117 protein-coding genes and 4 pseudogenes (1 of these 121 only partly in view) are annotated in these 112,995 nt (G+C 68.5%); 94 read left to right on the forward strand and 27 right to left on the reverse strand.

What is annotated here, in order from left to right; genetic code table 11:
• Window positions 1-3: 3 nt before the first annotated feature.
• A complete protein-coding gene (locus BS329_RS21125; RefSeq protein ID WP_084750064.1) occupies window positions 4-864 on the reverse strand; it encodes a M15 family metallopeptidase in 861 nt (286 codons plus the stop codon).
• Between the two features lie 638 nt (window positions 865-1,502).
• Between BS329_RS21125 and BS329_RS21130 the strand changes: the two genes are divergently transcribed.
• From BS329_RS21130 to BS329_RS21155, 6 genes are all read left to right on the forward strand, one after another.
• Window positions 1,503-3,302: a hypothetical protein gene (locus BS329_RS21130; RefSeq protein WP_076162988.1), complete on the forward strand. Its 1,800-nt coding sequence runs from the start codon at window positions 1,503-1,505 to the stop codon at window positions 3,300-3,302.
• An 81-nt stretch (window positions 3,303-3,383) separates the two neighbouring features.
• Window positions 3,384-5,144, forward strand: coding sequence for a hypothetical protein (locus BS329_RS21135; protein WP_076162989.1), 1,761 nt, complete (start codon window positions 3,384-3,386; stop codon window positions 5,142-5,144).
• 46 nt (window positions 5,145-5,190) lie between these two features.
• On the forward strand, window positions 5,191-5,424 hold the full coding sequence (locus BS329_RS21140; protein WP_076162990.1) for a hypothetical protein: 234 nt from the start codon (window positions 5,191-5,193) through the stop codon (window positions 5,422-5,424).
• A gap of 27 nt (window positions 5,425-5,451) precedes the next feature.
• Window positions 5,452-5,685 carry a hypothetical protein gene (locus BS329_RS21145; protein WP_076162991.1) on the forward strand — a complete coding sequence of 78 codons (234 nt, stop codon included), beginning with the start codon at window positions 5,452-5,454 and terminating at the stop codon, window positions 5,683-5,685.
• A gap of 55 nt (window positions 5,686-5,740) precedes the next feature.
• Window positions 5,741-6,232, forward strand: a complete 492-nt coding sequence (locus BS329_RS21150) for a hypothetical protein (RefSeq protein WP_076162992.1) — start codon at window positions 5,741-5,743, stop codon at window positions 6,230-6,232.
• 118 nt (window positions 6,233-6,350) lie between these two features.
• On the forward strand, window positions 6,351-6,851 hold the full coding sequence (locus tag BS329_RS21155; RefSeq protein ID WP_076162993.1) for a GNAT family N-acetyltransferase: 501 nt from the start codon (window positions 6,351-6,353) through the stop codon (window positions 6,849-6,851).
• A gap of 4 nt (window positions 6,852-6,855) precedes the next feature.
• On the opposite strand, the gene BS329_RS21160 is transcribed toward BS329_RS21155, so the two are convergent.
• The 4 genes from BS329_RS21160 to BS329_RS21175 are packed head-to-tail and all read right to left on the reverse strand — an operon-like array spanning window position 6,856 to window position 10,419.
• Entirely contained in the window at window positions 6,856-8,310 is a 1,455-nt protein-coding gene (locus BS329_RS21160) for a hypothetical protein (protein WP_076162994.1), read from the reverse strand.
• A 9-nt stretch (window positions 8,311-8,319) separates the two neighbouring features.
• A complete protein-coding gene (locus tag BS329_RS21165) occupies window positions 8,320-9,483 on the reverse strand; it encodes a hypothetical protein (protein WP_076162995.1) in 1,164 nt (387 codons plus the stop codon).
• Between the two features lie 13 nt (window positions 9,484-9,496).
• On the reverse strand, window positions 9,497-9,835 hold the full coding sequence (locus BS329_RS21170; protein ID WP_076162996.1) for a hypothetical protein: 339 nt from the start codon (window positions 9,833-9,835) through the stop codon (window positions 9,497-9,499).
• The gene (locus BS329_RS21175; protein WP_076162997.1) at window positions 9,835-10,419 is read right to left on the reverse strand and encodes a YbaB/EbfC family nucleoid-associated protein; all 585 of its coding nucleotides are present in this window, start codon (window positions 10,417-10,419) and stop codon (window positions 9,835-9,837) included. Before BS329_RS21175 ends, BS329_RS21170 begins: the two co-directional genes overlap by 1 nt.
• A gap of 170 nt (window positions 10,420-10,589) precedes the next feature.
• Here BS329_RS21175 and BS329_RS42715 point away from each other — a divergent pair, with 170 nt between their 5' ends.
• The 40 genes from BS329_RS42715 to truA all read left to right on the forward strand — a co-directional run bounded on the left by BS329_RS42715 (window position 10,590) and on the right by truA (window position 35,832).
• Window positions 10,590-10,736, forward strand: a complete 147-nt coding sequence (locus tag BS329_RS42715; RefSeq protein ID WP_143253145.1) for a hypothetical protein — start codon at window positions 10,590-10,592, stop codon at window positions 10,734-10,736.
• 396 nt (window positions 10,737-11,132) lie between these two features.
• A complete protein-coding gene (gene rpsL, locus BS329_RS21180; protein WP_003102113.1) occupies window positions 11,133-11,507 on the forward strand; it encodes a 30S ribosomal protein S12 in 375 nt (124 codons plus the stop codon).
• Window positions 11,507-11,977, forward strand: a complete 471-nt coding sequence (gene rpsG, locus BS329_RS21185) for a 30S ribosomal protein S7 (RefSeq protein ID WP_005166770.1) — start codon at window positions 11,507-11,509, stop codon at window positions 11,975-11,977. Before rpsL ends, rpsG begins: the two co-directional genes overlap by 1 nt.
• 63 nt (window positions 11,978-12,040) lie before the next feature.
• The gene (fusA, locus tag BS329_RS21190) at window positions 12,041-14,140 is read left to right on the forward strand and encodes an elongation factor G (RefSeq protein WP_076162998.1); all 2,100 of its coding nucleotides are present in this window, start codon (window positions 12,041-12,043) and stop codon (window positions 14,138-14,140) included.
• 127 nt (window positions 14,141-14,267) lie between these two features.
• A complete protein-coding gene (gene tuf / locus BS329_RS21195) occupies window positions 14,268-15,461 on the forward strand; it encodes an elongation factor Tu (RefSeq protein WP_076162999.1) in 1,194 nt (397 codons plus the stop codon).
• A 392-nt stretch (window positions 15,462-15,853) separates the two neighbouring features.
• A complete protein-coding gene (gene rpsJ / locus BS329_RS21200; protein WP_003102098.1) occupies window positions 15,854-16,159 on the forward strand; it encodes a 30S ribosomal protein S10 in 306 nt (101 codons plus the stop codon).
• 31 nt (window positions 16,160-16,190) lie between these two features.
• The gene (rplC, locus tag BS329_RS21205; RefSeq protein ID WP_076163000.1) at window positions 16,191-16,841 is read left to right on the forward strand and encodes a 50S ribosomal protein L3; all 651 of its coding nucleotides are present in this window, start codon (window positions 16,191-16,193) and stop codon (window positions 16,839-16,841) included.
• Between the two features lie 2 nt (window positions 16,842-16,843).
• Window positions 16,844-17,530, forward strand: a complete 687-nt coding sequence (gene rplD, locus BS329_RS21210; protein ID WP_076163001.1) for a 50S ribosomal protein L4 — start codon at window positions 16,844-16,846, stop codon at window positions 17,528-17,530.
• Window positions 17,527-17,838 (forward strand): 50S ribosomal protein L23, encoded by a 312-nt coding sequence (gene rplW, locus BS329_RS21215; RefSeq protein ID WP_005166778.1) that lies wholly within the window; start codon window positions 17,527-17,529, stop codon window positions 17,836-17,838. Before rplD ends, rplW begins: the two co-directional genes overlap by 4 nt.
• Window positions 17,839-17,854: 16 nt before the next feature.
• Window positions 17,855-18,688, forward strand: coding sequence for a 50S ribosomal protein L2 (gene rplB, locus BS329_RS21220; RefSeq protein ID WP_076163002.1), 834 nt, complete (start codon window positions 17,855-17,857; stop codon window positions 18,686-18,688).
• An 18-nt stretch (window positions 18,689-18,706) separates the two neighbouring features.
• The gene (rpsS, locus tag BS329_RS21225; protein ID WP_026468892.1) at window positions 18,707-18,988 is read left to right on the forward strand and encodes a 30S ribosomal protein S19; all 282 of its coding nucleotides are present in this window, start codon (window positions 18,707-18,709) and stop codon (window positions 18,986-18,988) included.
• A gap of 29 nt (window positions 18,989-19,017) precedes the next feature.
• The gene (rplV, locus tag BS329_RS21230) at window positions 19,018-19,434 is read left to right on the forward strand and encodes a 50S ribosomal protein L22 (RefSeq protein ID WP_076163003.1); all 417 of its coding nucleotides are present in this window, start codon (window positions 19,018-19,020) and stop codon (window positions 19,432-19,434) included.
• Complete coding sequence (rpsC, locus tag BS329_RS21235; protein WP_076163004.1) at window positions 19,434-20,309, forward strand: 30S ribosomal protein S3; 876 nt, start codon at window positions 19,434-19,436, stop codon at window positions 20,307-20,309. The genes rplV and rpsC overlap by 1 nt, the downstream gene beginning before the upstream one ends.
• A 3-nt stretch (window positions 20,310-20,312) precedes the next feature.
• On the forward strand, window positions 20,313-20,732 hold the full coding sequence (gene rplP, locus BS329_RS21240) for a 50S ribosomal protein L16 (RefSeq protein ID WP_004558864.1): 420 nt from the start codon (window positions 20,313-20,315) through the stop codon (window positions 20,730-20,732).
• Entirely contained in the window at window positions 20,732-20,980 is a 249-nt protein-coding gene (gene rpmC, locus BS329_RS21245; protein ID WP_076163005.1) for a 50S ribosomal protein L29, read from the forward strand. The genes rplP and rpmC overlap by 1 nt, the downstream gene beginning before the upstream one ends.
• Window positions 20,977-21,255, forward strand: coding sequence for a 30S ribosomal protein S17 (rpsQ, locus tag BS329_RS21250; protein WP_076163006.1), 279 nt, complete (start codon window positions 20,977-20,979; stop codon window positions 21,253-21,255). Before rpmC ends, rpsQ begins: the two co-directional genes overlap by 4 nt.
• Before the next feature lie 94 nt (window positions 21,256-21,349).
• On the forward strand, window positions 21,350-21,718 hold the full coding sequence (gene rplN / locus BS329_RS21255; protein ID WP_005166785.1) for a 50S ribosomal protein L14: 369 nt from the start codon (window positions 21,350-21,352) through the stop codon (window positions 21,716-21,718).
• Window positions 21,719-21,721: 3 nt separating this feature from the next.
• Complete coding sequence (gene rplX, locus BS329_RS21260) at window positions 21,722-22,036, forward strand: 50S ribosomal protein L24 (RefSeq protein ID WP_076163007.1); 315 nt, start codon at window positions 21,722-21,724, stop codon at window positions 22,034-22,036.
• 2 nt (window positions 22,037-22,038) lie between these two features.
• Window positions 22,039-22,602, forward strand: coding sequence for a 50S ribosomal protein L5 (gene rplE / locus BS329_RS21265; protein WP_016331092.1), 564 nt, complete (start codon window positions 22,039-22,041; stop codon window positions 22,600-22,602).
• Between the two features lie 4 nt (window positions 22,603-22,606).
• Window positions 22,607-22,792, forward strand: a complete 186-nt coding sequence (locus tag BS329_RS21270; RefSeq protein WP_005166789.1) for a type Z 30S ribosomal protein S14 — start codon at window positions 22,607-22,609, stop codon at window positions 22,790-22,792.
• A 95-nt stretch (window positions 22,793-22,887) separates the two neighbouring features.
• Window positions 22,888-23,286: a 30S ribosomal protein S8 gene (gene rpsH / locus BS329_RS21275; protein WP_076163008.1), complete on the forward strand. Its 399-nt coding sequence runs from the start codon at window positions 22,888-22,890 to the stop codon at window positions 23,284-23,286.
• Window positions 23,287-23,302: 16 nt separating this feature from the next.
• Window positions 23,303-23,839: a 50S ribosomal protein L6 gene (gene rplF / locus BS329_RS21280; protein ID WP_076163009.1), complete on the forward strand. Its 537-nt coding sequence runs from the start codon at window positions 23,303-23,305 to the stop codon at window positions 23,837-23,839.
• A gap of 2 nt (window positions 23,840-23,841) precedes the next feature.
• Complete coding sequence (gene rplR / locus BS329_RS21285; protein WP_076163415.1) at window positions 23,842-24,240, forward strand: 50S ribosomal protein L18; 399 nt, start codon at window positions 23,842-23,844, stop codon at window positions 24,238-24,240.
• A 31-nt stretch (window positions 24,241-24,271) separates the two neighbouring features.
• Window positions 24,272-24,919 carry a 30S ribosomal protein S5 gene (gene rpsE / locus BS329_RS21290; RefSeq protein ID WP_076163010.1) on the forward strand — a complete coding sequence of 216 codons (648 nt, stop codon included), beginning with the start codon at window positions 24,272-24,274 and terminating at the stop codon, window positions 24,917-24,919.
• Between the two features lies 1 nt (window position 24,920).
• Window positions 24,921-25,106, forward strand: a complete 186-nt coding sequence (gene rpmD, locus BS329_RS21295; protein WP_076163011.1) for a 50S ribosomal protein L30 — start codon at window positions 24,921-24,923, stop codon at window positions 25,104-25,106.
• Window positions 25,103-25,549: a 50S ribosomal protein L15 gene (gene rplO, locus BS329_RS21300; RefSeq protein ID WP_076163012.1), complete on the forward strand. Its 447-nt coding sequence runs from the start codon at window positions 25,103-25,105 to the stop codon at window positions 25,547-25,549. The genes rpmD and rplO overlap by 4 nt, the downstream gene beginning before the upstream one ends.
• 446 nt (window positions 25,550-25,995) lie before the next feature.
• The gene (locus BS329_RS21305; RefSeq protein WP_244197243.1) at window positions 25,996-26,631 is read left to right on the forward strand and encodes a hypothetical protein; all 636 of its coding nucleotides are present in this window, start codon (window positions 25,996-25,998) and stop codon (window positions 26,629-26,631) included.
• A 50-nt stretch (window positions 26,632-26,681) separates the two neighbouring features.
• A complete protein-coding gene (locus BS329_RS21310) occupies window positions 26,682-27,314 on the forward strand; it encodes a LysE family translocator (protein WP_076163013.1) in 633 nt (210 codons plus the stop codon).
• 322 nt (window positions 27,315-27,636) lie between these two features.
• Window positions 27,637-28,944, forward strand: coding sequence for a preprotein translocase subunit SecY (gene secY / locus BS329_RS21315; RefSeq protein ID WP_076163417.1), 1,308 nt, complete (start codon window positions 27,637-27,639; stop codon window positions 28,942-28,944).
• Window positions 28,941-29,495, forward strand: a complete 555-nt coding sequence (locus BS329_RS21320; protein ID WP_076163014.1) for an adenylate kinase — start codon at window positions 28,941-28,943, stop codon at window positions 29,493-29,495. The genes secY and BS329_RS21320 overlap by 4 nt, the downstream gene beginning before the upstream one ends.
• A 44-nt stretch (window positions 29,496-29,539) precedes the next feature.
• A complete protein-coding gene (gene map / locus BS329_RS21325) occupies window positions 29,540-30,316 on the forward strand; it encodes a type I methionyl aminopeptidase (RefSeq protein ID WP_076163015.1) in 777 nt (258 codons plus the stop codon).
• A gap of 574 nt (window positions 30,317-30,890) precedes the next feature.
• Entirely contained in the window at window positions 30,891-31,112 is a 222-nt protein-coding gene (gene infA / locus BS329_RS21330) for a translation initiation factor IF-1 (RefSeq protein WP_005166804.1), read from the forward strand.
• A 36-nt stretch (window positions 31,113-31,148) separates the two neighbouring features.
• Window positions 31,149-31,262, forward strand: a complete 114-nt coding sequence (gene rpmJ, locus BS329_RS21335; RefSeq protein ID WP_004558882.1) for a 50S ribosomal protein L36 — start codon at window positions 31,149-31,151, stop codon at window positions 31,260-31,262.
• Window positions 31,263-31,467: 205 nt separating this feature from the next.
• Complete coding sequence (rpsM, locus tag BS329_RS21340; RefSeq protein WP_005166805.1) at window positions 31,468-31,848, forward strand: 30S ribosomal protein S13; 381 nt, start codon at window positions 31,468-31,470, stop codon at window positions 31,846-31,848.
• Window positions 31,845-32,030, forward strand: a complete 186-nt coding sequence (locus BS329_RS21345) for a hypothetical protein (RefSeq protein WP_004558884.1) — start codon at window positions 31,845-31,847, stop codon at window positions 32,028-32,030. Before rpsM ends, BS329_RS21345 begins: the two co-directional genes overlap by 4 nt.
• Window positions 32,031-32,048: 18 nt before the next feature.
• Entirely contained in the window at window positions 32,049-32,456 is a 408-nt protein-coding gene (gene rpsK / locus BS329_RS21350; protein WP_004558885.1) for a 30S ribosomal protein S11, read from the forward strand.
• 23 nt (window positions 32,457-32,479) lie between these two features.
• Entirely contained in the window at window positions 32,480-33,085 is a 606-nt protein-coding gene (rpsD, locus tag BS329_RS21355) for a 30S ribosomal protein S4 (protein ID WP_037314696.1), read from the forward strand.
• A gap of 127 nt (window positions 33,086-33,212) precedes the next feature.
• Window positions 33,213-34,286, forward strand: a complete 1,074-nt coding sequence (locus BS329_RS21360; protein ID WP_005166811.1) for a DNA-directed RNA polymerase subunit alpha — start codon at window positions 33,213-33,215, stop codon at window positions 34,284-34,286.
• A 75-nt stretch (window positions 34,287-34,361) separates the two neighbouring features.
• Window positions 34,362-34,925, forward strand: coding sequence for a 50S ribosomal protein L17 (gene rplQ / locus BS329_RS21365; protein ID WP_076163016.1), 564 nt, complete (start codon window positions 34,362-34,364; stop codon window positions 34,923-34,925).
• 73 nt (window positions 34,926-34,998) lie between these two features.
• Window positions 34,999-35,832, forward strand: a complete 834-nt coding sequence (gene truA, locus BS329_RS21370; protein WP_244197263.1) for a tRNA pseudouridine(38-40) synthase TruA — start codon at window positions 34,999-35,001, stop codon at window positions 35,830-35,832.
• Here the strand turns inward: truA and BS329_RS21375 are convergent.
• From BS329_RS21375 to eccE, 3 genes are all read right to left on the reverse strand, one after another.
• A complete protein-coding gene (locus tag BS329_RS21375) occupies window positions 35,802-36,761 on the reverse strand; it encodes an endonuclease domain-containing protein (RefSeq protein ID WP_076163017.1) in 960 nt (319 codons plus the stop codon). The two genes, truA and BS329_RS21375, sit on opposite strands and share 31 nt — an antisense overlap.
• Window positions 36,762-37,004: 243 nt before the next feature.
• Window positions 37,005-37,727 (reverse strand): hypothetical protein, encoded by a 723-nt coding sequence (locus BS329_RS21380; RefSeq protein WP_076163018.1) that lies wholly within the window; start codon window positions 37,725-37,727, stop codon window positions 37,005-37,007.
• Window positions 37,724-38,905 (reverse strand): type VII secretion protein EccE, encoded by a 1,182-nt coding sequence (gene eccE / locus BS329_RS21385; protein WP_076163019.1) that lies wholly within the window; start codon window positions 38,903-38,905, stop codon window positions 37,724-37,726. Before eccE ends, BS329_RS21380 begins: the two co-directional genes overlap by 4 nt.
• Before the next feature lie 540 nt (window positions 38,906-39,445).
• On the opposite strand from eccE, the gene eccB reads away from it, so the two are divergent.
• The 3 genes from eccB (at window position 39,446) to BS329_RS21405 (ending at window position 42,614) form a co-directional block, all read left to right on the forward strand.
• Window positions 39,446-41,071 (forward strand): type VII secretion protein EccB, encoded by a 1,626-nt coding sequence (eccB, locus tag BS329_RS21395; RefSeq protein ID WP_076163020.1) that lies wholly within the window; start codon window positions 39,446-39,448, stop codon window positions 41,069-41,071.
• A 68-nt stretch (window positions 41,072-41,139) separates the two neighbouring features.
• Window positions 41,140-41,454, forward strand: a complete 315-nt coding sequence (locus tag BS329_RS21400) for a hypothetical protein (RefSeq protein WP_076163021.1) — start codon at window positions 41,140-41,142, stop codon at window positions 41,452-41,454.
• A gap of 5 nt (window positions 41,455-41,459) precedes the next feature.
• Window positions 41,460-42,614, forward strand: coding sequence for a WXG100 family type VII secretion target (locus BS329_RS21405; protein ID WP_076163022.1), 1,155 nt, complete (start codon window positions 41,460-41,462; stop codon window positions 42,612-42,614).
• Window positions 42,615-42,716: 102 nt separating this feature from the next.
• Here BS329_RS21405 and mycP read toward each other — a convergent pair whose 3' ends face one another.
• Together mycP and eccD are read right to left on the reverse strand one after the other, a co-directional pair.
• Window positions 42,717-44,366 carry a type VII secretion-associated serine protease mycosin gene (gene mycP, locus BS329_RS21410; RefSeq protein WP_076163023.1) on the reverse strand — a complete coding sequence of 550 codons (1,650 nt, stop codon included), beginning with the start codon at window positions 44,364-44,366 and terminating at the stop codon, window positions 42,717-42,719.
• A 23-nt stretch (window positions 44,367-44,389) separates the two neighbouring features.
• On the reverse strand, window positions 44,390-45,754 hold the full coding sequence (eccD, locus tag BS329_RS21415; protein WP_084750067.1) for a type VII secretion integral membrane protein EccD: 1,365 nt from the start codon (window positions 45,752-45,754) through the stop codon (window positions 44,390-44,392).
• A gap of 490 nt (window positions 45,755-46,244) precedes the next feature.
• Between eccD and eccCa the strand changes: the two genes are divergently transcribed.
• The 5 genes from eccCa (at window position 46,245) to BS329_RS21440 (ending at window position 53,522) form a co-directional block, all read left to right on the forward strand.
• Window positions 46,245-50,252 carry a type VII secretion protein EccCa gene (gene eccCa, locus BS329_RS21420; protein WP_076163025.1) on the forward strand — a complete coding sequence of 1,336 codons (4,008 nt, stop codon included), beginning with the start codon at window positions 46,245-46,247 and terminating at the stop codon, window positions 50,250-50,252.
• 69 nt (window positions 50,253-50,321) lie between these two features.
• Window positions 50,322-52,256, forward strand: a complete 1,935-nt coding sequence (locus BS329_RS21425) for a type VII secretion-associated protein (protein ID WP_076163026.1) — start codon at window positions 50,322-50,324, stop codon at window positions 52,254-52,256.
• A 12-nt stretch (window positions 52,257-52,268) separates the two neighbouring features.
• Entirely contained in the window at window positions 52,269-52,631 is a 363-nt protein-coding gene (locus BS329_RS21430; RefSeq protein WP_076163027.1) for a hypothetical protein, read from the forward strand.
• A gap of 231 nt (window positions 52,632-52,862) precedes the next feature.
• Window positions 52,863-53,183 (forward strand): WXG100 family type VII secretion target, encoded by a 321-nt coding sequence (locus tag BS329_RS21435; protein WP_005166828.1) that lies wholly within the window; start codon window positions 52,863-52,865, stop codon window positions 53,181-53,183.
• 54 nt (window positions 53,184-53,237) lie between these two features.
• Window positions 53,238-53,522: a WXG100 family type VII secretion target gene (locus tag BS329_RS21440; RefSeq protein WP_076163028.1), complete on the forward strand. Its 285-nt coding sequence runs from the start codon at window positions 53,238-53,240 to the stop codon at window positions 53,520-53,522.
• 122 nt (window positions 53,523-53,644) lie between these two features.
• Here the strand turns inward: BS329_RS21440 and BS329_RS21445 are convergent, their stop codons facing one another.
• Together BS329_RS21445 and BS329_RS21450 are read right to left on the reverse strand one after the other, a co-directional pair.
• The gene (locus BS329_RS21445) at window positions 53,645-54,370 is read right to left on the reverse strand and encodes a DUF4333 domain-containing protein (RefSeq protein ID WP_076163029.1); all 726 of its coding nucleotides are present in this window, start codon (window positions 54,368-54,370) and stop codon (window positions 53,645-53,647) included.
• A 3-nt stretch (window positions 54,371-54,373) separates the two neighbouring features.
• Window positions 54,374-55,264 carry a hypothetical protein gene (locus BS329_RS21450; protein WP_076163030.1) on the reverse strand — a complete coding sequence of 297 codons (891 nt, stop codon included), beginning with the start codon at window positions 55,262-55,264 and terminating at the stop codon, window positions 54,374-54,376.
• A gap of 279 nt (window positions 55,265-55,543) precedes the next feature.
• Between BS329_RS21450 and rplM the strand changes: the two genes are divergently transcribed.
• The 6 genes from rplM (at window position 55,544) to BS329_RS42725 (ending at window position 61,389) form a co-directional block, all read left to right on the forward strand.
• Entirely contained in the window at window positions 55,544-55,996 is a 453-nt protein-coding gene (gene rplM / locus BS329_RS21455) for a 50S ribosomal protein L13 (protein WP_076163031.1), read from the forward strand.
• Window positions 55,997-56,010: 14 nt separating this feature from the next.
• Window positions 56,011-56,523 carry a 30S ribosomal protein S9 gene (gene rpsI, locus BS329_RS21460; RefSeq protein ID WP_076163032.1) on the forward strand — a complete coding sequence of 171 codons (513 nt, stop codon included), beginning with the start codon at window positions 56,011-56,013 and terminating at the stop codon, window positions 56,521-56,523.
• Between the two features lie 197 nt (window positions 56,524-56,720).
• Window positions 56,721-58,055 (forward strand): phosphoglucosamine mutase, encoded by a 1,335-nt coding sequence (gene glmM / locus BS329_RS21465; protein WP_076163033.1) that lies wholly within the window; start codon window positions 56,721-56,723, stop codon window positions 58,053-58,055.
• A 78-nt stretch (window positions 58,056-58,133) separates the two neighbouring features.
• On the forward strand, window positions 58,134-58,448 hold the full coding sequence (locus BS329_RS21470; RefSeq protein ID WP_244197245.1) for a type VII secretion target: 315 nt from the start codon (window positions 58,134-58,136) through the stop codon (window positions 58,446-58,448).
• Entirely contained in the window at window positions 58,448-60,871 is a 2,424-nt protein-coding gene (locus BS329_RS44160) for a hypothetical protein (protein ID WP_076163034.1), read from the forward strand. The genes BS329_RS21470 and BS329_RS44160 overlap by 1 nt, the downstream gene beginning before the upstream one ends.
• A 20-nt stretch (window positions 60,872-60,891) precedes the next feature.
• Entirely contained in the window at window positions 60,892-61,389 is a 498-nt protein-coding gene (locus BS329_RS42725) for a hypothetical protein (protein WP_076163035.1), read from the forward strand.
• A gap of 4 nt (window positions 61,390-61,393) precedes the next feature.
• Here the strand turns inward: BS329_RS42725 and BS329_RS21485 are convergent, their stop codons facing one another.
• Window positions 61,394-62,326 (reverse strand): cytochrome P450 family protein, encoded by a 933-nt coding sequence (locus BS329_RS21485; RefSeq protein ID WP_076163036.1) that lies wholly within the window; start codon window positions 62,324-62,326, stop codon window positions 61,394-61,396.
• Window positions 62,327-62,341: 15 nt separating this feature from the next.
• On the opposite strand from BS329_RS21485, the gene BS329_RS21490 reads away from it, so the two are divergent.
• From BS329_RS21490 to BS329_RS21510, 5 genes are all read left to right on the forward strand, one after another.
• A complete protein-coding gene (locus tag BS329_RS21490; RefSeq protein ID WP_076163420.1) occupies window positions 62,342-64,075 on the forward strand; it encodes a fatty acyl-AMP ligase in 1,734 nt (577 codons plus the stop codon).
• Entirely contained in the window at window positions 64,065-64,370 is a 306-nt protein-coding gene (locus tag BS329_RS21495; RefSeq protein WP_167480024.1) for an acyl carrier protein, read from the forward strand. The genes BS329_RS21490 and BS329_RS21495 overlap by 11 nt, the downstream gene beginning before the upstream one ends.
• Window positions 64,371-64,508: 138 nt before the next feature.
• A complete protein-coding gene (locus BS329_RS21500) occupies window positions 64,509-64,823 on the forward strand; it encodes a hypothetical protein (protein ID WP_076163038.1) in 315 nt (104 codons plus the stop codon).
• Window positions 64,823-67,243: a collagen-like domain-containing protein gene (locus BS329_RS21505; protein WP_076163039.1), complete on the forward strand. Its 2,421-nt coding sequence runs from the start codon at window positions 64,823-64,825 to the stop codon at window positions 67,241-67,243. The genes BS329_RS21500 and BS329_RS21505 overlap by 1 nt, the downstream gene beginning before the upstream one ends.
• Window positions 67,244-67,271: 28 nt before the next feature.
• On the forward strand, window positions 67,272-67,838 hold the full coding sequence (locus tag BS329_RS21510) for a hypothetical protein (protein WP_076163040.1): 567 nt from the start codon (window positions 67,272-67,274) through the stop codon (window positions 67,836-67,838).
• 233 nt (window positions 67,839-68,071) lie between these two features.
• Here BS329_RS21510 and BS329_RS21515 read toward each other — a convergent pair whose 3' ends face one another.
• Window positions 68,072-68,896: a dienelactone hydrolase family protein gene (locus BS329_RS21515; protein ID WP_076163421.1), complete on the reverse strand. Its 825-nt coding sequence runs from the start codon at window positions 68,894-68,896 to the stop codon at window positions 68,072-68,074.
• Window positions 68,897-69,048: 152 nt separating this feature from the next.
• On the opposite strand from BS329_RS21515, the gene glmS reads away from it, so the two are divergent.
• The 8 genes from glmS (at window position 69,049) to tsaE (ending at window position 78,662) form a co-directional block, all read left to right on the forward strand.
• On the forward strand, window positions 69,049-70,911 hold the full coding sequence (glmS, locus tag BS329_RS21520; protein ID WP_076163041.1) for a glutamine--fructose-6-phosphate transaminase (isomerizing): 1,863 nt from the start codon (window positions 69,049-69,051) through the stop codon (window positions 70,909-70,911).
• Window positions 70,912-70,925: 14 nt separating this feature from the next.
• On the forward strand, window positions 70,926-72,371 hold the full coding sequence (locus BS329_RS21525; RefSeq protein WP_076163042.1) for an NAD(P)H-hydrate dehydratase: 1,446 nt from the start codon (window positions 70,926-70,928) through the stop codon (window positions 72,369-72,371).
• A gap of 235 nt (window positions 72,372-72,606) precedes the next feature.
• Window positions 72,607-73,422: a DeoR/GlpR family DNA-binding transcription regulator gene (locus BS329_RS21530; protein ID WP_076163043.1), complete on the forward strand. Its 816-nt coding sequence runs from the start codon at window positions 72,607-72,609 to the stop codon at window positions 73,420-73,422.
• The gene (gene xylB, locus BS329_RS21535; protein WP_076163044.1) at window positions 73,412-74,839 is read left to right on the forward strand and encodes a xylulokinase; all 1,428 of its coding nucleotides are present in this window, start codon (window positions 73,412-73,414) and stop codon (window positions 74,837-74,839) included. Before BS329_RS21530 ends, xylB begins: the two co-directional genes overlap by 11 nt.
• Before the next feature lie 4 nt (window positions 74,840-74,843).
• Window positions 74,844-75,935 (forward strand): ABC transporter ATP-binding protein, encoded by a 1,092-nt coding sequence (locus tag BS329_RS21540; RefSeq protein ID WP_076163045.1) that lies wholly within the window; start codon window positions 74,844-74,846, stop codon window positions 75,933-75,935.
• A gap of 29 nt (window positions 75,936-75,964) precedes the next feature.
• The gene (gene alr, locus BS329_RS21545; RefSeq protein ID WP_076163046.1) at window positions 75,965-77,104 is read left to right on the forward strand and encodes an alanine racemase; all 1,140 of its coding nucleotides are present in this window, start codon (window positions 75,965-75,967) and stop codon (window positions 77,102-77,104) included.
• Window positions 77,101-78,198 carry an alpha/beta fold hydrolase gene (locus BS329_RS21550; protein WP_076163047.1) on the forward strand — a complete coding sequence of 366 codons (1,098 nt, stop codon included), beginning with the start codon at window positions 77,101-77,103 and terminating at the stop codon, window positions 78,196-78,198. Before alr ends, BS329_RS21550 begins: the two co-directional genes overlap by 4 nt.
• A complete protein-coding gene (tsaE, locus tag BS329_RS21555) occupies window positions 78,198-78,662 on the forward strand; it encodes a tRNA (adenosine(37)-N6)-threonylcarbamoyltransferase complex ATPase subunit type 1 TsaE (protein WP_076163422.1) in 465 nt (154 codons plus the stop codon). Before BS329_RS21550 ends, tsaE begins: the two co-directional genes overlap by 1 nt.
• 179 nt (window positions 78,663-78,841) lie before the next feature.
• On the opposite strand, the gene BS329_RS42730 is transcribed toward tsaE, so the two are convergent.
• The 3 genes from BS329_RS42730 to BS329_RS21570 form a co-directional block, all read right to left on the reverse strand.
• Window positions 78,842-79,312, reverse strand: a complete 471-nt coding sequence (locus BS329_RS42730; RefSeq protein WP_143253146.1) for a hypothetical protein — start codon at window positions 79,310-79,312, stop codon at window positions 78,842-78,844.
• A 445-nt stretch (window positions 79,313-79,757) separates the two neighbouring features.
• Window positions 79,758-81,089: a carboxyl transferase domain-containing protein gene (locus tag BS329_RS21565; protein ID WP_076163049.1), complete on the reverse strand. Its 1,332-nt coding sequence runs from the start codon at window positions 81,087-81,089 to the stop codon at window positions 79,758-79,760.
• On the reverse strand, window positions 81,086-82,507 hold the full coding sequence (locus BS329_RS21570) for an acyl-CoA synthetase (RefSeq protein ID WP_076163050.1): 1,422 nt from the start codon (window positions 82,505-82,507) through the stop codon (window positions 81,086-81,088). Before BS329_RS21570 ends, BS329_RS21565 begins: the two co-directional genes overlap by 4 nt.
• A 290-nt stretch (window positions 82,508-82,797) precedes the next feature.
• On the opposite strand from BS329_RS21570, the gene tsaB reads away from it, so the two are divergent.
• The 4 genes and pseudogenes from tsaB to BS329_RS21590 all read left to right on the forward strand — a co-directional run.
• Entirely contained in the window at window positions 82,798-83,463 is a 666-nt protein-coding gene (tsaB, locus tag BS329_RS21575; protein WP_076163051.1) for a tRNA (adenosine(37)-N6)-threonylcarbamoyltransferase complex dimerization subunit type 1 TsaB, read from the forward strand.
• A complete protein-coding gene (gene rimI / locus BS329_RS21580; protein ID WP_076163052.1) occupies window positions 83,460-83,939 on the forward strand; it encodes a ribosomal protein S18-alanine N-acetyltransferase in 480 nt (159 codons plus the stop codon). Before tsaB ends, rimI begins: the two co-directional genes overlap by 4 nt.
• The gene (tsaD, locus tag BS329_RS21585) at window positions 83,939-84,985 is read left to right on the forward strand and encodes a tRNA (adenosine(37)-N6)-threonylcarbamoyltransferase complex transferase subunit TsaD (RefSeq protein ID WP_076163053.1); all 1,047 of its coding nucleotides are present in this window, start codon (window positions 83,939-83,941) and stop codon (window positions 84,983-84,985) included. Before rimI ends, tsaD begins: the two co-directional genes overlap by 1 nt.
• Window positions 84,986-85,052: 67 nt before the next feature.
• Window positions 85,053-85,961, forward strand: a pseudogene (locus tag BS329_RS21590) (glycosyltransferase family 2 protein); the annotation flags it as partial.
• Between the two features lie 15 nt (window positions 85,962-85,976).
• On the opposite strand, the gene BS329_RS21595 reads toward BS329_RS21590, so the two are convergent.
• On the reverse strand, window positions 85,977-87,872 hold the full coding sequence (locus BS329_RS21595; protein ID WP_076163054.1) for an N-acetylmuramoyl-L-alanine amidase: 1,896 nt from the start codon (window positions 87,870-87,872) through the stop codon (window positions 85,977-85,979).
• Between the two features lie 143 nt (window positions 87,873-88,015).
• Here BS329_RS21595 and BS329_RS21600 point away from each other — a divergent pair, with 143 nt between their 5' ends.
• On the forward strand, window positions 88,016-88,678 hold the full coding sequence (locus tag BS329_RS21600; protein WP_076163055.1) for an HAD family hydrolase: 663 nt from the start codon (window positions 88,016-88,018) through the stop codon (window positions 88,676-88,678).
• Window positions 88,679-88,752: 74 nt separating this feature from the next.
• Here the strand turns inward: BS329_RS21600 and ubiA are convergent.
• Window positions 88,753-89,621: pseudogene (gene ubiA / locus BS329_RS21605) on the reverse strand (4-hydroxybenzoate octaprenyltransferase).
• Between the two features lie 317 nt (window positions 89,622-89,938).
• Between ubiA and groES the strand changes: the two are divergent.
• Window positions 89,939-90,232: a co-chaperone GroES gene (gene groES / locus BS329_RS21610; protein ID WP_007031106.1), complete on the forward strand. Its 294-nt coding sequence runs from the start codon at window positions 89,939-89,941 to the stop codon at window positions 90,230-90,232.
• Window positions 90,233-90,332: 100 nt separating this feature from the next.
• Entirely contained in the window at window positions 90,333-91,946 is a 1,614-nt protein-coding gene (gene groL / locus BS329_RS21615) for a chaperonin GroEL (protein ID WP_076163056.1), read from the forward strand.
• Window positions 91,947-92,281: 335 nt separating this feature from the next.
• Here the strand turns inward: groL and BS329_RS21620 are convergent, their stop codons facing one another.
• Entirely contained in the window at window positions 92,282-92,584 is a 303-nt protein-coding gene (locus BS329_RS21620) for a WhiB family transcriptional regulator (protein WP_037335869.1), read from the reverse strand.
• Between the two features lie 248 nt (window positions 92,585-92,832).
• On the opposite strand from BS329_RS21620, the gene BS329_RS21625 reads away from it, so the two are divergent.
• From BS329_RS21625 to BS329_RS21645, 5 genes are all read left to right on the forward strand, one after another.
• Window positions 92,833-93,747 carry a MerR family transcriptional regulator gene (locus BS329_RS21625; RefSeq protein ID WP_208619261.1) on the forward strand — a complete coding sequence of 305 codons (915 nt, stop codon included), beginning with the start codon at window positions 92,833-92,835 and terminating at the stop codon, window positions 93,745-93,747.
• Window positions 93,748-93,756: 9 nt separating this feature from the next.
• A complete protein-coding gene (locus BS329_RS21630) occupies window positions 93,757-94,596 on the forward strand; it encodes a hypothetical protein (protein WP_076163058.1) in 840 nt (279 codons plus the stop codon).
• 140 nt (window positions 94,597-94,736) lie between these two features.
• A complete protein-coding gene (locus tag BS329_RS21635) occupies window positions 94,737-95,333 on the forward strand; it encodes a response regulator transcription factor (RefSeq protein WP_003073605.1) in 597 nt (198 codons plus the stop codon).
• 384 nt (window positions 95,334-95,717) lie between these two features.
• Window positions 95,718-96,290 carry a sigma-70 family RNA polymerase sigma factor gene (locus BS329_RS21640; RefSeq protein WP_037314832.1) on the forward strand — a complete coding sequence of 191 codons (573 nt, stop codon included), beginning with the start codon at window positions 95,718-95,720 and terminating at the stop codon, window positions 96,288-96,290.
• The gene (locus BS329_RS21645) at window positions 96,291-97,238 is read left to right on the forward strand and encodes an anti-sigma-D factor RsdA (RefSeq protein WP_076163059.1); all 948 of its coding nucleotides are present in this window, start codon (window positions 96,291-96,293) and stop codon (window positions 97,236-97,238) included.
• A 72-nt stretch (window positions 97,239-97,310) separates the two neighbouring features.
• Here BS329_RS21645 and BS329_RS21650 read toward each other — a convergent pair whose 3' ends face one another.
• Complete coding sequence (locus BS329_RS21650; protein ID WP_076163060.1) at window positions 97,311-97,697, reverse strand: DUF5319 domain-containing protein; 387 nt, start codon at window positions 97,695-97,697, stop codon at window positions 97,311-97,313.
• A 123-nt stretch (window positions 97,698-97,820) separates the two neighbouring features.
• Here BS329_RS21650 and guaB point away from each other — a divergent pair, with 123 nt between their 5' ends.
• From guaB to BS329_RS21670, 4 genes are all read left to right on the forward strand, one after another.
• Window positions 97,821-99,332: an IMP dehydrogenase gene (gene guaB / locus BS329_RS21655; protein ID WP_076163061.1), complete on the forward strand. Its 1,512-nt coding sequence runs from the start codon at window positions 97,821-97,823 to the stop codon at window positions 99,330-99,332.
• An 81-nt stretch (window positions 99,333-99,413) separates the two neighbouring features.
• Window positions 99,414-99,896, forward strand: coding sequence for a DUF3574 domain-containing protein (locus BS329_RS21660; RefSeq protein ID WP_076163062.1), 483 nt, complete (start codon window positions 99,414-99,416; stop codon window positions 99,894-99,896).
• Window positions 99,897-100,058: 162 nt separating this feature from the next.
• Complete coding sequence (locus BS329_RS21665) at window positions 100,059-101,192, forward strand: GuaB3 family IMP dehydrogenase-related protein (RefSeq protein ID WP_076163063.1); 1,134 nt, start codon at window positions 100,059-100,061, stop codon at window positions 101,190-101,192.
• Window positions 101,193-101,367: 175 nt separating this feature from the next.
• Window positions 101,368-101,712 (forward strand): hypothetical protein, encoded by a 345-nt coding sequence (locus BS329_RS21670; RefSeq protein ID WP_143253147.1) that lies wholly within the window; start codon window positions 101,368-101,370, stop codon window positions 101,710-101,712.
• An 87-nt stretch (window positions 101,713-101,799) separates the two neighbouring features.
• Here BS329_RS21670 and BS329_RS21675 read toward each other — a convergent pair.
• Together BS329_RS21675 and BS329_RS21680 are read right to left on the reverse strand one after the other, a co-directional pair.
• A pseudogene (locus BS329_RS21675) lies at window positions 101,800-102,386 on the reverse strand (DinB family protein).
• A 25-nt stretch (window positions 102,387-102,411) separates the two neighbouring features.
• The gene (locus tag BS329_RS21680) at window positions 102,412-103,407 is read right to left on the reverse strand and encodes a helix-turn-helix transcriptional regulator (protein ID WP_076163065.1); all 996 of its coding nucleotides are present in this window, start codon (window positions 103,405-103,407) and stop codon (window positions 102,412-102,414) included.
• Between the two features lie 112 nt (window positions 103,408-103,519).
• On the opposite strand from BS329_RS21680, the gene BS329_RS21685 reads away from it, so the two are divergent.
• From BS329_RS21685 to BS329_RS21700, 4 genes are read left to right on the forward strand one after another with little or no spacing between them, the layout of a single operon-like run.
• Window positions 103,520-103,996: a VOC family protein gene (locus BS329_RS21685; RefSeq protein WP_076163423.1), complete on the forward strand. Its 477-nt coding sequence runs from the start codon at window positions 103,520-103,522 to the stop codon at window positions 103,994-103,996.
• Between the two features lie 55 nt (window positions 103,997-104,051).
• Window positions 104,052-105,758 (forward strand): GMC oxidoreductase, encoded by a 1,707-nt coding sequence (locus BS329_RS21690; RefSeq protein ID WP_076163066.1) that lies wholly within the window; start codon window positions 104,052-104,054, stop codon window positions 105,756-105,758.
• A gap of 9 nt (window positions 105,759-105,767) precedes the next feature.
• A complete protein-coding gene (locus tag BS329_RS21695; RefSeq protein ID WP_076163067.1) occupies window positions 105,768-106,490 on the forward strand; it encodes a maleylpyruvate isomerase N-terminal domain-containing protein in 723 nt (240 codons plus the stop codon).
• A 52-nt stretch (window positions 106,491-106,542) separates the two neighbouring features.
• Entirely contained in the window at window positions 106,543-107,997 is a 1,455-nt protein-coding gene (locus BS329_RS21700; protein WP_076163068.1) for an FAD-binding oxidoreductase, read from the forward strand.
• Here the strand turns inward: BS329_RS21700 and BS329_RS21705 are convergent.
• From BS329_RS21705 to BS329_RS21715, 3 genes and pseudogenes are all read right to left on the reverse strand, one after another.
• On the reverse strand, window positions 107,994-109,439 hold the full coding sequence (locus BS329_RS21705; protein ID WP_076163069.1) for an aldehyde dehydrogenase family protein: 1,446 nt from the start codon (window positions 109,437-109,439) through the stop codon (window positions 107,994-107,996). The two genes, BS329_RS21700 and BS329_RS21705, sit on opposite strands and share 4 nt — an antisense overlap.
• A gap of 55 nt (window positions 109,440-109,494) precedes the next feature.
• A complete protein-coding gene (locus BS329_RS21710; protein ID WP_076163070.1) occupies window positions 109,495-110,529 on the reverse strand; it encodes a zinc-dependent alcohol dehydrogenase family protein in 1,035 nt (344 codons plus the stop codon).
• A gap of 52 nt (window positions 110,530-110,581) precedes the next feature.
• Window positions 110,582-111,126, reverse strand: a pseudogene (locus tag BS329_RS21715) (DinB family protein).
• Window positions 111,127-111,253: 127 nt separating this feature from the next.
• Here BS329_RS21715 and guaA point away from each other — a divergent pair.
• Complete coding sequence (guaA, locus tag BS329_RS21720; protein ID WP_076163071.1) at window positions 111,254-112,810, forward strand: glutamine-hydrolyzing GMP synthase; 1,557 nt, start codon at window positions 111,254-111,256, stop codon at window positions 112,808-112,810.
• 159 nt (window positions 112,811-112,969) lie between these two features.
• Here guaA and BS329_RS21725 read toward each other — a convergent pair whose 3' ends face one another.
• Window positions 112,970-112,995, reverse strand: the 3' portion of a protein-coding gene (locus tag BS329_RS21725; protein WP_076163072.1) for a hypothetical protein. It continues 220 nt past the right edge of the window; 26 of the gene's 246 nt are visible here — the last part of the coding sequence; its start codon lies beyond the right edge, outside the window — the gene reads right to left on this strand; the stop codon is at window positions 112,970-112,972.

A 112,995-nucleotide genomic window follows, 5' to 3' on the forward strand; every position in this document is an offset into this window, starting at 1 on the left:
CGATTAGGGGGCTAAACGCGAGTCGGCGGGCGGGGAGGGGCGACTTGCGTTCAGCCCCCTAATCGCGATCCGGGGGAGCGGAGCGCAGGTCAGGGAGCGCCGGGAGACGGGGAAGTCGAAGTAGGTGCCGGGGAACGGCTCCTGGTTGAGGGTGTAGTGCCACCACTCCTGAGGCAGGTTCCGGAAACCGGCTGCCGCGAGCGTGCTCTTGAGCAGTTGCCGGTTCGCCCGTGCCTCGCCGGTGATCCGCGGGTCGTCGGTGTGCGAGAGCGTGTCGAAGCAGTCGTACCCGGTCCCCATGTCGACCATGTTGTCCGGGAACCGGCTCGCCGCGAAGCAGGGCGTCAGCGCTTCGCCCGGCCGATAGGGGCGCTGCGGCCGGGGTGGCAGTTTCACGATCGTCAGGTCCACCGTGCTCCCACGGCTGTGCCCTGACTTCTCCGCGATGTACCCGTCGGCGAACAGCCGGTCCTTCGCCACGTTCGGATAGAACTCGGCCTTCATCTCCTCGTCGGCGAGATCCTTGGCCCACCGGACAAAGTGGTCGACAGCCCGCTGCGGCCGATAGCAGTCGTACACCTTGAGCGTGTAGCCCTGCCGCAGCAGCCGTCGCTGGGCGGTGCGCAGCCCCTCCGCGGCTTGCCTCGTCAAGAGGCACAGCGGCTGCACGTATCCGTCGATCTTCCGGCCGACGAAATTGTGCTGCCCGCGGTACCGGATCTCTTGCGGGATCGTCGGCGCCACATCAGAGAGCGCGACGAACTCGGGTGGCGCCTTCGGCTCGGAAGCCTGGGCGGGCGCGGGAATCGCGGTGAGCACGGCGAGGGCGGCCACGGTCAGCACTCTTCTGAACGTCTTCGGCATGGCCCTGTCCTACCGCCTCCGAAGGCTCTGTGTCCCTGCGGATCCGCCAGAGTTCCCGAGAGTACATAACGAACGCATAACGGCCCAGTGTTCGCCGGACGCAGGTTACTGGTCCGTTGTGACCTGTAGTAGTGCCGCCAGGTGGCCTAATTCCCAGTACGCGGAAAATCGTCACCCGTTCGGACTAAGGGCGCATCCGCATAGTGGGATATTCACCCTGTCGTGGCAAGTCCCATTCTTTGATCACAACATTGACACTTGTGCGGCTTCACACGAGTATTTCGCCCATGCAATCCCCAGTCGCCTTGGTGTGGCGCCGGCACGTTGACTTGCGGCAGCAAGCAAGCGCGCTGTGTATGGATTCCTGATCTTTTCCGGCTCATCGCGTCGTAACTGGATTCGCACATCCGAAACGGATGTGCCCGTTCTTCGCGCGCTGATGCTTTCCGCTGTGCCGCAACGGTTCCCTGCTTGAACCGGCGGTTGATTGCTTTCCCTTGATCCGCGCCGGTGACACCTGCGCAAAAAGGGAAAGAGGTGTGCCAATTTGTCTGGCGCTTCGGTGACGAAAACAGGGAGAAAGAATGCTATCCAGCTCGCCCAAGCGAAAAGAGTGGCGAAAAGTGGTGATAGGCGCCATGGCGGCGGCGCTCGCCGTGGGAACGGTGACCTATACCGGCTCCGCCACGAGTGCCTACGCCGATGTCCAGGTCGTGAAGGACGCGAAGAAGGCGGCCGACGGCAAGGAGTACTGGGTCCAGAACCACCTCGTGTCCAAGGATGTCGCCGCGTCCCGGAGCGCCGACGGCCGGCGCAAGAAGTGGCTGCTGGTCTGGGCCGGTGACGAGAACATCGCCGACACGCTGGTCAAGGACATCAAGAATCTGCCGGGTTCCCTCGGCGGCGGCCTCAACAAGATCAAGAACGCGTTGCCCGGTCCGGACTTCCTCGCCGTGATCGACGCGACGCAGGGCTCACCGACCTACGGCAAGGTCGTCAACACCGCCACCGTCGGCCCGCTCGTCGAGAACGAGCCACACCACATGCAGTACGTGTGGCACAAGGGCGACACGATCTACGCCGGTGCGTTGTTCGCGGCCGCGACGTACGCCTTCGACGTCTCCGCGTTGCCGCAATTGAAGCTCAAGGGCGTCAGCCTCCCGACCCAGACCCTCGGCGGTTCCGTGCCGGACGCGTACTGGGTGCTCAAGGACGGCACCGCGTACGGCACGTACATGGGCGGCCCGGTCGTGCCGGGCCCGCACACCTACGCCAACGGTTCCACCGTGGTGGGCAACGGTTTCGCCGGCAGTCCCGGCGAGGTGGTCCGCTTCGACCAGAACGCGCAGGTGCTTTCCGAGTCCCCGGCGGCCACACCGCAGGGCGACAACAAGAAGCTGTGCGACAACCTCCCTCAGCTGGACAAGCCGACCTGCGCCAACCCGCACGGCATCCAGGCGCGCGAGGACCTCAACACCCTGGTCACCAGTGACTATGCCGAGCCGCGGAACATCATCCTCGACCCGGTGAAGCAGCCGTCGCCGTACCTGCGACGGCCGACCGTCCGCACCTGGGACATCTCCGACCGCAACAAGCCGAAGCTCAAGGCGGTCTCGTACCTGCCGGACGGTCCGCGGGCCGACCCGGCGGACCCGCTGCACGCCGAAAGCCGCGCGGTCATGGAGACCACGGTGACCAACCTGCCCGGCCACAAGGGCGCGTTCGCCCAGACCATGCAGGGTGGCGCGGTGTTCTACACGCCGGACATCACCGCCAAGGAGCCGCACTGGATCCAGGTGTTCGACGACGGCGCCGCGAACAAGGCGATCCACCCGAACAACGACTCCAACGGTGGCGGGTCGAACGGCGGCTGGATCCAGACCAGCCCCGACGATAAGTACCTCTATCGCGCGATCACCGGACGGTCCAAGGGCGCGCTCGGCCCGGACGACCCCGGCACCACCGGCGGTGTGTACATCCTCGACATCCAGAAACTGCTCGCCGCGGGCGACAAGGTCGAGAACATCAACGGCCGGATCGACACGAAGGAGAAGTCCCAGCAGGGCGGTGGCGGCGACCTGCCGACCGTCGTAGGCGCGGCCGCGATCAACCCCGGCACGCCGGGCGGTGGCCCGCACTGGGGCGCGTACGACAACTTCGTGCTCGGTGACGACGGCTACTACCGCGAAACCGACAAGCCGCAGCATCTCGCGGTGTCGAACTACTTCGTCGCACGGTCCGGTTTGGACGGTGACCACAAGGTCAACCTGCTGAACCTCGGGCAGGACGGGAAGCTCGCGGTCGACCAGAACTTCCGGGACGAGTTCACCGGACAGATCGGGATCAACTTCAACCGGAAGACCTGGCCGCACGGGTCCTTCGGCAACGCCAAGCCGCACTCCGAACTGTTCGTCGTGGCTGACGCGGATCTCAAGTAACCCTGCCCGGCGCGGAAGGCCGTGGGCGGCGGGCGCACCCCGTCACCCACGGCTCCACCGATCTACTCGGAGAAGGCCCCCATGGATCACCACGTCATACCGGCGAGTTCGGGTTCGGCCGGAGTCGGCATCGCTTTGGTCCTGCTCCGGCTCGGCCTCCTGCTGGCGACCGCTTTCCTCGCCGGCACCGGAATCCTGCGTCCCCTCGTGGGTGAACTGCCCAAACGGCTGTACCTCACCATCATCGCGCTCGGCGGGGTTTCCGCCGCACTGGCGGCGGTTTCCGCTTTCGCGACCGACGTCAACGTCATCGCGCTGAGTGTGCACCTCGTACTCGCGCTGGCCATTCCGATTCTCGTCAGGTGGCCGTCCGCCGGGCGCTGGGCCTCCCTCGCGCTCGCCGCTTTGGTGGTGCTCGAAACCTCACTCGGGCGGACCGGCGTCGAATTCGCCATCGACACCGTTTACGTCGCGGCGGCGGCCTTGTGGTTCGGTGTCACCGTTCTTTCCGGCTGGGTGCCCGCCGACCGCTGGCGCCAGACGAACTTCCGGCTCGGCCCGCTTTCCCTGACGCTGGGCGGGCTTCTCGTCGTCGCGGGTGCGGTCCAGCTGTTCTCCTCGGGACTCGGCCTGGATCGCCGGATCTACGAAACACTCTTCGGTATCACGTTGCTGGTGATCGCCGTGCTGCCGGTCGCCGCCACCGTTGTCGCCGGATTCTTCTTCTCCGGCAAGGAAGCCACGCGTGCTTACCGATTCGGCGCGGCCGCCGTGACCGTCGGTTTCGTCGCGTGGAGCGCCCTCGCGGCCATCCCCAAACCACCCGAGGTCCCGATCCCCGGCGTCGCTCTGCTCGCCGACGCCTCCATCGGCGAGCGTCAGTTCCCGGTGCTGGTGAGTCCGCAGCGGCCCGGCAAGAACCTCGTCCATTTCCCCGCGAGCGCGGGAGACGAGCTGTCCGCCGGAATCGAAGGCGGCCTGATCGGCAAGGCCATCGTGCGTCCCGGCGCCGAAGGCACCTGGGCCGAGGTCGATCTGCCGAAGGGGCGCAGCGACCTGATCATCAGCCGCGGCGACGAGAAGACGACGATCGAGGTCGACGCGGGTGAGGAGCAGGGCCCCGCGATCGAGGACGTGGACGCGCCCGAGTGCGCCTCGGCCGCGCTGGGCGGCCTGATCGCCGACCGTCGCGAAGTCCTCACCTCCTGCCCCGCCGACGCGCTTTCCAGTGAGGACAGCGGTTCGCTCGTCAAACTCGTCGAGTTCCTCGCCGGGCGCAAGCCTTCCGCGCTCACCCTTGTCGAGGACAACTCGCCGCGCGGTGCCGCCGCCGCGAAGCTGGTCCGGGAGACCACCGCGCGCGTCGGGCTCCCTGTGCGGGCCGAGGCGGGCCCGAACACCGCGCTGCTCGTGGTCTCCGGCTGGGCGGGTGGCTACACGGCGATGACCCGCGCGGCCGAGTCCCAGCGGCTCAAGCCGACCCACCAATACGGCCTGTACCTGGCGCCCTGGCTGCTGAACGGGCCGATCGTCAACTCCGTCGCGAGTTCCTCGCTCCCACTGAGGTTCGACCCGCGGGAGCAGGTCGCCGTGAGTTTCGCGGTCGCCGCGGGCAACGCCTTCGGTGGCGAAAGCCCCACCCTCGGTGGCTTCCGCACCTGGCTCGGAGACCAGTGGAGGTCGATGAACGGCGACGTCCAGATCTTCGCGGCGGCACAGGTCAACGCCATGCCGATGTACCCGGGCGAACCGCACGCCGTCGGGATGATCGCCGACCGGAACTACGCGGGGCAATGGATCCCCGACGGCACGATCGTGCCGGTCAGCTCGGTACTCCGGTGAAGGATTCCGCTCGATTCCAGCAGCGGTAAGGAAAAAGGGAGAAGAGATGAAGCGAATCGCGGCCCGTGTGCTGCTGCCGCTCGCCGTCGCGGGCGCGTTGTCCGGGCTCGCCGGCGGGGTCGCCTCCGCCGACCCGTTGCCGGGCCTGCCGACCGGCGGCGGCAACCCCGCGGTCTGGCTGATCCCCGGCCTCGACCTCGGCGGCCTGCTCGGCCCGACCGTCCCCGTACCCACAGACCTCCTCGCCCCGATCTACGGGATCATCACGCCGATTTCGTAAGAACCGTTACCAGTAAAGGAGAACCTCATGAAGAAGACTCTCGTCCGCGCGGTCACCGGCGCGGCGCTCGCCGGCCTCGTCGTCCTGGGCTCGGCCGCTCCGGCGCTCGCCGCGCAGGCGGCCCCGAGGGATGTCGTGGTCGTCGACGAACCCGACACCGGCGACCTCAACAACATCTGGACGTTCGCCCCGCTCGGCGTCCCGGTGCTCGGCCTGATCCAGTCCCTCAACGGCGTCCCCGGACGGCTGCTGCCGTCCTGACTTCCGTGGCGGCGCGGCTCCCGGGCCGCGCCGCCGCTTTCGGTGAGGAGAACCGATGGCCGACAGACAACTGATCGGGCGCATCGCCATCGCGGGGATCGCGGTGGCCGCGCTCGCGACCTGTGTGGTGCTGCTCAACGGCGGGGAAGAGCCGCGGGCCGAGACCGTGGCCGTCGTCGGCGAACCGACGGGCGCGGCGGCGTCACGCGAACCGGACCGCACGATCACGCGGACCTTGAGTCAGGCGCAGCCGCGGCCGGTGTCGAACGACTGGCAGATCGCCTACGAGGTCACCGGGACGGGGACCGCGACCGTGGTCTACGACTCGAACGGGCTGGGGCTCGTGCACCAGGAGCTCCAGGTGACGCTGCCGTGGCGCAAGGAGCTCACGTGGAAGAACACCGGCACCCCGCCGACCGTCCAGCTGATGGGGCAGGGCGAGGGCGCCGTCGAATGCCGGGTCGCGGTGGGCGGCGCCGTCGTCACCTCCGAGAAGTCCGCCCCGGGCGAGGTCGCCACCTGCGCCGGCCGCCTCACCCCCTCCTGACCAGCGCCGCGCGGCGACTTCAGCGGGCAAAGTGCGATCCGGGCGCGGCGACTTCAGCCCCCTAATCGCGATCCGGCGGGCCGGGAAAATCAGTGGCCGGGATGGGCAGAATGGGGCCATGAGCTGGAGCTTCGAAGTCACCCCCGTCGATCACCCGGACGCCGCCCGGTTGCTGCGCGAGTACCTGGACGAGATCGCGTCCCGGTTCCACGGGCGCCCGATCGCCGACGACGAACTCGACGCCCTGCTCGAGGAGCAGCACAGCAGGTACCTGGCCCCGCCGACCGGCGCGTTCCTCCTCGCCCGGCGCGACGGGGTGCTCGCCGGCTGCGCCGGGCTCCGGGTGATGGAACCGGAAATCATCGAACTCAAACGAGTCTTCCTCCGGCGTTCCGAGCGTGGCAAGGGTGGCGCGGCGCTTCTGGTGGCCGCCGCCGAGGACGTCGCCCGCGGCCTCGGTGCCACGACCATCCGCCTGGACACCCGTAGCGACCTGGTCGAGGCGAGGTCCCTGTACGCGCGCCTCGGCTACGACGAGGTCGAGCCCTTCAACGACGACCCCTTCGCCCACTACTACTTCTCGAAGTCCCTGCTCGAGGCCCTGTCAGATCGCGTTTAGCCCGCTAAACGCGACGCGGGCGCGGGGCGTAGGTGGCTTTGGCGAGGAGGGCACCGGCGAGGACGGGGGCCAGGCCGATCAGCAGCAGGAAGAAGCCTGTGTCCTTGCCCTCGATCAGCGGATGCCACCACAGCGGTGTCACGGAGATGTCGACGACGTCGCCCCGTTCCGGGAAGTTCCCGAACGACATCCACCGCAGATCCCTGACCTCGTGCGTCTCGCCGTCGAGTTCGTAGGTGCCGTCCACCAGGTTGCCGTTGCCGCAACTGGTGCAGTTCGACGTGCCGGCCTCCGCCAGGAGGGTCGTGGTCACGGTGAGCCGCGCCACGGGAGCGAGCCCGGTCAGCGCGGTCAGCGAGTTCACCGCGAGCGCCAGCCCCGGCAGCACCAGCGCGAGCGCGACGACCGTGCGCGCCACCAGGGACAGCGACGACAGCGGCTGACGGCCCGTCGCTTCCCGGCGCCGGTTGAGCGGGCCGCGGAGCCCGGCGAGCGGGCCCCTTCGACCGTCGAGCCAACCCGCGTCACTGGTGTCGGATGCCGTCGCGACCGAACGGAAGTCGGCGTCCTCCCAGTCCACTGTGGACGCCAGGACGGCCAGACGGCGGGAGCCCGCGAACATCATCTCTTCGGTCAGCGTCCCGGCTTCGGCTGCCCACAGTGAGCCGCCGTGGAAAGCCACCTCGCGGACCCGGAACCACGGGTCGCGGTCCAGCAGATCACGGACGCCCTGGGTCGACAGCAGGGCCCGGGCGAACTCCGGATCCGACGTCGTCACGGCGAACCGGCGATCGAACTCCGTGCCGGTCTCGAACCTTCGCAGCAACGCGTCCGGCTTCGGCGCCCCGATGGTGTTCCGCGTGATGCGGGCGTCCTCCAGCGGCGTGAACCGCTCCGGTTCGAAAGCACCCGTGGCGGGAGTGATGACGACCGACGGCACGACGGGCGTCCGTAGCTGGATCAGGGCGTACGTCCCATCGATCAGGTCGGCCGTCCTGGCCAGTTCCGGGAACCCGTCGGAGCCCTGGGCACCGCCGAGCCGGTACTCGACCCCGAGCAGCCGGTGCCCGTGGTGGCCGAACTCGACCATCGTCACCACGGACTCGGAGGACGCCTGTGCGTGGCCGACGGCGATGCCGCGCCGGGGGAGTACGCCGAAGCTCGGTTCACCGGACCCGTCGAGCCTGCCGGTCCACGTCTTCTGCCGATACCCCCGCCATGCCGCCAGCGCCGCGATGACCAGCGGGAACGCGAACCAGAGCCAGCCGGGAACCGCGCTCCCGGACCCCGCCGAGAGCCAGTACAACGACGTCTCGGAGACGAGGATCCCGCAGAGGGCGTAACTGACGGCGGCCGCGGTCGGCCGCCGTCCGTCGAACCGCCCGCCGAGCAGCAACAGCGCCAGTGCCACGGTGTAACCACCGGCGATGAGCCAGGGCCCGGCCAGCTGATCGTCCATCGGGCGACCCTACTGGTCCATGTCGAGGTTCTCGCGGGTCTCCTCGTGGCTGTGGCGACCGCCGGTACGGCCGTATTCCTGCCCGGCGGTGATGTTCTTGGTGTTGTCGATGGTCTTGTTCGCGACGTCGAAAGCCGCCTTGCCCTGATACGCGGAACCCTTCGACAGATCGGCCGGATTGACCCCGACGACCTGCTTGATCGCCTGGTTCGGCACACCCTTGAAGACGTCCTTCGCGGCGTCGCCGAACGTGCCCAGTCGCGTCCCGGTGTCCTTGGCGAACGCGCCGACGATCGTCTTCTCCTGACCGGGCGTCATCCCGAGCTTGCCTGCCTTCGTCAGCTTCGAACCCTGTTTGACCAGGTCGTCGGTCCACTTGAGCATGAAGCCCATGAACTTGTCGAGCAGCTTGCCGAGTTTGCCGAGGTGCTTGGTGATCTTGCCCATCGCGCTCGCGGCCTTGGCGATCGTCGCGGTCATCGCCGCGGCCACCGTGGAGCCGAGACTGACGACGGACGCGGCCAGCGCGGGCAGCCAGATGTAGATCGCCCAGGTGACCAGCTCGGAGATGATCGATTTGACGACCTCTTCGATGACGGTCATCACCATCGACCACATCTGCAGCGTCTCGGCCACGGTCCCGGCGCTGTTGCCGATGCCCTTGATGCCGACGGCGAAGTCGCCGAGCGCGTTCCGGGCTGCGTCGCCCGCGTCGCCGACCCAGTCCTTCAGCGACTCGTCGCCGGTCTTGACGAAGTCGTCGGCCAGCGTGACGAAGCCCTTGGCGATGTTGCCGAAGTTACCGGCCGCGGTCTTGAGCGCCGGACCGTCACCGGTGACGAAATGCAGCGCGTCCTGCAACGGCTGGATCAGCTCGATCAGGATGTTCAGGCCGTTGCTGACCAGCCAGCCCACCGGGTCGAGCACGAAGCTCGCGAGGTCCGCGCCCGCACCCGCGATGAAGCCCGCCCCGTCCTGCACCAGCTGCCCGCCCGCGGCCACGAGGTCGCCGGGGCCCTGCGCGGTGCTGAACTTCTCGTAGGCGGTGGTGACGGTGGTGACGCCCTTGCCCGCGATCGGCACCTTCTTCGCCGCGTCGAGCGCGTTCTTGCCGAAGCTGTCGTCACCCGTGATCTTGACGTTGCCGGCGACACTCGCCTTCTCGTCGGTCATGCCGTCCCCCAGCTCACTTCGGTCCGTCGATCTTGGCTTCGTACTTCCCCAAGGTGATCGTCGCGTCGTTTTCGAAGCCGTTGTAGATCGACGCCGCCTGGGTCATCTTCCCGGAGAAGGAGTCCACCCCGGTCTTCATCAGCTCGAGCAGCTCACGCAGGTCGGCGAGCTTGCCGGTGTAGGTCTGCTTCACCGCGAGCCCGATCAGGCCCCACGACTTGTCCGTGACGTCGGCCTGGTCGACGAGGCCGCCGAACTTGCCTGCCTCGTCCTTGTAGTAGCCGAGCTTGTTCGCGTAGTCGGTCAAGGCCTGCGTCTTGACCGCGTGCCCGCCGGCGCCTGGTCCGGTCATCAGTGGTCCTCCTCGTCGAACAGGTTCTTGAGGAACTGGTCACCGGCCGAGTTCCCGCCCGCCGCCGACGGGCCGGGAGTCGGTTCGTCCGACCGCCGGAGCACCGTCTCCTCGCTGAAGTCGTCCTCGTTCCGAGGGCGGCGGGCGGGGCGGGCGGTGTCCGCTGGTGGCTCCTCCGACATCTGAGACCGCAGATCGTCGGCCGTGGTTCCCAGCGCTTCCGCCTGTGCTTCGAGAACCTGCTCCTGAACGTTCAAATGGAAGGCCCCGCCGAACTGCTCGTCGACGATCCCCGCCTGTTTCCGCGCCGCGTCGGCCACCGCGGTGTGCAAAGTGGACAGAAGGCTGGCGGCGAGCTGTTGTGGTTGCTGCCGAAGGGCTTCCGGGGAAAGACGAATGTCCTTGACGGCTCCGCCGGGGCCCGCGACGACGGTGACCGACCGATCCGGCGACGTCGCCACCGCCTCCAGCTCCTCCAGTTCCGCCTGCATTTCGCCGACCTTCGCGAACTGCGTTTCGGCCGTTTTGATCTTGGCTTGGAACTTCTCGAACTCGGCGACCAGCTGTTCGAACTCGGCCGACATGGAGCCTCCCCGTGCGCGTGCGTGTGACCGCTATCACCGCGGCCATCGTGACCTATTCGTCCGTTGGACGCGATGGCGTGCTTTCCGGATCCATCCGGCTCACCCGTTGGGGGAATAGGTAGCGTGGTTCGCCGAGTACGGCGGTATCAGCACAGCGAGGGGAGGGCGTCGTGGACGCCGAGCAGCAGGAAAGCACCGAGGAGCCCCGGCGGGGGAGTCACGCGGCGCCGGAGGGGGCTCCCGTGCATCCGTTGATCGACCTCAACCGGGACCCGCACCCCGGCCGGGCGGACCACGCCAAGCCCGACGTGGAATGAGCCGGCCACGCCGAGGTCAGCGAGAAATGAGCCCCTTGCCGAGAGGGCGACGCCAAGGCCGACGGGGAATCAAACAGCCCGAAACGCCGTTCCATCAGGGTGGCCGCGGCGTGCCGCCCGGCACGATATAGTTATCGACCCCCCGATTTGGTCGGCCAGAAAGTGGCCGGGTATCTTTGGAGACCGTGCCCGGCAGGCGTCGGGCCGTCCCGTGTGCCGTGCGGCGTGAACGGGGTGCTCAGGCATCCGGTTCGAAGGCTTCGCCCACGCGGGATCCGACGGAAAATCCCTACGGGAAGTTACCGGTCGCAAGACCGTGACGCGGGCCGACACGCCCGACCGCGGGGGCCGGAGACAGACACGTAGTAGCAAGATCGCGAACAGAAAGCTGGTCCATTGCCCACGATCCAGCAGCTGGTCCGTAAGGGCCGCCAGGACAAGGCTGCCAAGCAGAAGACCGCGGCCCTCAAGGGGAGCCCGCAGCGGCGTGGTGTGTGCACTCGCGTGTACACCACAACCCCCAAGAAGCCGAACTCGGCGCTTCGCAAGGTCGCTCGTGTGAAGTTGACCAGCGGCATCGAGGTCACCGCCTACATTCCCGGTGAGGGCCACAACCTGCAGGAGCACTCGATGGTGCTCGTGCGTGGTGGTCGTGTGAAGGACCTTCCGGGTGTCCGTTACAAGATCATCCGCGGTTCGCTCGACACCCAGGGTGTCAAGAACCGTAAGCAGGCGCGCAGCCGGTACGGCGCGAAGAAGGAGAAGAGCTAATGCCCCGCAAGGGTCCGGCCCCGAAGCGGCCGCTGATCTCTGACCCCGTCTACGCATCCCCGCTGGTCACCCAGCTGGTGAACAAGGTGCTGAAGGACGGCAAGCGGTCTCTGGCCGAGCGCATCGTCTACGGCGCCCTCGAAGGAGCTCGCGAGAAGACCGGCACCGACCCGGTCGTCACGCTGAAGCGCGCCCTCGACAACGTGAAGCCCACCATCGAGGTGAAGAGCCGCCGCGTCGGTGGTGCCACCTACCAGGTGCCGATCGAGGTCAAGCCGGGCCGCTCCACCACTCTCGCGCTCCGCTGGCTGGTCTCCTTCTCCGCGGCCCGCCGCGAGAAGACCATGATCGAGCGCCTGCAGAACGAGCTCCTCGACGCGAGCAACGGCCTCGGCGCCAGCGTGAAGCGGCGCGAGGACACGCACAAGATGGCCGAGTCCAACAAGGCCTTCGCGCACTACCGCTGGTGATGACCGCCCGGCTGCCGATCAAAGCCTTGCCGGGCCCCAATCTTGAGACAGGGGAACACTCTCGTGGCACGTGAAGTGCTGACCGACCTGAACCAGGTCCGCAACATCGGCATCATGGCCCACATCGACGCCGGTAAGACCACCACCACCGAGCGGATCCTGTTCTACACCGGGGTCAACTACAAGATCGGTGAAGTCCACGATGGCGCCGCCACCATGGACTGGATGGAGGAGGAGCAGAAGCGGGGTATCACCATCACCTCGGCTGCCACCACCACCTTCTGGGCCGATCACCAGATCAACATCATCGACACCCCGGGTCACGTCGACTTCACCGTCGAGGTGGAGCGATCGCTGCGCGTGCTCGATGGTGCCGTCGCCGTGTTCGACGGCAAGGAAGGTGTCGAGCCGCAGTCCGAGCAGGTCTGGCGTCAGGCGGACAAGTACGAGGTTCCTCGTATCTGCTTCGTCAACAAGATGGACAAGCTCGGCGCGGACTTCTACTTCACCGTCCGCACCATCGAGGAGCGCCTCGGCGCCCGCCCGCTGGTCATCCAGCTGCCGATCGGCGCCGAGAACGAGTTCGAAGGCGTCGTCGACCTGGTCCGCATGAAGGCGCTGACCTGGCGCGGCGAGGTCCAGAAGGGCGAGGACTACGCCGTCGAGGAGATCCCGGCCGAGCTCGCCGACAAGGCGGCCGAGTACCGGGAGAAGCTGGTCGAGGCCATCGCCGAGACCGAAGACTCCCTGATGGAGAAGTTCCTCGAGGGCGAGGAGCTGACGGAGGCCGAGCTGAAGGCCGGTATCCGCAAGCTCACCGTGAACCGCGAGGCGTACCCGGTGCTCACCGGTTCCGCCTTCAAGAACAAGGGCGTGCAGCCCATGCTCGACGCGGTCATCGACTACCTGCCGTCGCCGTTGGACGTCCCCGCCGTCGAGGGCACGCTGCCCGACGGTGAGACCGTCGTGTCGCGCAAGCCGTCGACCGAGGAGCCCTTCTCCGCTCTGGCGTTCAAGATCGCCGCGCACCCGTTCTTCGGCAAGCTGACCTACATCCGGGTGTACTCGGGCAAGGTCTCCTCCGGCGCGCAGCTGATCAACGCGACCAAGGAGCGCAAGGAGCGCATCGGGAAGCTCTTCCAGATGCACTCCAACAAGGAGAACCCGGTGGACGAGGCCCAGGCGGGCCACATCTACGCGGTCATCGGCCTGAAGGACACCACCACCGGTGACACCCTCGCCGACCCGCAGAACCCGGTCGTCCTCGAGTCGATGACGTTCCCGGCGCCGGTCATCCGCGTCGCGATCGAGCCCAAGACCAAGGCCGACCAGGAGAAGCTGTCCCTGGCGATCCAGAAGCTGGCCGAAGAGGACCCGACGTTCCAGGTCAACCTGGACGAGGACACCGGCCAGACGATCATCGCGGGTATGGGCGAGCTGCACCTCGAGGTGCTGGTGAACCGGATGAAGTCCGACTACAAGGTCGAGGCGAACATCGGCAAGCCGCAGGTCGCCTACCGCGAGACGGTGCGCAAGACGGTCGAGAAGCTCGACTACGTGCACAAGAAGCAGACCGGTGGTTCCGGTCAGTTCGCGAAGGTCATCGTCAAGCTCGAGCCGCTCGAGTCCACCGACGGTGCCCTCTACGAGTTCTCCAACAAGGTCACCGGTGGCCGCGTGCCGCGGGAGTACATCCCGTCGGTCGACGCGGGCGCGCAGGACGCCATGCAGTACGGCGTGCTGGCCGGTTACCCGCTCGTCGGGTTGAAGTTCACCTTGTTGGACGGCGCGTACCACGAGGTCGACTCTTCGGAAATGGCCTTCAAGATCGCCGGCTCCATGGCGATGAAGGAAGCCGCGAAGAAGGCCGGTCCGGTCATCCTCGAGCCGCTGATGGCCGTCGAGGTCACCACGCCCGAGGACTACATGGGCGATGTGATCGGCGACCTCAACTCCCGCCGTGGCCAGATCCAGGCCATGGAGGAGCGCGCCGGTACCCGTGTCGTCAAGGCACTGGTCCCGCTGTCGGAGATGTTCGGTTACGTCGGTGACCTGCGGTCGCGTACCCAGGGACGGGCCAACTACTCCATGGTGTTCGACTCCTACGCCGAGGTTCCCGCGAACGTCGCGAAGGAAATCATCGCGAAGGCGACAGGGGAGTAGTTCCCTCTCGCTCGCGGGCATAAGGAAAACTCCTGAACGTCCGCACCACCCACCGAGAAACGAATCTCCGTCTGACGACAGCCACGTCGGCCGGTGAGTAAGCAAAACAGTCCAGGAGGACATTCCAGTGGCGAAGGCGAAATTCGAGCGGACCAAGCCGCACGTCAACATCGGGACCATCGGTCACGTCGACCACGGTAAGACCACTCTGACCGCGGCGATCACCAAGGTTCTGCACGACAAGTACCCCGAGCTGAACACGGCGTCGGCGTTCGACCAGATCGACAACGCGCCGGAAGAGAAGCAGCGCGGCATCACGATCAACATCTCGCACGTCGAGTACCAGACCGAGAAGCGTCACTACGCCCACGTGGACGCCCCCGGCCACGCGGACTACATCAAGAACATGATCACCGGTGCGGCGCAGATGGACGGCGCGATCCTCGTGGTCGCGGCGACCGACGGCCCGATGCCGCAGACCCGTGAGCACGTGCTGCTCGCGAAGCAGGTCGGCGTGCCCTACATCGTGGTCGCGCTGAACAAGGCCGACATGGTCGACGACGAGGAGATCCTGGAGCTCGTGGAGCTCGAGGTCCGCGAGCTGCTGTCCTCCCAGGACTTCCCTGGTGACGACGCTCCGGTCGTCAAGGTCTCCGGCCTGAAGGCCCTCGAGGGCGACGCCAAGTGGGGCGAGAGCGTTCTCGAGCTCATGGCGGCCGTCGACGAGAACGTGCCGGACCCGGTGCGTGAGCTCGACAAGCCGTTCCTGATGCCGATCGAAGACGTCTTCACGATCACCGGCCGTGGCACGGTCGTGACCGGCCGTATCGAGCGTGGCCGCGTCAACGTGAACGAAGAGGTCGAGATCGTCGGCATCAAGGAGAAGTCGACCAAGACCACCGTCACCGGTGTCGAGATGTTCCGCAAGCTGCTCGACCAGGGTGAGGCCGGCGACAACGTCGGTCTGCTGGTCCGCGGCATCAAGCGCGAGGACGTCGAGCGCGGCCAGGTCGTCGTGAAGCCGGGCACCACCACCCCGCACACGGAGTTCGAGGGCTCGGTCTACATCCTGTCGAAGGACGAGGGTGGCCGTCACACCCCGTTCTTCAACAACTACCGCCCGCAGTTCTACTTCCGTACGACGGACGTGACCGGCGTGGTGACCCTCAAGGAGGGCACCGAGATGGTCATGCCGGGCGACAACACGGACATCAGCGTTGTGCTGATCCAGCCGGTCGCCATGGACGAGGGCCTGCGTTTCGCCATCCGTGAGGGTGGACGGACCGTCGGCGCCGGCCAGGTCACCAAGATCAACAAGTGATTTAACGCCACCCGGGGGTCTGATACACCCCCGGGTTCAAGGCGTCAAATCACGTGTGCGACACTATTCAGGTTGCTCGTCCTGGGGCGGCCGAACTCGCAGTCTTTCGGAATGCGGGTTCCGGCCGCCCTGGTATGAGCGGCCACGGTCCGTGGAGCTCTTCCTTCGGGTGAGGCCAGCGGGCGCGGCGGTTGAGACGGCATGGCCGGATCACTGCCTCCTCACATGAGGAAGACCAGCAAGACGACGATCCCGCGGGATCCGTCTGTGCGTCGGGCGCGACACGCCCGACCGCGTGGACCGGGGACAGGGCCGTTGAACTGCGAGAACCCCGGCCCAGCCGAAGGTTTGAAGAGACAAAGCGGCACGAGACGACAAGGAACGCAGCCACCATGGCGGGACAGAAGATCCGCATCCGGCTCAAGGCCTACGACCACGAGGCGATCGACACCTCGGCGCGCAAGATCGTGGAGACGGTCACGCGCACCGGCGCCCGTGTTGTCGGGCCGGTGCCGCTGCCCACCGAGAAGAACGTTTACTGCGTCATCCGCTCGCCGCACAAGTACAAGGACTCGCGCGAGCACTTCGAGATGCGCACGCACAAGCGTCTGATCGACATCCTCGACCCGACGCCGAAGACGGTCGACGCGCTCATGCGCATCGACCTGCCGGCGAGCGTCGACGTCAACATCCAGTAGCGGCTGGCGAGCGGCGGAGAGTAAGAGACTCATGTCTGACAGGCAAATGAAGGGCATCCTGGGCACCAAGCTCGGCATGACCCAGGTCTTCGACGAGAACAACCGGGTCGTCCCGGTGACCGTCGTCCAGGCCGGTCCGAACGTGGTCACCCAGGTTCGGACCCAGGAAATCGACGGCTACAAGGCCGTGCAGCTGGCTTTCGGCGCGGTCGACCCGCGCCGGGTGAACAAGCCGCGCACCGGCCACTTCGACAAGGCGAGCGTGACCCCGCGTCGTTTCCTCGCCGAGCTGCGTACCACCGACGCCGAGACCTACGAGGTCGGCCAGGAGATCACCGCCGAGGTGTTCGAGGCCGGTATCGAGGTCGACGTGACCGGTACCAGCAAGGGCAAGGGCTACGCCGGTGTCATGAAGCGTCACGGCTTCAAGGGCCAGGGCGCGAGCCACGGTGCCCAGGCCGTGCACCGCAAGCCCGGTTCGATCGGTGGCTGCGCCACCCCGGGCCGCGTCTTCAAGGGCCTGCGCATGGCGGGCCGGATGGGCAACGACCGGGTCACCACGCAGAACCTGACCGTGCACGCGGTGCGTGCCGAGGACGGCCTGCTGCTGATCAAGGGCGCCGTGCCCGGTCCCAAGGGCGGCCTGCTGTTCGTGCGCAGCGCCGCGAAGGGTGGTAACTGAACATGACCAGCGTCGAGCTGAAGACCCCGGCCGGTAAAGCCGACGGCACGGTCGAGCTCCCCTCGGAGATCTTCGACGTGCAGGCCAACGTGCCCCTCATGCACCAGGTCGTGGTGGGCCAGCTGGCCGCCGCTCGCCAGGGCACGCATGACACCAAGACCCGCGGTGAAGTCCGCGGTGGTGGCAAGAAGCCGTACCGCCAGAAGGGCACCGGCCGCGCCCGCCAGGGTTCGACCCGTGCGCCGCAGTTCACCGGTGGTGGCGTCGTCCACGGCCCCACGCCGCGTGACTACACCCAGCGGACCCCGAAGAAGATGAAGGCCGCCGCCCTGCGTGGCGCCCTGTCGGACCGGGCCCGCGCCGGACAGCTGCACGTCGTCACCGAACTGGTGACCGGCGAGAAGCCGTCCACGAAAGCCGCCAAGGCCGCCATCGCCGCGGTGACCCAGGCCAAGCGCGTTCTCGTGGTGCTCCACCGCGACGACCAGCTGAGCTGGAACTCCGTGCGGAACCTGGCCGAGGTCCACATCATCACGCCCGATCAGCTCAACACCTACGACGTGTTGGTCAACGACGACGTGGTGTTCACCAAGGCCGCTTACGACGTGTTCGTCGCCGGTCCCGTCAGGGGCAAGGGCGCGAAGGCCAGCGCGCGGTCGAGCGAGGTTGAAGGGAGTCACGAGCAGTGAGTGCGATCGCCATCCCCGATCCCCGCGACATCTTGCTCGCGCCGGTGATCTCCGAGAAGTCCTACGGGCTGCTCGAGGACCACAAGTACACGTTCATCGTCCGCCCGGACGCCAACAAGACCCAGATCAAGATCGCGGTCGAGAAGGTGTTCGGCGTCAAGGTGGTCAGCGTCAACACGGCCAACCGCCAGGGCAAGCGTAAGCGGACTCGCGCCGGCTTCGGCAAGCGCAAGGACACCAAGCGCGCCATCGTGACTCTTTCGGCTGAGAGCAAGCCGATCGAGATCTTCGGCGGACCCACCGCGTAAAGGACTGAGCTGACACATGGGCATCCGCAAGTACAAGCCGACGACCCCGGGTCGTCGCGGTTCCAGCGTCTCCGACTTCGCCGAGATCACTCGGTCCACACCGGAGAAGTCGCTGCTGCGTCCGCTGAGCAAGTCCGGCGGCCGTAACTCCAGCGGCAAGATCACCACCCGCCACAAGGGCGGTGGCCACAAGCGTGCGTACCGGCTGATCGACTTCCGCCGGAACGACAAGGACGGCGTTCCCGCCAAGGTCGCGCACATCGAGTACGACCCCAACCGGTCCGCTCGTATCGCGCTGCTGCACTACGCCGACGGCGAGAAGCGCTACATCATCGCCCCGGAGAAGCTCAAGCAGGGTGACACGGTTGAGAACGGCCCCCGCGCCGACATCAAGCCGGGTAACAACCTGCCGCTGCGCAACATCCCGGTCGGCACCGTGATCCACGCGATCGAGCTCCGCCCCGGTGGCGGCGCGAAGATGGCGCGGTCCGCCGGTGCCAAGGTGCAGCTGGTGGCGAAGGACGGGCCTTACGCCCAGCTTCGTCTCCCCTCGGGCGAGATCCGCAACGTCGACGTGCGCAACCGCGCCACCATCGGCGAGGTCGGCAACTCCGACCACTCGAACATCAACTGGGGCAAGGCGGGCCGTAACCGCTGGCGCGGCAAGCGTCCCACCGTCCGTGGTGTCGTCATGAACCCGGTCGACCACCCGCACGGTGGTGGTGAGGGTAAGACCTCCGGTGGTCGCCACCCGGTGAACCCGAACGGAAAGCCCGAAGGCCGCACCCGCCGCCGCAAGGCTTCCGACGCCATGATCGTCCGCCGCCGGCGTACCGGCAAGAAGCGCTGAGCAGGGAGGTAGAAGCACATGCCACGCAGCCTTAAGAAAGGCCCCTTCGTGGACGACCACCTGCTCAAGAAGGTGGACGTTCTCAACGAGTCGGGCAAGAAGACCGTGATCAAGACTTGGTCGCGTCGCTCCACGATCATCCCGGACTTCCTGGGTCACACGATCGCGGTGCACGACGGACGCAAGCACGTCCCGGTGTTCGTCACCGAGGCGATGGTGGGTCACAAGTTGGGCGAGTTCGCTCCGACTAGGACCTTCAAGGGCCACATCAAGGACGACCGCAAGTCGCGCCGCCGCTGAGCGGGCACGAGAGAACAAGGAAGCTAGCGATGAACGCCCAGAACGACGTGGCCGAGGCTTTGCCGACGGCTTACGCGCGGGCTCGCTTCGTCCGGGACTCGCCTACCAAGGTGCGCCGGGTGATCGAGCTGATCAAGGGACGTAGCGCCGCCGACGCCTTGGCCGTGCTCCAGTTCGCCCCGCAGGCGGCAAGCGAGCCGGTCGCGAAGGTGCTCGCCAGCGCCGTGGCCAACGCCGAAAACAACCTCGATCTTGACCCGGACACCCTCTGGATCAAGAACGCCTACGCCGATGAGGGCCCGACCCTCAAGCGCATCCGTCCGCGGGCCCAGGGCCGCGCGTACCGGATCCGCAAGCGGACCAGCCACATCACCGTCGAGGTGGAGTCGCGTCCCAAGGCCGAGGCCAAGAAGGCACAGGGCAAGAAGAAGGCAGGTGGCCGGTAGTGGGCCAGAAGATCAACCCGCACGGCTTCCGCCTGGGTATCACCACGGACTGGAAGTCGCGTTGGTACGCCGACAAGCAGTACGCGGAGTACGTGGCCGAGGACGTCAAGATCCGGAAGCTGCTGTCCACGGGCATGGAGCGCGCCGGGATCTCCAAGGTCGAGATCGAGCGCACCCGTGACCGGGTCCGCGTCGACATCCACACCGCCCGGCCGGGCATCGTCATCGGCCGTCGCGGCGCGGAGGCCGACCGTATCCGCGGCGCGCTGGAGAAGCTGACCGCCAAGCAGGTCCAGCTGAACATCCTCGAGGTCAAGAACCCCGAGGCCGACGCCCAGCTCGTCGCTCAGGGTGTCGCGGAGCAGCTGAGCAACCGCGTGGCGTTCCGCCGCGCGATGCGCAAGGCGATCCAGACCTCCATGCGCTCGCCGCAGGTCAAGGGCATCCGCGTGCAGTGCGGCGGTCGTCTCGGCGGTGCCGAGATGTCCCGCTCCGAGCACTACCGCGATGGTCGCGTCCCGCTGCACACGCTGCGTGCCGACATCGACTACGGCTTCTTCGAGGCCAAGACGACGTTCGGTCGCATCGGCGTGAAGGTGTGGATCTACAAGGGCGAGCTCGTGGGTGGCCTCAAGGCCAAGGAGGCGCGTGACGCCGCCGCGGCCGCCGAGCGCGCCCCGCGCCGTGACCGTGGTGACCGTCCGTCCCGCCCGCGCCGTTCCGGTGCGTCGGGCACGACGCCGACCTCGACCGAAGCCGGACGGGCCGCCGCCCGAGAGGCAGACGGCAGCGCCGCTGCCGCCGCCAAGGGCGACGCCGCCCCCGCGGCCACCGAGGCCCCGGCTGCTGAGACTGCAGAAAAGACGGAGGGCTGACACGTGCTCATCCCGCGCAGGGTCAAGCACCGGAAGCAGCACTCCCCGAAGCGCCACGGTGCCGCCAAGGGCGGTACGAAGGTCAGCTTCGGCGAGTACGGCATCCAGGCGCTTGAGCACAGCTACGTGACCAACAGGCAGATCGAGTCCGCTCGTATCGCCATGACGCGTCACATCAAGCGTGGCGGCAAGGTGTGGACGACCATCTACCCGGACCGCCCGCTGACCAAGAAGCCGGCGGAAACCCGCATGGGTTCCGGTAAGGGTTCGCCCGAGTGGTGGATCGCCAACGTGAAGCCGGGCCGCGTGATGTTCGAGATCTCGTTCCCGAACGAGGAGACCGCCCGTGAGGCGCTCCGTCGCGCGATCCACAAGCTGCCCATGAAGTGCCGCATCGTGACCCGTGAAGGTGGTGAGTTCTGATGGCGAAGGCTGGTATCGCCCAGACGTCGGAGCTTCGTGAGCTCACCGCGGAAGAGCTTGTCCTGCGTCTCAAGGAATACAAGGAGGAGCTCTTCAACCTCCGCTTCCAGATGGCGACCGGACAGCTCGACAACAACCGCCGTCTGCGCACCGTCCGCACGGACATCGCGCGGATCTACACGGTCATGCGCGAGCGTGAACTCGGCCTGTCCGTTTCCCCTGACGCCGAGAGTGAAGGTGCCGCATGAGCGAGCAGCCCACCGAGGCGGCCCCCCGTAACGACCGCAAGGTCCGTGAGGGTTACGTCGTCTCGGACAAGATGAACAAGACGATCGTGGTCGAGCTCGAGGACCGCAAGAAGCACCGTCGGTACGCCAAGGTTCTCCGCAGCACCAGCAAGGTCAAGGTGCACGACGAGAACAACGAGGCGGGCATCGGCGACCGGGTCACCCTGATGGAGACCCGCCCGCTGTCGGCGACCAAGCGCTGGCGTCTGGTGCAGATCGTGGAGAAGGCCAAGTAAGTAGGGCTCTTTTTGAGTCCCTTAGTTCCGCAAGGCTCGCGACTGAAACATCGAAAGATGAGCGCGAGAACCAGCGCGACATACAGGAGTTGACGTGATCCAGCAGGAGTCGCGGCTTCGGGTTGCCGACAACACGGGCGCGAAGGAAATCCTTTGCATCCGCGTTCTCGGCGGTTCGGGGCGGCGCTACGCGGGCATCGGCGACATCATCGTCGCCACCGTGAAGGACGCCATGCCGGCTGCCGGCGTGAAGAAGGGTGACGTCGTCAAGGCGGTCATCGTTCGCACGCGCAAGGAGCGCCGTCGTCCGGACGGTTCTTACATCCGCTTCGACGAGAACGCTGCTGTGCTCATCAAGAACGACAATGAGCCCCGCGGCACCCGCATCTTCGGCCCGGTGGGCCGCGAGCTGCGCGACCGAAAGTTCATGAAGATCATTTCGCTCGCGCCGGAGGTGTTGTAGAGCATGAAGGTGAAGAAGGGCGACACGGTCGTCGTCGTCGCCGGCAAGGACAAGGGTGCCAAGGGCAAGGTCATTCAGGCCTACCCCGAGCGCGAGCGCGTGCTGGTCGAGGGCGTGAACCGGATCAAGAAGCACACGCGGATCTCCCAGACCCAGCGCGGCGCGCAGTCCGGCGGCATCGTCACGCAGGAGGCGCCCATCCACGTCTCGAACGTGATGGTCGTCGACTCCGACGGCAAGCCGACCCGGGTGGGCTACCGCATCGGCGAGGACGGCAAGAAGGTCCGGGTCTCGCGCCGGAACGGTAAGGACATCTGATCATGACCACCGCAGAGAAGATCGCCCCGCGCCTCAAGGTGCGGTACCGCGAGGAGATCAAGGGACAGCTCCAGGAGGAGTTCTCCTTCGAGAACGTCCACCAGATCCCGGGCGTCGTCAAGGTCGTCGTGAACATGGGTGTCGGTGACGCCGCCCGTGACAGCAAGCTGATCGAAGGCGCCATCCGCGACCTGGCCGCGATCACCGGGCAGAAGCCCGAGGTTCGCAAGGCTCGCAAGTCCATCGCGCAGTTCAAGCTGCGTGAGGGCCAGCCGATCGGTGCGCGCGTCACGCTGCGCAACGACCGGATGTGGGAGTTCCTCGACCGGCTGCTGACCATCGCGCTGCCGCGTATCCGTGACTTCCGCGGGCTTTCGCCGAAGCAGTTCGACGGCAACGGCAACTACACGTTCGGTCTCAACGAGCAGTCGATGTTCCACGAGATCGACCCGGACGCCATCGACCGCCCGCGCGGTATGGACGTCACTGTCGTCACCACCGCCAACACCGACGACGAGGGCCGCGCGCTGCTTCGCAAGCTCGGCTTCCCGTTCAAGGAGAACTGAGTCGATGGCCAAGAAAGCACTGGTCCACAAGGCCGCGAAGACGCCGAAGTTCAAGGTTCGCGGTTACACGCGTTGCCAGCGGTGCGGTCGCCCGCACTCGGTGTTCCGCAAGTTCGGGCTCTGCCGGATCTGCCTTCGCGAGATGGCACACGCGGGCGAGCTGCCCGGCGTCCGCAAGTCCAGCTGGTAAGAGTCTTTTAACTCCCACTTCGCCACAGGCCCCGCACGCTCTGCTCATCCGGGCAGGGCTTCGGGGAACCAGGCGAGAAAGGTTGACAGGTCACCATGACGATGACCGACCCCATCGCAGACTTCTTGACCCGTCTGCGTAACGCGAACTCGGCTTACCACGACGAGGTCGTGCTTCCCCACTCGAAGATCAAGGCGAACATCGCCGAGATCCTCAAGCGCGAGGGCTACATCGCGAGCTACCGCGACGAGCCGGGCGAGAAGCACAAGAACCTCGTCGTGGAGCTGAAGTACGGCCCCAACCGTGAGCGAAGCATCGCCGGCCTCCGCCGCGTGTCCAAGCCCGGCCTGCGGGTCTACGCAAAATCGACCGAACTGCCGTCCGTTCTGGGTGGCCTCGGCGTCGCGATCATCTCGACGTCGTCCGGCCTCCAGACCGACCGTCAGGCCAAGCGAAACAGCGTGGGCGGCGAAGTCCTCGCCTACGTCTGGTAAGGAAGGGGGCACAGACATGTCACGCATTGGAAAGCTGCCGGTCGCCGTCCCCTCCGGGGTCGAGGTGACCATCGAAGGTCAGCAGATCAAGGTCAAGGGGCCCAAGGGCACCCTTGAGCACACCATCGCCGAGCCGATCACCGTGGAGCACGCCGACGGCACGCTCCAGGTGAAGCGTCCCGACGAGGAGCGCAACAGCCGTGCCCTGCACGGTCTCACCCGGACGCTGGTCAACAACCTCGTCGTCGGTGTGACCGAGGGCTACGAGAAGAAGCTCGAAATCCACGGTGTCGGTTACCGCGTGCAGGCCAAGGGCTCGGACCTCGAGTTCGCCCTCGGCTACAGCCACCCGGTGAAGATCGAGGCCCCCGAAGGCATCACCTTCAAGGTCGAGACCCCCACCCGGTTCTCGGTCTCGGGCATCGACAAGCAGAAGGTCGGCCAGATCGCCGCGGTCATCCGCAAGCTGCGCCGCCCGGACCCGTACAAGGGCAAGGGCCTGCGCTACGAGGGTGAGAAGATCCGCCGCAAGGTCGGAAAGACGGGTAAGTGATCATGAGCGACACGACTACGAAGCGCAAGCCGGTCGGCAAGGACATTTCGACCCGCCGCCGCGTCGCGAAGGCCCGTCGGCACTTCCGCCTTCGCAAGAAGATCAACGGCACGGACCAGCGTCCGCGCCTGGTCGTCAAGCGTTCGTCGCGGCACATCGCCGTGCAGCTGATCGACGACCTCGCCGGCAAGACCCTGGCGTCGGCGTCCACCCTCGAGGCGGACGTCCGCGCCCTGGACGGCGACAAGAAGGCCAAGGCCGCCAAGGTCGGGGAACTCGTCGCCGCCCGCGCCAAGAACGCCGGTGTCTCGACCGTGGTGTTCGACCGTGGTGGCAATGCCTACCACGGCCGCATCGCCGCGCTCGCCGACGCCGCGCGTGAAGCGGGGTTGGAATTCTGATGCAGATGCTCGTGAATGGAAGGAAAGCCTGATGCCGGGACGTACACGGCAATTCGGCGGCGGCCAGGGCGGACCCGGCGGGCAGGGCGGCAATGACCGCAATGAACGTCGTGGTGGCGGCCGGGATCGTCGCGACAGCGGTCGTGGCGGGGCCGGCCAGGACAAGACCCCGCACCTCGAGAAGGTCGTGACGATCAACCGCGTCGCCAAGGTCGTCAAGGGTGGTCGTCGCTTCAGCTTCACCGCCCTGGTGGTCGTCGGTGACGGCGACGGTCAGGTCGGCGTCGGCTACGGCAAGGCCAAGGAAGTTCCCGCGGCCATCGCCAAGGGCGTCGAGGAAGCGAAGAAGAACTTCTTCCGCGTTCCCCGCGTCGGTGGCACCATTCCCCACCCGATCCAGGGTGAGGAAGCCGCCGGTGTCGTGCTGCTGCGTCCGGCGTCCGCCGGTACCGGTGTCATCGCCGGTGGTCCGGTCCGCGCGGTGCTGGAGTGCGCGGGTGTCCACGACGTGCTGTCGAAGTCGCTCGGCTCCGACAACGCGATCAACATCGTGCACGCGACCGTGGCGGCCCTGAAGGGTCTGCAGCGTCCCGAAGAGGTCGCGGCCCGCCGCGGTCTCCCGCTCGAGGACGTCGCCCCGGCTCGGATGCTGCGCCAGCGTGCGGGTCAGGGGGTCTGACATGACTCAGCTCAAGGTGACCCAGGTCAAGAGCAAGATCGGCACCAAGCACAACCACCGTGAATCGCTGCGTACCCTCGGGCTGCGCAAGATCCGGCAGTCTGTAGTGCGTGAAGACACCCCCCAGGTTCGCGGCCTCATCCACACGGTCCGCCACCTGGTGGAGGTCGAGGAGGTCAAGGCATGACTGCCATCAAGATCCATCACCTTCGTCCGGCTCCCGGCGCGAAGCGCGACAAGGTCCGCGTCGGCCGTGGTGAGGGCTCGAAGGGCAAGACCGCCGGTCGCGGTACCAAGGGCACCAAGGCCCGGAAGAACGTGCCCGCCGGTTTCGAGGGTGGGCAGATGCCCATCCACATGCGGCTGCCGAAGCTGCGTGGCTTCAAGAACCGTTTCCGTACCGAGTACCAGCCGGTGAACCTGGGCGACATCGCCCGCGTCTTCCCGGACGGTGGCAAGGTCGGCAACGAGGAGCTCGTCGCGAAGGGCCTCGTTCGCAAGAACAAGCTCGTGAAGGTGCTCGGCAACGGTGACCTGAACGGCGTCAAGCTGGACGTCACCGCCGATGCTTTCTCCGGCTCCGCCAAGGAGAAGCTCTCCGCCGCCGGTGGCTCCGCCACCACGCTCTGAGCTCTCTTCGCTCGCTTCACCGAAAGGCCCGCCCGGCTCCGCCCGGCGGGCCTTTCGCTTGCGCTCCTCCCGGCGGCTTCGACTTTCGCGGGCTAAGTGCGATCCGGTCCCTTCTCCCCGGCGCTCCCGCTGACTTGCGTTTCGCCCCCTAATCGTGATCCGGGGCCAGACGCGAACAGAGCGACTTTCGCCCCCTAATCGCGATCCGCCGGTCGCCCAGGTGCTCGCCGCTCAGATCGCGATTAGGGGGCGAAACGCAACCGGCGCCGAGCGTGGCGGTTGGGGGTCTGTGCTGGAAGGATCGGGAGGTGGACACGCCTCCTCGGCAGGACCAGCAGCCCTTCCCACCGCAGCCGGTCGCGCCGCCGACGGTCATCTCGGTGCAGGGGCCCATAGACCCCGCTAGCGCGCCGGTCCGCTCTGGCCAACCTGAGCCTCGCAGGCTGGTGGCAGCGGGCCTGGCGGCCCTGGCGCTGATCCTGACGCTCGTCGGCTGCTTCTTCCCGTTCTTCAGCACGGAGCATCGCCTCGACCTCGATCGCAGCGACAAGTTCGTGATCGTCGTCGTCCAAGGCGCGTGGGAAACAGTGGTCAACCAGCCCGAAGGACACAGCCTCACGACGTCGACGTCGCCTGTCGGTATTCCTCTCCTGATCGCTGCGGCGATCCTGCTGGTGGCCACGATCGTGAGTGCCCGCGCCACCTTCTTCCGGCGGCCGGGAAGCTTGGATCGATGGCTCGTGACCATCGGGGTGGTGTTCCTCGCCGGAGTCGTCTTCACCGTCACCATGCTGGGATTCGGAAATCAGCTGGGAGAACCCACCGAATCGTCGACGACGTTCAGTGCCGGCATATGGGCTCTGTTCGCGGCAGTGGTCGCGGCTGCGGTAGCGGCGATCGTGAGTCACCGTGTCGAGGAGGCCGAGGTCCCGGTGGGCGGCGACCCGGGGCTCGCGGACATGCCCACTCCGAAAGATGGTATTTCCATCGCTGTGCTACCGCCGGAACCACAGCCGACACCTCCGCCGGACTATTCGGCCTTCGCCTCTCCGCCGGATCCCAGCCCAAAGGAGCGCGATTAGTCCGCTAAACGCGCTCGCGTCGGTCGATACGGTGAAGGAGGAGGTGACCGATGACTTGGGCGCTGGTCTTTTTCGGTGCGGCGGTGCTCGTGGCTTTTACGCCAGGGGCGAACAATCTGCTCGGCCTGCACCACGGCATGACACAGGGTGTGTGGAAAGGGCTGGCAGGCCTGTTAGGCCGATTGGCTGCATTCATGATGCTGATCGCGGCTGTCGCGGCAGGGCTCGGTCAGCTCCTCGCGGCCTCCGAAGGTGCACTCACGGTGATCAAGTGGGCAGGCGTCGCCTATCTGGTCTGGGTTGGCGGACGGCTGCTTTGGTCGACGTTCCGCGGCGGACGGACTGCGCTGGTCACAGGGCCGCAAAACACCGAATCCGTACCGGCTCTCCGGATCGCGCGGAAGGAATTCGTCGTCGCGATCACGAACCCGAAGGCGATCCTCATCTTCACCGCGTTCGTACCCCAGTTCATCGATGCAGCTCACGGCTCCTTTCCTGTCCAGATCGCGATCCTCGGCGCCGTCTATCTGCTCGCCGAGTTCGTCGCGGGCGCGACCTACATCGGGGCAGGCGCGCTCGTGAAGTCGCTCCGGCTGTCCCGCCGCGCGACGCGCAACGTCGATCGCGGCACCGGCGTCGTGCTGCTCGGCATGGCGGGAGCCCTGGCCGCGTCGAGCTCCTGAACCGGCCCCCTGATCACGGTGCGTTCAGCCCCCTGATCGCGATCTGATGGGGCCCGGAAAGCAAGGGACGACAAGGCGATCTGTCAAGGTTTCAGAGCGAGAAGCGGATGTCGATCAACCTTGCGGACCAACCTTCGTTCGGAAAACCCACACGCACTGCGGACACGCCCTGTGAAGCTGTTAGAGTCGGCGACACGCTTCGGGACGAGTGTGCCCCGAAGCGTTCCTGGCTTGTGCCAGAAAGCTGTGTGTTCCCGCCGGCCCCAGGTCGGCCAAGCCGATCGTCGGTAAGACAGCCGACGACGCCGAGGAGGTCCCCCGCGTGCTCAGCGCCTTCCGCTCGGCTCTCGCGACGCCGGATCTACGTAAGAAGATCCTGTTCACGCTAGCCATCGTCGCGGTCTACCGAATCGGTGCCACCATCCCGGCCCCGGGCATCTCGTACTCCGCCGTCCAGAAATGTACGGAAACCGGGTCGCAGGAGGGCGTCTATCAGCTGCTGAACCTGTTCAGTGGCGGTGCACTGCTGCAGCTGTCACTGTTCTCGACCGGCATCATGCCGTACATCACGGCGAGCATCATCGTCCAGCTCCTCACCGTGGTCATCCCGCGGTTCGAGGAACTGAAGAAGGAAGGCCAGGCCGGTCAGGGCAAGCTGACCCAGTACACCCGGTACCTGACGATCGCCCTCGCGATCCTTCAGGCCACCGGTGTGGTGGCGCTCGCCGACCGCAAGCAGCTCTTCCCGCAGTGCGACACCGCGATCATCCCGGACAACAGCGTCTACACGCTGGCCATCATCGTCATCACGATGACCGCCGGTACCGCCGTCATGATGTGGCTGGGTGAGCTCATCACCGAGCGCGGCGTCGGCAACGGCATGTCCGTCCTCATCTTCCTGAACATCGCGGCCCGGATCCCGATCGAGGGTGGCAACATCCTCAGCAGCGCCGGCCCGGTGGTCTTCACCCTGATCTGCGTGTTCGGCCTGGTGATCATCGCCAGTGTCATCTTCGTCGAGCAGGGCCAGCGCCGGATCCCGGTGCAGTACGCCAAGCGCATGATCGGCCGCCGCATGTACGGCGGGACCTCGACCTACCTGCCGATCAAGGTGAACCAGGCCGGTGTCATCCCGGTCATCTTCGCCTCGTCGCTGCTCTACCTGCCGGACCTGATCAGCCGCCTCGTCGGTGATGCCAACAGCAACGCGGGCTGGCAGGTCTTCATCCAGAACTACATCGTCAACCAGTCCAGCTGGGCGCACGTCCTGCTGTACTTCGCGTTGATCATCTTCTTCACGTACTTCTACATCACGATCACGTTCAACGTGGACGAGCGTGCGGAAGAAATGAAGAAGTTCGGTGGCTTCATCCCGGGTATCCGCCCGGGCCGTCCCACCGCGGAGTACCTCAGCTACGTCCTCGGCCGGATCACCCTGCCGGGCTCGCTGTACCTGGGCATCATCGCGATCCTTCCGAACTTCTTCCTGTCCGTCACCGGTAGCGGGAACAATCAGAACTTCCCGTTCGGTGGCACGGCTGTGCTGATCATGGTCGGTGTCGGTCTCGACACCGTGAAGCAGATCGAAAGCCAGCTGATGCAACGTAACTACGAAGGGTTCTTGAAGTGACGCGCCTGGTTCTCGTTGGCCCTCCTGGCGCGGGCAAAGGTACTCAGGCGGTAGCACTGTCGGAGAAGCTCCGGATCCCGCACATCTCGACCGGCGATCTGTTCCGCGCCCACGTGGGCGAGCAGACGCCGCTGGGCCGGGAAGCCAAGCGCTACCTGGATTCCGGTGAACTCGTGCCCGATTCGGTCACGAACGAGATGGTGCGGGAGCGCCTTGCCGAACCCGATGCCAAGGTCGGTTTCCTGCTCGACGGGTTCCCCCGCAACACGAAGCAGGCCGACGTCCTCGGTGAGATCCTCGGCGAGGTCGACACCGAGCTGAACGCGGTCATCCAGCTCCAGGTCTCCGAAGACGTCGTCGTCGAGCGGCTGCTGTCCCGCGGCCGCTCGGACGACACCGAAGAGGTCATCCGTCGTCGCCAGCAGATCTACGTGTCCGAGACCGCTCCGCTGCTCGAGTACTACGCGGACATTCTGGTCACGGTCGACGGTGTCGGCTCGATCGACGAGATCTCCGCCCGCGTGCTGGAAGCGCTGCGCGACCGCACGTGAATCTCGGAGGACTGCGTGTACTGCAACGGCTTCGTCGTGGGCGCATGATCGAACTCAAGAGCCCGGGTGAGCTTCAGGCGATGCGGGCGGCTGGTCTGGTCGTCTGGCGCACCCTCACCGCGGTGCGCGAGATCGCGAAGCCAGGGGCGACGACGGCCGATCTCGACGAACTCGCCGAGCAGACGATCCGCGACGCCGGCGCGGTGCCCTCCTTCAAGGGCTACCACGGCTTCCCGGCGTCGATCTGCGCTTCGGTGAACGAGCAGATCGTCCACGGCATCCCGTCGAAGACACGCGCCCTGAACGAGGGCGACATCATCTCCGTGGATTGCGGCGCGATCCTCGACGGCTGGCACGGCGACTCCGCCGTCACCCTCGCGATCGGTGAGGTGTCGAAAGCGGACCTCGCGCTTTCGGCGGCCACCGAGGCGGCGATGTGGGCGGGGATCGCCGCGGTGTCGTCCGGCAGGCGGCTCACGGACATCTCGCACGCCGTGCAGACCGCGGCCGAGAAGGCCGGCCGGGAAGACGGCATCGAGTACGGGATGATCGTCGAGTACGGCGGTCACGGGATCGGGCGCCAGATGCACATGGACCCCTTCCTGCCGAACCTCGGTAAGCCCGGCAAGGGCCCAAGGCTCAAGGCCGGGATGGCGCTCGCGATCGAGCCCATGCTGACCGGTGGCGGCGGGGAGACCGTCGAGCTCGACGACGGTTGGACCGTCGTGACGGCGGACGGCTCGCGGGCCGCGCACTGGGAGCACACCGTCGCCATCACCGACGACGGCCCGTGGGTGCTGACCGCCCCCGAAGACGCCTGACCCTTCGCTGCCTCCGGATCGCGTTTAGCCCGCTAAACGCAAGTGCGCCCCGGCCTGCGTTTAGCCCCCTAATCGCGATCCTCGCGTCGCGATTAGCCCGCTAAACGCAGGTGGGCTCGGATCACACTTAGGCCGCTGAACGCAGGTGGCCCCGGATCGCACTTAGGCCGCTAAACGCAAGTCCGCCCGCTGGTCGCCGCAGTGCCCGAGGCTCGCCCTTGAGGCTCCCGGGTGCCGCCCCTATTGGGCGCGCCTCGGCCGCCGAACGCGACCAGGGCGCAGGCCCAGCGCGTCGCGATTAGCCCGCTAAACGCAGGTCGGCGGAGGCGTACGATGGGGGAGGTCGCTTCCGGCGAGCCCAGGGGGCGCGTAACACAGTTACCCCCCGTTTGGGCCTCGCGACACGGGTTGCGTACACTGTCAAGTCGGTGTACTCATCGCGCCCGGATCCTGCGCGCTCGTGAATTCTCGCGAACGGACATTGGACCCGGGGTGGGGTGTGCCGAAGCACCACCCAGCCAAGCACTCAAGCTCTGACTGATAACACAGCGTAGCGACAGGAAATGCGGAGGACATGGGCAAGAAAGACGGGGCCATCGAGGTCGAAGGCCGCGTAGTCGAGCCGCTCCCCAACGCGATGTTCCGCGTCGAGTTGGAGAACGGCCACAAGGTCCTTGCACACATCAGCGGCAAGATGCGGCAGCACTACATCCGCATCCTGCCCGAGGACAGGGTTGTCGTGGAGCTCTCGCCCTACGACTTGTCTCGTGGTCGCATCGTCTATCGCTACAAGTGATCACGACGAGTTAGCACAAGCAGGAGAGCAGGAGACGTGAAGGTCCAGCCGAGCGTCAAGAAGATCTGCGACAAGTGCAAGGTGATCCGCCGCCACGGCCGGATCATGGTGATCTGCGAGAACCTGCGGCACAAGCAGCGGCAGGGCTGATCACTCGCACTCGTACAGAGTGGATTGACGGCTACACAATCTCCCCGCACCTGCCGGGCCGTGCGAACGGCCCGGTTCACCCCCGGACTTCAGGCCGGGGCCGGGACACCCGAAGCGCAAGCCAAGGGCACGACAGGCGAGTCGGTCCCGGGACCGGACGGGGAGCAGACCTGAAGATGAATTCTATGAAGGAGCATCAACGCCAATGGCACGACTCGCTGGCGTAGACCTCCCCCGCGAAAAGCGGTTGGAGATCGCGCTGACCTACATCTACGGCATCGGCCGTACCCGCTCGAAGCAGCTCATCGCGGCTGCCGAGCTCAACGCGGACACTCGCGTCAAGGATCTGAGCGATGACGACCTCGCCAAGCTGCGGGTCTACATCGAGGAGAACTTCAAGGTCGAGGGTGACCTTCGCCGTGAGGTGAACGCCGACATCCGTCGGAAGATCGAGATCGGGTGCTACGAGGGCCTTCGCTGGCGTCGCGGACTTCCCGTCCGTGGTCAGCGGACCAAGACGAACGCCCGTACCCGTAAGGGTCCGAAGAAGACGGTCGCCGGCAAGAAGAAGGCTGGCAAGAAGTGAGCGTCCAGGGCAAGAAGGTCGTGCAGATGGGCGGCGTCCACCGCCGCGGCTCGGCATGTGTCTCGCCCAAGGCGCTCTACGCCCGCCCGATGGCGCTCCGCAACCTGTACACCGACGCCGGATCGATCATCCGGCGCGGCCAGGCCGAAGCGGTCGCCGCTCACCAAGAGAACGCGCGCTAACAGGAGAACCCTCAGAACATGCCACCGAAGTCTCGTACCGCGGCGGGGGCCAAGAAGGTCCGCCGTAAGGAAAAGAAGAATGTCGCGCACGGCCACGCGCACATCAAGAGCACCTTCAACAACACCATCGTCTCGATCACGGACCCGACCGGTGCCGTGATCGCGTGGGCGTCGAGTGGTCACGTGGGCTTCAAGGGCTCGCGTAAGTCCACCCCGTTCGCCGCGCAGATGGCCGCCGAGAACGCCGCCCGCAAGGCTGCCGAGCACGGCATGAAGAAGGTCGACGTTTTCGTGAAGGGCCCGGGTTCGGGCCGCGAGACGGCGATCCGCTCGCTGCAGGCGGCCGGCCTCGAGGTCGGCACCATCCAGGACGTGACCCCGCAGCCTCACAACGGCTGCCGCCCGCCCAAGCGGCGCCGGGTCTGAGGAACGGGGAGGAGTAAGAAGAAATGGCTCGTTACACCGGCCCCGCGACGCGTATTTCCCGTCGCCTCAAGGTTGACCTCATCGGCGGCGACCAGGCTTTCGAGCGTCGCCCCTACCCGCCGGGCCAGCACGGCCGCGGGCGCATCAAGGAGTCCGAGTACCTCCTGCAGTCGCAGGAGAAGCAGAAGGCTCGCTACACCTACGGCGTTCTCGAGCGTCAGTTCGTCCGGTACTACAAGGAAGCCGTCCGGCGTCCGGGTAAGACCGGTGAGAACCTGCTGCAGATCCTCGAGTCCCGTCTGGACAACGTGATCTACCGCGCCGGCATCGCCCGCACCCGCCGTCAGGCGCGTCAGCTGGTGAGCCACGGCCACTTCGTGGTCAACGGCGTCAAGGTCAACGTGCCCTCGTACCAGGTCAGCAAGTGGGACATCATCGACGTGCGGCCGAAGTCGTTCGCGATGCTGCCCTTCGTCGCTGCCAAGGAGTCGTTCGGCGAACGTCCCGTTCCCGCGTGGCTCCAGGTTGTTCCGTCCAACCTCCGGGTGCTGGTCCACCAGCTCCCGGAGCGCGCTCAGATCGACGTTCCGGTCCAGGAACAGCTGATCGTCGAGCTCTACTCGAAGTGATCCATCATCGGGCCGGGGTCTTCCCCGGCCCGGTGTGGGCACGGCGGCGGCGCCCGGAGTGCGCCGCCGTTTCGCCATCCCTTTCGGTGTCATATGGCGGGCGCCGTTTGGAAAGGAATTAGGACAGATGCTGATTTCCCAGCGGCCGGCTCTCGGCGAAGAGACGGTCAACGAGACCCGCTCCCGGTTCACCATCGAACCGCTGGAGCCCGGCTTCGGCTACACGCTCGGCAACTCGCTGCGGCGCACGCTGCTGTCGTCCATTCCGGGCGCGGCCGTGACGAGCATCCGCATCGACGGCGTGCTGCACGAGTTCACCACCGTTCCCGGGGTGAAGGAAGACGTCACCGACATCATCCTGAACCTCAAGGAGCTCGTGGTCTCCTCGGAAGAGGACGAGCCGGTCACCATGTACCTGCGCAAGCAGGGCCCCGGTGAGGTCACCGCTGCCGACATCGTGCCCCCGGCCGGTGTCACCGTGCACAACCCGGATCTGCACATCGCGTCGCTGAACGGCAAGGGCAAGCTCGAGATCGAGCTCGTCGTCGAGCGTGGCCGCGGTTACGTTCCGGCCCTGCAGAACAAGCAGGCGGGCGCGGAGATCGGCCGGATCCCGGTCGACTCCATCTACTCCCCGGTGCTGAAGGTGACCTACAAGGTCGAGGCGACCCGTGTCGAGCAGCGCACCGACTTCGACAAGCTGATCCTGGACGTGGAGACGAAGCCGTCGATCACGCCGCGGGACGCCGTCGCGTCGGCCGGTAAGACGCTGGTGGAGCTGTTCGGTCTCGCGCGCGAGCTGAACGTCGACGCCGAGGGCATCGAGATCGGCCCGTCGCCGCAGGAGGCGGACACCATCGCCGCCTACGCGATGCCGATCGAGGACCTGGACCTCACCGTCCGGTCGTACAACTGCCTCAAGCGTGAGGGCATCCACACCGTCGGCGAACTGGTCTCGCGCAGCGAGGCCGACCTGCTGGACATCCGCAACTTCGGTGCGAAGTCGATCGACGAGGTCAAGCTGAAGCTCGTCGGTCTCGGCCTCGCGCTGAAGGACAGCCCGCCCGGGTTCGACCCGACCGCGGCCGCGGCCAGCTACGACGGTGAAGGCTGGTCCGAGGGCGTCGACAGCATCACGGACGGAATTTCGGACAATGGCCACGACGATGGCCAGGACTACGCAGAGACGGAGCAGCTGTAAGGCCAGCTTCGACTCCCTCACCGGTAGGGGTGGGGGAGCCCCGGCCTCCAGCTGTGAGCTGAACGAGGAGAACCGATGCCCACCCCCACAAAGGGACCCCGTCTCGGCGGGTCGCCCGCGCACGAGCGGCTGATCCTGGCCAACCTGGCCACTCAGCTGTTCGAGCACGGCAAGATCACGACGACCGAGGCGAAGGCCCGGCGGGTGCGCCCGCTGGCCGAAAAGCTGATCACGAAGGCGAAGCGGGGCGACCTGCACAACCGTCGTCAGATCCAGCGCATCGTGCGCGACAAGGATGTCGTGCACAAGCTGATCGCCGAGATCGGTCCGTTCTTCGCGGAGCGTCCGGGTGGCTACACCCGGATCACCAAGACGATGGCGCGCAAGGGCGACAACGCCCCCATGGCCGTCATCGAACTGGTGGCCGAGAAGACCGTCACCGCCGAGGCCGAGGCCGCGCGCAAGACGAAGTTCGCCAAGGACGAGCCGAAGGCTGCCGCTCCGGCCGCCGAGGAGACCACCGAGGCCCCTGAGGCAGCCGACACGGCCGCCGCTGAGGCTCCGGAGGCCACCGAGGCTCCCGCCGCCGACGAGGCCGCTGAGGCCCCCGCCGCGGACGCGGACAGCAAGAAGGACTGACGTCCTGACGGCACCGAACACCCCGGACGAGCCCGCCACTCCCACTGCGGAGGGCGGGCTCGTTCGTCTGCGTCTGGATGTCTCTTACGACGGCACCGATTTCTCCGGCTGGGCGAGGCAGCCCGGTCGGCGCACCGTTCAGGGACTTCTCGAAGAGGCGCTTGCGAAACAGCCTCCAGGAGCCTCGGTCCCGAAGTCCGTCGTCGTCGCCGGCCGCACCGATGCCGGTGTGCACGCGGCCGGCCAGGTGGTCCACGTCGACGTGTCGCCTTTAGCGGGCAAAACGCGATCCGGTCGCCTTGAACTGGACCGGCAGGGCATTCCCGATCTGGGGCGGATGTGTCACCGCTGGAATCGATACCTGCCGGGCGACGTGCGGGTGCTGGGCGCTCGCGTGGCCGCATCGGGGTTCGACGCGCGGTTCTCCGCCGTGCGAAGGCATTACCGCTACCGCGTCTCGGACGCGCCGTGGGGCGTGGATCCCTTGCGGCGTCACGACACGTTGGCCTGGGGACGGCCGCTCTCGGTCGACGCGATGAACGAGGCGTCGGCGTCCCTCTTGGGACTTCAGGACTTCGCGGCCTTCTGCAAGCAGCGCGAAGGCAGCACAACAATTCGCGAGTTGCAGCGGCTCGTTTGGCGGCGGACCGGACCACACGCGGTCGAGGTCGACGTCTCCGCCGACGCGTTCTGCCACTCGATGGTGCGCAGCCTGGTCGGGGCGCTGCTTCTGGTCGGCGACGGCCGTCGTGGGCCGGATTGGCCCGGCGACGTCCTGGAGAGCCGCACGCGCGATAGCGCTGTCGCTCCCGCACACGGCCTGACGCTGATGGCCGTCGACTACCCGCCGGACACGGAACTCGCCGCCCGTGCCGATCAAACGCGCGCCATGCGCACCCCCTCCTGACCCGGCCGCGGCACAGTCAGCGGGCTGACCGCGCCGCGGCGGGCCCGCCAGACGGCCTCGACGATGCCTTGGAAATCAGTCGCCAGGTCTTCCGCGGTGACGATGACGAAGCGCCAGCCCTCGGCCTCCGCTCGTCTTCGGCGTTTGCGATCGTGGGCTCGTTGCTCCGGCGTGTTGTGCCATCGTCCGTCGTATTCGATCGCGACCTTGTACTCCTCGTCTCCCAGGTCGAGGCGAGCGACGAAATGGCCCGTTCGAGAGATGACCTCGAACTGAGGTGTCGCCGCGATTCCGGCGGCGGCCAGCACGACGCGAACGTCCGATTCCGGAGGCGACTCCGCGCGAGGATCGGACAGTCGCAAGGCATGCCTGGCCAAGCGGATTCCTCGATTGCGGCGACCGTAGAACTCCCCGTTGAGATGGAGATCGTGCAGCTTCTGGGCTCTCATGAACTGGTCCAGATCCGGCACGCCCGTGCGGAGCCGCCGCACCCATCCGGATTTTCGAGGAGAAAGCCGCAGAAGCAGATCCAGCGCGATCCGGGTCCTACGCGCGATACGGATGCCATTCCATGGCCCCGATTCCTCGGGTTTGATCTCAGTACGCCGAATTTTGATCCCGTCGATCGGGCCGAAGCGGTATTTCTCGGGCACGACCATCTCGACCGGATCAAGGGGCCTGGCCAGCTCGACGCCTTGCACGGTCGCGGCCGATCGCCCGGTCAGCACGGCTTCCGGAGGCGCCAGCAACGCGGCGCCTCGGCAGCGCAGCTCATGTGTGACCTCCACGTCAGCGCGCGTGTAGACGTCCTGGAACAGCCTCCGGACGCTGGAACCGCGTAGTTGGCTCGCCGTGATGAGGCCCGCTTTGCGTGCCTCGGAGCCGCGGAAGACGTCGGGGAGATGGGATGAATCGAAGGGCTTGGTCATATCGACACGGTGATCGACGGGACCGACACCACCCGGCCATCAGCGGCCCTTCAGGGGCCACTTGTCCACAACCCCCGGCTTGTCCACAGTCCGCGCGATTGCCCCTTGACGGACAACCTTCCCGCGCCACTTCGACTTTAGCCGCCTAATCGTCAAACGGGACGGGACGGAAACGGGGGCACTGTCCGATATGGACAGTGCCCCCGCAGAGCACACTTAGCCCGCTGAAGTCGCCGCGCCGGGTCAGTCGCCGCGGCGGACCGGGCCCAGGAGCTGTTGCTCTTTCGCGGTGGTGACCAGGCGGAGAGGGCGCCAGAGGTTCCGGCCGAGGGCGACGACCTGGTCGTCCTTCAACGTCGTGAGCTGCTTCATCATCTGCGGCGGGAGCCGCCAGATCCGCGCGGCCAGTTCGGCCTGCCCTGGCGGGAGCCGCTGCATCAGCACCAGGTCGGCCGCGTTCGCGGTCGCCCCGGCCTGCGGGTGCAGATAGGGCAGCACGTAGACCGTCGTCTGCCACGGCGACCGCGGCGGGAACAGGTCCTGCGGTGTCGGGCCGCCGTCGGTCACCACCAGCAGCGGCGCGTCCTCGGACGGCCGCGGCAGGTCCACCGGCGACAGCCGCCGGATCTGCACCAGTGGCGACGGCCTGCCGTTCGGCTGATTGCCCGCCGCCTGAGGGAGAACCTGCCAAGCGGCCGGCCGCCCGGTCGCCACGACGACCCACGCCCCGACCGCCATCGCCCGCAGCGCCACCTGGCGAGCCAGGTACAGGCCACCGACGAGCACGATCCGGGTCGGTGTCGAGCGCAGCGCGGAAATCGTCAGCGGCTCGCCCTTGAGTCCGGAGCCGAGGACGATCCCGCCTCGGTCGCCGGACGGGCTGATCGCGTCGAGCATCGCCGGGTCGACGGTGAATTCCGGGGCGATACCGGCGTTCTGGCCGGCGTCACGCATACGGGTGCTCATGCCGTGCCTCCGATCGGCAAAGTCGCGGAGAACCCGGAGATCTGCAGGCCACGCAACGGCGTCAGCGCCACGCCCAGCCGTTCCGAGACACCTTGCAGCCGCTGGTCGGCCGCGTCCAGTTCACGCGGGTTCCGCGCGCTCAAGCGCACGATTCCCCGCAAGCCGATCTTGCCCTCATCGGCGGACGGCGAGATCGACATCGCCACCGTCGCCGACAGCGCGCGGACACTGGTCAGCGCGTTCAGGCTGCTGCTGATCTTGCCCTTCGGCCAGCTGGTGATCGCGTAGCTCGCGTGTCCGATGCCCGCCGCGGTGACGCCGGTCCAGCGCTCCTGCAAGCCGACTTTCGCGGGCGAACCGGCGACAGCGGTCAGTTCCGCGGCCGAAATGCTGGACCGCAGCAGCTCGTCCGGGTCGAGCGGCCGGGTCGGCACGCCCTGCGATTCCAAGGCGTTGCGTACTCGCGACAGCGCGCCGATCAGCGCGCGATGCGCACCGACGACGCCGCCGCCGCGTTCGCGGATGGCGGCCGGGCACCGGCGCGGGTCGAGCCGGATGGCGACCCACGTCGTCCGCCGCGCGGCCGCGGGAAGCGGGCCGAGCACCTCCATGTAGGAGCTGAGCGCGGGCGAGTCCGAGGGGAGGGACGCGCTGCCCGGGTAGCAGTGCCAGATCATCTGGATCGAGTCGAGGACCACGCCGCGGTCTTCCAGGCACGGCGCGAGCGCGGACAACGGCAGGCTCGGCGCACCGTCGGCCTGTGTGATCAGCGCCGGCGCGGGCTCGACGAGCAGGACCGCGGTCCACGTCCCGTCGTTCCACGCGAGGCCGACCTGCTGGCGCTCGTGGTCGACACCGTGCGCGACGACGAGATCGGGAACCGCGAGGCGAAGCAGGTTCACCCGGGCATCGTCCGGGCCGGTGACGGCGTCCTCTTCGGCGGCGAGCGTTTCGATGCTGCTCGGGGGAAGCGGCGTCGCCACGCGATCATGCGAACGGACCATGTACCGCAGGGTGAGTCCAGCCCATTGGGTGAACCAGCGGCCGCCCCAGCGCAGGAACGCGATGATGATCGCGACCCCGAACACGCCGATCGCGACATACTTCAGCTTCATGTCGATCGCGAGGAGGACGAGACCGATCGCGAGCCCGAGTTCGAGCACGACCAGGTTCGCCACGGGCAGCGGACCGAGGTTGATCCCGCCGGTCCGGCGCCTCGTCGGCGCGGCGATCCGCGGCGCGGGGGCGGACGGAGGATCAGGCTGTGGGCCGGGGCCGCCGGACGGAGGACCGCCCGGGCCACCAGGGCCACCAGGTCCTCCCGGGCCACCAGGTCCGCCGGGACCCCCAGGCCTTCCTGGACCGCCCGGGCCACCTGGACCCTGCGGTCCGCCAGGGCCACCGGGCCCACCGGGTCCACGAGGAACACCGGGGCCTCCCTGGCCGCCGGCCGGGCCACCGGGTCCACCCGGTCTGCCGGGCCTTGGCGGCGGCCCCGGCGGGCGACCCGGAGGTTGAGACCCCGGAGGGCCGGGCGGACGTGGAGGAGTGGTGACGGACATCCGCGCTTTCTCTTCCCCTCGTGCGTGCTGCGTACCCGGAAAGCCGGTCCCGAGGAACTTGACACTAGCTGGAGTTGGTAGAAACCCCACACCAGACGGTCCCCGTACGGCTATCCTGCGGAACCGTACCGCGACGGGGAGGACTGTAGGTCGAGAATGCCATCAACACCGACTACTAAGTCTCAAGTTCAGGCTTATCAGTTCGTTCTGCGCCGGATGCAATCCGCGCTGGTCCGTCGCGACGCCGTCATGCTCCACGACCCGATGCGCACGCACACGCGAGCCACCATCGTGGGCGTCGTGCTGGCCGCGCTGGGTGTCCTGGTCTTCGTCATCTGGGGACTGCTGAGCCCGAAACCCTCCGTTCCGGAGGCGGGCAACATCGTCATCGGTGAACAGTCCGGAACGGTGTACGTCGTGGCGGGGAATCCGAAGAAACTGATTCCCACCTTCAACCTCGCTTCCGCGCGGCTGCTGATCATCGCGCAGTCGAAGCAGGGGGCGCAGCAGGCGGGCGGCAAGCCCGCCGGGCCCGCGCAAGCCTCCGAAGTGAAGAACCCCACAGTCGTTTCGGACGAACAGCTGAAGAACATCCCCCGCGGCCAGCTCATGGGCATTCCCAACGGCCCGCAGCTGATGCCGACGGAAGGCCAGCGTGTCGCCCCGGACTGGGGTGTGTGCGACGAGGTCATGTACGACCCGACCGTGCCGAGGCCGGATCTCACGAAGACCGAGACGACCGTCTACGCGGGTGTGAAACAGCTCGGGAACCGTGAGCTCGGCCAGAACGAGGCCTTGCTGGCCAAGGGCGCCAACGGCAGGACCTACCTGATCTACCGGCTGGCGGCGAACCCCAACCTCCCGAACGCGAACGCCGTGAAGGCCGAGATCAAACCCGACGCCAGTGCCGTCCTCTCCGCGCTGAAGCTGCCCGACCAGCCTCGCGGTATCTCCCAGGGCCTGCTGGACGCGATCCCCGAGGTGCCGGAGCTGAAGCTGCCGGACGTCACGGGCAAGGGCGAGAACCCCAACTTCGAAATCGAAAACATGAAGGTCGGCGACGTCTTCTCCACCGAGCAGGCCGAAGGGCGGAAGGACTTCCACCTCATCACGAGGGAAGGGATCCAGTCCATTTCCCCGGCCGTCGCGGATATCGTCCAGACCGGGAAGAACGACGGCAGCACTTCGGTCATGTCCGTACCGCTGGGCAAGATCCGCAACGTCACGCGGGTGGCGGCCGGGCAACCGGGCTTCGTCGAACTCGACGCCTACCCCCAGACCGTGCCGACGGTGCTCAACGCGACTCAAGGTTCCCGGGTGTCCTGCCTCAGCTGGTCCATCGCCGGCGACGGCGCCGGCAGGGACGGTCACACCGCGGTGTTCGTCGACGACAAGCTGCCGAAGGGCAGGAACGCCGACGGATCCGCGCCCGGGGTCAAGATCGGTACTCCCGGCCCGGTCGGCGCGCCGATCAACAGCTTCTTCATGGAGCCCGGTTTCGCGGCGGTCGTCCAGTCGGCGACCGGCAAGGAGACCTTCGACAAGGGCCCGATCCAGCTGATCTCCGACCGCGGGATCCGTTACGGCGTTCCCGACGCCGTCACGGCGGACTCGATCGGGCTCAACAAGCGTGTGCCCGCACCGGAGTCGATCGTCAGGATCCTGCCGGTCGGCGCTTCGCTGAACACGCAGGACGTGCTTCGCGCGTTCGACACGGTGCCGATCGACGACCGGGCCGGATCGGTCGCGACGCAGGGGCAGCAGTCTTCTTCGGGAAACTGATCGCGGGAACCCCTGAGGCGGCACGAGCGTCTCAACGCCCAAGCACTGTCGGGTGAGTGGAGGGCGCAGTGACCGGCCTGAAGATCGACGGCACCGTCGTCGGTGACTACGCGAAGCGGGTGGACGCGGCCGCCGGGGAACTCGAGCTGGCGGCCGCCGACGTGACCGGAGACGGCATCACCGTCGAATCGCACGGCACGCTGGGGGAGGAGCTGGGCCTCGGCGCGTCTTACGGACGTGCGGCCGAGGCCATCCGGCGTCAGCTGGTGGAAGGCGCGGCCGCGCTGCGATCGGCGTCGGAGGCCCTGCACACGGTGACCGCGCGGCACGCCGGGCATGACGACGAGGCCGCCCAGATGATCAAGCACGCCGTGGAGCTCTGAACCGCATGATCGCCGAGTCGGAGACCCCGACCGATTCCATCCCGCACCCGATGAGGTCCGCGCGCCCTGCGGTTCCCGTCGCGGCGCCGAGCGCGTTTAGCCCGCTAACCGCGCCCGGCTCGGGAGGTGAGGACCTCATCGGGGCCGCGGAGCCGCATCTCGCCTTCGTTTCGGAACTGTCCGGTCATCTGGGCCTGATCGATCCGGTCGAGGCCTACCTGACCCCGCTGGCGGGACGCTGGGAGGACCTGAAGGACGAGGCGGGCAGGCTCCGGAAAGCGGCGATGACCGCGGCCACCGTGTCGAAGGAACTGTCGGAAGACCTCGGCCGTCTCGACGCCGGATGGTCCGGCAAGGACGCCGATGCGTTCGTCGCGTACATCAGGGATATCAACATCGCGGGCTCCGACGTCGAAGACGCCCTGAACACGCTGGCGGGCTCGCTCGACGAGCTGGTGTCGTCGATCCGTCGCATCCTGACCGACCTTGTCGAGATCCTGGTCGACACGGCCGAACTGACCTCCGAGACCGCGATGCTGCCGGTCGGCGGCGTTCGGCGGGCGCGAACTCAGCTGGAGGAGGCGCAGGAGTCGGCCAAGGCGCTGTTCGAAGCCGGGCGCGACGTCCTCGAAGGCTTTGTGAGGCTTTGTGACGGAGTCGACGATCCCGATGCTGCTTCGCGGAGCATCGAGATCGCTCACCGGTACCCGCAGGACGAGTTCAAGCTCCATGACGATTCCGCGGCGGCGGGTGCGCCGGCCGCGGAGAAGGTCGCCGCTGGACCGGATTCCGGGGCCGCGGCCGAGGAACAGTCGACGTCGCCGTCCGCGGCCGCCGATCCCGCCGACGGCCGGAAGACCGGGTCGCAGGAGCCGCTGATCGAGCAGGGACAGGCGCCGATCCCCGGGGTCGCGCCCGTGCCGGCCCCGCCGGTTCAAGGCCAGGCCGTGGCCGGGTCGGGGACGGCGATGATGCCGATGGGGATGGCGCCGATGGGGATGGGCATGGGCGGGGGAGGCCGGACGGCTCACCAGTCGAAGACGCGCCCCTCCTCGAAGCCGTCCGATGTGGTCGGCGAGCCCGGCCAGGTCGTCCCGCCCGTGATCGGCGAGGACGACAGCCCGCCGAAACCCGCTCCGAAGCCCAAGCCCGCCAAATAGGTGCCCTCACGGGGGGCGCGACTTTAGCGGGCAAAGTGCGATCCGGACGGCGCGGAGGCGAGTCCAGGGCAGATCGCACTTTGCCCGCTGAAGTCGCTCGGCCTACGGGGTCTTGCGGCCTGGTGAGGTGGTCGGCCGGTTGCGGCGGACCGAGTGCACCACGAACAGCGTGACGAGCAGCGCCACCAGGCCCCCGCCGGTTCCGGCGAGCGCGACGATCATCGGGGCGGGATCGCGGTCGTTCGCGGGCGGCAGATCCGTGGGCAGCTGAACCGGCTTGGCCTTGTCCGCTTCCGACGGCACGATCGCCGTCAGCGCCGCGATCGGGTCGATGACCCCGAAGCCGACGAAGTTGTCCCGCCCGCCCGGCGCCGCGGGGTGCTGCGCCGTCGCCTTGATCCGGTTCATCACCTCACGCGCGCTCAGACCGCTGAACTTCGCGCGCACGAGTGCGGCCACGCCGGCGACGTACGGTGCGGCGAAGCTGGTCCCCTGGATGGCGCCGGGTTCCCCGTTGCCCTCGATGGTCAGGTTGGCCAGGCTGCTCGACCCTTCCGCCGGGTCCAGCGAAATGATCTTGGTGCCGGGTGCGGCGACGCTGACCCACGGTCCGTTGACACTGAATTGCGCGACACCACCGGTGTCGTCGATCGCCGCGACCGACAGTACGTCGTCGGCGAACCACGGCGGCGTGACGATCGTCTTGGGGGACTTGGGGTCCGGCTGGTCGTTCTGCGGGCATTTGTCGCCGACGTTGCCCGCCGCCGCGACGACCACCACGTCGCTCTCGACGGCGTAGTGCACGGCCGCCTGGAGTACCTGCTCATTGGGAGCGATGCTCCCGCTGGCCGGGCGACAGTTGTCGACCGACATGTTGATCACCTTGGCCCCGCGATCGACAGCCCTGACCACGGCCTGCGCGAGCGTTGTCAGCGTGCCCGCGGTCTTGCCCTGCTCCTGCTGTCGCCCGCCTTTGTCCTGGCCTGGTGCGGTTCCGTCCGCCGCGCCGCCGACAGCGCCGTTCCCCTGTGAGGACGGCGGAAGCTGCGAACCCGGATTGTTCGACGAAGCAGGCGGAGCGGCACTCGACGAGGCCGGCGGTTCCGCCTTCTTCTCCACCTCTTCATAGTTCTGGCTCGACTGACGGATCGACAGGATCGTGGCGTCCGGCGCGACCCCTCGGAACCCGATACTCGCGTCGGGCGGATTCGCCGCGATGATCCCCGCCACCTCGGTGCCGTGGCCGTCGCAGTCTTCGAGTCCAGGGGCCTTGCCGCCGTTGGGAGTCGCGACGTAGTCGCCACCCGATTCGACACGGCCACCGAAGTACGGGTGCGCGGTGACGCCGGTGTCGATCACGGCGACCTTGACGCCCCCGCCGATCGACTTGGTGGCGCCGCGCATCAGCTGGTGCACCTTTTCGATCTGCAGGTACTCCTGGCCCCACGGCCGGTTCTTGATGTCGACCTGGTCGCCGCCGAGCTTGCTGCGCTGCACGCACTGCGTCTTCTGTTCGTAGGTCTTGTCCGGCTTGCCCGGGTCGTTCGGCTTCTTGTTCGTGTCCACCGGAGGCGGGGTCGCGTAGTAGCCACCGGCGTCCGCCGGGACGCTGCTCTGCTGCGCCCACGCGGGAAGTGCCACCGACGCGGGTGAGAGAACACCGATACCGGCCGCCAGCAGTACCGTTCCGGTACGTCCGGCGAGGCCGAGGTGGCGGACGCGCGTCCCCCTGGACTTCCGCGCTGCGGCCATCAGAGCATCATCCGATCGGGTCGTCACTTGAAGTTGAGGTGGCGCAGCGTCGTGTAGAGATCCATGACACCGAGCGCCAGCGGGAGCACCGTCGCGATGAAGACGGCCTCGAAGATCTCCACGGTCCGCCGCAGCGGCGGCGAGAAGCGCTGGTTCGGGAAGATCACGCCGACCACGAGCGCACCGGCGCCGATCAGCAGCAGCGCGCCGAACACGAACAGGACGCGGTTCAGCGGGCTCGCCGACCACATCCAGCCGAGCAAGATGCCCGCGCCCGACACCATTCCGGTGGTCAGCAGCGCGATGGCCTGCGCGCCGTTCGCGTACGCCCGCGCCCGGAGGAGCAAGACCAGCGTGGCGACCACGCCGAGGATCGGGCCGAAGATCGACGGCGACGTCGAGGCGATGATCGCGAACAGCGCCGTGGCCGCGCCGCAACCGGTCAGCAGGCCCGTCATGTACTCGTGGGCGACCGCGGTGCGGCGCTCGATGGCGCGGTAGTCCGGGAAGCCCGAGTCTTCCTTGAGTTCTTCGGCACTGCCGGGAACGTGCGGCGTCGGGAGGGCCGCGAGCTTGATCGTCGCGCGCGGCAGGATCGAGATGCAGGCCAGCGAGAACGCGACTGCGCCGGCGGCGACACCGGCGATCGGGGTGTCGATGAGCGTCGCGGCCAGGAACGTCAGCGCCGAGATCGTCGCCGTCGTCGCGGCCGCGATGAAGGTGGTGATCCCGTGCCCGATGACGAGGATGCAGACCGCCGCCACGATGATCACGAGGGCGCTCGCGAGCAGCAGGTTCGCCCACAGGGACAGCCCCGGCACGATGTAGAACCCGCTGACGAAGGCCAGCGAGAGACCACCCGTCGCGGCGATCAGGACGCCGGTCGCCTCGGCCTTGTAGGCCTTGGCCAGCGTCGCGCCGATCGCGACGCACGCGATCGCGCCGACACCGCCGGCGATCGCGGCGGCGAGTGCGTTGCCGCCGTAGAACGAACCGCTGGTGAAGAGTGCGAGGGCCGCGAAGAACAGCGCCAGGCCGCCCGCGATGTGCCCGAAGCGACGTGCCGTCTCCTTCGTCCACGGACGGAAGCTGTCCGGGGACGATTCGGCGATCGCGTCGACGACGTCGTCGTACAGCGGCGGAGGCGGGTTCTCGTTGCGTTTGCGCAGCTGCAGGAGTTCGCCGTCCACGACACCGAGGGACGCGAGAGTCCGGCTCGGGTCGAGAGGCGCGTCGCCCAGCTTCGCCAATGCCCAGCCGCCGTGGCGGGCGCCGCCGTCCGGCGTCGCCTCCTTCGCCATTTCCAACAGCATGGGCAGCAGGTCCGCCACCGCGACGTCAGCCGGCAAAGCCACGTCGATCCGGGTGCGTGGCGCGACCACCGTCACCCTGCTGAATACCGTCGTGCCCGTTGCCACTGCCTTCCCCCTGCCCTGAAAGTCTGGTCCCCGGGGAACCTATACCGAACCCGGGCGCCCACATCATCGACTGTCGGAAAAAGACCGGCAAAAGTAGGCACGCGCCCTCCCGGCCTCTCTCACTGCGACCGAGCGCGGCGACTTTAGCGGGCAAACTGTGACGCTTAGCGGCCCTAAGCATTCGGGAGGTCCCCTGATCGCCGGATCGCACTTTGCCCGCGAAAGTCGACGGCCGCCGGATCGCACTTTGCCCGCTAAAGTCGCCGCGCTCGGCCGGAGGCCTGCGGGTTCGTTGGGAGTTGTCGGTCCGGAGCCTTACACTCCCGGCATGCGTGCGGCCCCGGTCGGGCCGTTCTCGGCGTTGTCCGGATTTCACCGGCCACGTTCGATAGGTTGTCTCGCGCACCCGTACGCGCACCAACGGTGGCCGCCATCGTCGAGTTTGAAGAGGGGTCCTTCGATGAGCACGCTGCAGTTCAAGAAGTCACCGCGCCTGGCGGCACCGCGCCCGCCGGGCGGCGAGGTGCATCTCGAACCGCCGCCTGAGGTGCCGCGCACCATCCCGGGCAACATCGTCATGAAGCTGCTTCCCGCGGTGATGATCGTCGCGTCCCTCGGCATGATGGTCTTCATGTTCACCACGGGTGGACGCAATCCCATGATGATGATGATGGGCGGCATGATGGTGCTCAGCACCGTCGGCATGATGGCCGGCGGCGCGGGCAAGGGTGGCGGCGCCAAAAAGGCCGAGATGGACGAGGACCGCAAGGACTACCTGCGCTACCTCGGCCAGATGCGTGACAGGGCCCGCGAGGCCATGGTCGACCAGCGCGCCGCGCTCGAGTGGGTCCACCCCGACCCGCAGACGCTGTGGTCGCTGGCCGCGAGCCGCCGCATGTGGGAACGCCGCCAGAACGACCAGGACTTCCTCCATCTCCGCGTCGGCCGCAGCTCGCACCGGCTCGCGACGCGGCTCGTGCCGCCGCAGACCGGTCCGGTCGATGAACTGGAGCCGATCGCGACGCTGGCCCTGCGCCGGTTCGTGCGCGCGCACTCCATCGTCCCGGACCTGCCGACCCAGATCACCCTCCGCGGGTTCGCCGCGGTCAGCATGCAGGGCGACCGCGGTCTGACCCGCGGCCTCACCCGGGCGATGCTGGCCCAGCTGGTCACCTTCCACAGCCCCGACGACGTCCTCATCGCGGTCGCGACGGCTGGCCGCGCCAAGGAGGAGTGGGAATGGGCGAAGTGGCTGCCGCACGCCCAGCACCCGGCGCTCGCCGACGGTATCGGCCAGCTGCGGATGATGGCGGGCTCTCTCGCGCAGATCGAGCAGTGGCTCGACGAAGAACTCCGTGACCGCCAGCGGTTCTCCCGCAACGCGACGCCCGCCCCGGACCAGCCGCACGTCGTCATCATCGTCGACGACGCCGAGGTCACCCGCGAGGAGCAGATCATCCTCGAAGAGGGACTGGTCGGCGTCACCCTGATCGACCTTTCCGACTCCATCGGCAACCTCGCGGCCCGTCGCGGTCTGCGGCTGGTCGTCGAGGAAGACCGCCTCGGCGCGCGCAGCGCCGGCGGCGTCGAGTGGTTCGGCCGCCCGGACACGCTCAGCGTGGTCGAGGCCGAAGCGCTGGCTCGGCTCCTCGCCCCGTACCGCGTCGGCACCGCCGCGCAGGACGCCGCCGAGGAAGAGCCGCTGCTGTCCAACCCCGGTCTGCTCGAACTGCTGGGCATCCCCGGCGACCCGATGACCTTCGACGTCCAGCAGGCCTGGCGGCCGCGCCCGGTGCGGGACCGTTACCGCGTCCCGTTCGGTGTCGGTGAGTACGGCCAGCCGGTCGAGCTGGACATCAAGGAAGCCGCGATGGAGGGCATGGGCCCGCACGGCCTGTGCATCGGGGCGACCGGTTCCGGTAAGTCCGAGTTCCTCCGCACCCTGGTGCTGGGCATGCTCGCCACGCACTCGTCGAGCACGCTCAACTTCGTCCTCGTCGACTTCAAGGGTGGTGCGACGTTCCTCGGTCTGGACGCCGCGCCGCACGTTTCCGCGGTCATCACCAACCTCGCGGACGAAGTCACGCTGGTCGACCGTATGAAGGACGCGCTGGCGGGCGAGATGAACCGGCGCCAGGAAGCGCTGAAGAACGGCGGTAACTTCAAGAACGTCTGGGAGTACGAGAAAGCGCGCGAGAACGGCGCCGACCTCGACCCACTGCCCGCGCTCTTCATCGTCTGTGACGAGTTCTCCGAGCTGCTGGCCGCGAAGCCGGACTTCATCGACCTGTTCGTCGCCATCGGACGGCTGGGCCGGTCGCTGCAGATGCACATGCTCCTCGCGTCGCAGCGGCTGGAAGAGGGCAAGCTGCGCGGTCTCGATTCGCACCTTTCCTACCGCATCGGCCTGAAGACCTTCTCCGCCGCGGAATCCCGTGCCGCGATCGGCGTGCCCGACGCGTTCGAGCTGCCGTCCGTGCCCGGTGGCGGTTACCTGAAGTACGACACTTCGACGCTGGTCCGCTTCAAGGCCTCGTACGTCTCGGGCCCGTACCGGCCCGCGGGCATCAAGGCGGCGGGCCCGGTCGCGACCGTGGTCCGCGCGGACAAGCGCCCGCAGTTGTTCGTCCCGGACTTCGTCGAACTGCCGAAGGAGCCGGAGCCGGAACAGATCGAGGCCGCGCCGGTCGAACAGGCCAAGCCGGAGGAGGCCGTCGAGCCCAGTGAGCTCGACGTGATCGTGTCCCGGCTGATCGGACAGGGACCGCCGGCGCACGAAGTGTGGCTGCCGCCGCTGAAGGAACCGAACTCGCTCGACACGCTGCTGCCGAACCTGAACCCCACCGACGACCGCGGTCTGTCCCCGGTCGGGTTCTTCGGCAACGGTCGGTTGCAGGTGCCGATGGGTATCGTCGACCGCCCGTACGAGCAGCGTCGTGACCTGCTGTGGGCCGACTTCTCCGGTGCCGCCGGGCACGGTGTGATCGTCGGCGGGCCGCAGTCGGGCAAGTCCACCATGCTCCGGACGCTGATCATGTCCATGTCGCTGACCCACACCCCCGAGGAAGCGCAGTTCTACGCGCTCGACCTCGGTGGCGGTACGTTGGCCGGTCTCCAGGGCCTGCCGCACGTCGGTGGTGTCGCCGTCGCCCGGCGCGAGCCGGACAAGGCCCGCCGGATCGTGGCCGAGCTGACCACCCTGCTCACCGACAGGGAAGGCCGGTTCGGTGCCATGGGCATCGACTCGATGAACGAGTTCCGCAACCGCAAGCGGCGCGGCGAGATCAAGCCAGAGGAAGACGCCTTCGGTGACGCCTTCCTCGTCGTCGACAACTGGAAAGCACTGCGGGACGACTTCGACGAGCTCGAGGTCTCGATCACCAAGCTCGCCACCCAGGGTCTTTCCTACGGTGTGCACGTCATCATCGCGGCGAACCGGTGGGCGGACATCCGCCCGGCGATCAAGGACATGATCGGTACCCGGTTCGAGCTCCGTCTCGGTGACCCGAGCGAGTCCGACATCGACCGCCGGGTCGCGGTGAACGTCCCGGCAGGCCGCCCCGGCCGCGGTCTGACCAGGGACAAGCTGCACCTGCTGACCGGTCTTCCGCGCATCGACGGATCGAGCAACCCCGACGACGTCGCCGCCGGTGTCGCCGACGCGGTGGCGAAGATCAAGGGCGCGTGGCGCGGCCGCCCGGCGCCGCAGGTCCGCCTGCTGCCCGAGATGGTCACCTACGACGAGGTGCTCGGCATCGACACCAAGCGCAACACGAAGCTGGTGCCGATCGGTGTCAACGAGGAAGACCTCCAGCCGATCTACCTTGACTTCGCGGCCGACTCGCACTTCTACGCCTTCGCGGACGGGGAGTCGGGCAAGACGAACCTGCTGCGGCAAATCACCCGGGGCATCACCGAGCGGTACACGACGCAGGAAGCGGTCATCATCCTCGTCGACTACCGGCGCACGATGCTCGGTTTCGTCGGCGGCGACCAGCTGCTCGGCTACGCGGTGTCCGCCGCGCAGCTGGACAGCATGGTCAAGGACGTCCACGGGTCGATGAGCCGACGGCTCCCCGGTCCGGACGTGACGCAGGAGCAGCTGAAGACCCGGTCCTGGTGGACCGGTCCGGAGCTGTTCATCATCGTCGACGACTACGACCTGGTCGCCACGCAGACGAGCAACCCGCTCAAGCCGCTCGCCGAGTTCCTCGCGCAGGCGAAGGACGTCGGTCTGCACATCATCGTGGTGCGCCGCAGTGGTGGCGCGAGCCGGGCGATGTTCGACCCGATCCTCGGCAAGCTCAGGGAGATCGCGGCGCCCGGTATGGTCATGAACGGCTCGCGGGACGAGGGCAACCTCGTCGCCAACGTGAAGCCGAGCCAGATGCCGCCGGGCCGAGGCAACCTCGTCACCCGGAAGCACGGCAAGCAGCTCATGCAGGTCTCGTGGATCCAGCCGGACTGACCTCCCGCTGAAACCAGGTGAGGTCCCGGCTGGGCGAGGGGTGACGACGACGAACTGCGGGAGTGGCTTGTGACTGTGCGGGTAGCGGTGGACTTCGGGACATCGAGCACCTGCGTAGTCGCTTCGATCAACGGCCGTGAACCGCAGGTCGTCGTGGTGGACGGGCAGCCACTGATGTCGTCGGCGGTGTACGCCGCGCCGGACGGGACGCTGTTCGTCGGCCAGGAGGCGGAACGGCAGGCGGCGGTGGATCCGTCGCGGTACGAGCCGAACCCGAAGCGCCGGATCGACGAAGGCGACCTGCTGCTGGGTGACAACGTCCTCCGCGTGACCGACGTCGTCCACGCCGTGCTGAAGCGCGCGGTGACCGAGGCCCGCCGGCTCGCCGGTGACGCCGAGGTCGAGCTGCTCGTCCTGACCCATCCCGCCGATTGGGGCGCGACCCGGACCCGCCTGCTCCGGCAGGCGGCGGGCGGTCTCGCGCGCCAGGTCGCCCTCGTGCCGGAGCCGGTGGCGGCGGCGGTCTATCACGCCGCGACGTTCGCCCCGGCCGAGCTCAATTCCGAGCGCACCGTCGAATTCAGCGGCAGACCGGGCGACGCTCTCGCGGTGCTGGACCTCGGCGGCGGCACCGTCGACGTCTCCGTGGTCCAGCGGATGCCCGGCAGCCCGGCGGATCGCAGTTTGCCCGCTAAACGCGCCGGGTTCCAGGTGCTGGCCACCCGGGGGGATCCGAGCTTCGGGGGCGCGGACGTCGATCAGGCGCTCCTGGAGCACGTGGGTTCGCTGGTGTCGTCCGTCGATCCGCCGGAATGGCGGAAGCTGGTCGAGGGCCGCGAACTCACGGACAGACGTCGCCGCCGTGTCCTGCGGCAGGACGTCCGCGGCGCGAAGGAGACGCTGTCCCGGCACGCGTACACCGACGTCCCGATGCCGCCGCCGTTCGCCGACGCCCACGTGACCCGGGAGGACCTCGAGCGGCTCATCACGGGGCCGCTCGGGCGCGCCGTCGAGCTGACCGTGGCCGCGATCGGCGATTCCGGGCTGCGGCCGAAGCAGCTGACGGCGATCTTCCTCGTGGGCGGGTCGAGCCGGATCCCGATGGTGTCGCGGCTCGTGCACGAGCGCACCGGTGTCGTGCCCACGACCTTGGACCAGCCGGAGACCGTGGTCGCCCGCGGCGCCCTGCGCGCGGTACTGATCGACCCGGACCGCACGGGCTCGCTGGCGGGCTCCGCGGTCTCCCGCGTCGGTGCCCCCGCCCCCGCCGAGCGGCGCCCCCAGTTCCCCCACCAGCCCGCTCCGCCCCCTCCCACCCCGCCGCAGAGCGCGTTTAGCCCGCTAAACGCGACGCGGCAGGGGCCGCCGTCGCCGCCGAGGGGACAGCAGGGGATCGCCACACCGCCGCCGTGGCGGCCGGGTGAGCCCTCCCGGGACACCAAACCCGCGGAGCGAGGCGGCAAGGGCAAGAAGACGCCCTGGATCATCGCCGCGGCCGTCGTGGTCGTGGCGGCCGTCGTCGGTGGCGTCCTCTTCGCGGTCAACAGCGGGGAGGACGTGCCGGAGGGCCGGACGCTCGCCCAGTACGACTACCGCTTCATCGCGCCGGTGGACTGGACGCAGACCGACGACCGCGTCGCCAACCGTCAGGTGGTGATCCATCCGAATGACTCCCTCACCGGGGACGACCTGGTGGTCGCCCAGGAGTACGTGATGGACTACGACGCGACGGCCGACAGACAGAAACTCGTAGAGGAACTCGGCCGCGAGGCGGAGGCCAAGCCGGCGAAATACAGCGGCTTCAACGGTTCCGCGAACTACGCCGGTAAAACCGTCATCTATTACCGCGAGACCAAGCCGAGCGCGCGCGTCGACTGGTATGTCGTCGCACAAGGAAAGATCCGCGTCCACATCGGTTGCCAGTACGGCACCGGCTCACCGCTCGAGCAGCGGGTGAGCGCGGCCTGCGAACAGGTCGTCAAAACGATGGCGGTCGTCAACTGAAGGGGGAGGCGGATGCCACCCGAACCCGAGACCGCCGCCGAGCATTTCGCGCGCACGGGGCGTGACGCGGTCACTTATGCCCGGCAGGTCGCCCGCACGGCCAAAGCGCGGTACGAACGCCGCCGCGGTGAGAACGCGGAACTGGCGAAGCAATTCGGCAAGGGACGGCTCGCGGGCGGCGAGACCGCGCCGACGCCCGCCGTCGTCCGGAACGCCGCGAAACGGTTCCGCGCGGGGGCCGGTCTCCCGGTTCCCGCTTTGCCCTCGGCGGCGGACTTGGTTCCCCTTCGGCCGGAACCGGTGGCCAGACGGCCACGTGTGGGTGACGACGACGAGGACTTTTCGCAGTCGCGAATCATGGGCCGCGGCGATTGACCAGCCGCTGTGCACTTGCTAAGCCGCGTGGTGAAAGCCCTTTTCCTCCGGTGAATCGCAGCGCGTCGGCCAGGTTCCCGCGTTCGGTTCCCGCCAGGAGCGTTAACGCAAGCAACTACTTGAAACCAACGAGCGACAAGAGGGAACCAGACGTGGCAGTGTCTCCGTCGTAGGTCCGTACGAAACGAACACACCAAGTGCGGATAACCACGAACGAAGGGGGTAGCTCCCATGGCTGCTGGTTTTCAAGGAAGCGTCGAACAGTTCACCCAGTCCGAGAAGCGGGTGACCGAGGTTCGCGTCTCGATGGACCAGAACCTGAGCAAGCTCCGCGACAACATCGAGGCCACCCGCGCCGGGTGGACCGGTGACGCGGCTCTTGCGTTCAACAACGTGATGAAGCGCTTCGACGAAGCGGGCCGGGGGCTGAACCAGGCTCTCCAGAACATCGGTGAACTGCTGGAGCAGGCGGGCTCGAAGTACAACGCTTCCGAGCAGCAGCAGCAGGAACTCATCAACTCGGTCAACAAGGGCTTCGGCGTCCTCGGCTGATCTTCCGTTCCACCCTTTTCCAACCCAAGTCTTTCTTAACCACTGGAGGAAATCATGGCCGAGATGAAGGTCGATTACGCCACGATCCACGCGGCGGCGGACGACTGCACGAGCACCGGCGGCGAACTGGAGTCCCTCTTCGGTCAGCTGAAGAGCGACCTCGCCCCGCTGGTCAACACCTGGCAGGGTGACGCGCAGACCGCGTACCTGGCCGCTCAGCAGGAGTGGGACAACAAGTTCGACGAGCTCAAGCAGCTCCTCGCGCAGGTCGCCGGCGTGCTGCCGCAGCTGGCCGACGGTTACCAGAGCACGGAGCAGGGCGTCACCGGCCTGTTCTGAGTCTCACGCTCCGAACGAGCAACGGCGGGCAGGCATCTTCGGATGCCGAGCCCGCCGTTTCGTTTGTGCGCGAGAAAAAGCCGCGACGGCGGAGACCGTCGCGGCTTTCGGCGCGCGGTGCGTCAGTGCGGCGCGCCGACCTCGAATTCCGGCGTGGTGTTCAGCACCCGGACGGTGACCTTCTTCTGCTGTCCCGAAAGATCGATCGAGCAATCGAACGTGGTGCCGTTCTCCACCGGTTGGCCGGAAGGACATTCCACGTTCTTCACGTCCGGTTCCCCGTAGTGCTCGCTGAGCACCCGGGTGACTCCGTCCTGGACCGATTTCCGGTCGAGACTGTCACCCGCGAACGCGCCGAGCAGCCAGGCCCCGACACCGCCCGCGACCACGACGGCCGCGGCGATCCCGCCGATCAGCAACGTCTTCTTCGAAACCTTCGGCTTCTTTTCCGGCTGTGCGCCGAAAGCGCCGAGCCCGCCGTAGTTGGACGACTGCGCGGGCTGGAACCCCCCGCCGTACTGTCCCTGCGGGGGAGTGCCCGGAATCTGTTGCTGTGCTTGCCAATTCTGCTGCGGTGCGGGCTGCTGGGGCTGTGGCTGCCACGCCGTACCCGGTGCCGGGGCGCCGGTTTGCTGCCAGGGCCCGGAAAACGAGCCGGTGACGCCGGGCTGCTGCTGCCACTGCCCGGTGTACGAGCCGGTGCTCGCGGCGCTGGGATCGTTCGGCTGCCACTGACCGGAATGCGGTCCGGTGGCGTGCCCTTCCTGCTGCTGGTTCCCGGGATTCGACGGCGGCTGCCACCACTGCTGCGGTTGCTGCGGCTGTTGTGGGTGCTGTGGCTCGGTCATGCCTCAGACGCCTTTCAGCTCGTTGAACCGGCGGTTGAAGTCGTCCTTGGCCGCCTTGTCCGGCAGCACGGTGATCTGCGAGGCGTCCGGCAGCCTCGGCAGGTCCTGCGTGGTCGCCTTGCCGGTGAAGCGGAAGTCGTAGCGCAACTCGGTCTTGTGCCCGCCGCCCTCGATCTTGGCGTCCATCACGATCTGGTTCAGCGTCCCGTCCGGGTTGAGGGAGACGGTGGTCGGAACCGGGGCCTTCTTCATCTCTTCCGTGATCGCTCCGCTGATCGACGGCGGCAGGATCTCCACCCGCCGTTCGATGAACTTCCCGAACGGGACGTCGGCGGTCAGTTCGATCCGCTTGTCCGGAAGGCTTTTGGCGCCCTTCACGATCTTCTTGTCCGCGTTGTAGGACACGGCGATCGCGTCGGCCATCTTGCAGGCGGTGATGATCCCGACCCACGCGCAGGGAATGGTCAGCCCGGCCTCGGACTTCGGCATCGAAACCCACGCTGTCGGGGCGAGGCTCTTGTAGACGGGCCCGAGGTACACGTACTCGACGGCCCCTTCGGCCGGGGTGTACCAGTCGATGCTGTCGTCCGGGTTCTTCTGCGAGCGCTGGCGGCTGACCCGGCCTTCCGGGGAACCGGTGCGGGCCGAGGAGATCGTGCTGCGGACGTACTTCTCGTCGAAGCGGAAGTAGGCGCCCGACTCACTGGTGACGTCGCGCTGGTCGCCGATGGTGTCCTGCAGCTTGTTCATCGCCGCTTCGAACTTCGTGCCGACATAGGCCGCCGCGTCGTCGCCCTTCGGCACGGCGGTGCCCGCCCGGGCCTGGCCGCAGGCGGTGGTGAGCGCCAGCACGGCGCCCAGCACGCACAAGATGGTCGTTGGCCGTTTGTTCATCGCCGTTCCCCTGATGAATCGAGTCCCCGCGCGCGGTGCGCGTCCGGATCGTCTCATCCTCCCTCGCGAAGGACGATGCCGTGGGCGGTTCCGCCACACCGGCGGGGTACAGTTGCGGGGCGCCCGCCGGGCGCCGGTCCTAGTAGGGGACCCCGGACCGACCCCCGCTTCGCAGTAGGGTCGGGCGTGGGGGTATCTTCATATGTCGTTGTGCGCTGCGGCGCGTAAGCGCTAGGCCCGCACAGAACCCACACGCAATGTTGACGACGAGGTAGACCCTTGCCCACGTACAGCCCCAAGCCCGGCGACGTCACTCGTGCCTGGCACGTGATCGACGCCGAGGATGTCGTGCTCGGCCGGCTCGCGACCGAGGTCGCCACGCTGCTGCGCGGCAAGCACAAGCCGACCTACGCCCCGCACGTGGACACCGGTGACTTCGTCATCATCGTCAACGCCGAGAAGGTTGCGCTCACCGGAAACAAGCGCGAGCAGAAGTTCGCGTACCGGCACAGCGGTTACCCCGGCGGTCTGCGGAAGCGCTCCTTCGGCGAACTGCTCGACACCAAGCCCGAGCACCTGCTCGAGAAGGTCGTCAAGGGCATGCTCCCGAAGAACAAGCTCGGCCGCGCCCAGGGGAAGAAGCTCAAGGTCTATGCCGGCCCTGAGCACCCGCACGCCGCGCAGCAGCCGCAGGCGCGCGAGATCACCAAGATCGCGCAGGTCGCGCAGTGAGTGAGGAACAGTCTGTGACCAGCACCGAGGAGACCGCGACCGAAGCCGTCGAGGCCGTCGCGACCACGGAGACCCCCGCTGTCGGTGACGCCGTCGCGACCAGCGAGACCCCGGCGGGCGCTCGTCCGTCGCGTGCCGCCGGTGGCAACGCCCAGACCGTCGGCCGCCGCAAGGAAGCCGTCGTCCGGGTCCGCGTCGTCCCCGGTTCCGGTGAGTTCAAGCTCAACGGCCGCACGCTCGAAGAGTACTTCCCGAACAAGGTGCACCAGCAGCTCATCCGTGAGCCGCTGGTGACGGTCGACAAGCCCGACTCGTTCGACATCTTCGCCAACCTGCACGGTGGCGGGATCTCGGGCCAGGCAGGCGCGCTCCGTCTCGCGATCGCCCGTGCGCTCGTCGAGGTCGACGCCGACGACCGCCCGGCATTGAAGAAGGCCGGCTTCCTGACCCGTGACGCCCGCGCCACGGAGCGGAAGAAGTACGGCCTCAAGAAGGCCCGTAAGGCTCCGCAGTACAGCAAGCGCTGATCGCGCCTCTGGCGCAACCCACGGAAGCGCCCATCCGTCTCTCGGATGGGCGCTTCCGTGTTTTCGGGGTCCTTCGGTCCCGTTTCCCCGTGGTCCCACCTGCCCCATGCGCCCCACCTGTTTCACGTTTAGCCCGCTAAACGCACTTTTTCGGGGCTCGCTAGGTTGTCGTGGTGGTTTCTCAAGGAGGTCGACAGATGGCTCGTCTATTCGGTACCGACGGCGTGCGTGGCCTCGCCAACGAGGAGCTGACCCCGGAACTGGCGCTCTCGCTCGCCGCCAGCGCGGCCCGCGTCCTGGCCGCCCACGACCGTTCGCACCGTCCGGTCGCGGTCGTCGGCCGTGACCCGCGGGCCAGCGGCGAAATGCTCGAGGCCGCCGTCGTGGCGGGTCTCACGTCCGCCGGTGCCGACGTGCTCCGGCTCGGCGTCCTCCCGACACCCGCCGTCGCCTACCTGGTCGGCGCGCTCGAAGCTGACCTCGGCGTGATGATCTCCGCCTCCCACAACCCCATGCCCGACAACGGCATCAAGCTCTTCGCCGCGGGCGGCCACAAGCTCCCCGACGGGATCGAGGACGAGATCGAGGCCGGTCTCGCCGCTCCCGTCAGCCGCCCGACCGGTATCGGCGTAGGCCGCGTCAAGGACATCTCCGACGCGGGTGACCGCTACATCCAGCACCTGCTGTCCGCCACCCCGCACCCGCTCGCGGGCCTGCGCGTCGTCGTCGACTGCGCCAACGGCGCCTCGTCCTTCGCCGCCCCCGAGGTCTACCGCAAGGCAGGCGCCGAGGTCATCGCGATCCACGCCGACCCGGACGGCGTCAACATCAACGAGCACTGTGGGTCGAATCACCCGGACGCGTTGCGCGCGGCCGTCGTCGAGCACGGAGCCGACCTCGGGATCGCGCACGACGGTGACGCCGACCGCTGTGTCGCTGTCGACGCCTCGGGTGAACTGATCGACGGCGACCAGATCATGGCCGTCCTCGCGCTCGCCCTCGCCGAGACCGGCGAGCTGACCAAGAACACGCTGGTCGCGACCGTGATGAGCAACCTGGGTCTGCATCTGGCGATGCGCGCGCACGACATCAACCTCGTCACCACCGCCGTCGGCGACCGCTACGTCCTCGAGGAACTCCGCGCGAGCGGGTTCGCCCTCGGTGGCGAGCAGTCGGGTCACGTCGTCCTTCCCGCGTACGCCACCACCGGCGACGGTCTCCTCACCGCGCTGCGGGTGATGAGCCGCATGGCGGCCACCGGCAAGTCGCTCGCGGACCTCGCCGCCGTCATGAACCGCCTGCCGCAGGTCCTGGTGAACGTGCCCGTGGCGGACAAGGCGGCGGTCGCCGTCTCGGCCGCGGTCCGCGACGCCGTCGGCGCCGTCGAGGCCGAACTCGGCGAAGAGGGCCGTGTCCTGTTGCGCCCGTCGGGCACCGAGCAGCTGGTCCGCGTCATGGTCGAAGCCCCCGCGCACGACACCGCGCAGGCCGCCGCCGACAGGCTCGCGGGCGTCGTCTCCTCAGCCTCGTAAGCCCTCTCTCGATCTTCCCAACCGGCTGCGCCCCGGTTACCGGCCCGGTACATTCCGTGTGCGTATACCTAGGGAAGGGTGACGGTGACGGGCAACGGGCACAAGGTCGATCCGGCACAGCTGAACGAGGCGGCCAAGGTTCTGCAGGACCTGCCCAAGCAGGCTTGTGAAGGGCCGATCGGGGCGGTCGAGCAGATCAACCTGAACTCCGGCAGTTTCGGGCCGGCGCACGGTGACTGCTTCACCGGCTATTCCGCGAGCATCCAGCGACTGGCGAAGTGCGCGCGCAGCTACCTCGCGGCGTCGGACGAGTTCGGCCGCAAACTGGCGGCGTCCAAGGACCTCTATCAGTCCAATGAGGACGCCAGCGCCGGTGAGATGAGGAAGCACTGATGGGTCTCGCAGATGTCGGCGGGGACACCGGTCACGACATTCCCAGCCGGGCCGAAGTCGAGAAGATCCTCAACGACCCGAACATCGATCGCGACACCAAACGCGAACTCGCCCTCAACTACCTCGACTACATCGAAGACGAGTCGCCGGAAAGCTGCGGCTTCGCGAGCGAGGCCGACCGGAACGGCTTCCGGGACTACGTCAAGTCGATGAACGGTGACTGGATCACCGAGGGCGACCTCAACGACAACTACGCGCCGATCGAAGAAGTCCAGAAGTCCTACAAGGCCGCGCACGAGAAGTACGACGCGAACCAGGCCGCGGGGCGGCAGGGCGATCGCGACACGCTCAACAAGGACGCGGCGAAAACCCAGGAGATCGCCGGTCGCGCCACCGAGACCGACCCGGGCTGCGCGAATTCGAACGACATCATGGTCCCCGGCCTGTCCGGGTTCAAGGTGTACGAGACCTTCCATCCGCTCTACGTCCGCGCGCTCGGCTTGGCGGGCGGTGGAGCGGCCGTCTCCCTCGGCGAACTCCAGCGGCTGTACCACGAACAGGACAACATCCCGTTCACCCTGTTCAAGGCGAGCGCGGACGAGTTGACCGCGGTCGGCACGGCCATCACCGGTTCGGCGCAGGACGTCTCCGGGAAGCTGGGGAACTCGCTCGGCACGTGGGAAGGCGCCGCGGCCGATCAGGCGCGTACCTACCAGAAGGCCTACTCGGACAAGACCGGTCTGGTCGCCGAGGCGTTCAAGGCGGCGGGCGACGGGCTTCTGCGGACCAACGCCTCGGTGGGCAAGTTCTGCCGGGAGAAGGTCGAGTGGCTGCAGAAGTGGTACACCGACAACATCGACGGCGCCACCGCGCAGGACATCGAGCGGATCATCCGTGTCGCCGACGGTTCGTGCAGTCAGAACGACATCATCCACTGCATCAAATTCCTGAGCATCGAGGCCAAGGACGCGTTCAACGACGACGCCGGTGACATCGACCAGAGCACCATCGACGAGGTTCTCAAACCTCAGGCGGTGGCCTGGCTGAAGAACGTCTTCCTCGGCTGGTTCGGCAAGCACGTCGAGAACTTCCAGCTGGTCTGCAAGAACACCCGCGACGCGATCGACGGGGCGTGGAAGGCGTACTTCGATTCACTCGGTCAGGTGGTCGAGAATCCGTACGCGGATCTGGGCAAGACTCCGGAGACGGGTGGCGAAAAGCCCGTCGAGAAGGGCGGCGGAGGGAAGGACACCGGCGGTGGCGGCGGGCCTTCCTCCGGTGGAGGCGGCGGGCCCTCCTCTGGCGGTGGCGGGCCGAAGCCGCCGCCCAGCGCGGTCGAGTACATGCAGCCGGAAAAGCCCGAAGTGCCGGGGCAGGAGAAGAACCCGGTCACGGACAAGCCTCTCGACGTCGACCCGGCGACAGGGGAGCCGTATCCGATCGACCCCCGTACGGGTGAGGCGATCAAGGACGGCACCCGGCCCGAGACGATGACGGTCGAGCAGGGCGACCGCAAGATCTCCATGGCCGAACCCGGCGCCGACGGGAAGATGGGCATCTCCGTCCAGGGCGGCACCGGTCAGGCCAAGGACTACAACCTCGATTTCGGCGACGCGGCGGGCGGGTCCGCGCATCGGGACACCGCCGAGCGGCTGGACCAGCAGTCGGCCTCGCGTCCCCTTGCCAGTCCGGGGCAGGTCTACCAGCCGGGCCCTGACGGCAAGATCCACATCGAGGACGGTGGCCTCAAGATCACCGCGGAACGGCCCAGCGGTCCCGAGGGGCCGACACTGGTCACCGTCGACGACGGATCAGGGCGTCCGTCGAAGTACACCTTGGGTGAGGACGAGCCCGCGGGCGGTCGTCACGCGAGTTCGGACCCGGCACCGCAGGCGGCGGGTGCCGCTGCCAGGCCGGTCGAAGAGGTCGCGCGTCAGCAGGCCGATCAGGGTGTTCGAGCGCACGACACGACGTCCGGCGGTGTCGGAGGGGGAGCACCCGCTTCGGTGGCCGCGGAAACCGCTCACCAGCCCGAACCGGTGGCGGTGGCCGCGGACAGCGGTTCCGAATCGACCACCGCCCAGTCGTTGAGCAACCCATTCGACGGTGCCGAAAACGGCCTGGGTGACACGTCGGATCCCGCCGGATCCGGTGGCGGCGCGTCCGCTCCCTCGGGTCCGACCGGCCTCGGTTCCGCCCCCGGCGGGGGCGTCCAGGATCCGGCCGCGGCCGGAGCGGGGATGATGGGCGGCATGGGCAAGATGGGCGGCGGAGCGGCCGGAGGCGGGCAGGGGTCCGGTGAAGACCAGCAGCGCACGTCCAGCGGATACCGGGTCGACGGCGGCCTGTTCGACACCGCGACGACGACGGGCAGCCGGATCAGCGGGTCGCTCGACGACGACGGCGTCATCGGCTTCCGCTAGCGGGTCAGGGGAGGGGATCAGTGAATCCTGAGGAGGATCTCGCCAGACTCCGGCACAGACTGGCCGGGTTGGAACGCGAGAACGGCGACCGGATGTACCTGGTCGACAACCGGGCGACCAAGGCGATCGAGGAGACCCAGGCCGCGGGCGACAAGCTCAAGCAGGAGACGAGTGCGGCGCTGGCCGCGCGTCTCGAGCAGAAACGGCGGGCGGAGGCGGCGGGCGGCTGGGCGACCGAGTCGACCCTCGGTGACAAGGTCGACGACGACGGCGATTTCGGGTTCGAGGAGGACGAGGCGGAGAACGAGCGCCGCGCCGGGTATCGCGCGGCCGACGAGCCGCCGATCTCGTTCCGGCCGCCTCCCGCCTCGCAGGCCCCGCCGCCACCTCCGCCTCCACCGGCGGCTCCGGTCACTCCGGTCGTGGTTCTCGAGGAGCGTCCGGTCGGACGGCATCGGCGGTCGGCGGCACGGGGTGACGACGACGACTTCGCCGAAACCGACTGGCTGGCGACCTGAGCCGTCAGGCTCGCAGTGTCACGATGGCCCGCTCGACGCCGTGGAAGACGGTATGCGTCTTGTACTCCACTTCTTCGGCGACGTGGCCGGGCGTCAGGATCTCGGCAAGGGCGCGAAGCGCCACTTCGCCCTCGGCGACCGCTACGCGCGAGCCGGGACAGGTGTGCCTGCCGAGGCCGAACGCGAGTTCGGCTTCGGGGCCCAGCGGGATGGCCAGTTTGTCCCCGGTCGTGAAGTCCTTGCCCGCCAAGGAGAACGGCGCGGTCACGCGGCGGGCGGCGAAGCGGGTCGGGGCGATTTCGTGGATCAGGCCGCGTACGTCGTCGAGGATCTCTGGGCGGCGTAAAGTTTCGAGGCCGGCGAGGGCGAGGAAGTTCATGGAGTTCTCGTACGCCGCGTGGGCGAGCATCACCGGCGTGATCATCAGCTCGTCCTCGGTGATCCGGCCTGCTTCATGCGCTTCGCGAAGCAGCGCCAACCCGCCGCCTTCGACAGCCGTCGCCTTGAGGAAGAACATCGCGACCCTGAGCGCGGCGGTGTCGGCTCCGGCCGGTCCGCCCGACCAGACGTCCAGGTTCGCGGCCGTCTCCGAAAGTTTCGTCAGCAGCTTCTCGTCGAGCGGCTCCTCCGTGCCGAGCACCGCCTCCGTCACCCTGGCCGCCACAGGCTTGGCGAAGTCGGCCACCAGGTCGAACCGAGCGCGCGACTTTAGCCCCCTAATCGCGATCCGGAGGTCGGTGAGCACGGCGTCCGGCAGGGGCTCCACCAGGGCGATGACCTCCTTGACGACCGCGCGGAGCCTCCGGTGGTCCGCGCCGTCCATCAGCAGGAGGTTGGGGGTCTCGGCGGCGGCACCGCCCGGGTTCGAGCTGAGCGCGCGGTCGCGCAGGGCCTTGACGCGGTCCGCCGGATCGTCCAGCACGAAGAAGTCGTCCACGTTCGTATGATGCCCATGCCGCGGCCGGAAGAGGTGCCAGTGCCCGAAGAAGTGCCCGAAGAAGTGTTGCGGACCCCGCTCGTGCACCGCCTGCTGGAGCGCGCCGAGGTCGAGCGCCCGGCGTACACGCACCTCGACTGCTCGAACCGGCACGAACCCGTCGAGGACACACTGACCTGGGCCGAACTCCTCGTCCACGTCCGCGCTGTCGCCGCGAAGCTGCGCGAAGTGATCCAGCCGGGCGACCGTGTCGCGATCACGGCGCGACAGGACCTCTCCTACGTCGTCGCGTTCTTCGGCGCGCTGTACGCCGGGGCCGTCGCGGTGCCGCTGTCCGCGCCTGACGTCCGCGCTCACCGCGAGCGGCTCGTCGGGGTTCTCAACGACTGCGACGCCGACATCTGGCTCACTTCGGAAGGCCTGGCCGAGCGGCTCACGGAGTTTGCCGAGACCGAGCCCGTCCCGGCGCCCCGCGAGATCGTCGCCGTCGACACCCTGCCACTGGACCCGGCGGATCGGACCCCGCCGTCGCCGGTTTCGCCCGAAGACCCCGCCTACCTGCAGTACACGTCCGGGACGACGCGATCTCCGGCCGGGGTGATCATCACGCATCGCGCCCTCTCGGCCGCGTGCTGGCAGATCTGCGACGCCTACGACGTCGGCGAGCACACCACGTGTGTCGGCTGGATCCCGTTCTTCCACGACATGGGGCTGGCGCAGCTGCTCGCGGGGACGATGCACTCCGGCGGCCGGACGGTGTTCATCGCGCCGCTGGAGTTCATCCGGCGGCCGGAGCGCTGGCTGCTGCTGATGTCGGCGTATCCGAACACGCTCACGGCGGCCCCCAACTTCGCGTACGACCTGGTGACCGAGGCCGTGCCCGAGCCGAAGCGCGCCGAGTACGACCTCTCGACGGTGTCTATCGCGCTGAGCGGCAGTGAACCGGTCCGGGCGGCGACCGTCCGGAAGTTCCTCGCCGCGTATGAGCCCCACGGGTTCCCGCGCGGCGCGTTCCGGCCGTCCTATGGCCTGGCCGAGGCGACGGTCTACGTCGCCAGCGGCGACTCCAACGGCCCCGTGGTGACCGAGGTCGACGGCCGTGAAGTCGTCGAGATCGGCTGGCCACGGGGGCAGCGGATCCGCGTCGTCGCCCCGCCGGATCGCGGTTTGCCCGCTGAAGTCGTCGCCTCGCCGGATCGCGGTTTGCCCGCTGAAGTCGACACGGGCGAGATCTGGGTCAAGGGGCCCAACGTGGGGGCCGGGTACTGGCGTCGCCCGGAGTTGACCGCCGAGGTGTTCGGCGCCGAACTCGACGGGGAAGGCGGCTGGCTCCGCACCGGCGACCTGGGGTCGATCCGGGACGGCAGGCTCTCCGTGACCGGACGCCTCAAAGACCTGATCATCGTCGACGGCCGCAACCACAGCCCCCACGACATCGAAGAGACCGTCGCCGCCGCTCACCCCCTTCTCGGGCCGGAGCGGGTCGCCGCCTTCTCGGTCGACGGCGACGAAGGCGAGGGCGTCGTCGTGGTCGCCGAGCGCGCTCGGAAGGCGCCCGACTTCGACGAAGCCGAGATCGCGAGGGCGGCCACCCGCGCCGTCGCCGAGCGTCACGACGTGGCGCTCCGGGCGTTTTTCCTGGTGAGACCCGGCGGGCTGCCGCGAACGTCCAGCGGCAAGGTCGCGCGTTCCGCGGCCAGAACGCGGTACTGGGCGCCGGATGGGACAGAATTCTCCCATGGCACCTGACGGGAGCGAGTACGTCGACGAGATCAAGGCCCTCGTCTGCAAGACCTTCGACGTCGATCCGGACACCATCGACGAGAACACGCCCTTCTCGGAAATGGGCGTCGACTCCCGGCGCCGCGTCCGGCTACTGGCGACGGTGGAGGTGGAGTTCGGGATCGACATCGACCTCGACGAACTGGACCGCCTGATCGACATCCGGGGCGCGGCGACCGTGCTCGCCGAGGCCGTCCAAGCGGGCGCGAAACCGCGAAAACGCGGTCTACCAGGCCTCTTGCGCCGAAATCGTTTGAGTTAGCAAAGGTGCGAATGTCCCTGCGGCCTCGATGACCGGTGGGTACATTCTGTGTGCATATGCGATGGCACCTGATGCCGCCGGCGTGCGTCGTAGGTAGGACAACGAGGCGGATACAGCGGGACGAAGGGGGCACCGGTCATGCCGGACGGGGGCTACAAAGCCGATTCAGAGGCGATGCTCACGGCGTCGACGTCGTTGGAGCGCGCAGCTGAGAACACGACGTCCGAGGCGGGGAAGGTGGGGCCGACGCAGGTCCAGCCCGCGGACTTCGGCCGGGTGCACAAGGACCACCAGAAGGGCTACGCCACCGGCATTCTCGCCATCTCCGACGCGATGAAGGGTTACGCGGGCCAGCTCACCCAGCTCGCCGGCGGGGTCAGTACCGCGTCGACCCGCTACACCTCTTCCGACCAGGCGAACGCCGCGGCTGCCAACAAGGCGGGAACCCAGTAATGAGTGAACCGACGCCCGCGCAGATCAAGGAAATCCTGAACGACCCCTACGTCACGAAAGGCACCAAAGACGCGTTGTTGTTGCCGTTCGGCAACAGGGAAGAGGCCTACAAGAAGGCCGTCGCCGAACGTGACTCGAACTCGGCCGGGGACAAGAAACAGGCGGCCGAAACGAAGCGGGCCGACAAGGACCTCGACGCCATGTCCAGGCCGGTCGCGGGGGGTGCCACCACCAAGTCCGACCAGGTGCTCGATCTCGGGAAGCCGGCGCTGGACTTCTTCTCCGACTGGGCCGAGCAGGTCTGGAACAAGATGCCGGACAAGCCGTACGAAATCAGCTACAAGACCGACATCTGGGACCGGTTCCATGAGAACCGTGAGATCAACTTCCAGAAGATGTTCGACGAGGTCGAAGATCTCGGCGACGCGAAGAAGGCCGTCGAGCAGACCCAGAAGGACGCGACGGCGGCGCTGACCACGCTCTTCCACGACTGGAAGGGCGAGGGTGCGACGGCCGCGAAGGTCAAATACGAGCAGCGAATCCAGCCCGACGCGAAAGAACTCATCGCGCAGATGGACGGCGCCATCAAGCTGGTGCCGTCGACCATCGACAAGATCTACAGCGCGCTCAAGCTGAAGGTCGACGAAACGCTGAAGCTGCGAGTCGACAAAGTCGCCACAGCGCCGCTGTTCACGGCGAAGCAGGTCGTCGAGATCGCGAACGGCAAGGTCAATTCCAAAGAAAAGCTCATGGACGTCGCGGTCTGGCTCGACTCCGCGTGCCCTGGCAACAACCTCGCCGAACGGCTGCGTGACGACGACTGCAAGCTGAACGACGAGAACAAGGACTACGCGATCGGGGCGGCGAAGCAGTGGCTGAAGGGCTCGTTCGCCACCGAGTTCGGTGAGCGGTTCGAGAACTTCAAGAAGCTCTGCAAGAACGCCACCGAGACGATCAACACGCAATATCACGAGCTTTCGCGGTTCATGGAGGACTACACGAATCCGTTTCCCGCGGCCGGATCCGAGAAGCCGCCCGCCGATGACGGCAAGGGCAAAGACAATGGCAACGGGAACGGCAATGGCAACGGGAACGGCGGCGGCAGCGGTAGCGGCGGCGGAAGTGGTAGCGGAAGCGGCGGCGGGAGTGGGAGCGGCGGTGGCGGCACGCCGCCGGCGGCATCGGTTCCCGAGGCGCCGAAGCCGGAGGACAAGCCCGCTGACGGGACGAACCCGGTCACCGGGAAGCCGCTCGAACTGGACCCCGAGACCGGCAAGCCGTACCCGATCGACCCGGCGACGGGCGAGGCGATCAAGGACGGCATCGACGGTCAGGACACCATGACCGTCGAAAAGGGCGACAACAAGATCGAGATGACCGAGCCGGATAAAGACGGCAAAATGGACATCAAGGTCGATGACGGCAAGGGCAACGAGAAGGACTACAAGCTCGACTTCGACGACCCGAAGGGCGAGGACGGCAAGCCCGGCGAAGAGGGCAAGGACGGCAAGGACGGCGACTTCGGTCCGAAGGGCGCGGTCAAGGAAGGCGAGCCCGGCGCCGACGGCGTCTACCGGCCCGGCCCGGACGGCAAGATCCACATCCAGGACGGCAACCTCAAGATCACCGCCGAGCAGCCGCAGGGCCCGAACGGTCCGACCGTGGTGACCGTCGACGACGGCAAGGGCGAGCCGACCACCTACACCCTCGACGAAAAAGGTGAGAAGAAGGAACTCAAGCCCGGCGACGTCGTCCAGACCGACGACATCAAGAACGGTCTTGACGACCGGAATCCCGGAAATCCGCAGCCCGGCAAGGTCGATGAGGTGCGCACGATGCCCGCCCCGGCCGAAGGTGGAGGCTTCAGCGCTCCGGGTGGCGTCGAGGTCGGTGCCGGTGCCGGTGTCGGTGGTGGTGGCGGGGAAGGGGTCGCCGCGGTGTCCGCGGGGGCGGAGGCCGCCGGTGGCGCCGCGTCGGGCGCGGGTGGTGACGGCACCGTGCCGACCGCCAGTGGCGGAGGAGGCGGAGGCAGCTTCGAAGGCGCGCTCGGCGGCGTCGGCGACGGTGGTTCCGCGGGGTCGCTGAACGAAGCCGGTTCGCTGGAGGCGGGCATTCAGTCCGGGGGCGGCGCGCAGCCTGCCGGGATGGACGGCGGCGGTCTCGGAATGGCGCCCGGTGGCGGGATGGATCCGGCCCCCGCGGGTGCCGGTGCCGGAAGCTCGTCCGCCGGAATGGGCGGCATGATGGGTGGAATGGGTGCCATGGGCGGCGCGGCCGGTGGTGGCGGGGGAGACACGCAACGCGGGTCGAGCCAGTACCGCGTCGAGGGTGGCATCTTCGAGACCAGTGGCGCGGGCGGCCGGATCAGTGGTTCGCTCGACGACGAGGGCGGCGACCGTTCGATCAGTTACGAGCGATGATCGGTAGCCGGGGAACAAGGGAGGACCGATGAGCGCTGTTGACCGGCTGGCGGCCGCGATGTCCAGGCAGGACGCCGCCATCACGGAGCAGTTGGAGCAGCGCGGGCTGAGGGAGCGGCGTCTCGCCGACGCCAAGGCCCAGGCGATGGAGACGATGCAGAAGGACGCGGCCGTCCACGACAAGTACGCCGCCCACATGCAGGAATTGGGGAAGCGGAGCAAGGAGGCGGGCGGCTGGCTGACCGGCAAGACGACCGCCGACCGCAGCCACACGATCGGCTTCGACATCGAGGACGACGACAAGCCGGACGCCCGGTTCGCCGAGTTCGGCGCCCGTCAGGGATCCGAGGCGGCGCGTCCGGTCGCTCCGCCTCCGCCGCCACCTCCAGTCGCGCCGGGGGTGCCCGGAATGCCGGCGACGGTGGACGTCCCTCCGCCCGCGACGCCGACACCCGCGCCCATACCCACGCCCGCGCCGAGTGCCGGGGCGCCCGACGCACCTGGCGCGCCCGCGCGTCGCCGAGGCCGTCACGCCCGTGACGACAAGGGCTTCGACGACGACGACTTCTCGAACAACTCGTGGATGGTCGACTGACCGCACTTCAGGGCCCGGCTCACCAGAGCCGGGCCCTCCTTTTTGCTCGCTCCGCTCGCCCGGCCATTTCGACTTTCGCGGGCTAAGTGCGATCCGGCCACCCGGTGCCCTCGCCCGGGGCACGTCGACTTTCGCGGGCTAAGTGTGACGCGTAGGCATGCTAAGTAACCGGGCGCGGGTCGAGGGCCCGGATCGCGATTAGCCCGCTAAACGCAAGTCGGCCGGGGAACGGGTCAGGCGGCGGGTTCGTCCTGGAGCTCGATCGGGGCGCGTTTGACGTCGGCGTCCAGTAGCTGCTGGTACTTCGTCGTCCCCGTGAGGTGAGTCAGGAAGAAGGCGGTAAACAGCGCCCTCGTCAGCTGCTGGGTCCCGCGGTGCGGCTTCCCGTGCAGCAGCAGCTGGCTCCAATGCTTGCCCTCGGTGACGCCGAGGTGCGAAGACTTCCCGAGCGTCCGCAGCTGCACCGGCCCGCCCCACGCGTCCGCGATGGCCTCGGCATGCCCGACCGGCGGCGCGACCAGATCTTCGCCCGCCGCGAGATGCAGGCCGGGCACGGTCACCGACGGGGCGGACAGGGTCGCCGGCGGCAGCGTCTGGGCGGGAGTGATGGTCGCGACTGCCTGAATCCGCGGTCGATCGTCGTTCTCGGCGGCCTGCGCGGCGGCCAGCACCGCCGAACCTCCTCCGGTCGAGTGCCCCGCGAGGCCCAGTTTCGCCGGGTCGACACTGATGCCGTCCGGTCCGAGACGGACCGTGGTGATCAGGTCGAGCGTGGTGAGCAGGTCGCCAGCCAGCAGCCGATGCGACGGCAAGGGCCCGCGCTGGGTGGCCGGAGCCGCCGCGACGATGCCCCAGCTCGCGAGGTGCCGGAGCAGGTGCCGATAGCTTCCCGTGGGCTGCAACCAGCCGTGCCCGAACGCGATCGCGGGCAGACCGAGCCCCGAGCGGGGCGTGAACACGACACCGGGGAGCCCGACCAGGGCGAGGTTGCCGCGCAGAACCTCGTGCGGACCTGGGTGGGACAGCTCCGCGAGCAGCTGCTTGGGCTTGCTGGCCATGCTGGTGACCTTACTGCCCACGCCTCTGTCCGGCCCGCGCGCCGCCCCGGCGTTCGCCTTTAGCGGGCTAAACGCGACGCGTTTAGCCCGCTAAACGCGAGTGCGCGCCGCCCGCGCGAAGGGGCCGGATTTCTCTCGTTAGGCTGGCGGCCGTGTGTGGAATCGTGGGATATGTCGGACACCGCCCAGCCCTGGACGTCGTGATCGGCGGACTGCGCAGGATGGAATACCGCGGCTATGACTCGGCAGGCGTCGCCGTCCTCGACGGCGCCGGCGCACTGAAGGTCGAGCGCAAGGCAGGCCGCCTGGCCAACCTGGAGACCCAGCTCGACACCGTCGGCAGGAACACCTTCACCGGCACCGCCGGGATGGGTCACACCCGCTGGGCCACCCACGGCGCCCCGGTCGATCGCAACTCCCACCCGCACCGCGACGTCTCGCAGCGCGTCGCCGTCGTGCACAACGGCATCATCGAGAACTTCGCCGCCCTTCGCGGCGAGCTCGAGTCCGACGGCGTCGAGATGGCGAGCGACACCGACTCCGAGACCGCCGCGCACCTCATCTCCCGCGCTTACACCGAGGGCGACACGAAGGGCGACTTCCCGGCCAGCGTCGCCGCGGTCTGCCGTCGGCTCGAGGGCGCGTTCACCCTGGTCGTGACCATCGCCGACCAGCCGGACACCATCGTCGCCGCCCGCCGTTCCTCTCCGCTGGTCGTCGGCGTCGGCGAGGGCGAGCACTTCGTCGCTTCCGACGTCGCCGCGTTCATCGAGCACACCCGCGAGGCCGTCGAGCTCGGCCAGGACCAGCTCGTCGTGATCACCCGCGAGGGTTACGAGGTCACCGACTTCCACGGCGACGCCGCCCAGGCCAAGCCGTTCACCGTCGACTGGGACCTCTCGGCCGCGGAAAAAGGCGGCCACGAGTACTTCATGCTCAAGGAGATCGAGGAGCAGCCGGAGGCGCTGGCGAACACGCTGCGCGGCCACTTCGACGGCGGCCGGATCATCCTCGACGAGCAGCGCATCTCCGACCAGGACCTGCGTGACGTCGACAAGGTCTTCGTCGTCGCCTGTGGTTCCGCGTACCACTCGGGCCTCGTCGCCAAGTACGCCATCGAGCACTGGTGCCGCCTCCCGGTCGAGGTCGAGCTGGCCAGCGAGTTCCGCTACCGCGACCCGGTGCTGGACCGCGCGACGCTGGTCGTCGCCGTTTCGCAGTCGGGCGAGACCGCGGACACCCTCGAGGCCGTCCGGCACGCGCGCGAGCAGAAGGCCCGCGTCCTCGCCGTCTGCAACACCAACGGCGCGCAGATCCCGCGCGAGTCCGACGCCGTGCTCTACACGCACGCCGGTCCGGAGATCGGTGTCGCCTCGACCAAGGCGTTCCTCGCGCAGATCGCGGCCAACTACCTGGTCGGCTTGGCGCTCGCGCAGGCCCGCGGCACCAAGTACCCGGACGAGGTCGCCCGCGAATTCGCCGAACTCGAGGCCATGCCCGCCGCGGTGCAGAAAGTTCTGTCCACTGTGGACCAGGTCCGCGACCTCGGCCGCCGGATCGCGGACTCGAAAGCCGTGCTGTTCCTCGGCCGTCACGTCGGTTTCCCGGTCGCCCTCGAAGGCGCGCTGAAGCTCAAGGAACTGGCGTACATGCACGCCGAAGGCTTTGCCGCCGGTGAACTGAAGCACGGCCCGATCGCGCTGATCGAGGAAGGTCTGCCCGTCGTCGTGGTGATGCCGTCGCCGAAGGGCCGCGCGGTGCTGCACTCGAAGCTGGTGTCGAACATCAGCGAGATCCAGGCGCGCGGTGCCCGCACGATCGTGATCGCGGAGGAGGGCGACGAGACCGTCCGCCCGTTCGCCGACGAGCTGATCGAGATCCCGGCCGTCCCGACGCTGCTGCAACCGCTGGTTTCGACGGTGCCGCTGCAGGTGCTGGCCGCCGAGATCGCCCGTACGCGCGGGTATGACGTCGACAAGCCGCGTAACCTGGCGAAGTCGGTCACCGTCGAGTAAGGACCGGAGGCGTCGTGCAGGGAATCTGGACCACGGAACGGATTCGCGCGGCGGAGGGCCGGTTGCTCGCCGCCGCTCCCGACGGCGAGCTGATGCGGCGCGCGGCTTTCGGCCTGGCGGTGCACGCCGCCGAGATGCTCGCCGAGCACACTGGTTCGGTGTCCGGGCGGCGGGTGACGTTGCTCGTCGGGTCGGGCAACAACGGCGGCGACGCCTTGTGGGCCGGCGTGTTCCTGCGCCGCCGCAATGTGGCCGTCTCGGCGATCCTGCTGAAGCCAGAACGCGCTCACGGCCCGGGTTTGGCCGCCTTGAAGCGATCCGGCGGCAAGGTCGTGTCCGTTGAGGACGGTCCACAATGGATTGATCGAGCCGATCTCGTCATCGACGGGATCGTCGGCATTTCGGCGCGAGGGCCCTTGCGGCCGGACGCCGCCGCGCTGTTGGCACACGTGAGCGCACCGGTGCTGGCCGTCGATCTGCCGAGCGGGGTGGATCCGGACACCGGCGCTGTCGACGGTCCGGCGGTCGTCGCCGACCGCACGGTCACTTTCGGCGCGCTCAAACCGGTGCACGCCCTCGCTCCCGCGTCCTGCGGCGAGGTCGCCTTGGTGGACATCGGCTTGCGGCCCGAACTCGGTGAACCCGATCTGCGGCGGCTCGACACGGCCGACGTCGCGGCGGCGTGGCCGGTGCCGGGGCCGGGCGACGACAAGTACAGCCAAGGCGTGGTCGGGGTGGCCGCGGGATCCGCGACGTACCCGGGTGCGGCCGTGCTCGCGGCGGGCGCCGCCGTGCGGGCGACGTCTGGGCTGGTGCGGTACGCCGGGCACGCCGCCGACGTGGTGCGCGGGCGCTGGCCCGAGGTCATCGCGACCGGGTCGGTGACCGATGCCGGGCGGGTGCAGGCATGGGTCGTCGGGCCGGGGATCGGGACCGGGCACGAGGGCCGGGACGTGCTGCGGTTCGTGCTCGGGCGGGGGGTGCCGGTGTGCGCGGACGCCGACGCGACGACGATCATCGCGCGCTCGCCCGACGTGCTCGACGCCCGCGATCCGGACACGCCGCTCGTGCTGACGCCGCACGCTGGGGAGTTCGAGCGGCTGATGGGATCGCCGCCCGGGGCCGACCGGGTCGCGGCGGCGCGGTCGGCCGCGCGGAAGTACGACGCCGTCGTGCTCTTGAAGGGACACTGCACGGTGGTGGCGGCGCCGGACGGGCGCGCGCTGGTGAACACGCCCCGCGGGTCGTGGCTCGCGACGGCCGGGTCAGGGGATGTCCTGTCCGGTCTGCTCGGCGCGCTGCTCGCGGCCGGACTCGATCCCTGGCTCGCCGCCGGGGCCGCCGCGCACGTCCACTCGCTCGCCGGATCCCTGGCCGCGGACGGCGTGCCCACCTCGGCGTCCGGCATCCTCGACGCCGTGCCCGATGCCATCCGATCCGTCCGCTCCCTCGCCTCCTGACCAGGGCACCGACTTGCGTTTAGCCCCCTAAGTGCGCTCTGCGGGCACCTGCCTCCAGAACACACTTAGGGGGCTAAACGCAAGTCGGCGGGCTTTGGGGGTGAGGTGGCGGGAAATAAGAGAGTTATCGAGTTACGTGTTAACTCCGGGCGAATAATCTGGTAAGAAGCAGGTGTGAGCGCCGACACCCACCCCGCCGAGACCGCGACGGTCCGGGTCGTGAACGGTGTCGCCCATGTCTAAGACCAGGCCCTCGGACGCCGCCGTCGAGCACCGGCGCCAGGAGATCCTCGACCACGTCATCGCCACCGGCGAGGTCCGCATCGACGACCTCACCACCCGGTTCGGCGTCAGCCTGATGACGATGCACCGCGACCTCGACGAACTCGCCGAGCGCCGTCTCCTCCGCAAACTACGCGGCAAGGTCGAGGCCTATCCGGCGACGACCATGGAGTCGGCCGCCCGCTTCCGCGACACCTTCAACCAGGCCACGAAGGACGCACTGGGCGAGGCCGCCGCGGCGCACGTCCACTCCGGCCAGACGGTCTTCGTCGACGACTCGACGACGCTCTTCCCGCTCGTCCGCCGCCTCTGCCAGATCGAGGACCTCACCGTCATCACCAACTCGCTCGAAGCCGCCCGCATCCTCGGCCGGGCGAAGAGCGTCGAGGTCGTCCTCGCAGGCGGTCGCTACCACCACGAGTTCGATTCGTGCGCCGGCCCGGACGTCATCGCGTTCCTCGACCGCACGCACGCCGACATCGCGTTCGTCTCGGTCGCCGCGGTCGCGGTCGGCCGCCTGTTCCACCCGGTCCAGGACTACGCGGAGCTCAAGAAGGCCGCGCTGCGCACCGCCGACCGCAACGTCCTGGTCGTCGACAACTCCAAGTTCGGCCGCACCGCCACCTACGCGTACGGCGACATCGGCGACTACGACCTCCTGATCACCGACGAAGAGGCGCCGACCGAGGAGATCGAGGCGGCGCTGCTCGCCGGAACGGCCATCGAGCAGGTCGAATGCGCACCGGAGGGCCCGGAATATGAGTTCTGACCTGGTCGCCGGAATCGACTCGTCGACCCAGTCGACGAAGGTCGTCGTCTGTGACGCGCGCACCGGCGAGATCGTCCGCACCGGCCGCGCCGCGCACCCCGACGGCACCGAAGTCGCCCCGTCGGCGTGGTGGGACGCGTTCCGCGAAGCCACGGACGGCCTCCTCGACGGTGTCGCCGCGATCGGCATCGCCGGTCAGCAGCACGGCATGGTCACCCTCGACGAAGACGGCGAGGTCGTCCGGCCCGCGTTGCTGTGGAACGACACCCGGTCCGCGAAGGCGGCCGAAGACCTCGGCGCCGAACTCGGCCCCGAGAACTGGGCGAAGTCCGTCGGCTCGTTGCCGGTCGCCAGCTTCACCGTCACGAAACTGCGCTGGATGGCGGAGCACGAGCCCGAGCTGGCCGATCGCGTCGCCCGCGTCCTGCTCCCGCACGACTGGCTGACCTGGCGGCTGCTGGGCGAAGGCGCCGAGCCGGTCACCGACCGCGGCGACGCTTCCGGCACCGGGTACTTCTCGCCCGCCACCGGCGAGTACCGCCAGGACCTCCTCGCGCACGCCTTCGGCGGCCGTACTCCCGAACTGCCCAAGGTCATCGGCCCCGCCGAGGCCGCGGGGCACACGCCGGACGGGATCCTGGTCTCGGCCGGAACCGGCGACAACATGGCCGCCGCGCTCGGTCTCGAACTCGCCCCCGGCGACGTCGTGGTCTCGCTCGGCACGAGCGGCACGGTGTTCGGCGTTTCGGAGACCGCGAGCGCCGATCCCTCCGGCGTCGTCGCCGGATTCGCCGACGCCACGGGCCGATTCCTGCCGCTGGCCTGCACCCTCAACGCCGCCCGCGTGCTCACCGCGACGTCCGCGATGCTCGACGTCGAACTTGCGGACTTCGACAAGCTGGCGCTCGCCGCCGGCACGGGCTCCGATGGCCTCACCTTCCTCCCGTACCTCGACGGTGAGCGGACGCCGAACCTCCCGGACGCCACCGGCACACTCTTCGGCCTGACCAGGGCCAACATGACGCCCGAGAACCTCGCCCGCGCCGCCGTCGAAGGCATGTTGTGCGGACTCGCCGCCGGTCTCGACGCCCTTCGCGAACAGGGGCTCGAAGTCCGCCGAGTGCTTCTGATCGGCGGTGGCGCGCGGTCGGCCGCCGTCCACGCGGTCGCGCCGATCGTGTTCGGTGTGCCCGTCGTCGTCCCCGAGGTCGCCGAATACGTCGCGGTCGGCGCCGCGCGGCAGGCGGCCTGGGCCCTCGCTTCCAGCACGGAACCTCCCCGCTGGCAGGAAGACCACGGCACCACCCCGCTCGAACCCACCGAGGCGGACCACGCCGAGGGGCACCGGATCCGGCGACGACATCTCGAAGCCCGCGAACTCGGGCACGGCATTTCCGCGAAACCGAAAGAGGACTGAACCGATGGCCACGATCACCTACGACAAGGCGACCCGGCGCTACGCCGGATCCGAGCGGCCCGCCGTGGACGCACTCGAACTCGAGATCGCCGACGGCGAATTCCTCGTGCTGGTCGGGCCTTCCGGCTGTGGCAAGTCCACCAGCCTGCGGATGCTCGCCGGACTCGAGGACATCGACGAAGGCGCCGTCTGGATCGGCGACCGCGACGTCACGCAGCTGCCCCCGCGCGCCCGCGACATCGCGATGGTGTTCCAGAACTACGCGCTGTACCCGCACATGACCGTCGGCCAGAACATGGGCTTCGCGCTGAAGATCGCGGGCCGTCCTGCCTCGGAGATCAAGCAGAAGGTGCTCGACGCGGCCAAGCTGCTCGACATCGAGCAGTACCTCGACCGCAAGCCGAAGGCGCTTTCGGGTGGTCAGCGCCAGCGTGTCGCGATGGGCCGCGCCATCGTGCGTGAGCCGCAGGTCTTCCTGATGGATGAGCCGCTGTCGAACCTCGACGCCAAGCTGCGTGTCTCCACGCGTACGCAGATCGCCGCCCTTCAGCGCCGTCTCGGTGTCACCACCGTGTACGTCACGCACGACCAGGTCGAGGCCATGACGATGGGTGACCGGGTCGCGGTCCTCTCGGACGGTCTCCTGCAGCAGTGCGACACCCCCCGCGCGCTGTACGACAGGCCCGCAAACGCTTTCGTCGCCGGGTTCATCGGCTCGCCCGCGATGAACCTCGTCACCGCGAAGCTCACCGAAGACGGTGCCGAACTCGGCGGCGCACGGGTGCCGCTGACCCGCGAGATCCTCGCCAAGGCCGACGGTGACACCGTCACCCTGGGCTTCCGGCCGGAATCGCTCGAGGTGACCACCAGCGAGGACGGCACGCTGCCGATCAAGGTGGACCTCGTCGAGGAACTCGGCTCGGACGCGTACGTCTACGGCAAACTCACCGAGAGCGACGCCGAAGGCACGAAGTCGAACGTCGTCACCCGGGTCGACCCGCGCAAGCCGCCGGTCATGGGCGACACCCTGCACCTGCGGGTCCGCCCCGACGAGCTGCACGTGTTCTCCGCCACCACCGGGGCACGCCTGTCCTGAGCCGGGTCCGTGGGAAACTGGTGGTCGTTATGACCGCCAGTTTCCCGCGTGCCGAGGTCGTCATCGACCTGTCCGCCATCCGGCACAACGTCGCCCTGCTCGCTTCCCGCGCCCCCGGTGCCCAGACGATGGCCGTGGTCAAGGCCGACGGCTATGGCCACGGCGCGCTCGAGGTCGGCAGGGCCGCCGTCGAGGGCGGGGCCACCTGGCTGGGCACCTGTTCCCTCGACGAAGCGCTCGCGCTGCGTCGCGCCGGGATCGGGTGCCGGCTCTTCAGCTGGCTCGATACCCCCGAAGCCGACTTCGCACCCGCAGTCGCCGAAGACATCGACGTCGCCGTCAGCTCCCTCGACGAACTCGCCCGCGTGGCCGATGGCGCTCGCCGGGCGCGCGACTTTAGCGGCCTAAGTGCGCTCTCTCGGGTGCACCTCAAGATCGACACCGGACTGTCCCGAAATGGGTGCCCACCTGCGGAATGGCCGGCGCTCGTCAAGGCGGCGGCGGCCGCGAAGCCGCTCATCGACGTCGTCGCGATCTGGTCGCATCTCGCCTGCGCCGACGAGCCGGGCCACCCGTCCATCGACGCGCAGGCGAAGCGGTTCGACGAGGCCTACGACATCGCCCGCGCGGCGGGCCTGAACCCGATGCGGCACCTCGCGAACTCCGCCGCCGTGCTGACCAGGCCGGACCTGAATTTCGACCTCGTGCGCCCCGGGATCGCGATCTACGGGCTGAACCCGGTGCCCGTCGCCGAGGACCTGCGCCCGGCGATGACCTTCAAGTCGTCCGTGGTGCTCACGAAACGGATCGCCGCCGGTGAATCCGTGTCGTACGGCCATTCCTGGACGGCCGAGCGCGACACCACCCTCGCACTGGTCCCGGTCGGATACGCCGACGGCGTGCCGCGGTCGCTGTCCGGGCGGATGGACGTCTGGCTCGGCGGACGGCGCCGTCCGGTGGCCGGACGTGTCTGCATGGACCAGTTGATCGTCGACTGCGGAGACGACGAACCGGCCCTCGGCAGCGAAGTGATCCTTTTCGGTCGAGGCGGGTTTGGCGAGCCGACGGCCCGGGAATGGGCCGACAAGCTGGGGACGATCGACTACGAGATCGTGACTTCGATGTGCCGCCCGCGCATCCACCGGACGTATCTGGAGGCAGGCTCGTGACACCTTCACGACGACTGCTGGCCATCGTCGGCGGTGTCGGGGCGGTGGCCACCGGCACCGCCGCCGTGATCGCCGTCGCCGCACAGCAGCGGCGGCAGAGTGAGGATCCGTTCGTGGACGAGCCGTTGGGGGACCTCGAACCGGACCGGACTTCGACAGTGGCGGCGGAGGACGGCACGCCGCTCGCGGTCGAGGAGATCGATCCGGCCGATGGGGAAAAACCGGAGCTGACCGTCGTGGGCGTGCACGGTTTCGCGTTGTCGAAGCGCTGCTGGCATTTCCAGCGGCGGGATCTCGCGTCGCTGAAGCTGCCGCGAGTGCGTCAGGTCTATTACGACCATCGCGGGCATGGGCAATCCGGCGCCGCGAACGCCGAAACCAGCACCATCGAACAGCTGGCGCGCGACCTCGACATGGTCCTGCGCTCGGTGGTGCCGGAGGGACCCATCGTGCTCATGGGGCACTCGATGGGCGGCATGGTGATCATGGAACTCGCTTCGGAGCATCCCGAGCTGTTCGAAGACCGCGTCGGCGGCGTCGCGTTCATCGCGACCGCGGCGGGCGAAGTCGGCGCTCGGGGACTGCCGCGATCACTGCTTTCGAAGTACAACCCGCTCACGCGAGGCGTCGGCGGGCTGGCCGGATGGCAGCCGGGGCTCGTCGAGTTCGTGCGCGCGGCGGGCGGGCAGCTGACCCGGCAGGCCGTGCGCAGACTGGCTTTCGGCAGCCGGGACGTGTCTCCGCGACTCGTCGACTTCATGCTGGAAATGCTCGAAGTGACGCCGGTGCGCGGGCTCGTGAACTTCGTCGACACGCTCGGCAGCCACAATCGGTACGCCGCGCTCGCCGGGCTGAAGCACGCGCACGTGCTGGTCATCGGCGGTGATTCCGACCGGTTCACGCCGATCGCGCACGCCGAGCGGATCGCGGCGGAGCTGCCGGACGCGGAGCTGGTGCGCGTGCGCGGCGCGGGGCACATGGTGCAGCTGGAACAACCTGAACTGGTGAACAGCCACTTGATCGACTTGATGCAGCGGTGCACGGGCACCGATGGTGAATCCCCTGACCGGCGAACCTGGTGGTGGCAGCCCTGATGAACTTCGCTTTCCCGACTCCCGAATCGACCATGGAATTCGGGCGCGCGCTCGGACGTGCGCTGCGCGCGGGTGACTTGGTGTTGCTCGCCGGACCGCTCGGGGCGGGCAAGACGACGCTGACCCGCGGGATCGCGGACGGTCTCGGTGTCGGCGGGCGGGTCAGCTCGCCGACGTTCGTGCTCGCCAGGGTGCATCCGGCGGGCGAGGCCGGGGTCGCTCTGGTGCATGTCGACGCGTACCGGCTCGGCGGGGATCTCTCGCAGCTGGACGACCTGGACCTCGACACCGAACTCGAGCGGTCCGCCCTGGTCGTCGAGTGGGGCGAGGGGGCGGCGGAGCGCCTTTCGGACGACTACCTCGTCGTGCGCCTGGAGCGTCGCGAAGACGATGTCCGCATGGTCACCTTGGAGCCGCACGGCACCTGGGAGTCCCGGACGCCCGACTTGCGTTTAGCGGGCTAAACGCGATCTGTGCGGAGAACGGCCGGAGCGCGTTTAGCCCGCTAAACGCGAGTCTCACCCGGATGCCGCATCAGGGCCGACCTGGCGAAGCGTCCCCTTCGTGCCCCAAGACCTCGATGGTCCGGGCTTGGGGGTGCGCATGCCGCTGGTTCCCACAGCGGCATGCGCACCCTGTTTGGTCAGGCCGGGGCCGGTTCGGCCTGTGGCCCGCCTCGTCCGCGCCGACGATGAAGCCACCACAACCCGCACAGGCCGATCACACCGGTCTGCGCGGCCGGTGCCGCGACGATGGTCAGTGCGAGGAGTGCGGCGATCAAGGCGAACCAGTAGATCAGGACACGCCTGGTGTTTTCCCGGCTGCCGAAGAACGTGCTTCGCCAGAATTCGGGCCACTGTGTCGCGGGACGCAGTCGGACGCGACGGCACGCGGGGTGGGTGACCATGCCGACCGGTTCACCCGCCAGATCGAGCAATTCATCGAGACTGACTTCTGCCGGGTGACACCCGCCGTGGTGATCCTGGTTCGCATCCGGGGTCATCGCCTGCGGCTGGGGTGGCTCCTCTGGCATACCGCCGGAACACGGCGCTACGCTGGGCATGTTTGACGCCTCCATAAGACTTTTCGGGTTGATGGAGCTGTTGAACTTCAAAGCGGCTCCCCCTTGCCCGGGGAGCCGCTTCCTTATCTGCGGTAGTCGGAGTTTCCGAGCCGCAACACAAGCCATTGTGGACGAACTTTCCGGACCTACGGGGCGGTAAGTGAAAGGTTGCTGAATCCTGCGCCGAGCGGTCGGCGTAATTCACCCCGGGTCATCGGTTTGCGCTGCTGTAACTCGAAAGAGTAGTTGCGAACGAGGCTCGTCATCTCATTGCGTAGATAGCGAGACTTGAGTACACCGTGAGTGTTTCGCATTCACGCGATCGAGTGGATCGCCGTCGTCGATACGGAAAGAAATGTTCGGTACCGGATGTTCGGCCGCGGCATTCGCACATGCAGATGACCATGCTCGGCGCATAAGGCCCGCTCAGCGCCGATCTGCGACCGTTTGTCGTTTCTCTTCCGCGCCGGAACCACGCCGGATCGCGTTCAGCGGGCTAACCGCGATCCGCGGGGCCGACCACGGAGCGTGCGATTCCCAGCTCGACCAGGTCTTGGGGGCGTAGCCGCAGGCGGTCCGCGAGGGCGGGGACTTCGTCGGCGGGCAGCTTGAGGATCGCCGCGGCCGCCTCGGGCGTCGTGACCGAGAAGTACGCGTTGGGCGTCACCCAGGTCGATCCGGGCGCCGCGAACGCGAGCGCGCCACCGGATCCGCCTTCGCCGATCACCAGCGTCGTGATCGGCACGGCCGCGCCAGCGATCGCCTCGAACAACTCCGCGATCGCGGCACCGGCCCCGGCCCGTTCGGCCGCCGCGTCGTTCGCCGCACCGGGCGTGTCGACGAAGGTGAGCACCGGGATCCCGAGCCGTGACGCGAGCCGCACCAGTCGCGCCGCCGTCCGGAACCCCGCGGGCAGCGTCGCCGTCCCGCACTGCGCCGCATACGCGATCGTCCGGCCGCCTCGCCAGCCGAAGCCGCATAAGACACCGGAGTCGACTCCGCCGCACCTGTCGCCCGAGACATCCTCACGCCACTCGAAGTACGCGTCGAGATACTCCGCAGCTCTCGGCCGATCAGCCGCGCGCGCCGCCTGAACCGCGGCCCAGCCGCTGTCGGGCAATCCCGCCGACCCGAGCGCGTGAGGAGGATCGGCGGCTTCCGTCGTCGGCGAGGTCAGCAAGCGAAGCCACCGTTCCAGCACACCGGGAAGGGCGGCGGGCGGCACGATCCTGTCGACCTGGCCCCACGCGAGCTTCGCCTCGGCCGTGTACGCCTCTGCGGGCGCGTCGGCAGGGCGTACCCGTGAACCGGCGAAACCGACCTGAGCCTCGGGAAGCGCGAGAATGACGTCGGCGCTCGCGCCGAGCGTCGCCCAGCCGCCGCCCGTGGTCGGATCACGCAGCACCGAGATCTGCGGCACCGACCGGGCTCCGGCCGCCGCCCGCGCGATGCGCTGCAGCTGCGAAAGCGCGCGCATCCCCTGCTGCATGCGGCTGCCGCCGGTCGCGATCAGCGACACCACGGGCAACCGGGACTCCACTGCCCGCGCGAACGCCGCCTCGACGCGATCGCCGGTCCGCTGACCGATCGACCCGCCGAGAAAGCCGAATTCGAAGGCGATCACGACCGCCTCGACGCCGCCGATCTCGGCGGTCCCGCAGAGGACGGACTCGTCTTCGCCCGACCGTTTCGAGGCGGCCTCGCGTGCCGCGCGATAGCCCGGCCAAGCGATCGGCCCGTCGTCCGGCTCGTCGGAACGGCGAACGTCCAGGTCCACGAAACCGGTCGCGATCTCCTTGACGACGGACCGGGCGGAAGGCCTGCTCATCCGAGCGCCCGCTTCATGACCTTGCCCATGTCGTTGCGCGGCAACGCCTCCAGATAGCGGACCACCCGAGGCCGTTTGTGCGGCGACAGCAGGCGCGAGACGTGGTCGGCGAGTTCCGACTCCGTCGGGCGTTCTCCGTCGGGCACCACCCAGGCCACGATGCGCTCGCCGAGATCGTCGTCGGGCTCGCCGGTCACCGCGACCTCCGCGACGCCGGGGTGTTCCATGAGCGCGTTCTCGATCTCGCCCGCGCCGATCTTGTAGCCGCCGCTCTTGATCAGGTCCGTGGCCTTCCGGCCGACGATCTTCACGTATCCGGCCGCGTCGCGGGTCGCCATGTCGCCGGTCTTGAACCAGCCGTCGTCGAACGCGGCTTCGGTGGCATCGGGGCGGTTGAGGTACCCGGTGAACAGGTTCGGTCCGCGGACCTGGATCTCGCCGACGGTCTCGACCTCCTCGACGGGCTGCCCTGTCTCGTCCACGAGCCGCAGGTCGACGCCGTCCAGCGGGACACCGACGGTGCCGGGGACACGCTCGCCGTCGGCGCGAACGCTGGTGTTCATGAGGGTCTCTGTCATCCCGTAGCGCTCGATCACGCGCTGACCGGTCGCCGCCGTGATGCGCTGGTGGTCGTGGACGGGCAGCGCCGCCGATCCGGAGACGAGCAGCCGGGCGCCGCTCAGCGCCTCGGCGAGCGACGGATCGTCGCCGACCTCACCCGCGATGCGGTGATACATGGTCGGGACGCCGAACATCATCGTCGCCCCGGTCGCGAGTTCGCGTGCCACGCCCTCCGTGGAGAACCGGCCGAGATGCCGGACCGAACCGCCACGCCGAAGCGGTCCGAGGATGCCGAGAATCAGGCCGTGGACGTGGAACAGCGGAAGACCGTGCACCAGGACGTCGTCGGCCGTCCACTCCCAGGCGCTCTCGAGCGCGTCGAGCGTGGACGAGAGCGCGCGGCGCGGGAGGACGACGCCCTTGGGCGGGCCGGTGGTACCGGAGGTGTAGACGATCAGTGCCGGGGCCTCGGCGTCCGGCTCCGCGGGGAGGCCGACGGGTGCGCCTTCGAGGGTGATGTCGCGACGGGGCAGGCCGCCGAGGCCGGCGGGCAGCTCGGCGCCCGGTTCGGCGAGGACGAGGACGGGCTCGCTGTCGGCGAGGATGTGCGCGAGTTCCCGCTCGCCGATCTTCGGGTTGAGCGGGATGGCGGGGACGCCGGCGAGCAGCGCGGCGATCACGGCGACGCTGGTGTGCGCCGTCGGTGTCGCCCAGACGGCGACGCGGCCGCTCGGCAGGTCGCGGGCGAGCGTGCCGGCGACGGCCGCGAGGTCGGCGTAGGCCAGGGACGTGTCGCCGAAGCGGAGGGCCTCCTTGCCGGAGCCGCTCGCCAGCGTGGGGAACAACCGATCGGACACCTTGTAACCTCCTGCTCGACTCCGCCTGCCGGGGCGTGTGGCCCTCGCTGGACGGACCGTACCGCGCAAGTCGCCCCCACCCCTGCGACCCGCTTCACACCCCTCCCCGCTCCTGCCGCCGACGTGCGTTTAGCCCCCAAATCGCGATCTGGGCCGGGGTCGGCGGGCGGCCCGGAGGGAGCGACTTTCGCCCCCTAATCGCGATCCGGCGGCGGGGGAGCGGCCACGGCACCGGATCGCACTTAGGCCGCTAAACGCGACGCGCGGGCCTGGTCGTAGGCTGGGTAACCGTGCTGGTACTGGCCATCGACACCTCGACCCCGGCGGTCACCGCGGGCCTCGTCGCCCTCGACGGCGACACGCTCGAATTTCGCGACAACCGCGTCACGGTCGACCCGCGCGCGCACGGCGAGCTGATCACGCCCCACGCCCTCGAAGCGGTCAAGGCCGCGGGCGTCACGCTCCGCGATCTCGACGCCATCGTCTGCGGCGTCGGCCCCGGCCCCTTCACCGGCCTCCGCGCCGGCATGGCCACCGCCGCGTCACTCGCCCACGCCCTCGGCATCCCGGCCCATCCGGTGTGCAGCCTCGACGCGATCGCCGCCGACGTCGCCCCCGGCGAAGCGCCCTTTCTCGTCCTCACCGACGCGAGACGCCGCGAGGTCTACTGGGCCGCGTACGCCGCCGACAGCACCCGCACCGACGGCCCGCACGTCCAGCGCCCGGCCGACCTCGAGACGACCATCGAGGTCGCGGCGGGCGACGGCGCCTTCCTGTACGCGGACGCCCTCGGCGCCCAGCCGATCGAGCCGCGCTTCCCGTCAGCCCTCGGACTGGTCAAGGCCGCCCGCGAAGCACTCCGGAGCGGAAGCGAGCCCGCCCCGCTCACCCCGCTCTACCTCCGCCGTCCCGACGCCGTCGAACCGGCCGCGCGCAAGAAGGTGACCACGCCGTGAGGCTGGACCCCTTACGCCGCAAGGATATTCCCCGCTGTGTCGAGATCGAGAAGATCCTTTTCCCCGGCGATTCGCCCTGGAACGCGCACGCCTTCCACGCGGAACTCGACGCCGGCGGCCACTACCTCGTCGCGCGCCCCGACGAAAGCGACGAGGTCATCGGTTACGCCGGCCTCGCCGTCGTCGGGCGTCGCGGTGATCACGAGGCGAGCATTCACACGATCGGCGTCGACCCGGGATGGCAGCGCAACGGAATCGGCACCACGCTGCTGAAAGCGCTCCTCGACCGCGCCGACGAGCTCGCCGCGCCGGTGTTCCTCGAAGTCCGCACCGACAACGACGCGGCGATCACGCTCTACGAGCGGCACGGTTTCGAACGCGTCGGTCTCCGGAAGCGCTACTACCAGCCCTCCGGCGCCGACGCCTACACGATGGCCCGTCCGCGGGCCCAGGTCCGAGACGAGGTGGCGGGCTGATGCCACGCATCATCATGGGCATCGAGAGTTCGTGCGACGAGACCGGCGTCGGCCTCGTCCGACTGCACGACGACGACACGGTCGAACTCCTCGCCGACGAGGTCGCCTCCAGTGTCGACCAGCACGCCCGCTTCGGCGGCGTCGTGCCCGAGGTCGCCAGCCGCGCGCACCTGGAGGCGATGGTCCCGACCGTCGAGCGCGCCTTCGACAAGGCCGGGCTGAAACTGTCCGATGTGGACGCCATCGCGGTCACCGCCGGGCCGGGTCTCGCCGGCGCGCTGCTGGTCGGCGTCGCCGCGGCCAAGGCGTACGCCGCCGCGCTCGACATCCCGCTCTACGGCGTCAACCACCTGGCCGGGCACATCGCCGTCGACACGCTCCAGCACGGGCCGCTGCCCGACCGCTGCCTCGCCCTGCTCGTCTCCGGTGGCCACACGCAATTGCTGCTGGTGGACGACATCGCGTCGGAGATCACCGAGCTGGGGTCCACTGTGGACGACGCGGCGGGCGAGGCCTACGACAAGGTCGCCCGCGTCCTCGGCCTGCCCTACCCGGGCGGCCCGCCCATCGACAAGGCGGCCAAGAACGGTGACGGCACGGCGATCGCGTTCCCCCGGGGAATGACCGGGCCGCGTGACGCCAAGTTCGATTTCTCCTTCTCCGGCTTGAAAACCGCCGTCGCGCGCTGGGTCGAGGGCGCCGAGCGCCGTGGCGAGGAAATCCCTGTCGACGACGTCGCCGCGTCGTTCCAGGAGGCCGTCGCCGACGTTCTCACCAGGAAGGCGATCCGTGCCGCCAAGGAACACGGAGTGGACACGCTGGTGATTTCCGGTGGTGTGGCGGCGAATTCACGGCTGTCCGAACTCGCCGCCGAGCGCTGCGCGGAAGCCGGGATCACCTTGCGGGTGCCGCGGCCTCGGCTGTGCACGGACAACGGCGCGATGATCGCCGCGCTCGGCGCGCACGTGGTCGCCGCCGGTCGCCCGCCCGCATCGCTCGACTTCTCCGCCAATCCGGCGCTGCCGGTCCAGATCGTCTCGATCTAGCGTAGTTCGGCGCCGGGGCGAGGTTGAGCAGCTCTTCCAGCGCCGCCACCGTCAGGGTGGCGGCATTGCCGTCGCGGTCGAGTCGATCTGGCGGCGCAACGGCGGCTACGACCCGTATCCGCACCTCGTTCCCCGGCGCCGTCCGGAGGCGAGGACGGGCAAGGGCGACGCGCTCAACGCCGTCTACCAGGCGCACAACGACTGGATGGGCCCGGACGCGAGCCGTGAGGACGTGGTCGTCGTGGTCGTCGACGCGGACGGCCGTCCGGTGGAGAACTGTCGCGAAGTGTGCGCCGGACCATTTGTTCGGCGACGAGAGGATCGGCGCGGTCCACCTCGACGTCTGGATGGGCAACGCCGACAGCCGTCCATCGGGCAAGAACTGGTTCTCGCGCGCCTTCGGGCTGAAACTGGCCCAGATGCAGGATCTCGAGTTCCGCACGGCCATCGCGGCGATCCAGCCGTGGCGCGGTTCGCTGCTGGAGGATTTCGAACTCGGCGCACACCTGCCGACCGCGGGATGGCGGACCGGCTACACGCCGGATTCCCCTGTGAAGCAGGAAGGTCTGTACAGCCTGCGCCGATTCCTGGTGCAGCGCACGCGCTGGGGCCAGGGCACAATGCAGTGTTCGCGGTATCGCAGTGGATCTGAGATTCGCCGCATGTGAGCACACTGGCGCCGCGGAGATGATGTACTACCTCGCGGCGACGGCGCGTGGATCCTGTTCGCGATCTACGGCTCGTTCGGGCTGCTGCCGTTCATCGCGTGGGGCCGATCTATCAGTTCAAACGCCTGAAGAGTCGCAATCTCCTGCGCGGGCTCGGGATGGGCTTCGCCTACGCGCTGTACATCTACACGTTCTACATCACGTCGTGGCGAGCGCTGTTTCGCTTGGTGTGCGGCCGGAACGGCTGGTCGAAGACGCGGCGGAACACCGAGCACGCTCCCGGGGTCAAGGTCGCCCTCGACTCCTGACCCCGGGACCGGCGCTCAGAAGGCGGGCAGGATCCGGACGTCGTCCGCCTTCACGAACGCGACACGATGCCCGAACTGGATCTGCACGTAGCGCGTCTTTCCTTTGACGACAACGTGATTGGCCGGATCGAACGTCGTCGCCGAGTAGTACTCGGATCCGAGCACGTTGCCCGCCGAATACCGCTGCCCCGCCGAGAAGGTGTAGGGGAGCGGGATGATCTGCTGCACCGGCACGTTCGCCGGATAGGCTTCAGGCTCGGGGTACGCGCGCCCGAACACCGGCACGGTCGCCAAGCCGGGCTTCGGGGTGACTACCAGGCCGAACGCCGGGCTCGTCGTGCGCGCGTCGCGGAACCAGCCCTTCTGGCCGAGGTACCAGATCGCCGTCCAGCCGTTACGCCGCTCGGCGACCACGTACCGCTGGCCGGTCTCCGCGCGACTGCCGATGTCGGAGACGGCCATCGTGCTCGCCGACCCGTCCGGCCGCAGGCCGATGTCTTTGAGCAGCGGCGCCGCGTCGTTCGGCTCGCTGCGCAGCACGACAGAACCGGAACCCCTTGCCGGGCAGGGCTTTCCAGCGGTCTCGCAGCCGGTGAAGGCGGGCTGGTTCGTGGCGAAGTCCGGTGTGATGGTCACCAGCGGAGAGCCGGGACGACCGAAGCCGGACAGGGGAGCGCCCATCAGGTCGAAGTAGTGCGCCCAATCCCAGTACGGGCCCGGATCCCAGTGCATCCCCTTGATGGTCGAGGGGATCGTGCCCGGGACGTTGTCATGGCCGAGGATGTGCGCGCGGTCGAGCGGGATGTCGTACTTCCGTGCGAGGTAGCCGACGAGCTTCGCGGAGGTGCGGTACATCGCCTCCGTGTACCAAGTGCCCTTCGCGGCGAAGCCCTCGTGCTCGATGCCGACGGACTTCGCGTTGACGTACCAGTTGCCCGCGTGCCAGGCGACGTCCTTGGTCGGCACGTGCTGCGCGATCTGGCCGTCGGAGGAGCGGATCGTGTAGTGCCAGCTCACGTACGTCGGGTCGGTGACAAGGTCCATCGCCGTGTCCCAGTAGCCCTCGGTGTCGTGGATGATGATGTATTCGACCTTCTGGCTCTTCGGTCGGTTCGCCTTGTCGTGGTTGCCGTAGTCGTTGTCCGGCAGCTCCTGATACGGCGCCGGGACCGAAAGGCAAGAGACCTTCTTCGGGCACTCGGTCTTGGGATCTTCGGCCTGAGTGCGCGCGGGGCTCATCGGTGTCGCGGCGAGGGTGACGTTCTGGCCGTCGTCGGTCTTGCGGCTGACGCCCTTGGAGATGGTGTCGAAGACTTCGTCGGCGAAGGCCTGCGCGCCCGCCGCGTCCTTCGCACCGCTGTAGCGCGCGACAGCGGCGTTCCAGTCACCGGTTTCACGCTGGTACTTCGCCAGCAGAGCGGCGCCGCCGCGGATGTTCTGCGTGGTGTTCGTGCGCAGCGTCGCGACGTCCTGGCCGATCAGCCTGGACGCCTCGTCGATGGTCTGGAGGCCGGGTGGGGGAGGCTTCGGCGCCGGTGTCACCGGGAGTTTCGCCTGGCGCGCGTCGTCGCCGCGCGGGTCTTCCCCGCCTTCGTCGTGATGCGTGCCGGTGCCCGCTTCGCGCAGGTCGGTCAGGTGCATCGGGCCGTAACCGGCGGACGTGCTCGGCGTTCCGGCGTTGAAGTCCCACCGTGACTCCAGGAAGGAGACGCCGAGCAGGACGTTCTCGGGAACGCCGAACTCCCGCGCGGCGGCCGCGAAGTCCCGCTGACGTTGCTGATCCGCCGGGGCGGCTTCGGCGGGGACCGCGGCGAGGAGGCCCGCGACGAGGGTGAGGATCGCGAGTCCGGCGGTCCGTTTGGGGCGGCGCCGGCGCGGTAGGAGGGCAGCGGGACGGAAGGGACGCGGCATGGGCGTGTACCCCCAGTGTCTAGGTCTGCTGTACAGGACCGACCCCAATGGTCGGAACCTAACCAGAAACCCGCCCCTTCCGTAAGGTCCCTCCCGGACTTGCGTTCAGCCCCCTGATCGCGATCCGGTGGCAAGGTGGGGGCATGGCTGGGGTGAAGGAGCTTCTGCGGGAGAAGGACCATGTCTTCCTCGACTTCGACGGTCCGGTGTGCGACGTGTTCGCGAAGTTGCCGTCGAGCGAGGTGGCCGACAGGCTCAAGCGACTCGTCGGGCCCGACCTGCCTCATGAGGTGAGCGCTGCGGCGGATCCGTTCGAGGTGCTCCGGTACGCGGCTTCATGCGGTCCGAACGCCGCGCACGTCGTCGAGCGGCAGCTCAGTCGGCTGGAGAACGAGGCCGTCTCGATGGTGCCGCCCGCTCCGGGTGCTGTGGAGGTGATCCGTGAGTGGGTCGCGCAGGGGTTCACAGTGTCGATCGTCAGCAACAACTCCGTCGAAGCGATCCGGGCGTTCCTCACCGTGCACGAACTCGTCGAGCAGGTTCGCCGGATCAGTGCACGGGCGTCGAGCGACCCCGCGCACCTGAAGCCGCACCCGGTCCTGATCGAGGCCGCGGTGAAGGCCCTCGGCACTTCGCCCGGGAAGTGCGTGATGATCGGTGACTCCGCCGCGGACGTCCTCGCCGCTCGGGCCGCCGGAGTCGCTTCGGTCGCCCTCGCGACTACGTCCGCGAAGCGCCGGTCCCTCGCCGCCCTGCACCCCGATGCCCTGGTAAGCGACCTCACCGACTTGCGTTTAGCCCCCTAATCGTGATCCCGGCGGCGGGTTGCCCCCGGGCCCCGACCTGCGTTTAGCCCCCTAATCGTGATCTGTGGGGCCGCTCACCAGGCGTGACTCGCCAGCAGGCCCAGGAAGAGCACCAGGCCGACGTGGTTGTTGCTCATGAACGCCCGGAAGTAGCCGTCGCGCTCGCGCCGCGCGATCAGCGTCCGCTGGCGGACGAACAACGCGCCCGCGACCCCGACGGCGAGGTAGAACTCCCAGCCGAGCGAGCCCACTCGGCCGACCACCGCCATGAGCACCAGCATCGTTCCCTGCAGGACGCCGATGGCCAGCCGGTCGTGACGGCCGAACAGGATGGCCGTGGATTTCACGCCGATCCTCAGGTCGTCGTCCCGGTCGACCGCGGCGTACAGCGTGTCGTACGCGACCACCCACAGGAGATTGGCGAGGAACAGCAGCCAGCAGATCGGCGGCAGGGATTCCCCGGCGGCGGCGAAGCCATCGGGATCGACCACCCGAACGCCGCGCCCAGCACCACCTGCGGCAGCTGCGTGTAGCGCTTCGCGAACGGATACGCGCACGCCAGCGCCAGTGCCACCATCGACAGGAGGACAGTCGTGACGTTGAGCGTCAGCACCACCAGGAAGGAGAGCGACACCAGCACGGCGAACAGGTAGCGCGCTTCTCTCGCCGTCGCCGCACCGCTGGGAAGCGGACGATGCGCGGTGCGCTTCACGTGGCCGTCGAACCCGCGGTCCGCGTAGTCGTTCACCACACAGCCGGCCGCGCGCATCAGCCACACCCCGGCCACGAAGGCGGCGAGGATCCTCGGAGACGGCTCACCCGCCGTCGCGATCCACAGGGCCCACAGCGTCGGCCACAAGAGCAGGAGCGCGCCGATCGGCTTGTCCGCCCGCATCAGGCGCAGGTACGCCGGCAGCCTGGTCCGGTCGAGGAGCGACAGCATCTTCGTCCCCTCAGTCCGGCCGCAGGTCACAAGCTAGTTGCGTGACCGTCCGCCCTGCCCGGCCTCGGAACTAAGAGACAAGGAGCTCTGGCCGGACGGGCATGCGCACGCGGAACCGTGGCGGACCAAAACGGCCGGTCAGGCGACCGGCCGCGACATTTTCGTGAGCTGAGCGGACCCTCCTTGCGAAGCTGGCACTCACATGGCTAGAGTGCTAATTGCACGGCCCGAACACGCCCCGGCACCCGCGACGGCGGGGGTGGTAGGAGCCGTAACTCATCCTGCCAACGCTTTCGACGACCGTGGAGGTCAACCCGGTGAGCGTGAACATCAAGCCGCTCGAGGACAAGATCGTTGTCCAGACGAGTGAGGCCGAGGAGACGACCGCTTCCGGCCTCGTCATCCCCGACACCGCCAAGGAGAAGCCCCAGGAGGGCAAGGTTCTGGCCGTGGGCCCGGGCCGCATCGACGACAAGGGCAACCGCGTCCCGCTCGACGTTTCCGTCGGCGACGTCGTCATCTACTCCAAGTACGGCGGCACCGAAGTGAAGTACAACGGTGAGGACTACTTGATCCTTTCCGCTCGCGACGTGCTGGCCGTCATCAACTGACGTCCGCTCTCAGCGCATGACGCCCCGGGCCCCGCATTGCCGGGGGACGGGGCGTTCGTGTTTTCCGAGCTTTAGAACTGGAAGGTAAGCGGAAAAGGCCATGCCCAAGCAGATCAGTTTCGACGAGGACGCTCGTCGCGCGCTCGAGCGCGGGGTGAACAAGCTCGCTGACGCGGTCAAGGTCACCCTCGGCCCGCGCGGTCGCCACGTCGTGCTCGACAAGAAGTTCGGCGGCCCGACCATCACCCTCGACGGCGTCACCGTCGCTCGTGAGATCGAGCTCGACGACCCGTTCGAGAACCTCGGCGCCCAGCTCGCCAAGAGCGTCGCCACCAAGACGAACGACGTCGCCGGTGACGGCACCACGACCGCGACCGTGCTCGCCCAGTCGCTGGTGAAGGTCGGCCTTCGCAACGTCGCCGCCGGTGCCAACCCGACGGCCGTCGGCCGCGGCATCGAGGCCGCCGCGGAGAAGGTCATCGCGGTCCTCAAGGAGAAGGCGACCCCGGTCAAGGGTCGCGACAACATCGCCCAGGTCGGCACCGTCACCTCGCGTGACGCGGCCATCGGCGCCCTGCTCGGCGAGGCCGTCGAGCGGGTCGGCGAGGACGGCGTCATCACGATCGAGGAGTCGTCCACGCTGGCGACCGAGCTCGTGATCACCGAGGGTGTGCAGTTCGACAAGGGCTTCCTGTCGGCGCACTTCGCGACCAACCCGGAGGAGCAGAAGGCGATCCTCGAGGACGCCTATATCCTCCTGGTCCGCGAGAAGATCTCGGCCCTTGCCGACCTGCTCCCGGTGCTGGAGAAGGTCGTCGAGGCCAAGAAGCCGCTGCTGATCGTCGCCGAGGACGTCGACGGCGAAGCGCTGTCGACCCTCGTGGTGAACTCGCTGCGCAAGACGATCACCGCCGTCGCCGTCAAGGCGCCGTTCTTCGGTGACCGTCGCAAGGCGTTCCTGGACGACCTCGCGGTCGTCACCGGCGGCGAGGTCATCTCGGCCGAGATCGGGCACAAGCTGTCCGAGACCACGCTCGCCCAGCTGGGCAGCGCCCGCCGGATCGTCGTCACCAAGGACGACACCACGCTCGTCGACGGTGCCGGCACCAAGGACGACATCGCCGGGCGCGTTTCGCAGATCCGCAAGGAGATCGAGAACACCGACTCCGACTGGGACCGCGAGAAGCTGCAGGAGCGGCTGGCGAAGCTCGGCGGCGGTGTCGCGGTGATCAAGGTCGGCGCGGCCACCGAGACCGAGCTCAACGAGCGTAAGCACCGCATCGAGGACGCCGTGGCTTCGACCAAGGCGGCCGTCGAAGAGGGCATCCTGCCCGGCGGTGGCTCGGCGCTCGTGCACGCGGTCAAGGAGCTCGACGGCGGCCTCGGCCTCGAGGGCGACGAAGCGACCGGTGTGCGCATCGTCCGCGACGCGCTGTCCGCCCCGCTGTTCTGGATCGCGACCAACGCGGGCCACGAGGGTGCGGTCATCGTGAACAAGGTCCAGGAGCAGAGCTGGGGGCACGGCTTCAACGCCGCCACCGGTGAGCTCACCGACCTGCTGGCCGCCGGCATCGTCGACCCGGTCAAGGTGACCCGGTCCGCGGTGGCGAACGCCGCCTCCATCGCCCGGCTCGTGCTCACGACGGAGAGCTCCATCGTCGAGAAGCCTGCCGACGAGGAGCCCGCCGCGGCGGGTCACGGTCACGCGCACTAGCTCACCTGTTCCACCCCGAAACGGGGCGGCACTCCACCCGGAGTGCCGCCCCGCTTCTTGTGCCCTGGCCCGCCCACCTGCGTTTAGCGGGCAAACTGCGATCCGGCGGCCGGGGATCCCGGGCGCGGCGAAGGCGACTTTCGCGGGCTAAGTGCGATCCGGCGGCTGGCTGCCCACGACGGCACCGACCTGCGTTTAGCGGGCTAAACGCGATCTGGGGCGGAGGCGGGGCGGAGCGACTTTCGCGGGCTAATCGTGACGCGTCCGGGCCTGGACGAGCGGAAGGGCGGCACCCCACCCGGATGCCGCCCTTCCGTGTTGCCGACTCGGCCGGATCAGCCGTTCGACATGCTCAGCGTGCGCTTGTCCGCCTTGATGATGTGCTCGCGTTCCGACTCCGACAACCCACCCCAGATCCCGTAGGGCTCGTGCACGGCGAGCGCGTGGTTCCGGCACATGGCCAGCACCGGGCAGGCCAGGCACACGGCTTTGGCCCTCGCCTCGCGGCGGGCTCTGGCAGGCCCGCGTTCGCCGTCAGGGTGAAAGAAGGACGCGCTGTCCATGCCTCGGCACGACCCTTCGAGCTGCCAGTCCCATACATCGGCGTTGGGTCCCGGGAGCCTGCGTGTGTCCGCCATCCTGACCGCCTCCGTCATCCGGTCGAAGCGTTTACCTGCTCTGCTGTGCTGCGGCTACTCCATTCGGTGCAACGGCGGTAACGTTAGAAGCGCGCCAATACTTGTTCAAGAGATTCGAGACGATTCAGCCGTTAGGCATCCCCCGGAGGTGTGAGCCGCCCTTTCCGCTCCGGTTGCCGCGGCTCCGGCCTGCCTGGATATTGGGTCGAGTGGGATCTCGGATCAGCAGTGAAGAACCCACCCTGCCGGTGGCCTCGGTCGCTCGCCGGCTCGGGGTCGCACCGTCCACCCTGCGAACCTGGGACCGCAGATACGGCGTGGGACCGAGCCGCCACACCAACGGCCGTCACCGCCGCTACGGCAGCTCCGACATCGGCCGTCTCGAACTGATGCAGCGTGCGTTGCTCCGCGGCGCCTCGACGGCCGAAGCGGCGAAGTACGCGCTCGAGCAAATGCCCCGGACGGCGGCAGCGCCCCCGGAAACCCCGGTGGTCCAAGTGGACGAACAGGCCGCCGCGCCGCCCGCCGAGGATCACGACGTCCCGTCACGCCTCGCCAGGCGCTTGAGCACGGCCGCGCTCGCGATGGATTTCGGCGCGGTTCAGCGCATGCTCGCCGACACGATCCGCGAACTCGGCGTCCTGCCCGCGTGGACCGGCGTCGTGTCGCCGGTGCTGACGGCGCTCGGCACGCGCTGGCGCGGGGTCAGCGCCGGCGCGGAGGTCGAGTACCTGCTCGCCGAATGCGTCTACGCCGCCCTGGTCCGCGCGACACCGGTGCTCCGCGAACCACGCAACCAGCGGCCGGTCCTGCTGACCTGCGTCCCGGACGAGCGCGACAACATGCCGATGTACGCGCTCGCCGCGGCGCTCGCCGGACGCCGGATCGGCGCCCAGCTGTTCGGCGCCTCCCTGCCTGCCGAGGTGCTCGCGGTGACCGTCCGCCGCAGCGTCCCGGCCGCGGTGGTGCTGTGGTCGGGACGGCACGCCACCGCCGATCCGCGCCTGTTCGCCAGGGTGTCCCGCGGCCGTCAGCGCAGCAGGCTGTTCGCCTGCGGACCGGGCTGGGATCCCGCGACGCTTCCGGACAAGATCGAACTGCTCGGCGAGCTGACGACGGCCGCCGACCGGATCGAGCATGTTCTTGTCGGTGCGAGGCGATAGAAAGGACGAATGGAAACGTCCTTGCGGTCCGCCGCGTTCGGCGACGGCGTACCGCCGCCGAATTCCTTCGCGGTGCCCGCGTCACCTCGCGGGCGGCTGCTCGCCGGAATCGGGCTCGGCGCCCGCGGCCGGTACGCGGCGGCGGCCACCCTGCTGAACGGTTTGCGCGCGAGCACGGACCCGGTGCTCGCGTCGCTGGCCGCGAGCACGCTGGCATCGCACCGGCGGCAGCTGGGCGGGCACGCGGCGGCTCTCGTCCTCGACGGTGAGGCGCTCGCGCTGGTGATCGCGGAGCCGCGAGGTGAACCCGACCCCGACGGCCTGGACGCCGAGGGGGCCCGGGCGGACGCCTTTCTCGGTCTCGCGGCGGACAACCTCGGTCGCGGCAGGCTGGCCGCCGCCCGGCGCCTGAGGGCCCGTGCGGAGGCGCATATCGGCAACTGGCGGAGCCGGACCAGGGCCGGTTGGGTGACCGCGGAAATTGAACTGGCCAGTAACCTTTCCACGGCGGCGATCGCACCTGCGGAAATGGCGTTGGAAACGGCGCGGACCCGGGGCGCCTGCCGGCATGTCGTCAAATCACAGCTTGTACTCGGCGTGACGATGGCGAAGGGGAGTTCCGCTGAGCGGGCCCGCGCGAAGACGCTGGTCGAGAGCGCCCGGGAAACCGCCGAGAAATACGAATTCAATTCACTTCTCTGGGTGGCGTGCCTGCTCGCGGCCGACCTCGCGGCAGGACACGCCGATGAGTATCGATTCAGAAGTGCCGAACTGTTGCACGCAGTGTTACGGCACGCAGATCCTTGCGGGAGGTGGCTCGCCCGGCAATCTCCATGGGTCCCCCTCTGAGGGCGTCTAGCCTGTTGGAGGGCCCATTCCGGCAACCGGGCTAAGAAACTTTCAGAAAAGCCACCGGATCGTGTCAAGGTTCGGGCTAAAGCGTCCGATAGGGGAAGTGGAATGTCACCCGGCTGCAGGAAGGAAACCCCGTGACGACGGTCTTGATCTGCGACGACCGACGCAGTGTCCGCGAAGGGCTCACTCGAGTGATGTCCGCGGTCCCAGGGGTCAGTCGCATCGACTGCGTAGCGCACGGTGACGAGCTGCTGGCCCGGTACTCCCGTCAGCCGGTCGACGTCGTGCTGGTCGGAACCCAGCGCGCTGTCCCGACTGGCGTCGAAGCCACCAGGCGGCTCGTCTCGGCGAACCCCCAAGCGAATGTGATCGTGTTCGGCGCTCCGGACGATGCGGGCTCCATCGCCGCCGCCATCGCCGGCGGAGCCCGCGGCTACCTGCGTTGGGACGCCTCGCGTCCCGAACTCGTGGCCGCACTGGCGCACACTCTCGCCAGCACCTCGGTGCCGGCGCCGCGCCAGCCGTCCGACCCCGGTGTTCAGCTCACCGAGCGCGAGCTTCAAGTGCTCCGTGGGATGAGCCAGGGCAAGAGCAACGGACAGATCGGCCGCGAGCTGTACCTGTCCGAAGACACCGTGAAGACCCACGCGCGCCGCTTGTTCCGCAAGCTCGGCGTGCGGGACCGCGCTCAAGCGGTCGCCCACGGATTCCGCCGTGGACTTGTTTCCTGACAACGCTTTCCTGATTTCACCGGTCTGATAGCGGCAACGGGTGACAACGGGCCGGGGGGCAAGCCCCTGGCCCGTACCTGTGTTCCCCGTCACGCTTCGCGCTTTTCCGTTCACAGCTCGGGCACTCTTGCCCGAGCGTGTCCGCCTCCGGGTGGACCGTCGTATCCCGCTGCGCTCCAGCTCGTTGAAGTTCGACTACGAGCGAGGGGAACCAGGAAGACCTGGGTTTCAGCGTGCTCGCCGGAAGGGCGGCGCGCCGATGGCGGCCGTCAGCGAAGGCGACGGGCCTGGGCGGTACGGTAGCTGTCACCCCGGTAGTGGCCTCCGAAGTCACACGCCGGACTCTTTGCACGCCTATACGTAACACTGGGACTGTTGTCTGCGATGGCCAATGTGGGGGATGGACTGGATGAGCCGGTCGCCGCTGCTGTTGAGGGTGATCCTCAAGCGGTCGAGCGGTTGCTGGCGGCCATCCGTCCTTTGGTAGTGCGGTACTGCCGCGCTCGGGTTGGCAGGCAGGAGCGTTCGTTCGCTTCCGCAGACGACGTTGCTCAGGAGGTGTGTCTCGCGGTGCTCACGGCATTGCCTTCGTACCGTGACCAGGGCCGCCCGTTCCTGGCCTTCGTCTACGGGATCGCCCAGCACAAGGTGGCCGACGCGCATCGCGCCGCGGCCCGCAACCGCGCCGAACCGGTCGCCGAAGTCCCCGATGAGATCGAGGGCGGCGTCGGCCCCGAGCAGCGCGCCCTCCAGGGCGAGCTGAACGAGCGCATGTCGCAGCTGCTGCGCGTCCTTCCCGATAAACAGCGTGAGATCGTGGTCCTGCGCGTCGTCGTGGGGTTGTCCGCCGAAGAGACGGCGGAGGCCGTGGGATCCACGCCCGGCGCCGTCCGGGTGGCTCAGCATCGCGCCCTCGCGCGCCTACGTAAGGTTCTGGCCGCTGAGGAGGTGATCTGAGTGACCGATCGCGACCATCGGTTCTCCCCTGGGACCGATCGTGAACTGACGGCCTTCGAAAGAGGGCTGACGTCCTCCGAGGCCGAGTTCGCCGCGGATCTGTCGGCCGTTCAGGCCGACGACGCGCTGCTCGACGCGCTCGGCGGCTCGGACCCGAAGATGGCCGACGACCTCGGCGATCAGGAGCTCAACGCGCTACTGCTGGCCTGGCGGCGCGACATCGACAGTGAACCGCTCGCGGAACTCGTCGACCTGGACACCGCCGTCACCACCGTGAAGACCGCCGTGCTCGCCCGCAAACACGGGGGAAGACGCCGGCTGCTGGTCCCGGTGGCCGCCGCCGCGGCCGTCCTGGCCATCGCCTTCGCCGGTACCGGTCTCGCCGCGAAGGACGCGCAGCCTGGTGACACGCTCTGGGGCCTGACCAAGGTGCTTTACGCCGACCACGCCCGGTCGGTCGAGGCCGCCGCGGCGGCCAAACTCGATCTGGAGAAGGCCAACCTCGCGCTCGCCGGTGGGCGACTCGACGACGCGCGCAAGGCGCTCGACGAGGCACAGGCCGCGTTGAGCCAGGTGACCGACGAAGAGAACCGCGATCAGCTGCTCGAGCAGCATCGCCAGCTGAGCGCTCAGCTGCAGAACCCCGGCCAGCAGCCGTTGCCGCCGGATCAGCAGCAGCCGACGCAGACCCCGGTCGCGACCACGCCTCAGCCCACTCCGCAGCCGACCGCTCCGCCGACGTCGCTGCCAGGAGGCGGAAACCCCGGCACCAGCCTGCCGGGCACCACCACTCCCACCCCCACCCCGCCGACTTCGACGAGCGAGCCGCCTCCGCCGACGACGTCGACGACACCGCCCGCTTCGGGCAACGACCCCGGTGGCCCGCGCAACGAGCCGTCGCCGGGTGCCGGAGTACAGGCACCCGCCGCCGGGGCCGAGACGCCGTAACACCTCAAGAACAGCGAAAGGGCCTAGTGAGATCTCTCACCAGGCCCTTCGCCTTTAGCGGGCTAAACGCGATCAGTAAGCGCTCTCGTTCGCCGTGACACCGTCCGCGAACCCGCGGCAGTAATCCCAGCTCACGTAGTCACCGGGGTTCGGATCGAACGCGGGCTCGTGCGGCCGCATCCGTCCGTCGGCGAGCAGTTGCTCGAGACTGGCGCGGAGCAGATGCCAGTCGTGGTAGTGGGGTTCGTCGCATTCACCGCAGTCGACCACGATCCCACGTACCCCGCGCGGTTCGAGAAGCGCCTGGTAGACGGCGAGATCGGAGAGGTCGGCCAGCAACTCGGTGCGCTCTTCGTCGCTGATCGGCTCGTCGAGCCGGTCAGCTTCGTCGATGAACGCGCGGGCCGGGTCGTCCGGGTCATCCGCGAACGGGTCTGGGGGCAACGCATCTTGCGGCACGCCTGCACGCTACCGGGCGCCCACCCGGGCCGGGCGGCCGCCCGGCCCGGATATCATGAGGGGCAGGCCCTCGCGTCGCTAGAGCGACTCGTTCATCACCGCCAGGAAGGCCCTTCGCCTGCTATGACCAGCGACAGCGTCACCGCCCCCGTCCCGAGCAAGTTCGCCATGCTCGGGCTGACCTTCGACGACGTGCTGCTGCTGCCGGCCGAGTCCGACGTGGTGCCCAGTGCGGTCAGCACCCGCACCCGGCTGTCCCGCAACGTCACCCTGAACATCCCGCTGGTCTCCGCCGCGATGGACACGGTCACCGAAGGCCGGATGGCCATCGCGATGGCCCGCCAGGGCGGGATGGGCGTGCTGCAGCGCAACCTGCCGATCGATGACCAGGCGTCCGCCGTCGAGGTGGTCAAACGCTCCGAAGCGGGCATGGTGACCGACCCGGTCACGTGTTCGCCGGAGGACACCCTCGCCGAGGTCGACGCGCTGTGCGCCCGGTTCCGGATCTCCGGGGTGCCGGTGACCGACGCCGCCGGGACGCTGGTGGGCATCATCACCAACCGCGACATGCGGTTCGAGGTCGATTTCACCCGCGCGGTGCACGAGGTGATGACGAAGCTGCCACTGGTCACCGCGCAGGTCGGGGTCACCGCGGAGGCCGCGCTGGGGCTGCTGCGCCGCCACAAGATCGAGAAGCTGCCGATCGTCGACGGCGCGGGCAAGCTGCGCGGGCTGATCACAGTCAAGGACTTCGTCAAGACCGAGCAGTACCCCAACGCCTCCAAGGACACCAACGGCCGCCTGATCGTCGGTGCCGCCGTCGGTGTCGGTCCGGACGGGCACAAGCGCGCGATGGCGCTGGCCGACGCCGGGGTCGACGTGCTGATGGTCGACACCGCGCACGGGCACTCCCGCGCCGTCGTCGAGACCGTCGCGCTGTTGAAGAAGGAACTCGGCGACACCGTCGACATCGTCGGCGGCAACGTCGCGACCCGGGCAGGCGCGCAGGCGCTGGTGGAAGCGGGCGCGGACGGGATCAAGGTCGGCGTCGGCCCGGGCTCCATCTGCACCACCCGCATCGTCGCCGGGGTCGGCGTGCCGCAGATCTCCGCGATCTACGAGGCCGACCAGGCGGCGCGCCCGGCCGGGATCCCGGTGATCGGCGACGGCGGCATCCAGTACTCGGGCGACATCGCGAAGGCGATCGCGTCCGGCGCGTCCACCGTGATGCTCGGCAGCCTGCTCGCCGGGACGGCCGAATCGCCCGGTGACCTGATCCTGGTCAACGGCAAGCAGTTCAAGACCTATCGCGGAATGGGCTCGCTGGGCGCCATGCAGTCGCGCGGGCAGGCGAAGTCCTACTCGAAGGACCGCTACGCGCAGGACGACGTGCTGAGCGAGGACAAGCTGGTCCCCGAGGGCATCGAGGGGCGGATCCCGTTCCGCGGGCCGCTCGCGAACGTCGTCCACCAGCTGGTGGGCGGGCTGCGGTCGGGAATGGGCTACGCGGGTGCGTCGACGATCCCCGAGCTGCAGGAGGCGCAGCTGGTGCGGATCACCGCGGCCGGGCTCAAGGAGAGCCACCCGCACGACGTCACGATGACCGTCGAGGCGCCGAACTACACCACCCGGTAGTCCGCCCTTTAGGACACTTACGCATCCGGTTCCGTTCTCGGGAGACTTGGCCCGCTGATCAAGTCTTCTGGGAGGAACCTGATGTCTTTCTCACTGACCACCTCGCGGCGTACCGCGCTGGCCGTCTTCGCGGCCGCTGTCCTCGGGCTCGGCGGCGGGGTGGCGGCTTCGGCCGTCCCCACCGCTTCCGCCGCGCCTGCCGAGGCAGGGGAAGCCGCCGGGCTCCAGGCGTCGCCGGGTGAGCTGTGGAAGCGCACCGAGCTGTACTTCGGCACGACGAAGCCGGGCGGCGGCGAACTGACCGACACCGAGTTCACGGCTTTCACCGACAAGGTCGTCACCCCGCGGTTCCCGGACGGGTTCACCGAGCTGACCGGGCGCGGCCAGTGGCGCGGTGCGGCCGGGGTGATCTCGCGGGAGAAGTCGAAGATGATCATCGTCGTGTACCCGTTCAGCGACCGCGACGCGAACCGCGAGATCGAGGAGATCCGGACCGCCTACAAAAAGACGTTCTCCCAGGAATCCGTCCTCCGGACCGACTCCGTGGAGAAGGTCTCGTTCTGACCCTCCAGCCCCACCGCGCGCGTTTAGCGGGCTAACCGTGAAACTGGTGAGGCAGGTGGGGCTGGTGTGACTTCGGGGCCGGTTCGGGTGCCCCGTGCGCAGGTCACCCACGCGGCCTAGCGACAATGAGGTGTAACGGTCGTCGGTGAGAAGGGACTTGACGTGCGGGATCTGGTCGAGATCGGCATGGGCCGCACCGCGCGGCGGGCGTATGACCTCGATGACGTGGAAATCGTGCCGTCGCGGCGCACCAGGTCGTCTTCGGTCGTGTCCACCGCCTGGCAGATCGACGCGTACCGCTTCGAGCTGCCGCTGGTCACCCACCCCACCGACGCGATCGTGTCGCCGGGCACCGCGGTGGCCGTCGGCGAGCTCGGCGGGCTGGGCGTCCTCAACGCCGAAGGGCTCTGGGCGCGGCACCCGAACGTCGAGGACGCGATCTTCCGCCTCGTCCGGGCGGCCGAGGACACTGAGGACCCGACCGCGATCGTGCGCGAGCTGCAGGAACTGCACTCCGCACCGATCCGGTTGGACCTGCTGACCGAGGCGATCAAGACCGTCCGCGAGTCCGGGGTCACGGTGGCCGCGCGGGTCAGCCCGCAGCACGCCGCCGAACTCACGCCGGATCTGCTGAAGGCAGGCGTCGAGATCCTGGTCGTGCAGGGCACGATCATTTCGGCCGAACACGTCCAGAGGGACGCCGAGCCGTTGGACCTGAAGGACTTCATCGGACGGCTCGACGTCCCGGTGATCGCCGGCGGGGTCAGCGACTACCGCACCGCGATGCACCTGATGCGCACCGGAGCGGCCGGCGTCATCGTCGGCCACGGCGCCAGCCGCGGCGTGACGAGCACCGACAGCGTGCTCGGGATCGGAACGCCGATGGCGACCGCGATCGTCGACGCCGCGGCCGCGCGCCGTGACTACCTCGACGAGACCGGCGGCCGGTACGTGCACGTGCTCGCCGACGGCGGGATGAGCGTGTCCGGTGACATCGCCAAGGCCATCGCCTGCGGTGCCGACGCGGTCATGCTGGGCGCGCCGCTGGCCGCCGCCTCCGAGGCGCCGGGGCAGGGGCTCTACTGGACGTCGGCGGCCGCGCACCCGTCGCTGCCGCGTTCGCGCGTGGCGCTGGGGCCGGACTACGCCGTCGACCTCAAGACGCTGCTCTTCGGGCCGTCCTCGGACGCCGAGGGCGTCGTGAACCTCTTCGGCGCGCTTCGCCGCGCGATGGCGAAGACGGGCTACTCGGACCTGAAGGAGTTCCAGCGCGTCGGCCTGACTGTCCGCCGCTGACCCTGCCTCACCGCCCCGGCCCGGATCGCGTTTAGCCCGCTAAACGCGATCCGGGCCGGGTTCGTCCATATCCGGGACAAGAACGATCTTCGGCCGATAAGGTGTCTCCGGTTAGGCCATTTGGCCTTGGTGATTATTACTGGAGGGATCATCAATGCTGCATAAGCTTCGTGTCTTGCTGCTGGGGGCAGTGGCGGTTACGGGACTGGTGGTGGTGTCCGCGCCGGCGGCCCAGGCCGCCGGTTACACCGCGGTCGTCCAGGCCGCGGGTTATGGCCGGACGGTCATCCTGTGGCGGAACGACAACAACCAGTGCTTCCACGCCGAGGGGAAGAACCTGCTGCGCGGCGAGGTCGTCGCCGTGGTCAAGAACGAGTCGGAGGTGCTCAGCGCGACCTCTCCGGCCGACGGATCGAACGTCAGCACGGCTTCTTTTTGCAGCCGGGGCTCCTACTACCACGGTGCTCTCGATCTGCGCGCTCCTGACGTCTTCGTGAAGACGCAGCCCTGGTCGACCTGATCCTGGCCGCCTGACGTGACCTGAGAGGGCTGGATGACCCGCGGTCATCCAGCCCTCTTTCGTGCCCAGCGGATCGCGTTCAGCCCGCTAAACGCGATCCGGGCGGTGAGCCGGTGCCGCTTTGGCCGCCCGCTCGATTTCCGCGCGCCGGCTCTCCCAGAAGGCCGCGTCCTGCCCCCGCCGGGCCATGGCTTCCGCGCCCATCTCGACTTCGCCGTCCAGCTGTTCCCGCAGGATGTCGGCGTGCCCGGCGTGCCTGCTGGTCTCCGTGAGGACATAGACCAGGACGTTGAACAGCAGCACGTCCGGACGTGGCCACCAGGGCACGTGGCCGGGCGAGTCGATGGTGAGTGCGGCGATCGTCGCGTCGGAGTGGGCACAGACGCGCCGGTAGCGGCCGGTGATCTCGTCGCGTGTTTCGTGCTCGGTCACCCACAGGTCGGCACCGCGCTGTTCGAGGTCGTCCCACCGGGGAACGGCCGATCGAAGACCTCGCCGAACTACCGGGACTCCCAGACCGACAGGTGCTTGACCAGGCCGAGAAGGTTGGTGCCGGTGGAGGTCAGCGGACGACGGATGTCGTACTCGGACAGCCCGTCGAGCTTCGCGAGCATCGCCTCGCGGATCTCTCGCAGGTCATCGTGCAGGTACTCCTTCGCGACTTCGTCGATCATGGTCCGAGCATGCCGCGGATCGCGTTTAGCCCGCTAAAGGCGAGCTGGTCCCCGCGGCGCGGCTCGCGCGACGGGACAGCTCGGCGAACGCCGCGCGTAACTCCGGCGGACCGACCACCTCGATCTCGGTGTCGAAGCGGGCCAGCGCCGCCGCGAGAGCGGCCCAGGACCAGGCCCCTGTCGTCAGCCGGGTCCGGGCGCCGCCGAGTTCCTCGACGACACCGTCACCGGCGAACGGCGCCACCTCCGCCGCAGGCAGGCCGAGGATCACCTCGCCGCGGCAGGGCCAGGCGTTCGTGCTCTCGGAGCCCTTGAACCGGGCGGACAGGAAGGCGGCCACGTCGCCGCCCGGCACTTCACGGGGAACGAACCGCGGTCCGGTCGGGACGCGCGGCGTCATCCGGTCGGCACGGTAGGTCCGCCAGTCTTCGCGGTCGGGGTCCCAGCCGACGACGTACCAGCGCCCGGCCCGCACCACGAGGTGGTGAGGGTGCACCCGGCGCGGTTTGGCGTCCTCAGGGCGTCCCGGCGAGCGGTAGTCGAACCTCACCTCCTCCCCAGCACGGATCGCGATGCTCAGCGTGAGCAGGATTCCCGTGTCGGCCTGCGCGTCGACGCCGTGCCCGGCCGCGCTGATCTCGAGGGCGTCGACGCGGTGCCGCAACCGCGACGGCAGCACCTGCCGCACGGTGGCCAGTGCCCGCGCGGCCGCCTCCTCGATGCCCGCGCCCGTCCCGACGGCGATCCGCAACGCCACGGCGAGCGCGACAGCCTGCTCCTCATCGAACAACAGGGGAGGCATCTGACTGCCCGCTTCGAGCCGGTAGCCGCCATCAGGGCCCTTGACCGCCTGGACCGGATATCCCAGCTCGCGCAGCCTGTCGACGTCGCGGCGCACTGTCCGCTCGCTGACGCCCAGCCGCTCGGCGAGCAGGCCGCCCGGCCAGTCGCGGCGGGCCTGCAGCATCGACAGCAGTGACAGCAGCCGGCTGGAGGTCGTCGTCGAAGAGGCGATCGGCATATTTCACCATCGCACAAGTAGCGGACGTTCCCTGACCGGTACCGCTGACACCGTGGTTCTTGTCGCCGGAAGCCTCCGGCGGTGGAACCAACCCGTGAAGGACCGGAACACCATGTCGCTCAACGCTGTCGCCCACCTGAACTTCCACGGCCAGGCCCGCGAAGCCCTGAAGTTCTACCAATCGGTCTTCGGCGGCCAGCTCACCGTTGTCACCTACGCCGACTTCGGGATGCCCGCCGAGCTGCCCGGCGCCACCCACGTCGTGTTCGGCCAGGTCTTGGCCGGCAACGGCTTCCAGGTCATGGCCTACGACGTGCCCGGCGAGCACACGCCAGTGACTCCGGGCGCGCCCGGCACGCATCGCGAAAACGGCATAACGATCACCAAGGAGCCTTTCTTCCTCTCCGTCCGCGGCGAGAACGTCGACGAGGTCACCCCCGTGTGGGAGGGCCTCGCCAAGGGCGCGACCGTGATCGAGGCGTTCGGCCCCGCACAGTGGGCGCCCGCCTTCGGGATGCTCGCCGATCGCTTCGGCGTCACCTGGATCATCGATGTCGCAGCCGAGCACACGCAGACGGGTGGAAGGTGACTGGCCAGTAACTTACCTCTGGTCAGAAGGGGTGGCCGGGGTTACAGTCGAGGGTGTGACTGCCAGTAACACCACCACTGAAGACGACTTCGACTACGACGTCATCGTCGTCGGCTCCGGGTTCGGCGGCAGTGTCGCCGCACTCCGCCTGACCGAAAAGGGCTACCGCGTCGCCGTCATCGAGGCGGGCCGCCGCTTCGCCGACGACGAGTTCGCGAAGACGTCCTGGGACCTTCGCCGCTATGTCTGGGCGCCCCAGGTCGGCTGCTTCGGCATCCAGCGCATCCACATGCTCAAGGACGTCATGGTGCTCGCCGGCGCGGGCGTCGGCGGCGGCTCGCTGGTCTACGCGAACACGCTGTACCGCCCGTTGAAGCCGTTCTACGTCGACCCGCAGTGGTCCCACATCACCGACTGGGAGTCCGAACTCGGCCCGCACTACGACCAGGCCAGTCGCATGCTGGGCGTCGTCACCAACCCCAGTGTCACGCCGTCGGACGTCGTGATGAAGGGCGTCGCCGCCGACATGGGCGTCCCCGAGTCGTACCACCCGACGCCCGTCGGCGTGTATTTCGGCAAGCCGGGCGAGCGCGCCGAGGACCCGTACTTCGGTGGCGCGGGCCCGGCGCGCACCGGCTGCACCGAATGCGGCGCCTGTATGACCGGCTGCCGCGTCGGCGCCAAGAACACGCTGGTCAAGAACTACCTCTACCTCGCGGAGAAGGACGGCGCGCAGGTCATCCCGCTCACCACCGTGAGCGCGATCAGCCCGCTGAACGCGGGTGGGTACGAGGTGAGCATCAAGAAGACCGGGACGACCTCGCGCAAGTTCCGTCACAAGCTCACCGCCGCGCAGGTGGTGCTCGCCGCGGGCACCTGGGGCACGCAGAACCTGCTCCACGGCATGCGTGACACCGCCAAGCTGCCGAAGCTCTCGCCGCGCCTCGGCGAACTGACCCGCACCAACTCCGAGGCCATCATCGGCGCCGCCCGCACGTCGGTCGACGAGGAGCGGAACTTCAGCCGCGGCGTCGCGATCACCTCATCGATCCACCCCGACGACAACACCCATATCGAGCCCGTCCGCTACGGCAAGGGCAGCAACGCGATGAGCCTCCTCCAGACCATCGCGACCGAAGGCGATTCGGCGGTCCCGCGCTGGCGCCAGGCCGTCGACTTCATGCTCAAGCACCCGGTCCAGACGGTCCGCCTGCTCAACGGCTACCGCTGGAGCGAGCGCACGGTGATCCTGCTGGTGATGCAGAGCCTCGACAACTCCATCACCACCTACACCAAGCGCGGCCTCTTCGGCCGCCGCAAGTACACCTCGAAGCAGGGGCACGGCGAGCCGAACCCCAGTTTCATCCCCGCCGGGCACGAGGCCAATCTCCGCACCGCCGAACGCATCGGCGGGATGGCGGGCGGCACCTGGGGCGAGATCTTCGACATCCCGCTCACCGCGCACTTCATCGGCGGCGCGCCGATCGGCACGACGGCCGACAACGGCGTGATCGACCCGTACCACCGGGTCTTCAACTACCCAGGACTGTCCATTGTGGATGGATCGGCGATCACCGCCAACCTCGGCGTGAACCCCTCGCTGACCATCACCGCGCAGGCCGAGCGGGCGTTCTCCCTGTGGCCCAACAAGGGCGAAACGGACAGCAGGCCGTCGCAGGACTCGCCGTACGCGCGGCTCGAACCGATCGCGCCCAAGAACCCGTCCGTTCCGGCGGACGCACCGGCGGCCCTTCGGCGGTAAGTTGGGGGCGTGACCGCCTCTGAACGCGCCCACGCTCTGCTCGATCGCGTCCGTGCCCTGCACGAAGAATGGGCGCGCGTGGCCCGCGGCCTCGGCGAGGACGCCGTGCACGCTCCCAGCGCGTTGCCCGGCTGGACGCGGGCGCATCTGCTCTCGCACGTCGCGCGCAACGCCGACGGCCTCGGCAACCTCTTGACCTGGGCGAAGACCGGCGTCGAGACCCCGATGTACGCCACGGACTCGGCTCGCGACGAGGGCATCGAGGCCGGAGCCGACCGCTCCGCCGCGGCGATCGTCGCCGACGTCGTGGACTCCGGCGAGCGGTTCACGGATCTGGCCGCGTCCCTGCCGGACGAGGCGTGGGCCGGCGAGGCGCGTGATCGGCAGGGCAGGCCGGTCACCGGTGAAGGGGTGCTGCGCAAGCGGCTGGCCGAAGCCTCGATCCACCTCGTGGATCTGGACGCCGGGTACGACTTCGACCGGGTCTCCGGGCTGCTCGGCCAGGAGTTCGAGGTGGTGGTGAGCAGCGCGATCGCCTCGTACGGCGACGGACTGCCCGCGGTGCTCCTGGTCGCCGTCGACGGCGACGGGACGCGGCACGAGTGGCGGATGGGCACCGGCGATCCGGCCAAGGTGACCGGCGTGCCCGGCGACGTCCTGGCCTGGATCACCGGTCGCGCCGACGGATCCACTTTGGACGGCGAAGTGCCGCCGCTGCCGCATTGGCTGTGACCCGGGCGGGTGAACGCGGCAACCCGATCGCGGCCCACGCGTCTTCACAAGCATGAAGCTGGGGCGAAGGAACTTCCTCAAGCTCGCCGGCGCGGCAGCGGCGGGGGCGGCCGCGACGGCGTGCTCTGCCGCGCCTCCGGCGCAAGCACCCAGCTCGGCACCCGGCACTTCGCTGCCGCCGAGCACCAGTGCCACGCCACCGTCCGGGCCGCCGGACTGGGCTGCTTTGCGCGAGAAGGTCTCACTGCTCTTGCCGGGTGATTCCGGTTACGACAACGCCAAACGTGTGTTCAATCCGGCCTTCGACGACCTCAAGCCCGCAGCGATCGCGAAATGCGCCAAGCCGGAAGACGTACAGGCCGCTGTCGAAGCGGCGGCGAGGCGGGTTCCGATCGCCGCTCGCGGCGGCGGTCACAGCTACGCCGGCTATTCCGTTCCTGACGGTGGCCTGATGATCGACCTCGGCGGAATGTCCTCTGTGGACGTTCAAGGGGACAGGGTCGTGATCGGCGCGGGCGCGAAACTCAAGGATGTCTACGCCATCCTCGGCGGTGCGGGCCGTTGCCTGCCCGCGGGTTCCTGCCCCAGTGTCGGGATCGCCGGGCTGACCCTCGGCGGCGGAATCGGTGTGCTCGCGAGAAAATACGGACTCACGTGTGATCACCTGGTGTCGGCTCAGGTCGTCACGGCGGACGGCGTACTCCGGACGGCGTCGGCGGATTCCGAGCCTGAGTTGTTCTGGGCGTTACGCGGGGGAGGCGGCGGCAACTTCGGTGTCGTCACCTCGTTCACCTTCCGCACCGACCCGTCGCCCTCGGTCGTTTCGGTGTTCTCCCTGAATTTCCCGGCGGGCAGCGCGAACGACGTCCTCGCCGAATGGCAGCGGTGGCTGCCCGAGGCCCCGCCGGAGTTGTGGGCGAACGTCGTGCTGTCAGGAGGATCTCCCGTCGGTGCCCGGGTTTCCGGCTGTCATGTCGGCGATTCCGCATCGCTGGGCAGGGAACTGGACAAACTGACCGGGAAGGTCAGGGGTACACGGACGGTGAAGCAACTCGACTACCTCGGTGCCATGAAGTACTTCTCCGGCAGCGAAAGCCGTCAGTCCTTTGTGGCCTCTTCGCGGATTCTTGGTGAGGTGACGGATCCCGCGAAGCTGACGTCGATCCTCGACGGCAGGCGCGGAATGGACCTCCTGGTCGACGGTCTCGGCGGTGCCGTCGCCGACATCGCCCCGGACGCCACCGCGTTCTGGCACCGGAAGGCGATCGGCAGCGTGCAGATCTACAGCCGGGCGGATACGCGTAACCGTTCCGTGGCAACCGATTCCGTCGCCGAGGTGGTGACGGGGCTCGGGCTGGGCGGGGGCTACGTCAACTACATCGACCCCGCCCTGCCCGACTGGATGACGGCCTACTACGGCGACAACGCCGCCCGCCTCAAGAAGGTGGCGAAGACCTACGACCCGGAGAAGGTGTTCGGGTTCGCGCAGGCCGTCACCCCAGCCTAGAGGTCGATGCCGGTGAAGACGGTGACCCGTTCCTCGGTGAGGTCATGCATCGCGGCGAGCACACCTTCCCGTCCGACGCCTGAGCCCTTGACGCCGCCGTACGGCATCTGGTCCGCGCGGTAGGACGGGACGTCGCCGATGATCACGCCGCCGACCTCGAGTTCGGTCGACGCGTAGAAGGCGAGGTGCACATCGCGGGTGAACACTCCGGCCTGCAAGCCGTAGGCGGATTCGTTGACCGAAGCGAAAGCCTCGTCAACTCCATCCACAATGGACAAAGCGAGTACCGGGCCGAAGATCTCCTCCGTCCAGGCCTTTGTGGACGGTGGGACGTCGGTGAGCACGGTCGGCTCCACCGTCGCGCCGTCCCGCTTGCCGCCGGTGAGGATCTTCGCGCCCGCGGCGACGGCTTCGTCGATCCACGCGACGATCCGTTCCGCGGCCGCCTCGTCGACGACCGGTCCCACGTCGGTGTTCTTGTCGTAGGGATCGCCGGTTTGCTGCGACCGCACCGCTTCCACCAACGCGGGCACGAATTCCTCGGCGACCTCGCGCTCGACGATCACCCGCTGGACCGCGATGCAGGACTGCCCCGCCTGGTAGTTGCCGAAGGTCGCGATGCGGTGCGCCGCGCCTTCGGGGTCCGGCCAGTCCCGGAGCACGACGGCGGCCGCGTTGCCGCCTAGTTCGAGCACGACGTGCTTGCGCGGCGCGGCGTCGGCCAGCGACCAGCCGACCGGCCCCGAACCGGTGAACGACACGACCGGCAGGCGGGGGTCCGCGACCAGCGCCGAAGTCTCCTCGTTGCCGAGCGGCAGCACCGAGAACGCGCCTTCCGGCAGATCCGTCTCGGCCAGGATCTCACCGAGGACCAGCGCGGAGAGAGGCGTGCGGGGCGCGGGTTTGACGATGATCGGCGCGCCGACCGCGAGGGACGGCGCGACCTTGTGCGCCACCAGGTTTAGCGGGAAGTTGAACGGCGCGATGGCCAGTACCGGGCCGCGCGGGATACGGCGGGTCAGCGCCAGCCTGCCTTCACCGGCCGGGTCGGTGTCCAGGCGCTGGAGGTCGCCGCTGAACCGGCGGGCCTCTTCGGCCGCGATCCGGAACACCGACACCGCGCGCCGCACCTCGGCGTCGGCCCATTTCAGCGGTTTGCCGTTCTCGGCGGTGATGACCTCGGCGATCTCCTCGGCCCGGCCGGCGAGGACCCGCGAAACGTGGTCGAGCGCCGCCGCGCGGCTGTGCGCCGAGGAACGCCGGAACTCCTTCGCGACGGCCGCCGCCGCACTCACCGCTCGTTCGACCTGCTCCGGTCCGGGCACCGCGACGGTGGCGACTTCGCTGCCGTCGAACGGGTGGTGCACGGTGCGCGTCGAAGCGCCCTGTTCGGCGCGGCCGGCGATCCAGGCGGGACGCGGTTCCGGGGTGATCATGTCCATGGGTGACAAGGTATTCCGAGTGGGTGTCCGAGGTGTGAACACCCACTCGACCGAGTCACGGTTTGACGAGCACCTTGAGCGCTTCGCGGTCCGCCATCGCGCGGTAGCCGTCCGGGACCTCTTCGAGACCGACGGTCCGGTCGAAAACCTTGCCCGGCTGGTACCGGCCCTCGACGATGTCGTCGAGGAGTTCGGGGATGTAGTGCCGTGCCGGGGCGACGCCGCCGGTGACGGTGATGTTGCGGCGGAACAGCGGCGGCCCGATCGGGCCCTCGTCGTACTGCGGCACGCCGACGCGGCTGATCGTGCCGCCGGGGCGGACCGCGCCGATGCCCATTTCGAAGGCTGGCTTCGTGCCGACGCACTCGAGAACGGCGTGAGTGCCTTCGCCGTTCGTCAGCTCTCGGACCTTCTCGATGCCTTCGTCGCCGCGCTCGGACACGACGTCCGTCGCGCCGAACTCGCGGCCAAGATCCGTCCGGGCCTGGTGACGGCCCATGAGGATGACGCGCTCGGCGCCGAGGCGCTTCGCGGCGAGGACCGCGGAGAGGCCGACGGCGCCGTCGCCGATGACTGTGACCGTCGTGCGCTCGTCGACGCCCGCCTTGGTCGCGGCGTGGTGCCCGGTCGGGAACACGTCGGAGAGGGTGAGGAGCGACGCGAGCAGGTCGTCGTCCTCGGTGTGCGGCAGTTTTACCAGCGTGCCGTCGGCCTGCGGGACGCGGACGGCCTCGCCCTGGCCGGCGTCGACGCCCTTCGCGCCCCAGAAGCCTCCGTGCAGGCAGGAGGTGTGGAGGCCTTCGCGGCAGAACTGGCACGTGTTGTCGGAGTACACGAACGGGGCCACGACGAGGTCGCCGGTCTTCAGCGTGGTGACGTCGGAGCCGACGGCTTCGATGACGCCGAGGAACTCGTGACCGATCCGGACACCGCGGTCGCGCGCGGGCATGCTGCCGTACGGCCAGAGGTCGCTGCCGCAGATGCACGAGCGGACGACGCGAAGAAGGGCGTCGGTGGGTTCGCTCAGCTTCGGGTCCGGGACGGTCTCGACGCGTACGTCGCCGGCACCGTAGATGACTGTCGCTCGCAAGGCGGGTCCTTTCCTGGGCTCGCCTCAGTATGAGCGCGTCGCGTTTAGCCCGCTAAACGCGATCTGTGCGCGGGCGTGATCGATAGAGGTCGCGTAGGAGGAGGATTTCGGCACCGTGGTGGATGGCCTCCCGGTTGATGTGCAGCACGAGCGCCGAGAACGGGTGGTCGGCGTACGGGCCTTCGGCCTCGCCGCAGGGGCGCTCGAGGTCTTCGTCGGTGAGGGCGCGGACGCCGTCGCGCCAGTGCGCGTACGCGTCATCGATCTGCTTGAGCGCTTCGGCGGCGGAGGCCGCATAGGGAAGGCCTGGTAGTCGACGGGTTCGGCGCCGAAATGCGACGCGTTCCGCATCGCGAAGACGCCGACGATGATGTGGGTGAGCCGCCAGGCGATCGTCGTCACGGGCGGCGGCGAGGGCTCCGGGTAAGCCCAGTCGATCATCAGGCGGCCGTCCTCCCACGGACGGACCGACCAGCAGTCCTCGACGGGTTCCCAGAAGTATTCGTCGTCGGTGAGGGTGTCCAGCCGGGGCCGGAAGTGCTGGTTCCACTGCCAGTCGAGCTGTTCGGCGAGTTCCTTGCTCCAGTCGATGCCCATGTCCCCGGACGGTAGGGCTCCTGGCGGTCAGCCGCCGTCCTGAATCGTGAGGGGGTTGGCGGTGAGGTGACCCGGCCCACCTGGGACGATGGTGGAGAAGCGTACTGCTCTGATCTGGAGGTTTCAGGTGCCCAGTCCCACCGGTCCGGTACTCGTCGTGGACTTCGGGGCGCAGTACGCGCAACTGATCGCGCGCCGCGTGCGCGAGGCGCAGGTCTACTCCGAGGTCGTCCCGCACACCGCCACCACCGAGGACATCCTCGCCAAGGACCCCGCCGCGATCATCCTTTCCGGTGGTCCTTCCAGCGTGTACGCGGAGAACGCCCCCGCGCTCGCCCCCGGGCTGGTCGACGCGGGCGTGCCGATCCTCGGTATCTGCTACGGCCACCAGGTGCTCGCGCAGGCCCTCGGCGGCACGGTCGAGCCGACCGGGATCCGCGAGTTCGGCCGCACCGAGGTCCGCGTCACCGGCGAAGGCGGCGTCCTGCACGCCGGCCTCCCCGGCAGCCAGCCCGCCTGGATGAGCCACAACGACAGCGTCACCAAGGCCCCCGAGGGCGCCACCGTGACCGCGTCGAGCGACGGTGCCGCCGTCGCCGGGTTCGAAGACGTCGAGCGCCGCTTCGCCGGCGTCCAGTACCACCCCGAGGTGCATCACTCGCCGCACGGCCAAGAGGTGCTGCGCCGCTTCCTGCACGACATCGCGGGCCTCCGGCCGCAGTGGACGACGTCGTCCATCGTCGACGACCAGGTCAAGCGCATCGCCGAGCAGGTCGGCGACGGCCGGGCGATCTGCGGGCTGTCCGGCGGTGTCGATTCGGCGGTGGCGGCCGCGCTGGTCCAGCGCGCCATCGGCGAGCGGCTGACCTGCGTGTTCGTCGACCACGGTCTGCTGCGCTCCGGTGAGCGCACCCAGGTCGAACGCGATTTCGTCGCCGCGACCGGGGTCAACCTGGTGACCGTCGACGCGCGTGAGCGCTTCCTCGACGCGCTGGCCGGGGTCACCGACCCCGAGGAGAAGCGCAAGATCATCGGCCGCGAGTTCATCCGCGTGTTCGAGCAGGCCGAGCGCGACCTCAAGGCCGAGGGCGACTACAAGTTCCTGGTCCAGGGCACGCTGTACCCGGACGTCGTCGAGTCCGGCGGTGGTGAGGGCGCGGCGAACATCAAGAGCCACCACAACGTCGGCGGGCTGCCCGACGACCTGCAGTTCGAGCTGGTCGAGCCGCTGCGCCTGCTGTTCAAGGACGAGGTGCGGCGCGTCGGGCTGGAACTCGGGCTGCCGGAGACGATCGTGCAGCGTCAGCCGTTCCCCGGGCCGGGACTCGGCATCCGGATCATCGGCGCCGTCGACGCCGAGCGGCTCGAGACGCTGCGCGCGGCCGACGCGATCGCGCGCGAGGAACTCACCGCGGCCGGGCTGGACGGCGAGATCTGGCAGTGCCCGGTGGTGCTGCTGGCCGACGTCCGCAGTGTCGGCGTCCAGGGCGACGGGCGGACTTACGGGCACCCGATCGTGCTGCGGCCGGTGTCGTCCGAGGACGCGATGACCGCGGACTGGACGCGGCTGCCCTACGAGGTGCTGGAGCGGATCTCGACCCGCATCACCAACGAGGTCGCCGAGGTGAACCGAGTGGTCCTGGACGTCACGTCCAAGCCGCCGGGCACCATCGAGTGGGAGTGACCCGCGCCGCCCCGACCTGCGTTTAGCCCCCTAATCGTGATCTGCCGCCCTCGGGCACCGGATCACGATTAGGGGGCTGAAGTCGCCGCGCTCGCGCAAGGCGAAGGCCCCGGCGAGGGGCCGGGGCCTTCGGAGTGGAGTGGATCGTGAGCGGCGCCGCTAGCGGCGGCTCTTGCGCACCGAAG

The organism is Amycolatopsis coloradensis (assembly GCF_001953865.1).
GTDB lineage: Bacteria > Actinomycetota > Actinomycetes > Mycobacteriales > Pseudonocardiaceae > Amycolatopsis > Amycolatopsis coloradensis.

Bases quoted from the DNA above. Each gene is read 5' to 3' on its own strand.
- eccCa (WP_076163025.1), top strand. From the start codon at position 46,245: ATGAGCACGCTGCAGTTCAAGAAGTCACCGCGCCTGGCGGCACCGCGC.
- BS329_RS21500 (WP_076163038.1), top strand. From the start codon at position 64,509: ATGCCGGACGGGGGCTACAAAGCCGATTCAGAGGCGATGCTCACGGCG.
- BS329_RS21490 (WP_076163420.1), top strand. From the start codon at position 62,342: ATGCCGCGGCCGGAAGAGGTGCCAGTGCCCGAAGAAGTGCCCGAAGAA.
- rplR (WP_076163415.1), top strand. From the start codon at position 23,842: ATGAGCGACACGACTACGAAGCGCAAGCCGGTCGGCAAGGACATTTCG.
- BS329_RS21270 (WP_005166789.1), top strand. From the start codon at position 22,607: ATGGCCAAGAAAGCACTGGTCCACAAGGCCGCGAAGACGCCGAAGTTC.
- rpmC (WP_076163005.1), top strand. From the start codon at position 20,732: ATGGCGAAGGCTGGTATCGCCCAGACGTCGGAGCTTCGTGAGCTCACC.
- BS329_RS21505 (WP_076163039.1), top strand. From the start codon at position 64,823: ATGAGTGAACCGACGCCCGCGCAGATCAAGGAAATCCTGAACGACCCC.
- BS329_RS44160 (WP_076163034.1), top strand. From the start codon at position 58,448: ATGGGTCTCGCAGATGTCGGCGGGGACACCGGTCACGACATTCCCAGC.
- groL (WP_076163056.1), top strand. From the start codon at position 90,333: ATGCCCAAGCAGATCAGTTTCGACGAGGACGCTCGTCGCGCGCTCGAG.
- BS329_RS21540 (WP_076163045.1), top strand. From the start codon at position 74,844: ATGGCCACGATCACCTACGACAAGGCGACCCGGCGCTACGCCGGATCC.
- tsaE (WP_076163422.1), top strand. From the start codon at position 78,198: ATGAACTTCGCTTTCCCGACTCCCGAATCGACCATGGAATTCGGGCGC.
- guaB (WP_076163061.1), top strand. From the start codon at position 97,821: ATGACCAGCGACAGCGTCACCGCCCCCGTCCCGAGCAAGTTCGCCATG.
- BS329_RS21150 (WP_076162992.1), top strand. From the start codon at position 5,741: ATGGCCGACAGACAACTGATCGGGCGCATCGCCATCGCGGGGATCGCG.
- rplC (WP_076163000.1), top strand. From the start codon at position 16,191: ATGTCTGACAGGCAAATGAAGGGCATCCTGGGCACCAAGCTCGGCATG.
- BS329_RS21130 (WP_076162988.1), top strand. From the start codon at position 1,503: ATGGCGGCGGCGCTCGCCGTGGGAACGGTGACCTATACCGGCTCCGCC.
- rpsS (WP_026468892.1), top strand. From the start codon at position 18,707: ATGCCACGCAGCCTTAAGAAAGGCCCCTTCGTGGACGACCACCTGCTC.
- rpsD (WP_037314696.1), top strand. From the start codon at position 32,480: ATGGCTCGTTACACCGGCCCCGCGACGCGTATTTCCCGTCGCCTCAAG.
- rplX (WP_076163007.1), top strand. From the start codon at position 21,722: ATGAAGGTGAAGAAGGGCGACACGGTCGTCGTCGTCGCCGGCAAGGAC.
- rpsE (WP_076163010.1), top strand. From the start codon at position 24,272: ATGCCGGGACGTACACGGCAATTCGGCGGCGGCCAGGGCGGACCCGGC.
- BS329_RS21435 (WP_005166828.1), top strand. From the start codon at position 52,863: ATGGCTGCTGGTTTTCAAGGAAGCGTCGAACAGTTCACCCAGTCCGAG.
- BS329_RS21155 (WP_076162993.1), top strand. From the start codon at position 6,351: ATGAGCTGGAGCTTCGAAGTCACCCCCGTCGATCACCCGGACGCCGCC.
- rplO (WP_076163012.1), top strand. From the start codon at position 25,103: ATGACTGCCATCAAGATCCATCACCTTCGTCCGGCTCCCGGCGCGAAG.
- rplE (WP_016331092.1), top strand. From the start codon at position 22,039: ATGACCACCGCAGAGAAGATCGCCCCGCGCCTCAAGGTGCGGTACCGC.
- BS329_RS21165 (WP_076162995.1), bottom strand. From the start codon at position 9,483: ATGACCGACGAGAAGGCGAGTGTCGCCGGCAACGTCAAGATCACGGGT.
- BS329_RS21125 (WP_084750064.1), bottom strand. From the start codon at position 864: ATGCCGAAGACGTTCAGAAGAGTGCTGACCGTGGCCGCCCTCGCCGTG.
- rplF (WP_076163009.1), top strand. From the start codon at position 23,303: ATGTCACGCATTGGAAAGCTGCCGGTCGCCGTCCCCTCCGGGGTCGAG.
- rpsH (WP_076163008.1), top strand. From the start codon at position 22,888: ATGACGATGACCGACCCCATCGCAGACTTCTTGACCCGTCTGCGTAAC.
- map (WP_076163015.1), top strand. From the start codon at position 29,540: ATGATCGAACTCAAGAGCCCGGGTGAGCTTCAGGCGATGCGGGCGGCT.
- rplD (WP_076163001.1), top strand. From the start codon at position 16,844: ATGACCAGCGTCGAGCTGAAGACCCCGGCCGGTAAAGCCGACGGCACG.
- BS329_RS21405 (WP_076163022.1), top strand. From the start codon at position 41,460: ATGATCGCCGAGTCGGAGACCCCGACCGATTCCATCCCGCACCCGATG.
- BS329_RS21510 (WP_076163040.1), top strand. From the start codon at position 67,272: ATGAGCGCTGTTGACCGGCTGGCGGCCGCGATGTCCAGGCAGGACGCC.
- glmM (WP_076163033.1), top strand. From the start codon at position 56,721: ATGGCTCGTCTATTCGGTACCGACGGCGTGCGTGGCCTCGCCAACGAG.
- BS329_RS21515 (WP_076163421.1), bottom strand. From the start codon at position 68,896: ATGGCCAGCAAGCCCAAGCAGCTGCTCGCGGAGCTGTCCCACCCAGGT.
- BS329_RS21135 (WP_076162989.1), top strand. From the start codon at position 3,384: ATGGATCACCACGTCATACCGGCGAGTTCGGGTTCGGCCGGAGTCGGC.
- rplQ (WP_076163016.1), top strand. From the start codon at position 34,362: ATGCCCACCCCCACAAAGGGACCCCGTCTCGGCGGGTCGCCCGCGCAC.
- BS329_RS21430 (WP_076163027.1), top strand. From the start codon at position 52,269: ATGCCACCCGAACCCGAGACCGCCGCCGAGCATTTCGCGCGCACGGGG.
- BS329_RS21630 (WP_076163058.1), top strand. From the start codon at position 93,757: ATGGAAACGTCCTTGCGGTCCGCCGCGTTCGGCGACGGCGTACCGCCG.
- rplV (WP_076163003.1), top strand. From the start codon at position 19,018: ATGAACGCCCAGAACGACGTGGCCGAGGCTTTGCCGACGGCTTACGCG.
- rplB (WP_076163002.1), top strand. From the start codon at position 17,855: ATGGGCATCCGCAAGTACAAGCCGACGACCCCGGGTCGTCGCGGTTCC.
- BS329_RS21565 (WP_076163049.1), bottom strand. From the start codon at position 81,089: ATGAGCAGGCCTTCCGCCCGGTCCGTCGTCAAGGAGATCGCGACCGGT.
- xylB (WP_076163044.1), top strand. From the start codon at position 73,412: ATGAGTTCTGACCTGGTCGCCGGAATCGACTCGTCGACCCAGTCGACG.
- rpmD (WP_076163011.1), top strand. From the start codon at position 24,921: ATGACTCAGCTCAAGGTGACCCAGGTCAAGAGCAAGATCGGCACCAAG.
- BS329_RS21640 (WP_037314832.1), top strand. From the start codon at position 95,718: ATGGCCAATGTGGGGGATGGACTGGATGAGCCGGTCGCCGCTGCTGTT.
- BS329_RS21380 (WP_076163018.1), bottom strand. From the start codon at position 37,727: ATGAGCACCCGTATGCGTGACGCCGGCCAGAACGCCGGTATCGCCCCG.
- eccB (WP_076163020.1), top strand. From the start codon at position 39,446: ATGCCATCAACACCGACTACTAAGTCTCAAGTTCAGGCTTATCAGTTC.
- BS329_RS21450 (WP_076163030.1), bottom strand. From the start codon at position 55,264: ATGAACAAACGGCCAACGACCATCTTGTGCGTGCTGGGCGCCGTGCTG.
- rpsJ (WP_003102098.1), top strand. From the start codon at position 15,854: ATGGCGGGACAGAAGATCCGCATCCGGCTCAAGGCCTACGACCACGAG.
- alr (WP_076163046.1), top strand. From the start codon at position 75,965: ATGACCGCCAGTTTCCCGCGTGCCGAGGTCGTCATCGACCTGTCCGCC.
- BS329_RS21445 (WP_076163029.1), bottom strand. From the start codon at position 54,370: ATGACCGAGCCACAGCACCCACAACAGCCGCAGCAACCGCAGCAGTGG.
- BS329_RS21140 (WP_076162990.1), top strand. From the start codon at position 5,191: ATGAAGCGAATCGCGGCCCGTGTGCTGCTGCCGCTCGCCGTCGCGGGC.
- rpsG (WP_005166770.1), top strand. From the start codon at position 11,507: ATGCCCCGCAAGGGTCCGGCCCCGAAGCGGCCGCTGATCTCTGACCCC.
- rpsQ (WP_076163006.1), top strand. From the start codon at position 20,977: ATGAGCGAGCAGCCCACCGAGGCGGCCCCCCGTAACGACCGCAAGGTC.
- BS329_RS21360 (WP_005166811.1), top strand. From the start codon at position 33,213: ATGCTGATTTCCCAGCGGCCGGCTCTCGGCGAAGAGACGGTCAACGAG.
- BS329_RS21620 (WP_037335869.1), bottom strand. From the start codon at position 92,584: ATGGCGGACACACGCAGGCTCCCGGGACCCAACGCCGATGTATGGGAC.
- BS329_RS21705 (WP_076163069.1), bottom strand. From the start codon at position 109,439: ATGGACATGATCACCCCGGAACCGCGTCCCGCCTGGATCGCCGGCCGC.
- infA (WP_005166804.1), top strand. From the start codon at position 30,891: ATGGGCAAGAAAGACGGGGCCATCGAGGTCGAAGGCCGCGTAGTCGAG.
- BS329_RS21160 (WP_076162994.1), bottom strand. From the start codon at position 8,310: ATGGACGATCAGCTGGCCGGGCCCTGGCTCATCGCCGGTGGTTACACC.
- BS329_RS21310 (WP_076163013.1), top strand. From the start codon at position 26,682: ATGACTTGGGCGCTGGTCTTTTTCGGTGCGGCGGTGCTCGTGGCTTTT.
- BS329_RS21145 (WP_076162991.1), top strand. From the start codon at position 5,452: ATGAAGAAGACTCTCGTCCGCGCGGTCACCGGCGCGGCGCTCGCCGGC.
- tsaD (WP_076163053.1), top strand. From the start codon at position 83,939: ATGCCACGCATCATCATGGGCATCGAGAGTTCGTGCGACGAGACCGGC.
- BS329_RS21175 (WP_076162997.1), bottom strand. From the start codon at position 10,419: ATGTCGGCCGAGTTCGAACAGCTGGTCGCCGAGTTCGAGAAGTTCCAA.
- BS329_RS21495 (WP_167480024.1), top strand. From the start codon at position 64,065: ATGGCACCTGACGGGAGCGAGTACGTCGACGAGATCAAGGCCCTCGTC.
- BS329_RS21530 (WP_076163043.1), top strand. From the start codon at position 72,607: ATGTCTAAGACCAGGCCCTCGGACGCCGCCGTCGAGCACCGGCGCCAG.
- BS329_RS21170 (WP_076162996.1), bottom strand. From the start codon at position 9,835: ATGACCGGACCAGGCGCCGGCGGGCACGCGGTCAAGACGCAGGCCTTG.
- BS329_RS21440 (WP_076163028.1), top strand. From the start codon at position 53,238: ATGGCCGAGATGAAGGTCGATTACGCCACGATCCACGCGGCGGCGGAC.
- rpsM (WP_005166805.1), top strand. From the start codon at position 31,468: ATGGCACGACTCGCTGGCGTAGACCTCCCCCGCGAAAAGCGGTTGGAG.
- BS329_RS21660 (WP_076163062.1), top strand. From the start codon at position 99,414: ATGTCTTTCTCACTGACCACCTCGCGGCGTACCGCGCTGGCCGTCTTC.
- mycP (WP_076163023.1), bottom strand. From the start codon at position 44,366: ATGGCCGCAGCGCGGAAGTCCAGGGGGACGCGCGTCCGCCACCTCGGC.
- BS329_RS21685 (WP_076163423.1), top strand. From the start codon at position 103,520: ATGTCGCTCAACGCTGTCGCCCACCTGAACTTCCACGGCCAGGCCCGC.
- BS329_RS21680 (WP_076163065.1), bottom strand. From the start codon at position 103,407: ATGCCGATCGCCTCTTCGACGACGACCTCCAGCCGGCTGCTGTCACTG.
- BS329_RS21595 (WP_076163054.1), bottom strand. From the start codon at position 87,872: ATGCCGCGTCCCTTCCGTCCCGCTGCCCTCCTACCGCGCCGGCGCCGC.
- BS329_RS21600 (WP_076163055.1), top strand. From the start codon at position 88,016: ATGGCTGGGGTGAAGGAGCTTCTGCGGGAGAAGGACCATGTCTTCCTC.
- rpsK (WP_004558885.1), top strand. From the start codon at position 32,049: ATGCCACCGAAGTCTCGTACCGCGGCGGGGGCCAAGAAGGTCCGCCGT.
- BS329_RS21700 (WP_076163068.1), top strand. From the start codon at position 106,543: ATGAAGCTGGGGCGAAGGAACTTCCTCAAGCTCGCCGGCGCGGCAGCG.
- BS329_RS21375 (WP_076163017.1), bottom strand. From the start codon at position 36,761: ATGACCAAGCCCTTCGATTCATCCCATCTCCCCGACGTCTTCCGCGGC.